Raw genomic sequence first — 84,846 nt, forward strand, 5'->3', positions numbered from 1 at the left:
AGTATCTGGCTCAGGCAGAGCCTTCAGGATAGACTTACTCATGGCGTATCACCTCTCTGTTGTTGAAATCTGTCACGAAATCAATCAGCAGGATACGCCACCCTCTTCAAATCCCCGTACACCAGAAATGAGCATAACTCATAATTTAGACTCTAAGACAACCCTTAATCTTCGGAAATTTAACCCTGAATTCTGGTATAATAAAAATGGTACACCTGGCACAACTGAAATGATCCAGAGGAAACGCTATGATGAAAGTTTGTATGACTATTATAAAAATATTCTTACTGGGGGGTTAGGTTTAACATTTGAGCAGATGGTTGACAGAGGGTGGTGTGTAAAAAATAGTTCAACAGGAAATGGCCCTGGCCGGGCGGAATATAGCTGCGATGCATCACCTCGAACAAATATGTTTAATAACACCGCTGAATTTACCGACACCTATCTTATTGCTCAAAAATTTATGGATCTTACAGATAGTTCACCTTATACCTATCTAACCAATGATACACTTGATTTTGACGCCATGTTTGCTGACGAAGGTTATTTATTCTCAGATGCTGCTGTAAAAACACACCCACTTTTTTATACTTATTTAGGTAAGCGACCATTCAGATATATGTGTGGTTCTGCATTTGCGCCTTCAACGGTTAATAATTCTTCGCAAGTGATTAAATCTATTAAGTTTGGTAAGAAAACAGGCTCCTATTTGATCGAGTTGTCATCTGACCCAGCAGTTTTAGACGAATTCTCCCAGATGGATATTACTGATGATGCAGTCAGTGCCAGGACTGACAGTAGCAGTGGACTTTTACGTGCACTGCCTGTCATTGCTAAAGGTGTTAATCCTAGAAAAATCATTATTATTATATCCGATGGCGATGATACACCCGAGCCACAAAAAGTTGCTGATACTCTCCATAAAACCCACAAAGTTTGTGACAGAATCAGAACAGGACTTCGAAAATACTCTGCGGCTGAAACTACGTCTGTCGATCTTTATTTTATTTCTCTGACTACTGGGGCAAGTAGGGTTAAATACTGGGCTGATAACTGTGTTGGGGCCGATCATGCTTTTACAGCTCGAAAATATCAAGAGCTAATTGATACCTTGACCGGTATCGTTCAAAAAGAGTCTCTACATTTTGTCAATGACAGAGACTAAAAGGCGTAGCGAGCAAACTGCAGAGCGTACAATATACAGTCATGGAATGTGTATTGTACGTTAAATGCTTTTTTGTATTTTAATGTCATATTAACTTTTACCGTTTCTTCGTATAAGCTTTTTCATTTGAAATGGTTGCTAACTTATTACAATATCAGCTTATGAAAACACTGCTTTTGGGTCTGTCCTTTCTGGCACTTGCCCGTGCTATGTATTTGACTTTATCTCTTAAAGGACGATTTTCTTTTATTATTAAGTCCTTTTTTATTCTTCAGCCCATTTTGATATTCCTGGTTGTGGCCTGTTGGATCATTGCTGACTGGTTTACAGGTTGCGGATTCGATGATTCTGTTTTTTATCATCTTCGCTTCGGCACGGAAGGGGCAGGGATAAGTGACTTTACTCCACAAATACTCATTTTTATTTTTATTTTTTTTCTGGGTGTCGTCATTTCTGGACTGTACTACTATTTATGCAAGCGATGCTCTGGAATAAGTGTTTCAGTAAAGGAAGTATTGTTTAGCATCATATTGTTGATTATTTCCTACGCAGTAAATCCTGCCGTGCATAATCTTTTTGGCTATTTTTATTTAAACCAAATTGAAAAGGATTTTCCACTTTATTTCCATGCTGGGCCTGAAGTCGTTTCAGTTAAGTCTCCCAGGAACGTGCTTTATCTTTACCTGGAAGGATTGGAAAGAACCTATCTGGATAAAACGATTTTTCCGGGATTGCTGCCGAATTTGAGTGTGCTGGAAGAAAAGAGCGTGAGTTTTACACACGTTGATCAACCCCTGGGCGCCTCATGGACTATAGCCGGTATGGTGAGTAGCCAGTGCGGTCTACCCTTGCTGATGTTGTTTACCAACTACGATTTCAGCCTGAACGAGTTCATTCCAAATGCTCGCTGCCTTGGAGACATGTTGCAAGAGCAAGGGTATCGTCTTGAATATATGGGCGGGGCAAAATCTGAATTCGCCGGGAAAGGGCTATTTTATCGTAGCCATGGTTTCAGCCGTATTGATGGACTTCAGGATCTGCTGCAGGAGCCAGATTATGTCAACAGCTGGGGCCTTCATGATGATACGCTTTACGATTTACTTGCTCAGCGTTTTACCCTGCTTGGGCAGCAATCTCAGCCTTTTGCCCTTTTTTCCATTAATGTTGGCACCCATCAGCCTCAAGGTTATATAGCCAGATCATGTGAGAAGTTTCGCTACGGCAACGGAAGGAATAAGCATCTTAATGCCGTGCACTGTACCGACAAGTTGATCGGAGATTTTCTGAACAGGATTAAAACCGAGCCAGCCTTTACCAATACATTGATTGTGCTGGTATCCGACCATCTGGCACCTCCAGCGACAATCACGACGCCTTTGCTTGAAAAAGGCGATCGCAAAAATCTGTTTATGGTGATTGACCCAGGCCGTGAGCCTGGAACCGTCACCCGACCTGGGACGACACTTGATATCACGCCAACGTTGCTGGGTTACTTAAACTTTGGCTCGACATCGCTTGGATTGGGCAGGGATCTTAACGGTAGTGAAAAAACACTGCTTGAAACGTTCGGCAGTATGGAGGCTTTCAATCGTCGGTTACTCTCCTGGAGAGCTTCCATTGATGAAATACTTTGGGGGTACCCATCAATGCCACCGGAGGTTGCCGTATCCCCTGACACCATGCAAGTTTCTATAGGTGAACGACGTATTAAATACCCTGTGCTGATTACCTATCAGGAAACGGGTAAAATTAATGAAATTTGGTACAGTAGCCCTCGCTCAATAATTTCCACCTCGATGACGCCGGCAGCTTACCTGTCCTCTGTCATTAACAATACTATGGCTTTTTTGTGGCTGGATAGTTGCGTACAGATTCATACCCTGGCACCCGCTCTCAAGAAAGAAAACGATGCCTTTTGCTATTACAGTGGATCATTGGCGGGAAGAACGCCTCGCTATGGCGCGATATCACAAACAACGACCTCTATTGCAATTAACCCCGATCCCTCGGCTGCATTGTCCATTGAGCGCGCAAATCAGCTGCGTGAAAAACTCCGTGTTACTAATTTAATTCATTGGGATAAGCTCAATATCCTCAACCCCTCTATACCACCGGTGCAGATCGTAAAGTTCATTTCTGCCGGGCAAGACTCTGTTAATGGTCCTTCATTTCTTCTTGACGCCGAGTTTGCAGAGCCCGGTTTGCATTTAGCGCAGATTATTTTCGATTCTAAATCTGAACAACTCACCCTTTCGTCGCTGCCAGTAGATATCTGCCCCGGAGATGATGTCTCAGACGTTATTGCTAAATCGTTTGGGCAAAATGTGAGTAGTCGAAATTCTGTGAATACTCTTTTTTATGCCATAGCCGGAAGCGGAAGCGTTAACTGTCAAAAAGTTATCAATGCAGGCCGTATCTCTGGTTTAAAAATGCCTGGTCAGACGGAGGCTGGAATGCCTTACCTCGCCATTTTAGACAGCCAGGAAAATGTGCTTTTTGAGAAACAGGGACGGGTAGAGCAGACACTTGGTCTGGACGTTCTGCTCAATTCGCCAGGTGTATAGGAGAGGGGATGGATTTTTCAGGAATGATTGAGCAGTGTGCGCCGGAAGTGGCACCACATATACTGGAACGTATTATCAAAGTGGAATCCTCACATAACCCCTATGCCATTGGCGTTGTAGGGGGACGGCTGGCCAGGCAGCCTAAAAATAAAGATGAGGCGACCGTAACGGCACGCGCGTTACATAAAGACGGTTGGAATTTTTCTATGGGGTTAGGGCAGATCAATCGCTATAACCTGGCCAAATATGGACTTGATTATGAGAGCGTATTTGAACCATGCCATAACCTGCGCGTGGCCGCGGGAATTTACACGGAATGCCTGCAAAGGGCGCAGCCCAGATTCAGTCCCCGGGAGGCAGCGCTGGCCGCTTTCTCATGTTATTACAGCGGCAATTTCAGGCGGGGCTTTCAGTCTGATGGCGCGGGTAAAGGGAGCTATGTGCAGAGAATTACTGCGGCTTTGCCGACCACTGACAACCTTGAGCCTATTGAGGTAATCCCCTATAACAAAGGTAACGTCCCTTCTGCTGCCAGAATAAAAAAATCCGGAACGACAAAAGATGAGGCCAGAATTTCGCGGCTGCCTTCTTCAACGAAACGCTCTGAAGTGAAAGAACTGCGTGGAGAATAGCGCCAGGTGATTAAAAAGGGGGCGTTATGTTCCCCCTTATTTGTTTTTATGAAAACCGCCAGCGGAGAGAGCCGGGACTAACGGAGTTCCAACGCATAGTCGCCCACCGGGGTGATTTTCTTGATCAGCTTATTATCAAACAGGAACTGTTCGTAGGCCTGGTAGCGCGCACGATCGAGTTTTGCCGGGTCGGCAGCAAACAGCGGCAGGCTCGCCTGCCATGCCTGTTTATTGAGCTCGGTATTCAGCTCCGCGTGGGCTTTAGCAAACGCCTGCCAGGTTTCCTGCGGGTGTGCCTGCAGGTACTCGTTGCCCTTTTTCAGCGCGGCGAAGAATTTTTTGATTTTCGGCTCATTTGCCGTTTTGCGATTAGCTACAAAAATCAGCTCATCGTAGGCTGGAACACCGTAGTCCTCGACATTAAACACCACCGGCGCTTTGCCCTGAAGCTTCAGCTCGAGCGCTTCAATATTGCGATAGCCGCCGATCACCGCGTCCACCTGGCCCGCCAGTAGCGCGCTGGTCAGCTGGAAGTTAACGTTTATCAGTTTCATCGCTTTCGGCGTGATGTGCTCATGTTCAACCATGGTCGCAAGCGTCGCCTGCTCAATACCGCTGACCGAGTAGCCGATTTTCTTTCCCTTGAGGTCGGCAGGTGATTTGATGTTGTGATCCAACGTCATCACCGTGTTTAACGGCGAGTTAATCAGCGTTCCCACGCGCACCAGCGGTAGACCCTGGTCGGCAAAGAAGTGCAGCTGCGGCTGGTAAGTGATGGCCAGATCGGCCTGACCTGCGGCGACCAGCCGCGGCGGGAGTGCAGGGTCGGACGGTGGAATAATTTTCACATCCAGTCCTTCCGCTTTAAATGCCCCGATCTGTTCTGCCACCATAATCGGGGCGTGATCGGGATTGATATACCAGTCGAGTACCAACGTCAGCTTTTCGGCGGCAGAGGCCTGGGCGACAAAGGTAGCGGTGAGCAACAGACCACACAACGTTTTTTTCATTCTATTTCTTCCTTAATTCAGACGATTATTCATCGTTTTCCGGCGACCAGGCAATCAGCCGCCGCAGCAGGGTATCTACCGCCAGCCAAAGCAGAACGGTCATCAGGACTAAAATAAACAGCGCGGCAAAGCAGACGTCGGTTTGCATACGGGCGTTGGCGTTGAGCATGACGTAGCCCAGCCCTTCGGCAGATCCGACCCACTCGCCGATGATTGCGCCGATGGGAGCAACGGCAGCGGCCATGCGCAGCCCTGAGCCAAAAGCAGGCAGTGCCGCCATCAGCCGCACGTGCCTTAGCTGCGCCCAGCGCGAAGCTCCCATGGTGCGGGCCAGATCCAGATAGTCGTTATTCACCCGACGCAGTCCGTCAAAGAACGACGACACCACCGGGAAGAAGATAACCAGCACGGCCATCGCTACTTTGGCGCTCATGCCAAAACCAAACCACAGCACCAGCAGCGGTGCCAGGGCAAAGACCGGAATCGCCTGGCTGGTCAGCACCAGCGGCATCAGCCACCGCTGCAGGCGAGGCGAAAACATCATTCCCAGTGCCAGGCCTGCGCCGAGCAGCACCCCGAGCACAAGCCCGCTGATAATTTCTGAGGCGGTGACCAGCGTGTGCCAGGCAAGGTAGTCACGGCCGTGCCATAACGCCAGCGCCACCGCCGAAGGTGAAGGCAAAAGAAAGGCCGGAATATTGCCGAGGGTGAGCAGATACCAAAGCAGCAGCAATCCGGCGAAGACGGTCAGCCCGCGTCGCAGGCGTACAGCATGACTTTCTGATTGTGGCTTCATACTGCGGCCTTCATTAGCTGTTGCAGCAGGCTGGCCTGGCTTTTCAGCAGATAAACATCGTCCGGCGCACGAGGCGGTTGCCCGGCGATAACATGCGTATCGTCTATGCCCGCAGGCCAGCGGGACAGCACCAGCAGGCGGTGGCTGAGCCGACAGGCTTCCATGGGATCGTGGGTGATCAGCAGCACGGTATTCCTTGCCAGCAGCTCAGCCGCAAGATCCTGAATCGCCGTCCGGGTGATGGCGTCCAGCGCCGAAAACGGCTCGTCCATCAGCACTATCGGGCGCTTTTCGTAGAGCGTTCTGGCAATGGCAGCACGCTGCCTCATCCCACCAGACAGCGCGGCTGGCAGCGCTTTGGCATACCCTCCCAATCCGACCTGTTCGATCAAATGCTCCGTCCACCGGCGGTCGACAGGCTCCCCGCGTAGGCGCGAGCCCAGGGCAACGTTCTGCTCGATGCTAAGCCACGGGTAGAGCAAATCTTTCTGCCCCATCCATGCGATGCGTCCACCGACAGGCTTGCCGTCGCTGCAGATCACGCTTCCGAAGCTGGCCGGCGCCAGCCCGGCAATAATTTTGAGCAGGCTGGTTTTACCGGCACCGCTCGCGCCCAACAGGGTAACGAAGCTGCCGCCGGGAATATCAAAATTCAGCTGTTCAAACACGGTCTGGCTGCCAAAACGCAGGCTGAGATCGCGAACCTGAATATCCGGTGGGGCGAGGCTTTTGGTCATGAGGCATTCAGCCCCATTTGCCAGAACGCGGATTCAAGCTGCGTCGCGGTGGTGAATATCTGCGAAAGTTCGGCGAAGCGACTCTGTGCACCACGTTGACGGCCTAGGTTTTCCAGCAGCTGGATGGCGGCCTGCACGCCGGTCAGATAGCCTTCATCGCCATAATTACGGATCCATGTAGCGTAGGGGTTATCTTCCATCACGGTGCTGGGGCTGTGCAGCAGGCCAAGACCGATTTCGGCATAGCCGGCCACGCAGGGCAGCAGGGCGGCCAGCAGATCGAGCGCGTCACCGGAATGGCCAATATCCAACACATAGCGTGTGTAGTTCATGGTTTCGGGTGCTTCTGCCTGGGTGGCCATCTGCTCCTCGTCTAACCCCCAGCTTGCACAATAAGCAACGTGGAGCGGCAGCTCAGAGACGATGGCATTCAGCGAAGCGGTCGCGGCCCGCATTTCCGGCAGCGTGCGGAGTTTGCTGACCAGCAACGCGTAGGCACGGGCAAAGTGAATCAGGAAAAGATAATCCTGCGTCAGATAGCGCTGAAACGCGGCTTCAGGCAATGTTCCGGCGGCAAGCTGTTGCAGAAAAGGGTGATCGACGTAATCCTGCCAGTGGCGACCGGCCTGCTGACGCAGCTGTCCGTAAAGACCGTTTTCGAAAAGTGGGGTGTACATGGGACCTCCTGTGTGAGTGGAGATCCGGGCGCGCAGAGGTATGAACAGGCAATAACCGAGGCGTTATTGCCGACCGTCCCTTCGCTGGCATGACCCAGATCAGGTTCAAAGGGTTCGGCTTTCACCATCTCAGCCCATACAGGACACCCCTCGGAGGTGCCTGTTATACGACATTTACTTTTTGATTACAATCGTCGGTCGAAGCTTCCTGCCCGGCGATGGGCAGTGTTCCGTTTAGTGCGCTTTAGCGAGATTTTGCTGGCGCATGGGGCCTGATTTTTGTCACTGTAAGCCAGTGATTTCGAGTCTAAGGACGATATCCGATGAAAAAGATTGGCTTTCTCTCGTTTGGTCACTGGTCGCCTGCCGCTCAGTCAGGCACGCGCTCTGCGGCGGACACGCTGCTGCAGTCCATCGACCTTGCCGTTGCCGCCGAAGAGCTTGGCGCGGACGGCGCTTATTTCCGCGTGCACCACTTTGCTCGCCAGCTAAGCTCGCCTTTCCCGCTGCTGGCGGCCATTGGGGCAAAAACTAAACGTATTGAAATCGGCACCGGCGTTATCGATATGCGCTATGAAAACCCGCTCTATATGGTGGAGGATGCCGGTGCAGCGGATTTGATTTCCGGTGGCCGCCTGCAGCTTGGGATAAGCCGCGGCTCTCCTGAACAAGCGATCGACGGCTGGCGCTATTTTGGCTACGTTCCCGGCGAAGGGGAAACCGAGGCCGATATGGCGCGGCGCCACACTGAAGTCTTTCTCGAAGCGTTGAAGGGGCAGGGATTTGCCGAGCCGAATCCGCAGCCTATGTTCCCTAATCCGCCGGGATTGCTGCGCCTGGAGCCGTTTTCTGACGGGCTGCGCGAGCGCATCTGGTGGGGAGCCAGCTCAAACGCTACTGCGGTGTGGGCGGCGCAGCTTGGCATGAACCTGCAGAGCTCAACGTTGAAAAATGACGAAACCGGCGAGCCGTTCCACATTCAGCAGGCGAAGCAAATCCGCGCTTATCGCGCTGCCTGGAAAGAAGCTGGTCACGCGCGTGAGCCACGCGTTTCCGTTAGCCGCAGCATCTTCGCGTTAATGGACCAGCGTGACCGCAACTACTTTGGCGGCAGCGGTAAAGAAGGCGACCAGGTCGGCTATATCGAGCCACAAACCCGGGCCATTTTTGGCCGCAGCTATGCCGCTGAGCCGGAACTGCTCATTAAGCAACTGGCGCAGGATGAAGCGATTGCTGAAGCCGACACGCTGCTGTTAACCGTGCCAAACCAGCTAGGCGTGGGCTATAACGTGCACGTAATCGACTCGATTCTGAAGCACGTTGCGCCAGCGCTGGGCTGGCGCTAAATCCACCAAGAAAAAGGTCATGCCATGAACACGGATTTTTACTGGATTAATGCGCCAAAAGTCTGGCGTGAAGGCGACGGCGTGCTTTCTGTCGTCACCGACGAACAAACCGATTTTTGGCGCAAAACGTGGTACGGCTTTGAGCGCTTCTCCGGCCATTTTTATGGCTGCGATGTGAGCGGGGATTTTACCTTCCAGGTGAAGGTAAAAGCGGATTTTAGCGCGCTCTACGATCAGGCTGGTATCATGCTGTTGATGGATGAATCCCACTGGCTAAAAGCGGGGATCGAGTTTAACGACGGCGCCCCGGCCATTGGCAGCGTGCTCACGTTCGGGCATTCTGACTGGGCAACCGGCCTCTTCCCCGGCAACGCGAATCTGTTCTGGATGCGTCTTACCCGCAAAGGCGACAGCCTGCGTCTGCAATATTCCGCCGACGGCAGCACCTGGCCGCTGCTGCGGCTGGCGCATTTCCCCACTGCCGAAAAATGCACGGTCGGGGTCATGTGCTGCACTCCGCAGCGCGGTGGCCTGGTGGTTAATTTCGACGGGATTGTGCTGAGCGAAGCGCTGGATAAAGACCTGCACGATTTAAGCTAAATGTCCGGTGTTTAGCAGGTCAACAGCCCACCAGAGACGTGTCTGATGGGCTTTTTTTTCATCGGCTATCGGGCAATGAGATCTTCGCCTCTTACTCTCGGGGCTGTTTTACCCAGACTAACCGGTCGACCTGGAATCCCAGACTGCGTGCCGTTTTAAGGTAGTCTTGTTTGACCGACTCCGGAATAGCTGGGGTACGTGACAGGATCCACAGATAGTCACGGTTTGGCCCGCTGACCAGCGCATACCGATAATCGTCATCCAGCTTAATCACGTTATAGCCTCCATAAAACGGGCCAAAGAACGACACCTTCAGCGCGGCGGTGGTCGGCGCACCGGTGAAATAAGCTTTTCCTTTGCTCTCACTCCACGTGTTCTTGACCGGATTGTAGCCGCGGTTACGCACGCTGATACCACCATCGCCGCGTTTACCGTAGGTGGCGGTGACCTGCTCAAGGCCACGTTCGAAGCGGTTTTCCAGGCGGGCCACTTCATACCATTTGCCCAGATAGCGGTTTGCGTCAAAGCCGCCGGTGGGCCGAACGCCTTTCGGAGGCGTGGGGGATTTACAGGCAACCAGGGTCAGCGCGACGGCAATACCGGTCACAACAGGCCATAGCTTCATGAGAACTCCTTTCATTTGCGCACTGGAAGTAAAGTGTAGTGCAAACATTTCACACTTCATTCAACGCGGCATGATTCGTAGTATATTGAGAGTATTGTTTGTTATCAGGTGTTCTTCATGTCTTACTCCATCGGTGAATTTGCCCGGCTTTGCGGAATAAACGCGACCACGCTACGTGCCTGGCAGCGCCGTTACGGCCTGCTTAAACCGTTACGCACCGATGGTGGGCACCGCCTGTACAGCGATGAGGATATTAAGCAGGCGCTGAAAATCCTCGACTGGGTGAAAAAAGGGGTACCCGTCAGTCAGGTGAAGCCCCTGTTGGCGCGCCCTGAGACACGCAGAACAAACAACTGGCTTGCTCTGCAGGAGGGCATGCTGCAGCGGCTGAATGAGGGAAAAATCGAGTCCCTGCGGCAGCTGCTCTACGATTCAGGTCGCGAGTATCCTCGCCCTGAGCTGGTCACGGAAGTATTGCGCCCGTTGCGCAGTAAAGTGTCAGCCAACGTACCTGCCATGATGACCCTGCGCGAAATTCTCGACGGCATTATCATCGCCTACACCTCGTTTTGCCTCGAGGGGGACAAAAGGGCACCCGGTGATAACTGCCTGATCACCGGCTGGCATCTGACCGATCCGTGCGAAATTTGGCTTGAAGCCCTCAGGCGCACCGGCCAGGGGCATCGCATTGATGTGCTTCCCGTTCCGCCTGCCGCCCTGGCGCCGGAAATCTTCCCCGAACGAAAATGGCTGCTGGTCACCACCGGCAAACTCACCGCCGCACGCAAAAAGCAGATTGACCTCTGGCAGCAGCAGGGCGCTTCCCTCGAGATCATTCCTCTGTAATTTCTTCTTCCGCCTTCACAACGCGCACCGTTACCCACTCGCTGAAAACGCGGTGGGTGGGTCGTGGTCTTCAAAAATAAAAAATATTCTGCACAATAATTTATTTGTTAATGCGCTGAATATACTGGATTTTAAAAAATAAACCCACCAAAACTTGGACAAATATAATTAATTGTGCAAGTTTTAATTATACGATAACGCCACACGCTTCACCGCCAGGGTGAGATTCATGAGCGCAACGCCATCCGCTATTCAGCGATTTGTTGATTATTACGCCGGGCTGGACAAACAGCCGCCATCGACGTTGGCCGGTCTCTATGAGACGGATGCCACACTTATCGATCCGTTTGGCCAGCATCAGGGGCTGGCTGAGATCCAACGCTACTTCACCCACCTGCTGGCCAGGGTGGCCTACTGCCGCTTCTCCATAGACCCTCCGCTCTGCGACGGTTCACGGTTTGCCGTGACCTGGACTATGCACTGGTCCCATCCGCGGATTGCCGGAGGAGAAAGGCTGTCCTTGCCGGGATGCTCATTCGTGGATATTCAGAATGACCTGATTATTCACCAGCGCGACTACTACGATGCCGGAGAGATGCTCTATGAACATCTTCCGCTGTTGGGCTGGGCGGTCCGTGGCGTGAAAAGAAGGGTACGCGCATGATGACTGTCCTCATCACCGGAGCAAGTTCAGGTATTGGGGCCGGACTTGCAAAATCCTGGGCCGATGACGGCTGGCACGTCATTGCCTGTGGGCGTGATGCGGCCCGGCTGGCGTCTTTACAGCAGCACAGCCCAAATATCACGGTGCGCCTGTTCGATATGACCGACCAGAATGCCAGCCGAGAGGCGCTGGCGGACTGTCCGGCCGATCTGGTTATTCTCTGCGCGGGCACCTGTGAGTATCTGGAGAACGGTGAGGTGGATGCCGCTCTGGTGGCGCGGGTGATGACCACTAATTTCCTTGGGCCGATAAATTGTCTGGCGGCCCTTCAGCCGCGGCTTGTTTCCGGTAACCGCGTGGTGCTGGTCAGCTCGATGGCCCACTGGCTGCATTTTCCACGAGCAGAAGCCTATGGCGCGTCCAAGGCCGCATTAACCTGGTTTGCCAATAGCCTGCGCCTGGACTGGGAGCCGAAAGGTATTGCTATCACCGTGGTCTCACCGGGGTTTGTCGATACCCCTCTTACCCGTAAAAACGACTTTGCGATGCCGGGGCAGGTCAGCGTGGATCGGGCGGTGAAAGCCATTCGTCACGGTCTGGCGAAAGGAAAAAACCACATCGCTTTCCCGGCGGGATTCAGTCTGATTATGCGCCTGCTGGCAGGGCTGCCAGCAGGTCTCCAACGCCTCTTTTTGCGCAGGATGGTACGCCCATGAACATCGCCATTATCGGCAGCGGTATTGCCGGGCTGACCTGTGCCTGGCGGCTCGCCGGGCATCATCAGGTCACGCTGTTTGAAGCGGATCCCAGGATTGGGGGGCATACCGCCACGGTGGATATCGCCACGTCTCAGGGAACATATGCCATCGATACGGGGTTTATTGTCTATAACGATCGGACCTATCCGCGCTTTATGGGGCTGCTGAGCGAGCTGGGTATCAGCGGACAAAAAACACAGATGAGTTTTTCGGTACACAACCCGCAGAGCGGGCTGGAGTACAACGGACACACGCTTACCTCGCTGTTCGCCCAGCGACGTAACCTGGTGAATCCGGCTTTCTGGGGGCTACTGAAAGAGGTTGTCCGCTTTAACCGCCTGGCGAAAGCGGCTCTTGCGGGCGATGTCGATCCCCGGGCCACTTTGCAGCACTTCCTTGAACAGCATAAGTTCAGCGCATTTTTTGCACGCCACTACATTTTGCCAATGGGGGCCGCTATCTGGTCTTCATCGCTGCAGGAGATGCGCCGTTTTCCGCTACCGCTGTTTTTGCGCTTCTTTGAGCACCATGGGCTGCTGGATATTACCCATCGTCCGCAGTGGTACGTGGTGCCCGGCGGCTCGCGGGAATATACCCGTGCGTTGTTGGCTCAGCTGGGCGAACGTCTGACCGTGCATCTGAACACTCCGGTGCAGCGGGTTATTCGTAGCCGCGAGGGCGTCACTGTCCAGCTTGAGCACGCAAGACAGACGTTCGATCAGGTGATTTTTGCCTGCCATTCCTCTCAGGCGCTGGCGATGCTCGACAACCCTTCTCAGGCTGAACGCGAAGTGCTTGGGGATATTGGCTGGCAACGTAACGAGGTGGTGTTACACAGTGACAGGCGCTGGCTGCCGAGGCGCGAACGTGCCTGGGCAAGCTGGAACTATCGCCTGAGCGAGCAGGATAACGTTCGTGCCTGCGTCACTTACAACATGAATATTTTACAAGGGTTGCCCGCGGGAGCGCCGCTGTTTTGTGTGACCCTGAACCCGGAAACGCCCGTCGAGGAGCGCTACGTCTGGCAGCGCTTTGTCTATGAGCATCCGCTTTTTAACCCTCAAAGCTGGCGTGCTCAGGCGCGTCGCGGCGAAATTAACGGTCATCAGCGAAGCTGGTTCTGCGGCGCTTACTGGTACAACGGCTTTCATGAAGACGGGGTACGTAGCGCCCTGGATGTGGTGAAAGGCATTGCAGCCGAAGGAGGGCAAGAAGATGAACAGTTGCCTGTATGAGGGGGGATTGCGCCACCGTCGCTTTCAGCCGAAAACGCACAATTTTACCTATCGCGTGTTTATGGCGTGGCTCGATTTAGATGAGCTTAGTGCGCTACCGTCCGTAGGGATCCGTCATAACCGTTTCGCCGCGGCGGCTTTCCACAATGTGGATTACCCGCTGGGCTGGCCGCTAAAAGAGAAGGCCCTTGAGCGCCTCGAAAGTCTGACGGGCGAGCGCCCTGATGGCCGCGTGATGCTTCTGACCCAGCTCCGTTACTTCGGTTTCCACTTTAATCCGGTCAATTTTTATTACTGCTATGACGGCGATAACCGACTGCGTTGGGTGCTTGCTGAGGTGCGGAACACCCCGTGGAACGAGCGTCATTATTATGCCGTGGATGGCCTGGCGCCGCGCCCGTTGGCAAAAGCCTTCCACGTTTCCCCGTTTAACCCAATGGACATGGTGTATCACTGGCGCTTTAACAGCCCTGGCAAAACGCTGCATATGCACATCGAAAATCATCAGGCCTCTAAAGTTTTTGACGCCACGCTGGCGCTGCACCGCGAGCCGCTGACGCGCAAAAACCTGACGTCACTGCTGCTACGTCTCCCGCTGATGACGCTGAAAACTGCCATCGCCATTTACTGGCAGGCGCTGCGGCTGTGGCTCAAACGTGTGCCTGGTTACAACCATCCCGCCAGCAGGAGTGAACGCTCATGACCGACCCCGCCTTTGCGCTTGAACCCGCTCTTCCGCGCAATGTTCGCATCGCGCGCTGGCTACTCTTCCGCCTTCTTGGTGGCATCCGGGAAGGGGCGCTAACCCTTCGCGAGGGGGGGCAGACTTTTCATTTTGGTGACGCGTCCTCCCTCCTGCATGCCGACGTGCAAATTCTCTCCTCCGGGGTTTACTGGCGAGTGTTGACCGGCGGGAGCCTTGCGGCCGCTGAAGCCTGGATGGACGGTGAGTGGGAGACGCAGCAGCTCACGCCATTACTGCAAATTCTGGCGCTCAACAGTAACGTGCTGGGACGGCTGGAAAGAGGGTTTCGCCTGCTCGGTAAGCCCGTCGAGCGCCTGCGGCACTGGACGCGGCGTAATCACCGGGAGCAGGCGCGGGAGAATATTGCCGCTCATTACGACTTGGGTAACGAATTTTATTCGCACTTCCTGGATGAGGAACTGCTCTACTCCAGCGCGTTGTTCACCGCAGGCGCTCAGGATCTTAGCCTGGCCCAGCAGGCAAAAATGGCGCGTCTGTGCGAACAGTTGGCGCTGACTGAAAGCGACCATTTGCTGGAGATTGGCACCGGCTGGGGGGCGATGGCGGAGTATGCAGCACGCCACTACGGCTGCCGGGTCACCACCACCACGCTGTCCAGGGAACAGTATCACTGGGCGAAAACGCGCATCGCCCGCGCGGGTCTTCAGGAACGTGTAGAGGTCCTGCTGTGCGATTACCGTGATTTGACCGGCGAGTATGACAAGCTGGTGTCTGTAGAGATGATTGAAGCGGTCGGTCAGCGCTATCTGCCCGCTTTCTTCCGCACCTGTCAGGCGCGTTTGCGTCCCGGGGGAAAAATGGCGATTCAGGCCATCACCATTCAGGACCAGCGCTACCGCGACTACAGCAAAAGCGTCGATTTCATTCAGCGCTACATCTTCCCCGGCGGTTTTTTACCGAGCATCTCGGTGATGAGTGACTTGATGACCCGCCACACTGATTTTGTGGTCCGCAATCTGTTCGATATGGGCCCTGATTACGCCCGCACGCTGGCACTCTGGCGGCAACGTTTTGTTCACGCCTGGCAGGACATTGAAAAGCTGGGATTTGATGACCGCTTCCGCCGCATGTGGCTTTATTACTTCGGCTACTGCGAGGCAGGGTTTAACGCCCGCACCATTAGCGTGGTGCAATTGACCGCAGAGCGCGTATGAAAAGCTCTGCACAAATCTTTCTGATGGCCATCGCCTTCGACCTGTACTGGGCGCTGGTGGTGGTGTTTCGCGAGCGGGGCCTGTTTTTGTGGTTCGCTCTCGCGATTTTTGCCTGGCTGATGCTGCCATCGGTACATCGTATTTATGCCCTGACGCTTACCGTAGCGGGCAGCGGCCTTGATGCTCTGTGGGCGCTGACAGGGCTTATCACCTTTCATGGGGATACATTGTTGCCCCTGTGGATGATGGCGCTGTGGCTAATGTTTTCAGCTGTCTGGACCCGGCTGACCCGCCTTTCAACGCTGCCGGGGTGGATACTCACGCTGCTGGCCACGCTGGGTGGCCCGCTGGCCTATCTTATCGGCAAACGCGTGGGCGCTATCACTTTTCTGGAGCCGACGTTTATCGTCGTCGGCTGGATGGCATCAGGCTGGCTGATTCTGATGCTGTTTTTCCACCTTTTGATGGGGAAGCAACGATGAGAGGCACTTTACTGTTGCTGCTCTGGCTTACCGCTATCACGCCGGTAGCCCATGCCGCCGACTGGCTGAGCTGGCGCAAAGTGGGGGACGCGACCCTCAGCTGGGGGCCGTTTACCGTCTATACCTCACAGCTGCGCACGCCGGATGGGCGTTATGCCGGTCCGGCGCAGGATCAGGCGCTGATTATTACCTATAAGCGAGACATTGGCCGCCAGGAACTGGTTGATGCCACGCGTGAGCAGTGGCGGGCGCAGGGCATTCTGGACAGGAGTCCGCAAAGTGAAACATGGCTGCACATGCTACAGGCGCTTTGGCCTGATGTGACAGCGGGCACCCAGCTGGCTTTTGTGCTTACCGACCGGCAGGGGCAGTTCTGGTATCGCGCGTCGGCGGCACAAAAAACCTTTACCCCACTAGGGCCACGTCAGTCAGAAGCCTTCAGCGCAGCCTTTCTGGCCATTTGGCTTGGCCCTCGCACGCAATATCCTGAGCTGCGACAGCGGCTGATCGGAGGTGAGAAATGAAACGCATCCTGATACTCGTTATGGGAGCCCTGTTGCTGCTGGCAGGCTGTAGCACAGAGGTTGCCGATTACCGTAACCAGCAGCCAACGCTCGACATATTCCATTACTTCCAGGGAAAAACAGCGGCGTGGGGAATGGTGCAGGATCGCAGCGGTAAACAGCTGCGCCGTTTCCATGTGGATATCGACGGTGACGTGGTGGGTGACACGCTGACGCTCAACGAGCACTTCATCTATGACGATGGCGAGAAGCAGCAACGGATCTGGCATATCCGTCGCGTCAGCCCTGAGCGCTACGAAGGCACCGCCGGGGATATTGACGGCGTGGCGACAGGCCGGGCAGCAGGCAACGCCTTCAACTGGCGCTACAGCATGAATGTGACTGCCAACGGCAATACATGGCTGCTGCACTTTGATGACTGGATGTACCTGCAGGACGGCACGCATCTTTTTAATAAAACCGCGATGAAGAAATTTGGCATTACCGTAGGCACGGTGACGCTTTTCTTCACCCGGGCAACGCAGTAAAGAGGAGAGCGCCATGAACATTCAACCCGTCATTGGAGTGAGCGGATGTTTAACCGGCTCGGCCGTACGGTTTGACGGCGGACATAAACGGATGGCCTTTGTGATGGAGGCGCTGGCTCTGGTGGTGGCGTTCAAACCCATCTGCCCAGAGGTGGCCATTGGGTTGCCCGTGCCGCGCCCGGCGTTACGGCTGGTGAAAGCGCGTGAAGGGGAGATCCGGATGCGCTTCAGCCATGCGCCGCACGACGATATCACGGAGAAAATGGCTGATTTCGCCGCAGGATATGTCTCCAGAAACGATGAGCTTTCGGGATTCATCGTGTGTGCCAAATCGCCTTGCTGCGGCATGGAGCGCGTGCGGTTGTACGATGAAATGGGCAATCGTGGGCGTAAAGAGGGCGTGGGCCTTTTCACCGGGGCGTTGCTTGAGAAATACCCGTGGTTACCGGTTGAAGAAGATGGCCGACTGCATGATCCGGTGCTGCGCGAGAACTTTGTTGAGCGCATCTTTGCTTTGCATGAACTGAACACGCTACGGGCCAATGGTCTTAGCCGACGTGCGCTGCTGAATTTCCATAGCCGCTATAAACTTCAGCTGCTGGCACACCACCAGGCGGGTTACCGTGAGATTGGGCCGTTCGTCGCCTCGTTGCATAAATGGGAAGACCTGGACAGTTTCTTCGTGGCATACCGTGAAAAACTGATGGCGATCCTCAAGAAGCCGGCCTCGCGGAAAAATCATACTAATGTAATGACGCACATTCAGGGATATTTTCGTAACCAGCTGAACGCCCGCCAGCGCGGCGAGCTGCGCGATGTGATCCTCCGCTATCGCGACGGGGTATTACCGATACTTGCCCCCCTGACGTTACTCAAACATTACCTGGCCGAATATCCGGATGACTATCTATTAACGCAGAACTATTTTAATCCCTATCCGGAGTATTTAGCTCTGCGTCTGGCCGTCAATTAATTGCGTACTGTATTATGGGCGTGCGCTTTTGCCCACAGGAGAAAAAGAGCCTGCTTTGCCCGGTGGGCCTCTCTTTGCTCTACAGCTCGCCCTGCGGCTGTAATTGATAAATCCAGGCGGTCACGGCTCTGCCATCGAGCGTGGTGACATCGACTTCGACGCGATCGTAGCCGTCCTCGAATTCATCCAGCATCGGCCAGTGTGCGCTCAGGTTGCTGGATAAAAACAGATAGCCGTGAACCTCAGGCCCCTCGTTATCCAGCACGATCCCGGGGAAATCGGCGGCGGCCCCCCAGCCTCGTTCGTAAAATGTACCGGTCACGTAGCCCGGTAGCCACTCACCGCCGATCTTTTCCATAATATGCGCATTAGCGTGACCGGGGCGAAGCGTACCGTAGACAAACAGAGATTCCATTTTTCCTCATCGTACAAAGCAATTAAAGTGGGAGCGGAGAAGGATGTTCAAAATACGGTTTAATGCTGTAGCCCGCAAGCCAAAAGCATCACGCCTGCAAATACGTATTTTTCAGTATTTGGCCGCGCGGAGTGGGGGCTTCACCCTGTAACAAACTGATAAAACGCAAGGTAGCCCGCAGTAAATAATTTTCTGCTTAGTGCATAATGACATTATGTGCCAGGCTTTCAGTAAAACCCTTACCGGCTGGTCACAGCATGCACAAACAACCCAGATACCAGCGTAGGCGCATAGCCTTATCGGCAATAATCTTCATTGCCTGTCTGTCAGGCTCAGCCTTGTTCCTCTACGTGCAAACCAGCATCTGGCTAAACGCTCAACAGCAAAATGCGATGGCTCTGGCCAAAAATCAGCTTAATTCCCTGTTTTCACATGTTCAGCGCTCGGCCCAGTCGATGTACGGCCTGGCCGGTGCGCCCTGTACAACGCAAACCATTGAAGCGCTCCGGCGCCAGCTGGCCATTACGCCTAACGTTGGGAATATTGAGCTTGCGGCTTCTGGAGAAGTCTATTGCTCCTCACTCCAGGGAGAGGTTCCTCGTGGGGCCGATCGGCGAAAATCATATCAACTCTATCTGGCATCAGACATTAAAGCGTTAAATGGTCATCCGTTCGTACTATTTCATCTACAAAACGGAAATTATGGGCTCTACACCAGCACGGATGGCTACTATATCCGTAATATCCTCGAGTCTGCCTCAGAGCATGTCCCTGTTATTCTGAGTACGACATGGGGATGGATGTCGCAGGACGGGAAAGTTCATCCGTCGACATACACCGCGAGTGACAAGGCTATTGTCATTCAATCAGGAAGCTATCCGTTCAGCCTGGCGGCCGCTATTCACTCCGGAAATGTTATTCAGACCTGCCTGGAAGATGGGCGGTTAATGATAGCGATTTTGATCCTGCTTTCTGCTGCGGCTGCGCTGTTCAGCTATCTCTGGACCGGGCGGCCCAGGACGCCTGAAAAGCTTCTGACGGAAGCAATGAAAAACCGCGAACTGCATCCGTACTTCCAGCCGATTGTTAAAGGTGAGCATCCTGCCCCGGTTGGCTGTGAGGTACTGGTCCGGTGGCTGCATAAGGGGAACATTATTCCTCCTGACCAGTTTATTCCTATGGCTGAACAAACCGGTTTAATTATTCCCCTGACGCAACAGTTGATTATTGATGTCACCGACAAGTTTGCGGCACATTACCAAACCTCCACCCCGTTTTATATCAGCTTCAATATCAGCGCCCGGCATCTGCAGTCTGCATCCATTGAGGATGACTTCGACTATTTTCTGCGTCGGGTCGGGAGCAATATCAACCTGGTTCTGGAAATTACCGAACGGGAAATGTTAACGGGTAATGACACTGCGCTGAACAATATCGAGCGGTTCAAAGCCCGGGGGGGGCGCTTCGCGCTCGATGACTTTGGTACCGGGTATTCCACGTTGGAAATACTTCATCAGATGCCGGTCGATATTATTAAAATCGACAAGCGTTTTACGTCTGGAATAGGCGTTCATCGCTTATGTAACGATATCATCGGCAATATTACCGATCTGGCAACGCGCATTGGGGCGGCAGTCATTGCTGAAGGCGTAGAAACAGAAGCGCAGGTGGATTTTCTGCGGCATCAGGGCGATATCGCTTATCAGGGATATTTTTTCTCCAGGCCACTGTCGGTTGATGCATTTAAAAACTGGCTGTCAGCCAACGCGGCGGCGGGGGAGCCTTAGTTAGCCGGGAGAAGGTGACCAGGGGAAAAAACGGACAGGGACCTGGTGCCTGTCGGGAAACAAAAAGCCCGCTTAAGTTTCCTTAAGCGGGCTTCTCTAAATATGGCTCCTCTGACTGGACTCGAACCAGTGACATACGGATTAACAGTCCGCCGTTCTACCGACTGAACTACAGAGGAATTGTTTCAACGGGGCGCATGGTAGCGTTAGCCGTTAAAACTGTCAACAGTAAAAGTAACGCATTAATTCGTATGGTTAATTTTGCATCGGGTTGTTGGTTTAATGCACCGTATTTCCCGCTGAACCGGGTGCGTTTTCACTCTCTACCAGCCGTTGTAACGGATCTTGTCCGTAGAACTGGCAAAAACGTTGGTAAAGTGACACGAAGCGGGGTGTGAAAAGCTGTGGGGCGCTGAAGAAATATTCGGAAAGCACCGCAAAGCACTCTGCCGGATCGGTTGCCGCATAGGCGTCAATACTGGCGGCATTTTCACCGACCATGTCTATTTCATCCTGAATGCTGTCCATGGCTGCATGGAGGTCATGCTCCCAGCCCGCGACGTCGCGCAATGCAATCAGCGGCACGCCGCTGGCGCGATCGCCGTTGCGGCTATCAAGCTTGTGGGCAACTTCATGGAAAATCAGGTTAAAACCGGACGCATCGAAAGAGTCCTGCACGTCAAGCCAGTTCAGCACTATCGGCCCCTGTTGCCAGCTCTGCCCGGACTGCACGACGCGCTGGCTGTGTACCAGACCAAAGTCGTCCTGCCATTCGTCATCGACGATAAACGGGGCCGGGTAGATCAGTATCTCATGAAAACCGTCCAGCCATTCGATGCCCAGCTCTAAAACCGGCAGGCAAAACAGCAGCGCTATTCGTGTGGACTTGAGTTCATCCAGTTCAAAACCCTGCACCGGCACCAGCCTTTTTTGCTGTAAAAAACGCTCGGCAAGGTGAATTAATTTTTGCTGCTCGGTTTCACTGAGTGGCGCCAGCACGGGAATGGCTAACGCCTGCTCCCACGGCAAAGCCGGGGCAGCGGTTGAATCACTTGCTTTCCAGGGCCACTTAATCATGTTACTTGCTCGCAAAGTCATCGTTCGAACTAAAACGAAAGGGCGCAGGCTGTTAAAATGCCGCATAACCTGGCATGATGGCAACCACAGAACGGAGAGATGCCGGAGCGGCTGAACGGACTAGTCTCGAAAACTAGAGTAGGGGCAACCCTACCGGGGGTTCAAATCCCCCTCTCTCCGCCATTCATTTTCATATCGTTGAATGCTATTTATTGATTTGATATCGGGTATGCCATGCGCGATCGGCTTGTTTGATGGCATTAGGCTACATCGGACAAATCTTCGCTACGCAAGTTACCACTTAGCCAGCATATTTGAATAGCGCTTTGCGACTATGTCCTTAATTCTGTGAACTAAGTCGATGCATCTATACCTGATATGCCGGCTTCACTCCCGGAACAACCTAATTTTCCACATTTTGCCTTCATACTGGGTTACTACGCATCGCGGGCAGGACAACGCGCCGGGCGTTCTGCCAGGCTTGCCGATTGCCCATCATTCCGCCTGTCCTGCGAGCGGGGTGCAGGAGAGCCACGCTAAAATTCAATCTGGCCGCCCAGCTCCACGACACGGTTCGGTGGGATCTGGAATAAGTCAGGGGCTCGCAGCGCGTTCCGCTGGAAGACCTGGAACACCCGGCCCCGCATTCTCAGATACCACGGGCGTTTCCCCATCACCAGCGTGTCCCTTGACAGAAAGAATGAGGTTTCATTGAGAGACATACTGAGGCCCGTCAGGCCACAGCGATAGAGAATATCCGTCATGTTGGGCGTTTCACGCCACCCATATCGCGCGGTGACGCGCCAGAAAGAATCAGACAGCCGTTCCGTATCAAGACGTCTGACGCGGTGTACGTAGGGAACATTCTCGGTCACCACGGTCAACAGAACCACCCGCTCATGGAGTATTTTGTTGTGCTTAAGGTTGTGGAGAAGCACAAGAGGAATGGCGCTGCTTGCTCTGACCATCACCACCGCCGTGCCTTTAACCCGCTGCGGCGGGTCTTTCTCAAGAGCGGTAATCAGCGCATGCAGCCCTTCTTCATCCTCTCTCAGGCGGCCAAGAAGGCGAGAGCGTTCTGTTTTCCAGGTCAACATCACCGAAAGCACCAGCAAACCAAGAATGACCGGTAACCAGCCGCCGGTAAACAATTTAGACAGGTTCGCGCTAAACAGCGGCACATCAATAAGCATCATCAGGCACAGCATGATCCCTGCCTTAACGAACGACCAGCCCCAGCAGTGGCGGGCAACAATGAACAGCAGTACCGATGTCAGTACCATTGTTCCCGTCACGACGATGCCATAGGCTGAAGCCAGCGCGCCGGACTGCCGGAAAGAGACGATAACAACGAGCACGGCCGCAAATAAAAGCCAGTTCACCACCGGGATATAAATTTGCCCCGACTCATCTTCAGAAGTATGAATAATGCGCATTGGGGGGAGATATCCCTGGCGAACAGCCTGACGCGTCATGGAAAAAACGCCCGAGATAACGGCCTGCGAGGCAATAACCGTCGCCAGCGTCGCGCAGCAACAGCGCGCCCTGGCCAAAATAATTCAACACCAGTGCTGGCATGACTAACGAAAACCAGGCAATTCGAATGGGGGGTTTGCCAAAATGCCCCATATCAGCATACAGGGCTTCGGCACCGGTGACCGCCAGAACGACCATGCCCAGCGCGGTGAAAGAGGTGGCGTGATAGGTGACAAAAAAATGAAACGCCCACTGCGGGTTCAATGCCTGCAGTATTGCCGGGTAATGAAGAATGCCTCTGATCCCCAATACCGCGAGCACACCAAACCAGAGAATCATCACCGGCGCAAACCACTTACCGACCAGCCCGGTTCCTTTTTTCTGAATAATAAAGAGGACGGTCAGCACAATGATCGACAGCGGCACAACATACCCGGACAGAGAAGGGGCGATAATTTCCATTCCTTCGATCGCAGAGAGCACGGAAATTGCCGGGGTAATGACACCGTCACCGTAGAAAAAGCTGCCGCCAATCAGCCCCAGCAGGATGATTATGCCGGTGCTTCTCGGTCCGAGTTGCCGTATCGCGAGCGACATCAGCGTCAGGATCCCACCCTCGCGCTCGCTATCAGCCCGCATCACAAAGACAATGTATTTAATCGAAACAATCAGCGTCAGCAGCCAGAAAATAAGCGACAAAAAACCAAATAAAGCCGCAGGATCGTTGGCCGCATTGCCCACGCTTTTTAGGCATTCCCGTAAGGTATACAAGGGGCTTGTGCCAATATCGCCATATACCACACCCACGGCGGCCATTGTCATTGCTGACAATGACGTTTTCTTTTTCACTGACATGATTGACCCTTAGCCCGTCGGGAAAATGTTAACCAGAAGTGAATAAGAGTATAGCCAGAACCTGGCCGTCCGACGGAACGCTTTGCGGAAAGTCAGGTACGGTTTACGGCGATATTTTTAGCCCCTGACGCCCACCACGCTAAGCTGATAAATCATGGTTGCACCTGGCGGGATCTGCGGGGGTTGCCCGCGGTCACCATAAGCCAGTTCTGGCGGCACGACCAGCGTCATTACGCCGCCATTGCCCGCCAGTTCAATGGCCTCTTTAAACATCGGTGGGAACTCGCTAAGTTTCTGTGAAATCACGGCTCCGGTGCGCTTCATGTCGTTCACCACCGTGCCATCGATAAGCTTCTCTGTTACCTGAATATCAACGGTACTGGTGGCCGCGATTCTGCGCTGACCTTTCTTTTCCAGCTGGTAATAAAACCCGCCCGGTGAACGGTGTACACCGGCGCGTTTCACAAATTGCTCGGTATATTTTGCGCCATCCTGACGGTGGCGCCAGGCGTAGGCTTCGGTAGCTTCCTGCAAACTCGACTCCCGCTCTTCAATGCGCTCGCGAAGCTCATTTTCCGGCACTCGGATGCGGTTGTTCAGGTAGTCCTCGATGCCGGTGATTACGGCGTCGTTGTCGGTGGAAATGTTCAGCAGTTTATTGCGCTGGTGCATCATGGCGATGTTTTTGCCAATCATCACGCCGGTGGCGTAGTCGGTTAGCTTGTCTTCCCCCACGGAAGACATTGAAGAGCTGGGGTCGGCCCGCAGATAAACGCTTTTCGTTGGCGGAAGAAGCAGTGCGACGGTGCTGCGCAAAGCCTCAGATACCGCGGGCGTGAAGGAGGAGAAAAGCGAATTGCGCTGATGGGAAACAAGCTGCGCTTCCAGTTCGGCAATACGTATTTTCAGCAGGCTGGCTTCCTGCTTTTGCCCGCTAAGCTCTCTTTTTAACACGGTAAGCTGGTTCTCTTTGCGCGGCGCAGGGGGCTTCTGGCTCCTGCGGGGAACCGCTGCGGGTTTAGGAGGCGGTGGGGCTGGCCTGCTACCCTGCGGCGAAGGGGCGGGTAAAAAACGCGATTCATCAAAATTTCCGGTCGGAACATTCGACTGCGGTTGAGTCCATGAAAAATTGTCTGCTTTGCACAGGGTGGGCAGCGCTAGCAGCACCAGCACTGGCAGTATTTCAGGTCGGAACGACATGTGTAACCTCTCCGTATAACTAACAACGGGAAAATAAAATAATCTCAACTAACTAGCGTGCTTTTTTAATTTAAAAACATGAAATGAACTTCGGTAAATAATATGTTTACTACCAGTTAACTTGTTGCTGGTAAGCTGGTAATAAGTCATTTCTCAAATGGAAATTCAAATTTCTTAGTTGCCAACTATTATGTAAAGGCTCTCTGCAGAACCGCGCTGAGTTACGGAACGGGAAATAACCGTAGGTATTTTTTTTAATATGGGATTATGACAATGCGAATGAAATCAATTGTGGCAGCACTGTTTACTGTCGGCGTCATTGCCTCTCAGGCGAACGCCAGCGAAGGGGGCGGCAAGGTCACCTTCACCGGTGAGATCAACAGCGGCGCGTGTAGTATCGCCCCGGATTCCGTTGACCAGACCGTGCAAATGGGCAGCATCACCTCCAACGTGCTTAACGGCGGTGGTCAGTCATCTCCGGTCATGTTCGACATTAACCTTGTTGACTGTGACGGCACTAAAAATATGGTGAATGTTACCTTCAACGGCACCGCGGACAGCGTCGATGCAACGCTGCTGGCGCTGCAAGGCGGCCACGCTAAAGGGGCGGCCATCAAGCTGATGGATAGCAATGAAAATAAAATTGCGCTGGGTACTGCGTCGAGCAATATTTCGATCCAGCCTGGCACTAACACCCTGCGTTTACAGGCTGCGCTGCAGGGTACCGGCACCGTGACTCCGGGTGACTTTACCAGCATCGCGAACTTCACCCTGGCGTACAACTAACACCTTTGTTGATCCCCTCTGTTCCATTGAGTGATGGTTTCCATCACTCAATATTAATCGCAAAGGTGAATACGATGCTTAAGGCATGGAAAGTTGGCATAGCCCTTCTTACGTTTTTACTGACCGGCGCTTCAAGGGCGGACGATATACTGCAGGGCAAGCTGGCATTGAGTGGCTCAATCTTTTCGCCGACCTGCAATATTGATAGCGAAAGTCGCGATCAGACCGTCGATTTCGGCCAGCTGGCCGCCAGGCCAGAAGATAGCACCAGCCGTGTCGCCAGCAGCCAAACCGCGTTCACTCTCCGGCTGGTGAACTGCGATCTTCAGCTGTTAAAGAATCAGTCTGTCGACGTGCTGCTCACGGGAATCCCCAGCCAGTACGATCCGCGAATGCTGGCCGTTGATGGTGATGCGAAAGGAATAGCCATTGAAATTGCTGACAGCCGCCACCGTATTATTCCTCCGGGCATCGCCGTTAATGTCGCTACATTGATCGCGGGTGACAATGAATTAACTTTTAATACCAGCCTGCATATTTTTGGTAAACGAGTCGGCGCCGGGGAGTTTAATAGCACGGCACAAATACTGCTGCGGTATTTCTGATTATTGCAAGCTAAACGGGCGGTTGATTATTTAACGCATGGCGGTTTGCCGCGTGTTATCTGGAATAAGCGAAAATTTCTATGATATCCCTGGATACGAAAAAAAAATTGCTGGCGGTGTGTATTGGCTTGTCATTTTATAAGCCCGATGAAGCGGCCGCGGCAACGGAATTTAATACCTACATACTGGATGTCAACGATCGCGACCGTGTTGATTTGAGCCGTTTCTCTAACGATGGCTACGTCATGCCGGGCGAATATCTGCTGGATGTCAAAATTAATGACGCCATGATAGGCCAGCGCACCATTCGGTTCATCACCGATCCGCAAAACCCTGATGCATCCCGCGCCTGTTTGCCTGCCGATCTTGTCGGCATGATGGCGCTAAAGCCGGAAGCCGCGGAAAAGATCCGCTACTGGAATGGCAACCAGTGCGTGGATATCAGCGGTATTGAGGGGGCTACCGTATCTAATCGTATTGGTCAGGGCGTCCTGCAAATAACAATTCCTCAGGCATGGATGAAATACAAAGACGCCAACTGGACGCCACCAGAACAGTGGGACCGGGGGATCCCCGGCCTGCTGGTGGACTACAACCTGACGGGGCAAATCGGTAAGCGCTACGGTAAGAATGATGTGCACAGCTCCTATAACAGTTTCAGCAGTTATGGTACCGCTGGGGCTAACGTAGGAAGCCTGCGCCTGCGTGCCGATTATCAGGCCTGGTCTGCGCGCAACAAGCTAAGGGATAAAGGCGGTTTTGCCTGGAACCAGATCTATGGTTTTGTCCCCTTGCCGGAGCAAGGGGCCCGCTTTGCCGTGGGCGAGATTTACCACGATTCTAGTATTTTTAGTAACTTCCGAATGACCGGGGCAAGCCTGCGCAGTGACGAAAGAATGCTGCCGCCTAGCCTGCAGGGATTTGCGCCGGAAGTCCGTGGTACCGCCAAAAGCAACGCCAAAGTCACCCTTTCCCAGGACGGGCGCATTCTTTATGAAACCACCGTGCCGGCGGGGCCGTTTGTCATCCAGGACCTCAACAGTTCGGTGCGCGGAAAGATAAATGTCCGTATTGAAGAGGACAACGGCAGCGTGTCGACTTATGACGTCAACACCGCGTCGGTTCCCTATCTGACTCGTCCTGGATCGGTACGCTATAACTTGGCCATGGGGATGCCTTCTAACACCAACCACCGGGTTTACGGGCAGGGATTTGGCCTGGCGGATATCTCCTGGGGGCTGAGCAATAACTGGTCACTGTATGGCGGTGCGCTGCTCGGCGGTAGCTATAACGCGGTCAACGCGGGCGTCGGCGTCAATCTCAATGCGCTGGGGGCTGTGTCTCTGGACGTGACCCAGTCTTTTGCTTCGCTGCCGGGACGCGGGCGGGATAACGGTATGTCGGTGAAGGTGCAGTACTCCAAACGTTTTGATGAGTATGACAGCCAGATAACCTTCGCGGGCTACCGCTTCTCCCAGCGTAAATACATGGATATGTCTCAGTATCTTGACGCGCGCTATGAGCGCGAGCGTGAAGACTATGGCAGCCGGGAAAAGCAGAGCTACACCGTCAGCGCCAGCAAAACGTTCTTTGCCGACTCGCCTTCGAAGGCCTTTACCACCTATATCAACTACAACCACCTGGAGTACTGGAACCGGCCCACACAGGAGCGCATCGATTTCTCGGTGAGCAAAATGATGAATATCGGGTCGCTACAGGGGGTGTCGGTATCCCTGAGTGCCTACAAATCGAAATATCACGAAACCCGCAACGACTACGGTGGCTCGTTGAATATCTCTCTGCCGCTGGGGCAGGGACGTCGGGGTGGTTACAACATGCAGGTACAAAACAGCGACATCACTCAGACGGGATCCTACAGCGATTATTCCGATCCGAATAACAACTGGCAGTTGAATTCGGGGATGAACCGCAAAGGGAAAGCGCTGGGCAGTGGCTACTACACCCATGAATCCCCTTACGGCACCTTTGCCGCCAACACCTCATACCAGCAGGACAGCTATGCCTCGCTTAGCGCGTCGATGAGAGGGGGCGCAACGGCGACAGCGCAGGGAGCGGCACTGCACCGCAACGGCTTTGGCGGGGGATCGCGAATTATGGTCAATACCGGCAATGTCAGCGGTGTGCCGATTAACAATGGCAAAACGACCACTAACCGATTTGGCGTAGGCGTGGTCTCCGATGTACCGAGCTATTTCGACACAACCACCAGCATCGACGTCAACAAGCTGGCAAACGATGTTGAAGCGACCCGCGCGGTCGTGCAGGGCACTCTGACTGAGGGAGCCATCGGTTATCGCAACTTTGCGGTAGTACGCGGCGAGAAAATGTTTGCCGCGCTGCGAACCGCTAACGGCGAAGCTCCCCCGTTTGGCGCCATCGTTCTGAACCAGAGTGGACGTGAAGTTTCGGTGGTGAACGATGACGGCAGCGTCTATCTCACCGGCGTACAGAAAGAAGAGGTGCTGGACGTTGCCTGGGGCGGCAGCAGGCAGTGCCGAATCAAGGTACCGGGCAACTATCAGAGTCTTTCCCAGCTCCTTTTACCGTGTGAATAATTGACAGGAAATCGATTAACTATGTCTCTCTTTTCTTTAAAAACTACGCTGGCGCTGACCGTTGTTATCGCCTGTGCGCTGATCAGTCTCTCCACCTTTGCGGCGCTGACGCCGGACAGAACCCGCATCGTCTTTGATGAGGATAACCGTTCGGTCAGCATCATGATAACCAACGACAACAAACAGCTGCCGTTTCTCGCCCAATCCTGGCTGGAGGATGCCGGGCACAAAAAGGTGCATTCACCGCTGATGGTGATGCCGCCGCTGCAGCGTATCAACGGCGGTGAAAAAAGCCTGGTGCGCATCGTGGCTTCTCCGGCCATCGCCACGCTGCCGGCGGACAAAGAGTCCTTATTCTACTTTAACCTGCTGGAGGTACCGCCGCGCCCGGAGAAGAGCAACGTCATGCAGATAGCGCTCCAGTCGCAGATCAAACTCTTCTATCGCCCGAAGGCGATCAAGCCAGAAAGAGGGGCCGTCTGGCAGGACAAGTTGATATTCCACAAGCAGGCAGGCGGGTTGCGTATTGAAAACCCTACGCCTTATTACGTCACGCTAAGCAGGATTTCGCGGAATTTTCATAAGGACGGTGGGGGCGTTATCAAGGGCTTCACGCCGGTCATGATTGCGCCAAAGGCGAGTGAGAACGTCTCGCTGCCCGAGGGGCTGCCTAATCAGTTTGTAGTGAGCTACATCAACGACTACGGCGGTCAGCCGGAGATCAAGTTCAGCTGCAAGGGGAGTACCGGCTGCCGTGTGGCTGGCGACCAGTAAGGGCCATTGAAGGAGAAAATTTATGGGACACCATGCACCACGCACCACGTTACAAAGAATGCTGCTGACGGCCTGTTTACTCGTCTGCACGTCAAGCCAGGCGCGCGATTCGAAACCCATTGCCCAGCCGCGTAACGAGATACCAGACGTCGCTCAAATTCACTTTGTTGGCGGCTTGCTCAGCACGCCCTGCGCGCTGTCGGTGGACTCTGCTTTTCAGCGGGTCGATCTCGGGCAGCTTAGTGCGAAAAGCTTTCGCGAAGTAGGGGACCGTTCGGCGGATGTCACCTTCACTTTGCGTTTTCAGGACTGCCTGATGGGAGCGCATGCGTTTGAAGACGGTATCGACAGCACGCGCTACAGCGGAGACAACAGCTTTGTCACCGGTGAGCAGGTTGTCGCCTTTTCCTTCGCGGGAGAGACGGACATCGCCAACCCGAACCTGCTGAAACTCAACGGTGCACGGGGCGTGGGTATCCGGTTAAGCGATGCCAGAGGGACACAAATCCCGCTCAACAGGGTGATGCGCAATCAGTACCTGAACGCGGGCAACAACGAATTACGATTTAGCGCGAATCTTGAAGCGACACAAAGGTTCGTGATGGCCGACGCCTTTGACGCTGTCGTCAACGTCAATGTTTACTATTTCTAAGGGGGCAGTCTTGAGCGTTTACCCATTAAACCGCCTTACGCTGGCGCTGGCGCTTCTCACGCTTTCCGGGCTCGCGCGGGCTGAGGTGCAGGGAGAGATCCAGGGCTTAGACGGCGTTATCACGCCTCCGGAGGTGATTTTAACCCAGGATAAAGTCACCAGTAACGTACCTGGGGCAGAGTTTGAAGTGAAATGGGGCTACACGCCAGTCTATTTAGGAAAATCCTACTGCCCGTCCGGGCCAATAGAGCGCAGCACCATCACCTATAATGCCCGTTTTGCTGATTTATTGCCTGGCAGTGACAGCTGGCATAAGTTCAATGATTACTTTGACGTGAAAGTGGTTATGTCAGTGGGAAACGGTGCTGGTGGTTCGGGGACCAATATAGACAACGTGGTCGTTCCATTCCCGGCGAAAACCGGCACCGACAGTGACTATGTCTGTTACCCCACCGACAAGAATGGCACTCCGCTGGGTGAACACAAAATGTTTTATACCGCCAGTAAGGGGACGGCGACCTTCAGGCTACGCAAAAGCCTGGATGGAAATAGCGATGCTAAATCCGAACACACTGTTGAGGTCTTTGGCTTTTTAACCAATGGCGTAGGGTTTGGCAGTGATCCTATCTTCAGGATGACTTTCCGCACGGATGTCGAGGCTACCCCGGAAAAATGCACCTTTAATAACGGCAGCCCGATCAACGTCGATTTTGGCGATATCGGGACCGACAATCTGGACGGCAGTCGCTATGTTAAGAACGTTGATATTACCTTTGTCTGTACCGGTGGGCGTTTTGATGCAGGCGACGTACCTATTAGCCTGGCGCTTAAGCAAAACGGTACCAGCGGCGACAGTTTTGCGACCAACCTGGCCGATCTGAGCATCCTGGTTAAACGTCAGGGGAATCTGGTGAAGCCCAACGTTGCCGAGCCGGTCACAAGCCCCGGGAACCGCGGAAGCTGGAACCTGACCGCCGCGCCGCTGGCGGCAGTCGACGCCTCTCTGGGAGAGGGGGTCTTTACCGCTTCTGCCACCGTGGTGGCGAGTTTTCAATAAAGGAGATTACGGCATGCGTAGCGCAATGATGAGTCTGGTGTTGCTCGCCGGCAGCTTCAGTGGCTCGGTTCTGGCTATCGACTCAGTGGGCGGTGAGGTGACATTTTTCGGAAGACTGGTACCGCAGCCTTGCACCGTCAATCCCGAGTCACTGGATATGACGGTTCCCCTTGAGCCCGTTAACGTTAAAACGCTGGTGGCGAACGGCGGGAAAGGGGCGGATAACGCCTTTTCTATCGGTCTCTCAGGCTGCAAAACCAGCGTAAAGGATACCGTCCGGGTGATGTTTAACGGTCAGGTAGACCCGGATATGGCCGGACTATTGCAGACCACGGGAACGGCAAAAGGGGTCGCGCTCCGTTTGCTCAATAAGGATCTGTCAAACCTGGATATTAATACACAATCGCTGCCGATAACGCTGGTCGACGGCAGCAATGCGTTGAATTTCTTCGTCCGGGTGGAGACGAACGATGCGTCAAAAGTCGTGGGGGGGCCTTACGAGGCCAGCGCCACGTTTACGCTTAGCTATCAGTAACCATCAGAATTTCCAGACGTTAAAGTGTCATTAGCTCGCTTTTAATAGCCATTACTTCGTAGACACCTGATAATTATATTGCTCAGCAGCACCAGCACCAGGCTAATTAACGATAAGCATTTTAGTATCGTTGTGTTTAAAAGGACGTAAATATGAATGCTATCGTATTTAACGAAATAGACGGCGTTGAATATGACCCGCTGTATAACGAAATACTGCTGGCGCTTTCCGATCATGACAATTCTGCTGACCCACTTATTAATTCTGAAGAAAGTGAGTCAGTCGACTGGGTGGATATTTGTGAGAAATGTGAGCGGTTATTAACTGCCTGTAAAGATCTGCGCGTTATGATCTGGCATTTACGGGCAACGCTGCACACGCAGGGCATTATTGCGCTGTTTCATGATATCCGTCGAATTGATGAAGCGCTGGCCAGCGGGGAGACCGTTTTTCCACATATGCCGGATGAGCCGGAGGGCAGTAGCCACGCGGCCGCACTGGGCTGGATGGCAACCGCCTCCTGCCTGTCGGAAATAAAACAAGCCCGATTAATGGCGGACAGTACGCTTACCATTGAAGAACTGCAGCGCTGCATGTTGCAGGATGATTCGGTTCTCACGTGGTCAGAGCTGATTGTTATTCTTGGGAAAAGTGCCGTCAGATACCAGGCGCAGGGCTGCCCGGCGCTGCAATTTCAGTGCTCATTTGTCGTGGAGGCGCTGGCGCGTATTGAACAATATGCCAATCAGCATAGCGACAGCTATCAGCTGGACTGCCGTAATCTACGGGCGGTATTAAGCAAAATGGCCGCTCAACTGGCCGGGCTGGAGCAACCTCCCGTGGACGACGCGGGCGTGGTAACCGAGGTGCCTGATGAGAACAGTACGCTTCGGCGAGACGGTCAAATTCGCAGCCGCCAGGATGCTGTATTAATGATGAATAGCATCATCGATTATTTTAAGGCTCATGAGCCAAGCCATCCCGCGCCAATATTTATTCGGCGGGCGCAAAAACTGATTGGTATGGAATTTGAAGATATTGTCGAGGAATTAATGCCGGATGCCCGTGGGGCTCTGGGAACCTTTATTGGGAAGTCAGGCTAATAGTTTTTTCAGGAGAGTCTAATGGCCAGAGATACAAGCTCGCAAAAATTTATAGGCAAAAATAATGCACCGCGAGTTCAAATTGAATACGACGTTGAAATATACGGTTCACAAAAAAAGGTGGAATTACCGTTCGTAACCGGGGTGATGGCTGATTTATCTGGCCATCGCGCTGAACCACTGATGCCGATCGCCGAGCGCAAGTTTTTAACGTTTGATAAAGACAATTTTGATGCTCGCATGCGCGCTATTACCCCGCGCCTGTCGATGCGTGTCGATAATACGCTGAGCGACGATGATTCGCTGCTGAATGTGGAACTCGACTTTACCTCGATGGACGACTTTTCTCCCGGAGCGATTGCCAAAAACGTACCGGAGCTGTCGCGTCTGATGGAAACCCGCTCTCGCCTGGCGGAGCTGATTACCTATATGGACGGCAAAGCGAGCGCGGAAGAGGTGATTAAAAGTTTGCTGGAAGACCCGGATTTCCTCCATCGCCAGGTGAATGAGAAGAACAACGCGTTTCTGAACCCACAGAACGATGAGAACCCAGGGGAGGATGCCTGATGGACATGATGCAAGACGCGGCCCTCAGCCGTAAGGGCGAACTCCAGTTCCAGGATGAAAACAACAGCGCGCTGGATGAGATCCTCAAGCGCTCCTTCCGTCCGCGCACCGACGAGGCTGGCGATGCCGTTCGTCGTGCGGTCTGTACGCTAATGGAGTATGCGGGTAGCCAGCAGACCCGCGTGAGTCGGGACGTGGTATTAACCGTCGAGTCGCTTATCGCCGAAATTGACCAAAAAATCAGCGCGCAGGTTAACCATATCCTGCATCACGATGAGTTTCAGAAGCTGGAGTCCGCCTGGCGTGGCCTGAGCTATCTCATCGACAACGCGCATGAGAATGAGCACCTGAAAATTCGCGTGATGAACGTCAACAAGGACGAACTGGCGCGGGAACTGCGTCGCTATCGCGGAGCTGCCTGGGATCAAAGCCCGGTGTTCAAACAGATTTATGAGCATGAATACGGTCAATTCGGGGGCGAACCCTTTGGCTGCCTGATTGGTGACTTCGAGTTTGACCACAGTCAGCAGAGCGTCTCGTTGCTGACTGAAATGGCGAAAATTGCCGCTGCCGCACACTGCCCATTCATCTCCGCGGCTTCACCATCGCTGATGCAGATGAGTAACTGGAACGAGCTGGCCAACCCGCGTGATATCGGCAAGATCTTCTCCACGCCGGAATATGCCGCCTGGCGCAGCCTGCGTGAAAGTAACGACTCCCGTTATCTGGTACTGACGATGCCGCGCTTCCTCTCCCGCCTGCCTTACGGCGCGAAGAGCAATCCGGTGGAGGAGTTTGCGTTTGAAGAGTGTGTCCGTCCTGACCAGGTTAACGACTTTGCCTGGGCTAACTCGGCCTATGCAATGGGGGCCAACATTAACCGTGCCTTCAGCGAATACGGCTGGTGTTCACGCATTCGCGGTATCGAATCCGGCGGTGGCGTTGAAGAGCTTCCGGCTTACACCTTCCCGTCAGATGAAGGAGGCTATGAGCTTATCTGCCCAACGGAGATAGCGATTTCTGACCGCCGCGAACATGAGCTGTCCGAGGCGGGGTTCCTGCCGCTGGTGTACCGTAAAAACACCGATTTTGCGGCGTTTATCGGCTCCTGCACCTTGCACAGTGCAGCCACCTACGATGACGCAGATGCCACCGCTAACGCCCGACTTTCCGCGCGTCTGCCATACATCTTCGCTACCTGTCGCTTTGCGCATTACCTGAAATGTATCGTGCGCGACAAAATTGGTTCATTCCGCTCGCGGGATGAAATGCAGCGCTGGCTTAACGACTGGCTAATGAACTATGTGGACGGCGACCCATCTGTTTCTTCAGAGGCCACAAAGGCGCGTCGCCCGCTTTCTGCAGCGGAAGTTCAGGTCGAGGAAGTGGCCGACGATCCGGGCTATTATCGCGCACATTTTTATTTACGACCGCATTACCAGCTGGAAGGTATGACGGTATCACTGCGATTGGTATCGAAACTGCCTTCCGCAAGGACCGATGGTAATAACTAAGAAGTAACCTGCAAGTGTGTTGATTGATTAATCACAAAGACGCTGTAAATCCATGTGATTGTTATATCCATTGTAGCTAATGGTGATTTAGCTTGAGTATTAAACTTAAATAAGGAGTTATTAATGTCGACAGCAACTAAGTATGATCCAAGCACCTCGGGTCTGGCTGATTTCTTTTTAAAAATTGAAGGTATTGAAGGAGAATCAAAGGACAAGGATTATAAAGGTTGGATCCAGCTTCAGGGTTGGAAATGGTCGCAGGAAAATGGCGCTCGCTGGAGTAAAGGCAGCGGCGGTGGTGCCGGTAAAATCAATATGAACGATATTGAATTCCGTATGTTGTCAAACAAAGCAACACCGAAAATTTTTAACTACTGTGCTAATGGTAAGCATATCAGTGAAGTGAAACTGGTGTGCCGTAAGGCCGGTTCAGGTCAGCAGGACTTCCTGACCATGACCTTCTCCAACTGTCTGATTTCTTCTTACGATATTGCCGGGAACATGCCGCATAACGTCAATGAGGTGGCCAACACCAATTCAGTGATGCCGGGCGAAATAATGAAGCTGAATTTCAGCAAAATTGAAATTCAATATCGCGAGCAGAACGATGACGGCACGATGGGTGCGGCTGTCACTACGCACTATGATCTTGCTACTAACCGTTATAGTTAATTGATTTTTTTTAACAGGCTACCTGCGGATAGCCTGTTATTTTTTCCTGAAAACAGCAATCCCTGTAATGAATGGTGATAATGAAAAAAATACAGCCTGCATTATTTGATAAATTAACTTTGCGCCATCATGGGTATAAGAAATCCGCCTGGCGTGAATGGATTCTTCGCGATATTGAATGTTTACTAAATGACGCTTCTCGTAGCGCTCAACTACAACTTAAACAACATTCATTTTGCATGAGTTCGGTCCTCAATTATGGTTTACCTTCATTAAGCAAACGTATACCGATTAATACTGACCCCATGATTCTGGCACGGCATATCCAGAATATTATTGCCACTTTCGAGCCGCGACTTGAGCCTGAGAGTATTCGCGTAGTGCCTATTCTGGACACCGATCAGGCACATGTACTGGCAATTTTATTCGATATTTTTGGCGTCTGCTTATTTTCCGGAGAACCGGAAACAGTGAATTTACGCATTGCCCTCGATTACTCCTGTGGGGCGGTGAAAGTACTTGAATAACAAGGATGAGAGAACGTCATGCTGAGTGAACGTTTCCTGGGATTATACAATGAGGAATTGCGCTATCTTCGCGAATGCGGGATGCAGTTCGCTGAGCGCCATCCGCAGGTTGCCCGGCATCTCGGGATGCATAAAGACGGGGTTCAGGATCCTTTCGTTGAACGTTTACTGGAAGGTTCTGCTTTTCTCAGCGCCCGCGTCCATGAACGTATTGAAAATGAATATCCCGAATTTGCGCTGCAAATGCTGGAGCGACTGGCCCCGTACTGGCACACGCCTATGCCGTCGATTGCCACCATCGGGCTGACGCCGGATTTTACCTCGCCGCTGTGGCAGGCTCCGGTAGTGCTGCCAAAAGGCAGCAAGGTGACCTTGTCGGACACGTCGTTGCGCAATAAAAACGTCACTTTTGTTACCGGACGTGAGCTGGCGATCCAGCCGGTCGCCATCAGCATGGCCGAATGCAGCGCCAGCCTTGCTGCCGAACTGCCAGAGGCCGTTACTCGTCATCTGAACAGCGCGCAGTCCTGCCTGCGCCTGCGGCTGACCACCCAGGGCGTCAAGCCACTCAGCCAGACAACGTTCGACCCTTTACACCTCACCCTGACCGGGAGTGCCGTGCGGGCAAACCAACTGCTGACGGCCTTGACCAATGGCTGCCAGAAGGTGGTGCTTTGGGCGCGTCAGGCGGCAGGTCCATTAGTGACCGTGCTCGACAAAAGCCAGCTGCGCCAGGGGGGACTCAGTGAAGAGGAAGCCTTGCTGCCTCAGGGGATTGGTGAACTGCCCGGTAGCAGACTGATGCGCGAATTTTTCGCTGCCCCGTCGCGTTTTTACAGCGTCGACCTGCACGGTATTAACGACTTTCTTGCCCGCTGCGGGCAGCAGCAGGAGTGTGAGCTCCTCTTTGCGTTGGACGCGGCGAACCCGCAGCTGCTTGAGCAGGTGAGCACCAAAGATTTTCACCTGTTTGCCACGCCGGTCATCAACCTCTACTCGCGCCGTTGCGATCCGGTGCAGCTGGATAAACAGCGTACCGAACATCACATTGTGGTCGACAGGCTAAATCCGGCGCTCTACGAAGTCCATCATCTGCAAAGCGTACAGGGGCTGACCCGTAGCACTGAGGCCGTTACCTTTTCTCGTTTGCCCGAAGATGTCGCTTTTGGCCACGGGCAGCCACGGGCAGGCTATGCCGTGCGCCGCTGCTCCTCGCCGCAGCCCCAGTCAGCCGGGCGGTCGCTGTTTGGAGATGATGACCTGTTTATTACCCTTTCACCGGGGGCAACAGAGACACAGCTTGATGAGATCTCCTCGCTCTCCGTATCGGCGATGGTCTGCGATCGTTTTTTCCTGCCTGACCAGCTTCAGCAGCCGATGCTGCAGATTTCACTGGCGCTGCCCCTGACGTCGATTTCATTGCTGCGCATGCCTTCAGCACCTCGCCCGGTACCGGAGATTCGTCAGGCCTGGCAGGCGATCGGTCGGGTGACGGTCAACCCGCTGCGCTATATGGCCCCCGAGGTAAAGGATGCCGCTCCGCTCATCCGTAACTGGCTGTCGCTTTTTGCCACTACGGCACAGGCGAGCCAACGGCGGTGTATCAGCAGTATTGAGAGCGCCACCTTTACCGCGAGTTTTGAGCGTGATACCCGCCCCGGCCCGATGACATGGACCCGAGGGGTAAAGGCCTGCATCAATCTCTGTAGCGAGAATCATGCCGATCAGGGGGGGCTGCTGTTTGGCCGATTGCTCCATTCCGCGCTGAGCGACTACTGCCAGCTCAATCAGACGCTGCGCACCGTGCTCTTGATGGACGGTGAGCCGTTCGCCGAGTGGGAGCCGTCGCATGATTTTTAGAAACGCCACCCTGAGCCCTGCGCCCGGCTATCGCCTGCTAAAGGCAAAATCGCCTGCAGTCGCGTTTCCCGGACTTTCAAACCAGCTGAATTTTTTTGAGCTGTTGAGGCGTCTTGAGCGCGATGGCCGCCTTGGCGTGAGGCCCGGAAGCGCACGCGAGCGACAGGTTATCGGGCTTGAGGTGATCCAGCCTGCCGATCTTGCTTTTGCCCCGCGCGAAGTTGTCAGCGTAACGCAGCGGCCGGCGAGAAATGCAGAGCCGCCTTCGCTGGTGGTGGTTTGCCGCCACTTTGGCATGTTTGCCCCGTATGGTCCGCTGCCGATCCACGTTACGGAGCATGCTCGTCAGGAGATGCTCACCCTAAATAACCGCGCTTTTCAGGAGTTTATCGCGCTGTTAAGCCAGCGGCTTGCGGTCTGGCACTACCGAGCCTGGGCCCAAACTAACGTGGCGTTGGGCCATGAGCGCCAGCGGGAAAATGCTTTTCTTCATCGGATCAACCAGCTTAGCGGCGTGTGTGATACCGGCGCGGGCAATATTCACGTCAAGCGGCTGCGCTCCCGCTTTGCCGGGGCATGGCTGCCGGGGCGAACAGGGTGGGCGACGCTACAGCAGATGCTGCAGCACTACTTCGCCGTGCCCATCACTATTCAGGGGCGTCATCCCCGCTGGATGCTGGGTGATGAGGCTCGCCAGCGTATGGGAAAGCTGGGGCAGACGCGCCTGGGCAGGCGTTTTTACGACACAGAGCATGCGGCCCGCATTACCCTCGGGCCGCTGGGCCCCCCGGATTATTTATGCTGGCAGTCCGGCAGTGAACGACTCGCCGCGTTGCTTGCCATCTGCCGTGACTATGCGGGGCAGCAGATCCTGTTTGACGTGGATCTGCACATTATTAACCGACCGGATATGTCGTCCCGTCTGGGACAAACCCGGCTCAGCAGGGACGGCTGGCTGAAGGCGGAAAGCAGTACCTACAAGCAGAACGTATTTCAACAATCTTGCTAATTTGAGGGATTTTCGGTGTATCAACGCGAGCGTTTATTTTCCAGACTGGGCCACTTTGCGTATCAGTCTGTTGTTAAAGCCACCAAGCTGTGCCAGACCTACCGGCATGAATACGTGGAGCTGGAGCATTGGCTCAGGGGGGTCCTGGAAGAGCCACGGGGCGATGTACCGCAGCTAATGACGCATTACGGCGTCAACCTGGCGCGTCTCACCGACCAGCTGGATCACATCCTTAGCCATATGACCACCCGCAGCGTGGTGGCTCAGGATCTTTCTGGCCGTCTGGAGCAGGCCGTTGAGCGTGGTTTACTCATGAGCCAGATGCTCGACGACAGTCAGTCCGTGCGCACGGTCCATATTCTGCTGGGGCTGTTGCAGGACAGCAGCCTGCAGCGTTGGCTCTACCGTCTCAGCGACGAGTTCAAAAAGCTGCCGATTCCGGAGGTCATGGAGAACTTCAGCACGCTGCTGGCGGCTTCCGTTGAGCACGAAGAGCCAGTAACCGCGGAGGCTTCGCTCGCCGCTACGGGCGGCAAAGAACATGCTACAACATTGGATAAATGGTGTAGCGACCTGACTCGCCAGGCGCTTGAGGGGGAAATCGACCCCGTCGTGGGGCGCGACGCTGAGCTGCGCCAGACCATCGATATTCTTCTCCGGCGGCGGCAGAACAATCCCATTCTGGTCGGCGAGGCTGGCGTGGGGAAAACGGCCGTGGTGGAAGCGCTGGCCTGCAAGATAGCCTCGGGCGATGTCCCTCCGTTGCTGAAAGGTGCGCGTTTGTTATCGCTGGATTTAGGGCGCATGCAGGCGGGAGCCAGCATGCGAGGGGAGTTTGAATCACGCCTGAAGGCGCTGATTGACGCCATCACCCACGCTGAGACGCCGGTTATCCTTTTCTGCGATGAGGCGCATACCCTTGTTGGCGCCGGGGGGCAGGCGGGCACCGGTGATGCGGTTAACCTGCTGAAGCCGATGCTGGCCCGCGGTTCGCTGCGCATGATTGCCGCCACCACCTGGTCGGAATACAAACAGTTTATTGAACCTGACGCGGCGCTAACCCGCCGCTTCCAGAGCGTGCCTATCGGAGAACCGACAGAAGAAGCGGCGGTTGAAATGATGCGCGCGATTGCTCCGGCTTTTTCACGCCACCACGGTGTGACCATCCGTGACTCCGCCATCCGCGCCGCGGTGCGCTTGTCATTGCGTAATCTCCCGTCTCGCCAACTGCCGGATAAGGCCATCAGCCTGCTGGATACGGCCTGCGCCCGGGTTTCACTCAGCCACCACGTGACCCCGCAGCGTGTCGCGCAGCTGGATGCAACGCTGAATGCCCGCCAGGCGGAAATGGATGCTCTGCATGCGGAAATTCCGTTGGGCAGTAACGTCAGCGAGCGCCTGGGCTGGCTGGAGCAGAACATCAGTGAGGCCCGCGACGCGCGCGCGCTGCTGGGGGAGCGACACACGCAGGAACAGGCGCTGGTGACGCGTCTGCAGGAGGCCGGGCGCGAGGAGGGTGAAGCAATCGGTCCGGTGCTGGATGAGCTGAATACCCTGCAGCTGGGCGATCCGCTGGTGCACCCCTGGGTGGATGAAATGGTGGTTGCTGAAGTGCTCTCCGACTGGACCGGTATTCCGTCCGGACGCATGATCCAGGACGATCTTGATAACGCATTGCAGCTGGAGAAACACCTCGGTGCACGCGTCTTCGGGCAGCGTTCTGCCATCAGTGAAATTGCCCAGGCGGTACGTATTAGCCGCGCGGGGATCCAGCACCCTGAACGCCCGCTTGGCGTCTTCCTGCTGGCGGGGCCGACCGGTACCGGTAAGACCGAAACCGCGGCGGCGCTAGCCGAGGCGATGTATGCCGGTGCCCATAACCTCATCACCTTCAACATGAGCGAATTCCAGGAGGCGCATACCGTCTCCACTCTTAAAGGCGCACCTCCCGGTTACGTTGGCTATGGCAAGGGCGGCAAGCTCACCGAAGCCGTGCGCCGTAAACCTTATTCCGTGATCCTGCTGGATGAGTTCGATAAAGCGCACCCGGACGTCTACGACCTGTTCTATCAGGTGTTTGATAAGGGCTGGATGGAGGATGGGGAGGGGCGAATCATCAGTTTCCGCCATTGCTTCATTCTAATCACCTGCAACCAGGGGGCGGAGGAGATCGAACGCACGCTGGAAGCGGAGCCGGAAATCCCTATGGCGCAGCTACGCCCCCGTGTCCACAGCGCGCTGGAACGTAAATTTGCACCCGCGCTACTGGCGCGTATGAAGCTGATTCCTTATCTGCCGCTCGATGAAGCAGCCCTGGAGCAGATCGCTACCAAATACATGACGAGCCTCCAACAGCGACTGAAAGAGGAGGTCGGTGCGGAATTTGCCTGGGATCCTGAGGTATGCAAATGGGTGGCGAGTCGGGTAGTGGACCATCCACACCGTGGACGAGCGGTGGAGGATCTGCTCTGCCAGACGGTACTCCCGGCAATCGGCAATGAGCTGCTGCGCCGCAAGAAAAAAGAGGAAGTGACGAAAAGTATCCATCTGATCATCGAAGGGGAAGAACTCAGTATGGCGTTTAGCCAGTGAGGGGATGTGAATAGTGCTTATGTCTCCGTGCGAAACGGGGAACCTGTTTATTTTGATTAAAGAGAGGTTGTTATGTCCTTTCAGGAAGAACCAGACCGCATCTTCGAACTGATGATAGATCACCCCTATCTACAGGGAGAGCTGAGAGCCCAGCCCATCAGCTTTCGCACGGAAGAAGAGCTTTCAGATAGCCAGAAATTTTACCTGGAGATGCAGGTCCACAAGGACACCTGGGTAGATTTGAACAAGCTGCTCGGTGAGGGCGTGCACATTTATGCCCGTTATCGCAGCAATATTCTGCCTTTTGCGGCAGGCGAAATCGTTGATGGTGCCATGGAGGCGCTCGAGATAGAGCCGCACTACATTCGGCACTACTACGGTTATGTCACGGCAGGGTATGACCTGCACCAGCATGGCGACTACTACGTCTACAAGCTTGAGATGAGCACCTGGCTGTGGTTCCTGGGGCAGAACCGTAATAGCCGCATTTTCCAGCAGAGAAATATCCTGGGCGTTATCCAGGAGACCTTCTCGCGCTACAGTGAAATTGCCAAATTCGAGCTGGATATCGCGGAGGATTATCCCGATCGCGAGTACTGCGTGCAGTTTGGTGAAACCGATCTTAACTTCATCAACCGCCTGCTGGAAGAAGAGGGGATCTGGTACTACTTCCGCCATGAGTGGGATAAACACACCATGGTCATCACCGACAAGCAACAGTTTGGTGAAATGCCGGGTGGCTATAACTCGCTGCCCTGGCAGCCCAGTGGTTCACGCACAAAAGCCACCACCGAAGGCATTCAGGAAATGCGCCGCTCGCGCAAGGTCCGCCCAAACGAGGTCATTCTGCGCGACTACGACTACCTGCGCCCGAGCCACAACCTGCAGGTCGACCAGGAGTTGCCCGACGGCGGGCTGCCGAACGTACAGCTAGAGTGGTACGACTACGCGGCTGGCTATCAGAGCATCGATCGTGGGGAGAAAATTGCCCGTCTTCGCCTGCAGCTGATGCAGAGTGAGCGGCAGATGCTGAGCGGTAAGGCAACGGCGATTGGGCTGGTCCCCGGCTATGGCTTCTCGATGTTTAACCATGGTACCGGGGAGCTTAACCGGCGCTATAAGTTGCTGTCAGTGCATTACAACTTCGTGATGGATAGGGGCGGTGCGGACCCCGGTGACAATGAAGGTGGGCGGCATCGTAACCAGGCATGGTGCAGTTTTATCGCGTTGAACGACGATGTACCGAACCGGCCGCAGCTCCGCACGCCGCGACCTGAAGTGCCGGGGCTACAAAGTGCGACGGTGGTGGGAACGCCTGGTTCAGAGGTTTATACCGATGAACATGCGCGTATTAAAGTCCACTTCCATTGGGACCGTTACCGCACACGTGAAGAAGACAGTTCCTGTTGGGTGAGGGTAGTGCAGGCCTGGGCGGGCAAAGGCTGGGGAGTTATCGCCATGCCGCGCGTTGGGCAGGAAGTGCTCATTACTTATGTGGACGGCGATTTGGATCGCCCACTGGTGACCGGGATTGTCTACAACGGCGAAAACCCGCCGCCTTACGATTTGCCGCGTGAGATTGGCCACACGGGGATAAAGTCACGATCGCTGAAACACGGGAGTCCGCAAAACTACAGCGAGATAACCCTGGTCGACGATCGGGGGGCCGAAAAAGTGCTGATCCACGCCGAACGCGATCAAACCAACAGCGTGGAACGCGATCTTAACATCCTGGTGCAGAACAACCGCTACGACTACGTGCGTAACCTGCATCATGAAGAGCTGAATCTTCACTACTACACGGGGAATATCCGCTATAGCGTCACCGGACTTGCGGTGCAGTTGACGACCCTGAAGAAGGATTTCACCGCGTTGCATTGCGGCAACACGATGGTGGACTTCCTGTTTACCGGTATGAGCACTTCGTTTACCGGCATCAACACCACGACGGACATGATTGGCACGCACCTTACCGGGCTGAAAACCAATCTGACGGCGCTTGAGACGTCAATGACCGGTATCGACAACGAGCTGTTTGGTATGAAAAACAAGCTTGGGGTGATGGAGAACGTGCTGCAGGCCAACCGGAACAGCTTCACGGCGCTGAATAATGAGTTTGTTGGTATGGATAACGCCGCGGTGGTGAACAGCAACCGCCTGGTGGGGATCAATAACAATATTGTCGGCGTGAATACCGAGCTGTACGGCATCAACACCATCCGAACCGGCAACTTCCTGAACCTGAATGCAGCAGAAGTGAGCATTGTGGGAGTGCGCAATGAAAACTACGGCTCTTATGTGGGCAACATGGGCGTCCGTATTGATAACACTGGCACCACGATTAACAACACGGGCTTCGAAAACCGAACCGTGGGCCTACTGCTGATTAACTAGGGACCTCTATGCAGATAATCAAGCCACAACAGCTTATTTTCCTGAACGGGCGTTATCAGATAGGCGGACAAAGCTATTTGGGTATCAGCGCAGTGGCGGGGTTTTATCTTTCAAATCCTGACCATTTCGCCTGTGAGGCGGATATCTGGGCGGGCTGGGAAAAAGCGCCAATGTCCTTTCGCGTTCTGGATATGGCAGAGCCTAAACCGTTGGCCGAGTTTCTGCTGGCAGGGCATGTACAGACCGGGCAGGCGGAAAAAGTGGCTGACGCCAGCGTCAGCGTTGGCGGCCTGTCGCGCCAGTGGCGGCTGGTCGGGGAGTCTGACCGGACTTCGCTTCAGGTGACGCCGTTTTCGCGTATGCCTCTGGACCATACTCAGAGCTACGGGGGCGAAGGATGTGAGGATAATCCGCTGGGGCGCGGCCATCAGGACGGCCTCTCTCCCATGCTGATGACCCTGGAAAACGGCGAGCTGCAGCGGCAGTCACCTCTTGCGGCGCCGGTACCGGTACCGCAGGATTTTGCCGTGCGCAAATTCTGGCTGGAGAAGGTCGCCGCCGAAATGAACGGCAAATCCTATCTGGAGAATGTTTTCCCCGGCTTTCCGCAGAGTCTGGATCGCCGCTATTTCCAGCTGGCGCCACCGTCTCAACGCCTGAGCCAGGAAGGATGGCCTGATGATGTCCCATACGCCTTGAGCGGTTTCTTACCGGACGGGGAGATTATTCAGGGGAGCATTCCGAAGGTGCAGGCGCGCGCCTTCTGCAGTACCAGAGCCGAACCGGAAAAGCTCATGCCGCTGCAGCTTACGCGCAAGACCCTGTGGCTGCTGCCCGACAGTGACCTCGGGCTGGTTATTTTCACCGGCCAGCTCGCCATCAGCCATCTTATGGACCAGCCGCTTGCGAGCCTGACGCTGGCGCTGGACGGCCTGAATGCTCCTCGCGACGACGTCTGGTTCCATGAAGTGATTACCCGCAGACGCGCGAGCAGCGGCAGTGAGTTCGACTCTCTGTACGATCCGGATTTAATGCCCCAGGGGGCGGGGATGAACGCCATCCACACCAAAGCGCACAACCCCACGTCCCCCCGCTATAAGCAGGGCGTCCGGCACGACAGCATCGAACATTACCGTATGCTGCGCCAAAAGGTAGTGGAGCATCAGCAGAAGAGTCAGATAGCCGCGCCGGCGCTTGAGAAAATCGACTGGCAGGCATTCTCCCATACCTGCCGCCACCCGCTGGCGACGCTTGCCGGTGGCCGTGAGCCGAACGTCATTGAAGGGGAAATTTACACCGGCCAGGCGGTGGAGAAGGCCGTGCTGACCAACCTGACGTTCCGGCAGTGCCAGTTCGTTGACTGCAGCTTAACGGAGGCCGTGTTATCGGGCTGCCTGTTCGAATACTGCCAGTTTGAAAACTGCACGCTAAACGGTAGCCAGTTTAGCCAATGTACGCTCAGCAAAAGCCGTTTTACGCAATGCCAGTTTGACGATGTTCAACTCGGGGAGTGCAACCTGATGCAGGTCGGGTTTAACGAGAGTAGCGTTCGTCGGCTGCGGGCGACGGCCTGTATCTGGCAGGAAGGGCAGTTTGAAAAATCTAATTTCAGTCAGTCGCAGTTGGTCGGCGGAGAGATGAACAGCTGTTCGTTTATCGACAGCCTGTTGAGTGGAAGCCACTGGCAGGCCATCAAAGTGACGGGCTGTATCGCTAATCAGTGCGAGTGGAAAAACGGCGTGCTGGAGGATGTTGATTTTTGCCGGGGATCGCTGCTCGGTTGCGACTGCCGCCATACGGTTTGGCGACGTTCCCGGCTTGAGAGCACAACCCTGCGCGACGACTGTCGCCTGGCGATGGTGGGGTTTAGCGAGTGTTTGCTGGTGCAGACAGGTTTTCGTGCCGTTGAGCTGCACAACAGCACCTTTACCTGCACCACGATGTCGGAGGTGAGCTTCGAGGGGGCCGACCTGCGCCACAGCCGCCTGATTCGCTGCGAAATGGCGGGCTGTAATCTAAAAGAGAGCCAGCTTCGCTATAGCGCCTGGCAACAGTCAAGCCTGCAGGGGGCCGTGCTCTACCATGCCGACTTGCGGGATGCGACCTTTGACGGCTGCAACCTGGTGACGGCTACCCTGTCGCTCATTCGACGCAATACGGGCAGTCGCTTTGACCGCTGTCTGCTGGATGAGGCGGTTTGGTATCCACTCTGGCAGGAACAAATGCAGGAGGAAAATGATGCCTGAAGCAAAAGGGAAATCCCGTACGCTTAATCCGATAGTGGCCGGTGCTTCGCTGGATATGTGCAACAACGACATCCCGGAGGCCCCTGCGGTACGCGACAAGCGGGACTACAGGGGTGTGCGCCTGATAGGCCAGGAGAAGAGCGAACTGCGCTTTGTTGACTGTCACTTCCGGGAGCTGGCGCTGGAGAGATGTCATTTCAGGAAAATACACCTTGAGCGTTGTGTAATCGACAGCGTGCAGCTTATCGCTTGTAATATCAGCGAACTGACGCTGGACGGGTGTGAAATAAGCGGCGTTGTGGTGAAGAACAGTGAAATAAACCAGTGCATGATTCAGGCTGGTGCGCTGGCAAAAAGCGGGCTGCACAACAGCTTTGTCGAGGGGTTAACCCTGAATCAGGTACAGGTTCAGGAGCTGCAGCTTGAGACGCTAAAACTATCACATTGGGTGGCGGTCAACAGCAGCGTGCATGCACTGACGCTAGAGAAAAGCACCCTGAGCGACGCCAGCTGGTACAACTGCTCGCTGGCGGACAGTCAATATGTCGAGAGCGAGATCTACCGCCAGGCGATGAGTAACTGCCGGCTCAGTGACTGCCATTATGTGCAGGTAAAAGGTAGCCATTTCGTCTGGAATGATTGCCAGCTTACCGGGATGACATTAGCCGGGCTGCCGCTGAACGGCGCCAGCCTGATAGGGTCGACGCTCAATGGTTGTAACCTGGCGCGCAGTAACCTTTCGAATGCGGTATTGACGCGGGCAACCCTGAACGATTGTGTACTGTCGCAAACGGATATGACGTTTTGCCAGGCAGAAAGCGCGACGTTTAACCGCTGCGACCTTCGGCAGGCGGGCCTGCAGAATGCCCGACTTAACGGCGTTTCCTTCACGTCTACGGCGATGACCGGAGGAAACTTCAGCGGTGCCGATCTTCGGTCTGCGCGCCTGACTGACGGCTCGTTTCATGATGTGGCCTGCCGCGACGGGGTTCGCCTGCATCAGGTTCAGGGAGAGGGATGGAGCAGTGCTGCGCCGGAGCCGCTGCTATTACACATTGATAGCTGGTATCAGCTAAATCAGCCGGGCGTGCCGGAAGCTGTATTACCCTCGCTTCCCCGCCCTGCAGGAGGAGGGAGTCGTTATGTCTAGAGCACTGCCGGCCAGCGGGACGGTATATGAGAGAGGTCAGGTACTGAGAAATGACTATCTCAGCGAGGGGCGTTTGCCGAGTGGGACGCAGGTGGTAGCCGAAATTAAGCGCGATGTGATGGGATGCCTCTACCTGGCTTCTTACGCCAGCTATGAGCTACGGGTCGCGACCAGCTGCCTGATTGTCCCTCAGGAAGGGGATCGCATTCGCGCGACGGTAGACCAAAAAAAGCTCTATGTGACCGATATTTTAGTCCGGAATCATGAAGGCCCGCTGCAAATCCATTGCGGTCAGCAAGCGTTAGAAATTCAGGCAGAAAAAATGAGCCTGCAGGCCGGAGAAAGCCTGGAAATTAAAGCGGAAAGTATTTCATTACACGCACGGTTTAGCCGCTGGGTTTCGCAGCGAATGAATCAAATTTCCCGGCACTGGTTTGTGCAGGCAGATGATGCCTACCGTAAAATAAAAAATAACGAAGAACTGGAGGCGAAAAATATAAACTATCAAGCTGAAGAGTCTCTGTCGCTTAAAGGAAATTTAACCTCCATCCGCGGCACAACGGTTGTTAAGGTTGATGGAAGTCAGATTCATATGGGGTAACTAATGCCACCAGTTAATACCAGTGCATCGGGCTGTTGCCAGTCCGGTAACGATGTACTTTGCCTTGGGCTGATCGTTGTTGTAAGCCCAAATACTATGAGTAATTGCCAGGGCGTTATTAATGTGCCCAATTTTTTAATTTGCGGTGGTTTTGTTCAAACGCTTTCTACGTCGTATTACAGTACATGTACGCATAATGCGGGGGTCGGCGTTTGTTCAGGAACCAACTCTGGTAAAGGGCAGTTATTACTCGCATCTCAAAAACTTATTGTGAAAGGAAATGGAGCGACCTACCTTGGATGCTGCGGGACCGCCAATACCTGTAATACCGTTTGTGTTCAGAGCGTGCCGAGCCAATACACGGTTCATGTCAGTTATTAATATACGTCGCTGGAGTGTTATATCTTTAGTGTTACTCACTTCTGGATGCTCGCTATTTTCTTCAGGGACAACTCAGCGACCTGAGCAGGCTGTTGAAATTCAGCTCAATACCAGTTGGCGAGTGAATCCAGATAAAGATAATGATTCTCAACCGGTGAAAATATGCATTATTGAAACCCGACGTTCCGGCTGGTTACCGCCGGGATTATATGAAGGCAAGATTTGCAGTAATTTGTCCGGATCGGCAGATATTGTGACATTTGAAAACTATATTATGGCGCCGGGTCAGCGGCGAGTATATCGAACAAGCACACAGCAGTTTGATAATTATACTCGCTGGATTGTCATCGGCGCTGAGTTTCAAAAAGGGGTTGGTGAATATTCTTTAATTGAAAAAATGATTGTACCTGGTGCTGATTTTAAAATGGAAATCATGGCTGAGAATACGTCGCTAACAATTTTATAAAGACAAAATATGGGAAGTAGTATGTTGCCAACACAACGGGTCGCATGGATTGAAGGCATGCTGATGGAGCCTCAGCATTTCCAGCAGCAGGAGCGCTATCTTGAGAATATGATCCATGCCAGAACCAGCGAGCTGGGTGCCTGGAATTGGGGATTAAGCGAGCTTGAAATTGATAATGAGCTTCTTGCGCAGGGAAAATTTGCAATTCGCCGTGCCAAAGGTGTTTTTCCGGATGGTACGGTGTTTTCGATGCCTGATAACGAACCGCTACCCGCGCCGCTGCAGCTTAGCGACCATCATCAGAACCAAATGATTTGCCTCGCGATCCCCTTAGATGTGCCGGGGAACGCCTGGATAGATCTTACCGCCAGCAGCAGCAGCAGCCGCTACCGTGCTGTGGATATGGAAGTTCAGGACAGAAACCTGTTACCGGCGTTTGCCGAAGGTAACACGCGCCACGCGATGCTGCAGCTCGGGGCGCTACAAAGCCGCCTCTGTCTGAAAGAGAGCTGCAGCAGCGCAGAGTCCGTGCTGCCGATTGCCATGCTGGGGGAGCGGCGTCCTGAAGGCGGAATGATGCTGGACAGTAAAGTCCTGCCGGTGATGATTGATTTCCGCGCGGCAGGCTGGCTGTATGACGTGACCAGTGAATTACTGGGGCTTATCTCACAGCGCCTGATGATGGTGCGGCTGCCGGATGCGCACTACTCCGGCGGCGGTATGAACGAAGTGCTTGAGCTGATGCTGTTACAGCTGCTCAGCGAGTATCACCTGCGTCTTCGCCATCTGCTGGCGTGTCCGAAAGTTCACCCTGAGCAGCTCTTTCAGATGCTGCTTGGTCTGCTTGGGCGATTATGCATTATTCCGGGTAGCGAATCATTCCACGACCGTCACGATCTTCGCTATCTTCATGAGCAGCCGGGCCAGAGCTTTTTCGCGCTGTTTGCTGCCCTGCGCCGGGCGCTGTCGCTGGTGATTGAGTCCCCGGCCGTGGCACTCTCCTTTAAAAGCAACGGAAACAATTTCTATCTGTGCCAGACCGATGCTCAGCTGCGCCTTGAGCGCCTGATCTTTGCCGTCAGCGCTGACGTGCCTGGTGAAGTGCTGCGCAACGATTTCCCGGCGCAGATAAAGCTCGGTCCGGTAGAAAAGATTGCTCAACTGGTGGACTTCCAGCTGCCAGGTGCGCGATTAAACGCCATGTCCGCGCCACCTCGCCATATTCCGTACTACCCGGATAGCATCTACTTTGAGGTCGATCCCTCAGATCCGCTGTGCCAGGAGATGATGAACTGCGCGGCTATGGCGCTAAGCATTGTGGGCGATTTCCCATCACTGCGCTTTGACGCATGGGGACTGAGACCCGGGAGGGGACGATGAGGGATTTTGGCGATCAGATCCGTAATATGGTGTCCAGCTCCCGATCCGGCCTGGAGCAGGTTGGCAGCCTGCTGAACTCCACGCCGGCTCAGGTCACGCTCAGCAGTATGGCCCCGCTGGCGTTCAGCGCCCAGCGCAAGGGGGAGAGCGCGATACCGACAGAAGAATCCAAAGAAGGCGCTGGTGAATTTCATATACCGGCGCCGGCCCCCTTCGCGGCCACTATCCGCCACCCGGAACCGTCCTACACGCCAGCACAGATTTCTCTTCCACAGGCGGCAGCAAAGCCGGTGGTCTGGGCACGAGCGGGCACGCTGACGGGCAGCTGGGGAAACCGCTGTGAAGCGGCGGCAATGCCGGCCTTATTGATCGTGGAGCGTTTTCGCGATCAGCACGGCGTCGACAGTCTCGCGCTGAGGGCTCAGCTCGTGCGCGAACTTCAGCATTTTCGCCAGCAGCTTCTGCGCCAGCAGTTTCTGCCGGAGGATGTGCGCAGCATGTCCTATCTGCTTTGCACCTACATTGACTGGAACTTCTCGGAAATGCGAGAGCAGAGGGGGGCGCCGCTTAATCTGCTGATTGAGTTCCACCGCGATTCATGGGGTGGAGAGGCGTGCTTTACCGATCTGGAACGCTACATGGGGAATCCCCATGAGTACCGCGAAATCCTTGAACTTTATCACCTGATCCTGTCGATGGGTTTCAAAGGCAAATATCACGTGCTGGAACGCGGCGAGGTGCTGCTGGCTGACCTGATGCAGCGCCTTGATGCCATGGTCTATGAGCGTGGCGTGACGGAAACCCTGAATGACGTTAAGCCGGTAGCGACGACGTTACGCCGCCGCCGTCTAACGCCGTCAAGGCTGCTGGTGGTCGGCACATTGATGTGCCTGATGGGCTGGGGAGGCGTGTCGTTTTACCTGCACGATAAATCACGGGTCATTCGCCACGCCATCATGGCCTGGGAACCCCCGGTGCCGCGCAAAATTAACATCATGGAGACGCTGCCACAGCCGCTGCCAACCATTCTCAGCGAAGGCTGGCTGGAAGTGCGGGAAGACCCACGCGGCTGGTTGCTGCTGTTCACTTCGGACGGTGCCTTCAGGACGGGCAAGTCGGTGCTGTCGCCGGAGTTCGTCAAGAAGCGCAACATCGAACGCTTGGGTGAAGCGCTGGCGGGTTGGCCTGGCGATCTGGAGGTGATAGGCCACACCGATGCGCAGCCGTTCCGTAACAGTAAAGCCAAAGATCCGAATCAGGAGCTTTCGCAGGCGCGTGCCCAGGCGGTTGCCGACAGGATCCAGGAAGGGATGCTCGCAAACAGCAAATACAAGCGCAACATCACCGCGGTGGGCAAAGGCGACAGCGAACCGCTGGCCGATAACACCACCGAAGAAGGACGGCGTAAAAACCGCCGCGTGGACATTCTCTGGAAGGTGGGCGATCGCGCAGAAAATAAGGCGACACCAGAGGCGCAAAACAGCCAGGGAATGCCAGCGTTGCTGAACAAAGGTCACAGCGGCTCTTCGCGCTGATAAGGAATATCAACAGGTATGATTCGCAGAACGTTTATTCTTTTACTGGCGGTAATTTTATCGCTGCTGGTGTGGTGGGTAGGGCCACTGGTTGCTATTGGCTCGCTGCGCCCCATGTCGTCACAATGGGTTCGCTGGAGTTTGATAGCGATTATCATGGTGGTCGCGCTTTGGCCCTGGACGGCCGCTTTCCTTGGCTGGCTCGTCAACCAGATCCGTGCGCCAAAGAATGTTTCCCGCACTCGTCGCCAGCTCGATCGCGTCACTTCACGCTTTTATGATGCGATCCGCACCCTGAAGCATGTCGGCGTGTCAGAGCAGAAGTCGCCGCTGCGGCGGTTTTTTTACCGCCTGCGCAGAGACTATCTTAATGATAAAGGTTGGTTTCTGGTACTGGGCCCTTCAGGCAGCGGTAAAACCTCGCTCATTAACGAGAGCGGTAAGCGTTTTTTGCTCTCCGAACAGTACGGTATTCGTCACACAGTTGACGTAGGTTCTACCCGCGACTGCAACTGGTGGTTAACGGACAAGGCCGTCTATATCGATACGGCGGGGGAGTGGACTCAACTCCATGGCCTTAGCGAAGAGGCCGGGAAGGCACAGAGTAAGCTTTTTCCGCTGATTCGTCGCTACCGGCGCCACCCCGGCGTTGACGGGGTGCTGCTCTGTCTCGATGCCTGCTGGCTGCTCAATGCGCCGTTGACCGACCGCAAATCGCTTGCGGACGCACTCTGCGCGAGAATGCTCGAAGTAGCGGCCTTTTTCCGTTCTGATATGGCGGTGTACCTCGCATTGAACAACATTGATGCCCTGCCAGGCGGCGAAGCATTTCTTTCTGAAATGAGCGAAGAGATGCTCAGCAAAGGGATTGGTTTTCCGCTGATCTATGCCAACGCGCATCAGGTCGACTACGGGCGCAGCGACACGGAGTATAGCCGTTTTGCCTCGAGGATCAGCAGCTATGTGCAAGAGCTGCTGCAGCACGCCCCTTCTGCCGAACAGCGCCAGCAGCTGCTGTTTTTTACCGAGTCGGTAGGCAGTTTACGTAAGCCATTGTTTAACCTGCTGGAGCAGATTTTTCCTCAGCTTCCGGCGGGTTATGCGGGGCAGATTCGTCAGGTCTGGCTTGGCAGTACGCGCGTACTGCAAAAGCAGCAGTGGGCGGGTGACATGGAGCTTCGTCCGGCCGGGCATCTTTATGGGCCGATGCTGGATTCTTTGGTGAAAGAGCGCGGCATCGTGAACTCACGGCGCATGCCGTTGCGTCAGCGTGTGCTGACCACGCTGCGCTATGCTTTTGTCTGCGGCATTCTCTCTTTCGCGGCCTGGACGCTGGCCTCCCGCTATCAATGGGAAGAGGATTACATCGCCTTTATGACCGCCAGTTTCGATGAAACACGGCGGATCGTGCGTGAGATCCCGGCAACCAACCGCGTCAGCGACGATCTGGTTTCGGCCTATGAGCAGCTTGGCTATATGTCGGTGCAAATGAACAGCAACGAATGGCCGCTGGTCAACCCCTATCTTGAGCACTCAATCATCAATAAAGAGGCTCAGCAGACCTATCACCGCCATCTGTTTAAGTTTTTCTGGCCTGCGCTGGAGCGCTATGTGCTGGAACAGCTGGAGCTGGATATTACGTCCAGCGACGATCGCGACGTTTATAACACCCTTAAGGTCTACCTGATGATGGGGGAACCGCAGCATCGCCAGGCCAGCGAGCTGGAAAGCTGGTTCGCCACACGCTGGAACAGTTTTGCGCCGCAGGGCTATTCCGATGCCGATAAACGCATTTTCCTGCTGCATCTGCGCACCATGTTCTCACCCGAATTGAAGCCGGAGGCGCCGGTCACCAAACTGAACCCTGAACTCGTGCGTATGGCGCGCGTGAAGGCGATGGCAATCCCTATTCCGATGCGTGTACTGCAGGAATTGCAGCAGCATATGCTGCCGGGTATTGAGAACGTTTCGCTTGCTACCGCGGCTGGAACCAACGTCTCACTGATGCTCCGCCGTAAAGGGCCTGCGACGGTGACGGATATGGCCGTACCGGCCTTTTATACGTTGGCCAGCTATCACGATGTTTTCCGCCCGCAGCTCAGCGGCGCGGTGGATCGAATGATCAAGGACGAGGCGTGGGTACTGCGCGACGGTAGCGACAAGCTCGATAAGCTGCGTACGCTTGAGTTTCGTCAGAAGCTGACCGACGAAGTCCGCAAACTCTATTTGCTGGAGTATGCGGATCGCTGGGATAACTTCCTTAAAGATATCCGGGTGCGGCCGGTAGCAAGCCTGGACGATGCGGCTCAGCTGGCACGTCAGCTTTCTTCGCCGTCATCGCCGTTGTCAAACCTGCTGCGCTTTGTCACCCGCCAGACAAGTCTTGCCAGTACGGACACCCACAATGTGTCGGGCTGGCTGAACAAGAGCAAGGCGGCCCTGGAAACGTCGCAGCGGGATATTCTCGGTGAGATCTCCGGAAATCGCAGCTATTACCGCATTACACCGGAAAAGGAGCTGGAAAACCGCCTTGAGCCCGTTCGTCGTCTTGGTTCACTGCTGATGCAGGCGCCCGGCGTGAACAGCGATCCGCTGGCTCGTCGCTTCGAGGAAATTTACAACCAGCTCTCAACATTGGCGATTGCGTTACGCGGAGGGGAAGTTTTACCGCAGAACTCAATGAATAATCTGCGCATCGCGGCGGCTCAGCAACCGGAGCCCGTTCGTAGCATCATGCAGGATTTGCTTGATGTCGGTAATACCCAGAGTCTGCAGCAGAGCCGTCAGAACCTGAACAGCAGCGCCGCGTCTTTTACCTCTGACGTCTGTCGTAGCATGATTGCCGGACTTTATCCGTTTAATCGTAGCGCACGCGATGAAGTCGGGATCGGGGACTTTGCCAGGATGTTCAGCCCGTCCGGTTCTATCAAACGTTATTTCCAGCAGCACCTGGCACCCTATGTGGATAACACGGCAGGCAAACTGCGCATTCGGGAAAGTAGCCGCGGTCTGCTCAGTGCGGCGACGCTTAAAAACTTTGAGAACGCCATGCTCATCAGCGACACCTTCTTTGGCAATGCCAGTGACAACGTCGCGTTCTCTATGTTCCTGCGCCCGCTGTCGCTGTCGCCTAACATCATGGAAGCGGAGCTGGACATTGATGGTCAAGTGATTCGCTACAGCCACGGCAGTACGCAGCCCGTTAGCGTACAGTGGCCCGGCAAAAACGGCGGCGCTTACGTGCGTTTATCGTTTAAAGATGCCAACGGCAAGATTGAATCCGTCAATTTTAATGGCCCCTGGGCGCTGTTCCATCTCTATGACAAAAGTAACCCGCTGGCCCTCGACCGAGATCGGCAGGAGTTAACAATGGGTATCTCTACATTAAGTGGATTATTCAAGCTGGAAATTCGATCCACCATGCAGGATTTCCCCCTGTGGTCAAAAGCGTTGAGCCAGTTTTCTTGCCCAAGTGTGAAAAGGTAGATAAAGGAGAAGTTATGTTAGATCCCAATAAACTGATAGAGATGTTAACCAATCTGGCCTCAATGAGTCAGACCACCCAGCAATCGCTCACGCAGAATTTTATGTCCGGTGCGGCGGGAATGAAAATGGATGGCGGAGTTGAAATGGAAAAAATGATGTCGATGATGAGCAGTATGAATGAGCAGGCCTCATCGGGTATGAGCGACATGATGAAAAACATGCAGCAGAATATGGACATGCAGGCGAGCGCGGGCAAATCTGAAGCGACCGGGGCTGCAAAAGCAGGCTTTCCTCAGGAGGCGATGGATTTCTTCAACGCAATGCAAAAGAAGTAACGCTTGCCCTGGAGTAAGACAATCGGTTCGCTTGCGAGCCGATTTTTTTTGCGTGAGGTTTAGCAGCAAAGAAGAAGCTCTACCACTGCGGTCATTCTGACACGAAGGGTAGAGCTTGTTTTATTCTGCAGAAGCGCAACCTATACCTCGGTTAAGGTAGTTACGGCAGCAGTCACGCAGCCATTTGTGAGAAGGGGAATTATCGTGACGAGGATGCCAGGCTTGAATGAGGCTCACTTCCGGCAGGCAAATGTCGGGCTGGAAGGCAACCATATTCGGCGGAATTACGCCGGCAACTTTTTTGAAAAAACCGGGGACGATGGCCAGGGTATCAGTACGTAATACGGTTTCAATCGTCGTCAAATAGCCAGGGCAAAAGCCAATGACTTTACGCCGGAAGCCAAACTGACTGAATAAGGTATCGACATCATCGTTAAGTTTTCCTTTGGTGCTGATAAAATCATAAGCGGCCAGGGTGTCGATGGTTATCGGTTGCGAAAAAATATCATGCCCTTCTTTAGCAATCACCAGACATTTGTCACGATGAATTGTTCTGATCTTAATCTCAGGGCTCAGCGGGCGTGACTCTCCAATATATAGATCAATATTGTCCTGACGAAGGAAGTCAACGGAACCGTGATCGTAATAAAAATCCAGGACCACATGGTGGTCAATTTCAATCAACTCCTGTACCAGCCCTGAATTAAGCAGAGCGATCATCACATCGTTTGAGGCGATATTGAAGGTCAAGGGGGTTTTGCCGATATCGAAAGAGAGATTTTGATTAAGAACAGATTCAATGTTATCGATCAAATTACGTATTTGGGGACGCAGCTGCATGGCCAGCGGGGTTAATGTCAGTATTGATCCGGAACGCACCAGCAGCTGATCCTGAAAGGAATCTCGCAGCTTATTGAGAGACTTACTGATCGCCGGAGGCGTGACGTTGAGCTTGCGTGCTGTCTTACTGACGCTACACTCTTCTAACAAGGAGTCCAGAACGATTAATAAATTGAGGTCGGTACGAGGCATATCAATCCCTAATGAATATGAAACTTCCATCCGTCTTGTGCTTTGCTGTATAAAAACACAGCGATAGCAGTTTTTTTAAATATTTGCCGAAAAGTAATTAATGTCGTAAGGCTATTTTATTTAGACTGGTGGCATCCCTGCGAAATAATTGATGAATAAGTTGTTAACCAAATTTCAATAACAATTTTCATGTCCTTTGTCATAAAATGCTGAAGGTTGAGTTTTCCTTTATTACATGAAAATTTATGGGTGTGGATGATGCAAGCAACAAACGGCGTAGAGTGTTTGATTAAAACCGTTCAGTACCAATGGAACGAACTTCTTAGCGACAAAGATAAGCAAGCAATAATTTTTCGGGTGGTCTGTGTGATCTCTACTTACTCGGGGATCTGCGTTGAAGGTAGTCATATTTTTACCGTTCATAATATTTCTCACACTGAAGATAAAAATGCCCTGGCGCTGACGTCGGAGAGTGCAGCATATAACAATGCTATTCAATGCCTGACCGCCGCGATGGCATTTAGTGGCCAGGTTGTGTCAATGAAAAAGGCCAATGTTGAATAAATCACCCTGCGTGATATACGGGCAGAGAGTGCCTTTCTTTTTCTCCATGGGTTCAGTCGATAGCCTTTTTCTGTGAACCTGTTAATTCCCTTTGCATGCCGTTAATTCCGTTCACTCCGGTACTGTATTGCGCTAAAAACAGGCCTGCCTCAGGCATGAGCATGATGTCTTTGGGGTTATCAGCAGGTCACGCTGTTGGTTTTTATCTAAGATGTCAGCAACCTGCTTTTTTGTTTTCCATCAAATAGTTTGTAACGGTGATTAATTATATAAACGCATTTTTTGATCCCGAACATTAACCGTCGATTTCTGGATGTATCATATTACCACTATTGATCAATTTACTAAGGATATTGTTGTGAGGCAGGTCTAAAGGAATTGAAATCAATAAGATAAGTCTTGATTGATAGCGCGGGGAGTACCGTTCTTCTGAATTTACTCATGGTATTTTAATGAGGCATCTGTGAATAAGGCTGTCAGGATCGAGAATTAAAGAAGTTTGGATTAAGATTATTCTTAATGCGACGTCATTTTTCTTAACAGAATGGATTGGAAAAAATGGAGCATGGGCATGGGGTAAAAGAGCGAGGCGGACGTGCAAACGCGCCATTGACTTCATTTGAGAAATATTTGGTAAGCAGATTCTGACAGCGGGAGTGTGGAATATGAAAATAAACGGCAGTCAGGGGGTAAATATTATAGGGGGGAAGGATAACCAAAAGAAGCCGCAACGTATTTCACATTGCGGCTTTCGGGGGAATTAAATTAAATGCTTATTTACTGTAAGACTTCCATGCCTGAGTCCAGCTAATGCCAACCCCCGGTTCGTAATGCAGCTGTGACCACTGCCCCGTCTGGCTACACCAGTTTGCTACCGTACATTCGAACAATTTACCGTTATGCTGCACGACCTGGCCATTCTCGTAGCGGGTGCCATACACCCACTGTTGCCAGACGTCGCCAGCGGTGAGGGCAGGAACGGTAATCGCCTGCTCCACAACGCCCGATGCTTTACCCGCCGTCACCTTAACCGCGACCTTCAGGTGTTGCACCTGGCTGGTTTTGGCGAGGGTGAACTGCTGCTGTGGCTGGCCGTTGCTGCCATTATCTGCACCCACAGGCAGCGTCCAGTGGTAATCAGGTGTGCTGGTCGGTATTTGTGACGATTGTACGCTACCGCTAAAGATAACAGCCTTATCCTGTTCTTTTGGCTGTATCGTCAGCGTCAGTGCGGAGATAAAGGCCTGATCGTTATTTTGTTCCGCCTGGGTAACCGTCAATTTATGCTGACTGGTGGCGGTGCGCCCCCCTCGTGAACTGCTTGCCGTCACCTCGGCGATATACTCACCCGCAGCCAGACCGGACTGTAGCTGACCGTCCTGAGTTATACCGTTTTCAATCACCCGGTTTCCCCGTTTTAGCGACCAGCGCAGCGTCACCTGATCAAAGTTAGCTTTGGCTTCCAGTTTTATTGGTGCGGCGGAGGGCATTGTGCTTTGGCCGGTAATGGTGACTGCTGGTCTGGTCACGTTAATGGCGACACAGGCCTCACCGGATTTTTTATCGCGGTTTGTCGCCGTCAGGCAGAAGCGGGTTGCGGTATCAAACAGGTTTTTCGGGACCACGACCTCTGCCGAGGCCTTATCATAGGATTTCAGGTAGATAAGGCTGTTTCCCTCGCTGCGGTGCCACGTCCAGCTAACGTCCTTCTGATTACTGGTTCCGGTGACCGGGTAACCCCATCCGCTGTCCGTGGTGCCAACGACGTTGATAACGGAACGGTCCAGCGTCACCTCTGGTGCCGGTGCCTCGCTCTCTTTCTCTTCATACAGGTGACCTGTTTTTGCGGCTGGCTGTGGCGCTATCGCGGCAGGTTCAATACTGCGCTCTGCCAGTTTAAATTCATTTCCCAGCGTAACCGGCTGGCTTTGATACTCCTGCCTCAGGGACGCTTCATCCGTCAGGTAGGTCCAGTACTGGTTGTCCACGGGGGTCGTTGGGAAGTACCAGAAGGGCTTACTTTTCAGACGGAAGTAGAAGTCATGCTGCGGATAATAATAGACCGAGCCGATAGCCTCGTTTTTATCCGTATCCCAGTGATAAAACTTCTCGACGCCAAACTTTTTGAGCTTCCATTGCGTAAATGCCGCGTCCATATTCTGCTGCGGGCAGGCGATGCTCACCGCCTGCGGCTTTTTATTCTCAGGGACGTTGATATGGAATTTATTCATATGGCCAGGCTGCAGGCGCATGCCATCGAGCGCAAAGATCTCTTCGCTACCGTTCGCGTAGCTGACCTCTGCCCAGCATTGCCCATTTTTTAACGGCTCAGATTTATAGGTGTAACCATAGCTGCCGTGCAGTGCCGGGTAGATATAGCTCTCAAGTTCCCCCTGCGGGTCGTAATAACCTACCAGCGTCACAACGGGGATGCCAAAGGCGTCCGGCTTGCGGTATAGCGGCCCTGTTGGGGCGACCATTTTTTTCTGTTGCCGATCCCAGATTAAATAACCGGAGGGGGAGTGCGCGGCAATAACGGCTTTATCTTCAAGCCATTGTTGAATACGCTTTTGCGTGTAACCGGTGTGCAGCGTGTATTTTGACAGAGGAGAACTCGCCTCGCCGCCACCCATTGTATCGCGGTTAAATTTGTAGATGCCGAGGAAGGGCGGCGTAACATGCGTATCACCGGATTCTTCTGCTGGCGTATCTCCGCCCTTGTTCCAGAAGAAGTTCGCGATGAAACGATGCTGAATACTGTCCCATCCCCAACCGGAATGACGATTGTGGATGGACCACTTTCCGCCGCCTGGATAGTGGCCCATGCCATAACCATGGCCAATTTCATGGCTAAACTCGTTGCCAACCGTATCGTAAAGGGTTGCCATACCGTTGCCGCCGCTAAGCCCATGCTGAACCACGCCATTTTTATAGCGCCCCCAGGACTGATGGACGGCAACCTGGTGGAACAGCCCTGGCTGCCACTGTGTTTCCCCTTTTGATGAGTTAATACCAAAGTTTGCGTTATCAATGCCCATAGAAATAAGGCCTTTACCGATATTTTCACGCATATCGCCGTCATAGACGCCGCCGGTATCATCGCTGCTGGTGGTGTATTTTTTACCGGATGAGAGCACCACTTCCTGCAGTTCGACCGGCGAGTAGTTACCGACAATTAGCTCGGAGACGGGGATTTTCTGGAAATAGTCATCCGCCAGTTTTTGCGAGGTTTTCTCCAGCGGGTTTTTGTCCAGGCTGCCGGGGGCGGTCAGCATGCCGATGCGGATATTCTGCAGTACAACCTGCGTTTCACCGCCAATATCGATGGAATCAATTTTTCCTGAACGGTTATCTGTGGTGTTGAATTCGAGCGTCAGCCCCGGCTGGATCCAGTCGCCTGGCAATATCTGACTCCAGGCTTTATCACTATATCGCACATCCGGATTTGGGCTGTTGGCGGGGCGGTCTGCACCCGGGAGCATCGCCGGCGTGCGCATTTCAAGCGTACCCAGCAATTCACCTTTATTGTTTCTGGCCTTCAGCGTTAATGATTTTACCGCTGGACCGGAGGGAATTAGCATCACCAACGTATCGCGGGTGCTGGTTAATCGTGGCATCTCCTTTGCGCTGTTTCCCGTGGCGTCAATCGTGTGGGTCTGTGCAAATTTGATACTACCTGCAAGCGACCCCTGCAAGTTATTGGTTAGCGTATTTTCATCAAGAAAAACGGAGGTTCCCGCCATTGCCTGGGGAAACACCATTACCGCAGGAAGTGATAACGCCACCGCAGCGGCCAGATATTTTAAACGCATTACAGATATCCTTTCGTAATAGAAGATAAAAACTATAACGAGAGGACGTATTTCAAAATATTGCTGAAGCGCCCTGTGACCAGGGAACAGGGAAAGCAGAAATAGAGAAATATCTCCATCTGCCGGGAATTAACTCTCTCTTCAGAGGGCGGACGGGGGGACGGAAACGATTTATCTGTGGATCAGTCGCGTATTATTGCCTTGTTGTTGAATGTTTGGCCGGCATAACGTTCTATAATTCAGCCAGACCGTTCAATAACAGGAAAAATAATGCCTAATACTTATCTTATTCTCGCGATTTCTATCTGTGCAGAGACGCTGGCTACCACCATGATGAAAGCCTCTGACGGTTTCAGTCGATTGATACCCAGCATCGTTGTGGTGGTGGGCTACGCTATCTCTTTCTATGGCCTGTCGCAGGTTGTAAAAACCATGAATATCGGCATCGCCTACGCCATATGGGCGGGGATGGGGATCTTCCTGGTTTCAGTGATGTCGTTTCTTATTTATAAGCAGAAGCTGGATCTGCCAGCGATAGCTGGCATGGTGTTTATCGCAGTGGGCATCATGATTATCCAACTGTTCTCGAAGTCCGTTACCCACTGATTGACACCGGCAGCAGGCGCCTTCGGCACGCTTATTTCTCTGTCTTTCTGTCATCACGCCATTTGTAGGAAACGCGCTGATACCAGGGCTCGGGGACAGGATGAACGATACTGCGTAGCGCTCTGGCATAATCCATTACCAGCCCCGGAGTCCAGGCCATAGATACCGCACGCTTGCGCACCTGTGCCGCTATCCAAAGTTCGGGCATCGCCAGCGTTCTGAGTATTGATAACCCGCTTTTGCCGCGCGCCGAGAGTACGCCGTCCAGTGAGGCTTCCAGCGCGTAGGCGACGCTGCTTGAGCAATTGCGATAGGTCAGGTTATAGGTTTTGGTTATCTTGTAGGCGCTCCAGAAGCGCTGTAAGGCCTTGCCGTTGTAGTGGTGGAAATAGATTTTGCGATCTGAATGGCACCATTCTGCTGCCTCGGTGGCATAGTCTGGCTGGAAAGTGCCTGGAACGTCGTTATCGCGTGTTGCCTTGAGCGTATTCAAAAACTCGGACGGCGATCGATCGATGTCTTCTGCCGGGTAAAGGCTGATGTAAATGCCGGGAGGGACCTCAAGGGCGGCATGGCCGGTTGAAATTACACCCTCGGCGTCCACTGCGGCGATATAACGGTTGATCACCGGCCGTGGGATCGTCGACGCGCTGGCTGTTCCTTCCGGTGTCCAGATATGCACGGTTAATGGTTCACTAAAATCAGCGGTGGGCGGTTCTGCCACCTTTTGCTTTGCTTCAGCCCCTTTCTTCACTTCAAAACCTATTCCTGCTGGCACCAAAAGCTCAAATACAGAGGTGCCTTCCCGCAGTCGTGCCACACGGAGCGCAAGCCGGACGGTATGGATACCGCTGAAGATCATGAGCGTTCCCAGGAAGAAGGAGACAGTGGCTTTGTAATGGGTTGGGTAGGGGCTGAACATAAAAATTGCGAACACGATTTGCGCTATACCGGTGACCAGCGAACTCTTCCAGTGCGGGAAACGCACGATCCACGCGGAAAATATCACAAACAGGCCAATCACGAAGTACGCAAAGCCGAACACAATGGCCAGCAGCAAATTGCTGTAAGATTGATTCGATAAAATCAACAGCGAGACGAAACAAAAGACGCCACCCTTAAAGTAGAGTACGGCTTTTTGCGCCCCGACGCCGCCGGAAGCAATGCTGAGCGTCACCACGCTTTCCATCAGTAACAGCAGGCCAAATACCCGCAACGGGAAATAGGTTACGCCGTCCAGCCCGTCCAGAAAAATCGCCAGCCCCAACATGCCCCAGACACAGCCGAGGAGCATCAGGTATTTGACCCGCGAGCGCATGAAATCGACGCCGAACAATAACAGGGCTATCTGGATCACAAACCGGTCTCTCCTGATAAAGTCATCATGATCATTCCTGGATAGCCAGGTGGTATTGGCTGGCTTGCCAGTTCCCAACAATAATACGTTCCCCCGCGTTTGACATGGCGATGCCTCCACTATCAACAAGGGTGAGCCACTCCCCGTCTGGGGCTTTAATGCGGAAAACCAGCGAACGGTTTCTGCCCGGCTCCGGCGCCAGCCAATGCTGGCGCAGCCTTTCCCTGTCTTTTAAATGGACGCGGCGAAGCACTTGCTCCACGCGACTAAACTCCTCAGGGGCAATGACACCCAGCAGCGAGGAGAGGTCGTTTTCCCAGACGAAGATACCCGCGTTCGGCTCAAGGCGATAGAGCACGCCATTGCCCGCCAGGCGGCCAGTGTCTGGATTAAAACGGTTGGTTGAGCGCCTGATAACCCGAATAAAGACGGTCAGTAAGGCTGCAGCAGACAGGTAGCTTAGCGCCAGCAGCAAAGACTCGGTAAAGCTGAGTCCGCTGATGAAAAACGGGCCTCTATGCTGGTCGGTAAAATGGATAACAATCAGGCCGGTCACCAACAAGCCGATAGATCCCCCCCGATTGCCCCAGACGATGGCAAGCATCATTGCCAGCACAATCGGAAGGCAGGAGAGGGCAAAATAGAGCGCCGTAGCGTGAGTCATCAGCCAGGGGGCATCGTAGCCGAAGATGAACCAAGTGGCGCCGCCCAGCAGCACCAGCAGCAGCCCTCCCAGAAGACGGTTTGACAGCGTACCCGCGATGCGGGAACTGCGTTTATTCATAAATCCCATCACGACGGTTGTGGCAAAGAAAATCCCCGTGACGTCGGCAACGAAACCATTCCAGAATGTGTTGAGTACCGGCAGGCCGTGGATAATGGCGTAGCCACCCCCGACAAGCAGCGCGTCCAGCAGGCTGATAGCAAAGGTTGCGCATACCCACAGTAGAATGACGTGAAGGTCATCATTTACGCGTGAGAAACGGCGAACAATCCAGGCGATGAGCACGTTCGCCGGCATGGCCAGCAGGGCATATCCCAGCGCGGTCACAAAGAGGGTTCCGCTTTGCCAGGCCTCCTCCTGCAGGACCGTCATCAGAGCGAAGGTCATGATTAATATCGGATAGTCGCGCCAGCGTGCGCAAAGAAAGGCCGCCACGGCGACCCCTGACGGAAACCAGACTATCGCGATGGACGAGCCAGGGTCATCAAACTTTAATGAGATAAGACCGGAGACATAAAAAGTTAGCCCCCACAAGAGCACGCTAAAAGTCTGCCGCAGCCACGAGGGGAAATAGGTTTTCATTTCTCGTCCATTTGGTGTGATTAAGAGAAAATACGCAGCGACCGAGGCACAAAGCGCTGCCTTATCGGTATCTGGTCTATCCTGGACTGATTATTCAGCGTCTATAAATCCTAACAATCCTTCGCTGAAAAACAAAGTCAGCCGCGGCGTCGTGCGTCAGGCCGCATGGCGAGGGTCAATTTTTCCCATCAACACGCTGCGAACGGTGCCTGCGCCGCTGCGTAGAATGGGACTGTCTTCTTCGTTTATGTCGATGATCCCGGGGCCGGGTGTTCCTTCTTGCGGGTGAGTCTCAGCGGCAATGTTTTGCCGGTAGAGATTTGGCCCGGTTTCTTCACCCGGGCGTAAACACCGAGAGGCCGGTGACGGTATCAGGGCAGTACGCATAGATTCTCTCAGTCCTTTTTGCATCCATTTTAGCATTTGCCCCGGCATTGATGAGACCGACACTTTTCCCGCCAACAGACAGGGCTTAACGCTCCAGACCATCAGCAGAATATCTGCTCTGGTCTGGGCATTGGCAAACAGTTTGGCAGTCAGAATCATATTTTGCGATTTTGTTGTGCTCGCGTCGGCAAGCCAGGTACGGACCAGCCGCGCAGTCGCGTCATCTTTTGCCTGAAAACCAATGCTGGCCTGTAGGCCGCCAGCCGGGTGTGCGATCCGGGTTCCCCCGGCGACCATCAGCGCGACCAGCAGGCAAAGTAGCAGGGTGCTTGATAAAAAGAGCAGCCGCCTGGCGGCTTTCTTTAAGGAAAAAATACCTAATCTGAACTTCGACATCCCGTCTATCCTCGATACAAATACGGCTATCCCTGTCGTCAGCACGATGTCCTACCGGCAGTGGGACCGTGCATCGGTGAATAGGGAAAATCAATGATCAACTTAGCCAACGTATCGCGTTAATTATGGTTAATTCATTGTAAGTTAAGAGATCGTCAGGCGAGTTTTTTCTTTGTTGACGCGTGTAGATCATCCACTTTGCGGATAAATATAAGGTCAACGAGGGGGGCGAAGGTTCGGTATTGGCAAGAAAAGATGAATTTATACTGGTACGTAACGCAGATGAAATGCTTTTCTGGTTTTTTATCTTTTAAATTTTGTTTTTTATGGTTTTTAATTCTTAGTATTTTTAAAATTATAGATTTAAGTATTTTATTTTTTCTTTCCATGGTACACGCTCCGCGGGCGTCACCCCATCGGAGGGGACGCCCGCGCTTACTCTCCCGGTGAAACATGCGTCTCTCCCGGTGCGTGAATGCTATCGGCGGCGGGGTCAGCCATCGGGCGAACGAGCCTGCATCCACTGGCAAAGATTATCCAGCATCATCATGCACTTTTGCAGCTGTTCTGCCGTAACAAACTCATCGGGCTTATGTCCCTGCTCCATACTGCCAGGGCCACAAATCAGGGTGGCAATACCGGCTTCGTCAAAAAGCCCGCCCTCGGTGCCAAACGCAACGGTGCTGTAGTCATCGCTCCCGCACCATTGCCCCAGCCAACCGGCAAATTCGGACTGAGCATCCGTCAGTAGGCCGGGATAGTGGCTCAGGGGAACAAACCGAATCGCGCCTGTCGGGGAAACGCTCTGCATGGCGGGTTCCAGCGTTTGCCGCGCATAGCGTTGAATGTCATCCACTACTGCGGCGGCATCAACCTCCGGCAGGTAGCGGATTTCAAAATCAAACTGGCACTCCTGGGGGACAATATTTAATGCGCTGCCGCCACGGATCGTTCCCACCTGCAGGGTGCTGAACGGAGGATCAAAGCGGGCATCGGTCGTTTGCGTTAACGCCTCGCGAGCCTCGCCCAGCTTGCCGATGAGCCGGGCAGCATATTCAATGGCGTTCACGCCCTGCGGCGAATAGGCGGAGTGACAGGCGTGGCCGTGTACTTCGCAGCGCAGGGCGATTTTGCCTTTATGCCCGTAAACCGGGCGCATTTCCGTAGGCTCACCCACAATGCAGAGCGCAGGTTTCTCCGTTGAGGCGCGAAGGTAGTCCGCCATGCTACGCACGCCAAGGCAGCCAACCTCTTCGTCATAAGAAAAGGCGAGATGCAGCGGCATTCTCAGCGGTTGTGCGAGAAACGCCGGAACGGATGCCAGCACGCAGGCGATAAAGCCCTTCATGTCGGCGGCTCCGCGTCCGTAATAGCGGCCATCTTGTTGAGTCATTTGAAACGGAGGAAACGTCCACTCCTGCCCGTCCACCGGTACCACGTCGGTATGGCCGGACAGCATGACGCCACCGCTGCCGGCAGGGCCGAACACGGCGTACAGATTGGCTTTGCTACCGTCTTCGCTATGGAATAGCTGCGAGTGAATGCCCCATTCAGCGAGATAATCACGGATATCATGGATCAGCGCCAGGTTCGACTCGCGGCTGGTCGTGTCCCGCCTCAGTAGTTTGTCCAGCAGGGAAATCAGTCGGCTATTCATCTCCCGGCACACCGTATTTAGGGGCTTCTCTCGGATCGAGGACGCGGGTAAGGTAATCCTGCATTTGCGGCTTGTAGGCCAGCCATAGCGAATGCAGTTCGGCTATCGGGCTCTCGTCCGCCCAGTCCACGCGCAGGTCGATAACCGGCCAGGCGACGGTATCCACCACTTTTAGCGCCGCCGAATGTACCGGCCCGGCTTCGCCGCCTTTTTCCAGCGCCGCCTCAAGCGCGGCAAGCAGCCGGTCCGCCAGCGGGCCGCTGCTTTTTTCGAAGCGCTCGATCATGGCGTTAATCACCGTCTTATCGGCCAGCATATTGCCCGCCGCAACGCAGTTATCCCCCTGTACGGCATGGTAAATGCCCAGTGATTTCTCGCCGCTGTGGCAGGCGGTTTTGCCGTTGTGGTCTATCACCGTGACCTGCCGGTAGTCGCCGTGCAGATGTTCGCTGACGACCAGCTTTAGCGCCTCCTGCGGCGCAACACCTTCACCCAGCTTTGACAGCACCATCGGCCCCAGCGCGGGGAGAGTGATATTCTGGCTCGACACCGCGCCGACGCCCGGCAACAGCCACGGGCAGCGTGCGCCGACCGCGATGCTGGACGAGCTAATGGCGATGCCAAGCTGGCCGGTTTCCCGGCAGCGTGCGGCGATAGAAAATGTCATTTGCCACCCTCAGTATCGTCGGGGATCACCGCGATAACATCGATTTCCATCAGCCACTGCGGCTGGCCGAGGGCGGACACCACAAGCCCGGTGGAGATTGGAAATACGCCTTTCAGCCATTTGCCCACTTCCTGATACACCGGCTCACGGTAGCGGGGATCGATAATATAGGTGGTGGTTTTAACGATATGCGAAAGGTCGCTTCCGGCCTCTTCCAGCAGTTGTTTGACGTTCTTCATTGCCTGTTCGGCCTGAGCTTGTGGGTCGCCAAGTCCAATCAGATTGCCGTCAAAGTCGGTTCCCACCTGGCCGCGAACATAGACGGTGTTTCCGGCGCGAACCGCCTGGCAGAGGTCGTTGTTCAGCGACTGGTTAGGGTAGGTTTCTTTGGTGTTAAACATGCGAATACGCGTATGGGTAGGCATCGGTCAATTCCTTATCGGCAAAAGGGTTAACGCTGGGCAGCGTCGGAATAGCGGCTGTAATTGCGCTGGGTTTCAATGTGGTCGGCAATGTATTTCGCGTCATGCCACACGCCCCAGATAAACGTTGATCCCCGGCGGGACAGCCACGGCAGCCCCAGGAAATAGACGCCAGCCTCGCTGGAAACGCCGCGCTGGTGACGGGGTTTGCCCTGGGCATCAAAAGCGTCCACCTGCAGCCAGCCGTAATCCGGCGCGTACCCGGTCGCCCAGATAATAGAAGTGATACCGGTCTCGGCAAGGTTCAGCTCAAGGGTTGGCTGGGTGACGCAAAGCGGGTCCGGCGGGAAGACGCGGGCCTGCGGTTCTTCCGGCAGATCAAGCCCGTTGCGGGCAATCCAGGCATCGGCGGCGTCCAGCAGGGCAAGGTAGCTTTCATCGCCCTGGCGGATGTTATGGGCGAGGTTATCTTCAAAAAAGACCTTCCCCTCGGCAAAACGCTGGGTCAGGCCGACAAGGTGAATGCCCTGATGCGCCAGGGCGCGAAAATCAACGGTGTGGCCGCCGCGTGCGCCGCTCACGGCAATGGTGACGTGCTCTTTGCCGGGCTGATTGGCCGCCGCATCCCACAGCCCTAGCACGCCCAGCCACCAGCAAAAATCACGATTGCGGTAAGCGCGAGGCGGCCGGTCGTGCGCGCCGACGGAGAGATAAACCTGCTTACCCGAACGCTGGATCTCGTCGGCAATTTGCACCCCGGATGAACCCGCGCCCACCACCAATACGGCTCCGGCAGGCAGCTGGGCCGGGTTTTTGTAGGCAGCGGAATGTATCTGGTAGAGCCTGCCATCTTCCGGAGCAATGGCCGGTACGACCGGGCGCTGGAAAGGCCCCGTTGCGGCGACGATATGCTTCGCTTCTACGACGCCGTCGCTGGTTTCCACGGTGAACCCCGGCCTGCCGTGATTGCGCGTCACGCTTTTTACCTCTACGCCCGTTTTTACCGGAGCCTCAAACTTGCGGGCGTAATCTTCGAAGTAGTTAGCTACCTCGTCTTTAGGGATAAAGCTGTCCCGATCGGCCTGGCTGAATTCCAGCCCAGGGAAACGGTCGTGCCAGGCCGGGCCGTTCGCCACCAGCGAATCCCAGCGTCCGCTGCGCCAGGCTTCGGCAATGCGGTTTTTCTCCAGCACCAGATGGGGAATACCGAGGCGCGTCAGGTGCTCGCTCATGGCGATCCCGGCCTGACCGGCGCCTATCACGAGGGTATCTGTCTGTGTTTTTATTACGGTCATGTCTGTTTCCTTGGTGCCGGGAAAATAAGATTCAGCGCAGCTTCGCTATGGCACAAGGTTATTTGGCAGCAGCCATTCCGTAAAATATTATAAATCTAGGGATAAGGAATAAATAAAGTAGCCTCAATATACAGGCTATGAATCACCTGTATTTTAAGGCTGTGTTTCACGTTTTTTTACTCTTCAATCACGGCCTCCGGCATCAGTTCAAAAGTACGGCAGTAATCCATAAATAAACGCGTCGGGCGCGTCGGTTCGTTATGGCGTAAATAAGCCATCACCAGCGTTGAGGCGGCCATTTCATCGACTATTTCCACCTGCGTAACGCGCTGGCCGTCATAGGTCACGTCGGTGCAGGGGCGGGTGACCAGCACTGAGAATCCCATCCCCTGGCCGACCATGCAGCGCACCATCTCTATCGATGGCGAACTGTAGGCCACCTCAGGGTGCAGGCCTTTGTCGGTGAAAATGTTCATGAAGTAGCTTTTGCTGGGGATGACGTCCAGCAGGATCATCGGTTCACGGCTGAGTTCTTTCAGCGTCACGGACGTTTTCTTCGCCAGCGGATGAGCCGCAGGCAGCAGGGCATAAGGTTTCTGCGGGGCGTTCAACTTTTCGGTATGCAGCGTGCTCTCCAGCTCGAGGTTGTACATAAACGCCAGGTCAAAGCGCCCGCGATGCAGCCCGTGGGTCAGCTCATTTTGCTCGCCGTCGTACAGTCGGATGGTAATTTCAGGGTAAATCTTGCGAAACCCGGCGATGAGCCTCGGCAGGTAAAGCGGCGCCGCTGATTCGAAGCAGCCGATGGCGATGGTGCCGGACACAAGGTCGTTATCCGCTTTGGCATTTTGCTCAAACTGGTATGAAAGCCGCAGCAGCTCGCGGGCTTTTTCATAAAAACGCAGCCCGCCGGGCGTGAGCGAGACGCCCTGGGCGTGGTGACGAATAAAAAACTGCTGCTCAAAGGTGTCCTCCAGGTTCTTGATAGCAATAGAAACCGAAGGCTGGGCGATATGCAGCTGCCTTGAGGCTTCGGCGATGCTTTGCGCCTCAACGACGGTGACAAAGTACTTGAGCTGCTTGAGCGTGAAATGTGTCATGGTGCTAACCCCGGTTTTTTATTGGCAGTGGACCTTGCAAGATAGTTTCAGGCTATCCAGTTATTTCTGTGAGTAGCAAAGCCTGTGCCAAATGCCGCCGTGGTAGGCGTTAACGGTAAAAATGATGCTCAGAAAAAATATTTTCATTTTTATTGGTCACGAATTATCCCCAAAAAGTGGCAATAAAAAATAAGCTGCACTTTTTTGGTGCGGATAAATATTTTATGTCGCTATTATCTGCCTGAAATATGTCTCTATTCGCTTTCCCTCAGAAAATTAAAGTATTGCGCTGCGCTGGTGCAAAAAAATAACCATTGCCTTAAAACAATTTTTTATAGAGGTAAGGAATATTTTTCGTCCTTTATCCCCGAGCCTTTCTCCTGCAGCATGGCTCAATCGCAAACGCTCACCGAATGATTATCGTCCTGGCGAATATATTGCAAGGCAGTAGCCAGGGGGAAACCATAAGCTGTGAAAAGCGCCTCCGTTACGGAGCCAATAAAAAATGATTTATCACCTGCACTGGAGTCATCGCATGTTTACATCTTCACATAGCAAGGCGTTATTTACCTGCATGGCGGCGGCGCTGCCTTTACTGCTCAGCGGCGGGGCTCAGGCCGCCGTGATGACCCCCGGCCAGCTTACGGTGGGCAGCGACATCACCTTCCCGCCTTACGAATATCTCGACGGCAAAACGCCCGCAGGGTTTGATATTGAATTTATCAACGGCGTTGCCGAGGCGATGAAGCTCAAACCTAATTATGTGGATACCCGCTTTACCAGCCTGATCCCCGGCCTGCAGGCGAAGCGCTTCGAGCTGATTGCCTCCGCGCTGTTTATCACCCCCGAGCGCCAGAAGGTTATCGACATGGTGCCGTACCTGAAAACCGGCGAGTCGCTGTTGACCCTCAGCAACGCCAGCTTTAAGCCGACCAAACCGGAGGAGCTTTGCGGACACAAAGTCGGGTCGATGCAGGGCACCTACTGGCTGGAAAAACTGCACACGCTGTCGGCCGATTACTGCGTCAAGCAGGGGCTGAAGCCGATTGCGGTGAGCGAGTTTTCAACCGACCCGCAGACCACCCAGGCGTTACTTTCCCATGCGGTAGAAGTGCAGATGACCGATGCCGCCGTGGCAAGCCAGGTGGTGGATAAAATGAATGGGCGGTTGGTCGTGACCTCCACGGAGCTACTGTACCCGGTGCTGGTGGGCCTGGGGGTGAGCAAAACCAACCCTGAGCTGAAAAAAGCGCTGAACGACGGGATTGCGGCCTTTAAGGCCAGCGGCAAGTACTCGGCCTTAGTGAAAAAGTATCACCTGGCGGAGCCGTCCGAAGCCGAAATTCAGGCCAGCAGTTTGTAATCACCATCGCCGGGGAGTGCGGATATGTCTTTTGACTGGAACTATTTATTCAGCCTGTTTAGCAACGCTGATTTTTGGCAGGCGACCTGGACCGTGATTAAGCTGAGCCTGCTGAGCTGGATAATCAGTATTGGCTTTGGTTTTCTTCTGGCGCTGGGCAAACAGGCAGCCTCTCCCTGGCTCTCTTTACCGGCACGGGCCTATATCTGGCTGTTTCGCAGCCTGCCGCTGCTGGTGCTGCTTATCTTTGTCTACAACCTGCCTCAGGCGCTGCCGGGTAGTTCGGCCCTGCTGAGCGATCCTTTCTGGGCGGGGCTTATCGCGCTGGTGTTGAGCGAAACGGCCTATATCGCGGAGATCCACCGCGGCGGCCTGCTGGCAATTCCTCGCGGCCAGCGTGAGGCTGCCCATGCCCTGGGGCTGCGTTACGCCGGCATTCAGTGGCTGGTTATCGTGCCGCAGGCGCTGCGGGTGGCGCTGCCGTCGCTGGCCAACGAGTACATCTCCATCGTGAAACTTAGCTCGCTGGTCTCGGTGATTTCGCTGACCGAGATCCTGATGGTCGGGCAGCGGCTTTACTCGCAAAACTTCCTGGTGATGGAAACCATGGCGGCGGTGGCTTTCTATTATGTGTTTATCGTGACGGTCTTTGACTTCTTGCTGAAGCTGCTGGAAAAACGGCTGGATGTCACCCAGCGTAAAACCGTCCGCCTTCCGGAAGTCGAACTGGAAGCGATGGCCGCCCAGGAAAGCGGGCAGGTATCACGCGCGCCGTTGGCATCAGACGTTCCCGCGCTGCAGGCTCGTAAGCTGCATAAAGCCTATAACAACGTGGAGGTGCTTGGTGCGGTTAACCTGGATATAAAGCCTGGCGAAGTGGTGTCGGTGATTGGCCCGTCCGGCTCCGGGAAAACGACGCTTATCCGCCTGCTGAATGGCCTGGAACAGCTGGATAACGGGGAGATCCTGATTAACGGGCAGCCGTTTATTCGCCTGGAAAAACAGGGGGCTCAGAAGCCTCAGTACGTGGAAAACGCCGCACACCGGCTGAATATCGGCATGGTTTTCCAGGGGTTTAACCTGTTCCCGCACTTAACGGTAATGAAAAACCTGATGCTGGCGCCGCACTACCATCGCCTGGCGACGGATGCAGAGCTAAAGCGTGAGGCCTGCGTATTGCTGCGCAAGGTCGGCATGCTGGAGCACGCTCACAAATATCCTCATCAGCTTTCCGGCGGGCAACAGCAAAGGGTGGCTATCGCCCGGGCCCTGATGATGCGCCCGCAAATTATGCTGTTCGATGAGCCAACCTCGGCGCTCGATCCTGAAAAAGTGAATGAGGTGCTGCAGGTGATCGAGAACCTGGCGGGCGAGGGCATAACGATGGTGATCGTCACCCACGAAATGAACTTCGCGTTCAGCGTGTCGGACAGAATTGTGTTTATGGAAAAAGGACGCGTGGTTTGCGATGACTCCCCGCAGGCGCTGCGCAGCGGAGAGAATCCGCGTATTACCGAGTTCCTGAAAGACGTCAACCTTGCGCCCGTCGTGGCATAAAACAATCGGGCTGCGGTAGCTGAAACATGCCGCAGCCCGTCTGCATTAAATCTCGATCACCTTCACGCCGGAATTGCGCGCCATTCGTATGCACTCCGCCGTGTCTTCTCCCCCAGGAAAAGCCAGTAGAACGTCAGGGCGGCTGTCTTCCAGCATAAACAGGTTGCGCCTGGTTTCCGCATATTTACCGTGCAGCGCCCAGTTGGCCGGGTAGCGGATGACGTGCACGTCGGTGCCGCGTGCCCAGGTTTCAATGGCGCCGCCGAGCGACTGATGCCCCCCGTGAATCAGCACGTTGATCGTTTGCGTGCGGGCATATAAATCCAGCACGTGGGTGAGGGTATGGGTGTCGGCATAAAACCGACCTGAGCAGATTAAAACTCTCACTTTTCTGTACCTTAACGTTGCTTTCCTTGAAAAAACTCTCGTCCGCACGACGGCGGTTATTGTTTTTTTAAACGTCCGGCGACGTGTCGATAAACCGCAGCGACTTATCGCCAAGGCGATCAATCACCGGGTAGGCCACGGCGGCAATATGATGATGCACGCGCCGGTAGTCCCGCAGTACACGCTGGAAAATATCGCCGGATTCCGCCCAGGCATTTTTGTCCTCACGCAGCTTTTTGAAATGCTCGCGGCTGGCGGAGGCCTCGAGCTGGCGAATGGTTTCTTTGCGCTGCACCAGCTGGTGGGCGGCAGATAAATCTTCCCGCATAAACGCGGCTATGCCGAGACGCAGGCTGGTGAGGATCTCCGCGTGCAGCAGGCGAATATTGTGTAGCTCAAAGTCGCTGAACAGTTCGCCCCGGCGCGCGCGGCGGGTTGCCAGTTGGGTCAGATTGCTGGAGAGAATGTCGCCCGCGTGCTCAAAGTTGATGATGAACATCAGGATCTCCTGGGCGCGATCGGCATCCGCATCATTCAGCCCGTCCTGACCAATGTCGGCCAGATAGGCGCGAACCGCCGCGCTGAGCAGATCGACCGACTGGTCAAGCTGGCGAATTTCATCGGCGGCTTGTTTTTCCTGAGTCACAAACAGCACCAGCAGGCGATCCAGCATGATGGTGAGCATGTCGGCGGCGCGCAGCGATTCGCGAACCGAATTCGACAGGCCGATATAAGCGACCTCGAGGCCGGCATCGTCGAGATACATCGGCATGCCCGGGTCGCCCACGCGTTCTTCTTCCGGGAACAGTCGCTCGAGGAACCGGGCCATCGGCGCGGTCAGGCCGATAAATAACAGCGCAAGTACTGCGCTAAAGGCCGTGTGGAACCACACCACCAGCTGCGGCGTGTTCAGCCCGGATTTTTGTGCGATATCCGTCAGCAGAGGCAGCAGCAGTAACGCCAGCGCGCAGCCGGACAGGCGAACTATCAGGTTGCCCACCGGCAGGCGGCGAGCCACGGCGGACCCGGCGTTAAGCACCGGCGGTAAGGCACCGCCGATATTCGCCCCAAGCACCAGCACCAGCGCGGTAGCTGGCGTCATCGCGCCGGTCGCGGCGAGGGAGGCTATCAGTAAAATAATCGCCACGCTGGAGTGGCACAGCAGCGTCAGGATAGCTGCCACCAGCAGGGCGATTAATACGTCCCCCTCTAGCCCCTGCATGACGGCATGAAATACCGGCGTGACCTCAATGTCCGCCAGCGTGCCGCTAAGCATATGCAGGGCAAGCAGCATCAACCCAAGGCCAATTAAGGCGCAGCCCACGCTCTCAAAATTGGAATGGTCTCGCAGCTTAAAGACCCCAAAACCGGCCAGCAGAAGCAGCGGAATAGCTATCTCCATGTTAAAGCTCATCAGCTGTACCACCAGCGTGGAGCCGATATTGGCGCCGAGCATCACCGCCAGAGCGGGAGCAAGGCTTAGCGTTCCCGCAGCGGTAAATGACGTCGCCATCATGCTCACCGCGGTGCTGCTTTGCAGAATGCCGGTAATGCCAATGCCGGCAAGCAGGGCTGTCCAGCGGTTGGTGAGGTGGCGTCCCATCCAGTTGCGCAGCGGCGTGCCGAAGCCGCGCTGCAGCGCCGTTGAAATCATATGGCTGCCCCAGAGCAGCAACGCGATGGCGCCAGCCAGGTTAATTAACAGAGTAGTTCCGGACATGATTAATTCCCCCTCTTAAGGGCGGGTGGTGTAACAAAACGCAGTAACCTGATCGAAAAACGATGTATGGCGCTGGCGAGGTTCAGTAATGCTTTAGCGTGTCGGTAGTTAATTTTCCCTTCGGCGAACCCTGCCAGGGCACGGACGCGAAGGACGCGGGTTATTTTCATTAAAAATAAGACAACCAACGCGATGGTCTTATTTTTAATCAGGAAAATAAGGGAATGTCGCTTTTCCATGATGCTTTCCAGCTTGTGTTGCCTGCCTGAAAGGCACCGCCGAAGCGGCACCTTATTACCGTGTTTAACGCAGCGTTAGTGCCACTGTTTGAAGCGGCGCATGTAGAACGTTTTCATTGCCTGGGCCACGCAGCAGTAGGCCAGCAGGGTGCCGACCAGCCACGGGAAGTACTGCCACGGCAGCGCCTGCAGCCCAACCAACGGCCCGAGTGGGGAGAACGGGACGTAAATACCGACCGCCATCACCAGCCCGGTCATCATCATCACCGGCCAGGCGGCGGTGCTCTGAATGAACGGGATCTTCTGGGTACGCAGCATGTGCACCACCAGCGTCTGCGACAGCAGGCCTTCCACGAACCAGCCGGACTGGAACAGGGTCTGCATGTGCTCGCTGTTGGCGCTGAACACAAACCACATCAGGGCAAAGGTCGTCATGTCAAAAATGGACGACGTCGGGCCAATCCAGACCATGAAGCGGCCGATGTTTTTCGCATCCCACTTGCGCGGCTTGCTCAGGAACTCTTTGTCCGTTTTGTCCCACGGCAGCGCGAGCTGGGAGATGTCGTACATCAGATTTTGCAGCAACAGCTGAATGGCGAGCATCGGCAGGAACGGGATGAACGCGCTGGCGACCAGCACCGAGAACACGTTGCCGAAGTTGGAGCTGGCGGTCATGTTCAGGTACTTCATGATGTTGCCGAAGGTCTCGCGGCCTTTGATAACACCTTCCTCCAGTACCATCAGGCTCTTTTCCAGCAGGATGATGTCGGCGGACTCTTTGGCGATGTCGGTGCCGCTGTCGACCGAGATACCGACGTCGGCGTCACGCAGGGCAGGGGCATCGTTAATCCCGTCGCCGAGGAAGCCGACGGTATGGTCGTTAGCCTGCAGCGCCTTCAGCACGCGAGACTTCTGCAACGGCGTCAGCTTGGCAAACACGGTGCGCTCTTCCACTAACTGCTGCAGGGAAGCGTCGCTCAGCTGCTCAATCTGAGGGCCGAGCACCGGCTCGCCCGGCTCCAGCCCAACCTGACGGCAAATGCGCGTGGTGACAATGGCGTTATCGCCGGTCAGCACTTTCACCGCCACGCCGATGTCCATCAGGGCGGCAATCGCCGGGCCTGCGCTCTCCTTCGGTGGGTCAAGGAAGGTGAGGAAGCCACGGATGATCAGGTCGTGCTCATCGTCGGTGCCGTACTGCTTTTTCGCTTCGGCTTTAGGAATGTCGCGAGTGGCCACCACAAGGACGCGGAAACCGTCTTTGTTGTAGTCGTTGGTCATTGCCAGCATGGCGTTACGGCGCTGCTCGTCCAGGGCGATAACTTTGCCGTTTTCTTCCATGTGGGTGGCAATGCTCAGCATCTCTTCTACCGCGCCTTTACACACCAACAGGTGATTGCTTTGGCTGTCTTTCACCACAATCGACAGGCGACGACGCACGAAGTCAAACGGCATTTCATCGACCTTGCTGAAACCCTGCGGTTTCACAAAGCCCGGCTCATTTTCAGAGAAGTAAATGACCGCCTGATCCATCAGGTTTTTGATACCGCTTTGGTGGTGACTGTTGAGCCAGGCCAGCGCCAGCACGGACTCGTTTTTCTGGCCGTGCGTGTCGACGTGGTGCTCAAGGATTATCTTGTCCTGCGTCAGCGTGCCGGTTTTGTCGGTGCACAGCACGTCCATCGCGCCCAGGTTCTGAATCGCGTTGAGACGCTTAACCACCACTTTACGCTTCGCCATAGCCACCGCGCCTTTGGCGAGGTTGGCGCTGACGATCATCGGTAGCATTTCCGGCGTCAGGCCCACGGCGACCGCCAGGGCAAACAGCAGGGCATCCCACCATTCGCCTTTCATCAGGCCGTTGATCAGGAACACCACCGGCACCATGACCAGCATAAAGCGGATCAGCAGCCAGCTGACGCTGTTCACGCCGCGGTCAAACGCCGTTTGCGCCCGGGTGCCGACAATGGCTTTGGCCAGCGAGCCAAAGTAAGTCCGTGGCCCGGTCGCCACCACCACCGCCTGCGCGGTGCCGCTGACAACGTTGGTACCCATAAAGCAGATGTTGGGGATATCCAACAGGTTCTCGCTGTCGACCGCCTTGTCGTGCGCGGATTTCTGCGCAACGTCGCCCAGGGTGTCGTACTTCTCAATCGGCAGCGCTTCGCCGGTCAGCACGGCCTGGCTGATAAACAGGTCGCGGGATTCGATCAGGCGAACGTCCGCCGGGATCATGTCGCCCGCATAGAGCTGTACGATGTCGCCTACGACCAGCTCACGCATTGGGATCTCACGCGGGGTTCCTTTTTGCCCCGCGTGTTCGCGGCGAACGACGGTGGCGGTGGTGCGCACCATGGCTTTCAGCGCTTCGGCGGATTTAGCCGAGCGGTGCTCCTGCCAGAAACGCACCAGGCCGCTGAGCGCCACCATGGTGCCGATGATAATTACCGTCGTCAGGTCACCGTCTTCGCCGTGGCTGGTGGGCAGCCAGTAGTCAGTAAAGAAGCTGATGCTGGCGAGAATAGCGAGCACGTAGATAAACGGGTTGTTAAACGCCATCAGCAGCTGGATCAGCGCGTGAGGCGGCTTGTCGTGCGCGACTTCGTTCAGGCCATCCCGCTCCAGCCGGGCACTGGCGTGAGCTTCCTGCAGCCCTTCCCGGGTAGTATTGAGGTTGACCAGGGTTTCTGCGATGCCGTTTTTGGCTTCCTGGGCCGCACGCATAGACAGCGTGCTTTTTTTATTACGGTTCTTGGTTTGTACAGTCATGGTGGTGCTCCTGTCGCCGGGCGGCAGCAGGCTTTTCACGGTGAATGCCGGATTAAAGGCGGCCGAAAATAGCCCGATGTCGCATCAGCGATCGGTTTTTAATTAATTTCGCACAGGGCTCCCCGCTATTTATTTTTAAAAATAAACAGGCGAGAAATTTATATTTTCTTTTATTTGGACGTGGTTATTCCTGCCGATGTACAGGGATGAATACATCAGGGAATAAACAGCTACCAATAGTGACGTAACTCAGCGTGGCGCACGGAAGCGGGCTGCGGCATAGCGCGCAGGCACGCCCAACGGCGTAACGGCTGAATCAGGCTACGAAGGGTCGACTTTGTGGGTCTTCGCTATCGGAGAAGCTGCAACGGCGTTCCAGCTGGCCGGTGACAGGACTGACACGCCAGTTAGTTATGCGTTGATTCAACTCACTGATTTTCGAAGAGAAAATTGAGTTTGACTGTTTTTTGCGTGCGGACAACACCCGATCGCGGGGCGGCCGGACACGCAACGTTGATGTCACTGTTTTGACACCAGGAAAAAGGGTAGATTTGAAGTTCATAACACACCTCGGGACCGTGAAAACCCTGGTCGAGGTGGGACAACACGAGAGCATCAGGCTCCGGCGAGACACACCAAAACGAAGAAGTGATCACAATCGATTTCATGTTTACTTTCCCGAACCGCCATTAAGGCCATGTTCGGGCAGCTACTAAATTCAGTATCCATTAGTCTCTTATGTCAGGTTAGGAAAGGCCGCAACTTCGGCCCGTGAAATCTACCCATGAGCAATACTATTGTCAACCCGGCAATGGAAATTAAATTCGTTCGTTTATATTTCAGTGAGGAAATATTGAGGGAAGAGAATAAAGGGTATTTTTATCTCTCTTCCCGAGCAGTTTCTTTTCTTAAGCGAGAGGCTGTCTCTTGGTCACAAATACCGGGTTTTATGTAGGTTCGGTAAAGGTTCCGTTCACTTCCAGTCCTGTTTCATATGTCACCACCGAACCGGTGAACGACTCGGGGAAGTCACCGTCACTTCCCCGAGACCCCGGACTCCCGGCCAAATAAATCGCCGCAAGCGGTAAACCTCCGTTTTATCTCCCAGTCCTGGGTCGGCTGAGATGCGTTCCCGACGCTCTCAGCCTCCGGCCGTTCCCGACGCTCTCAGCCTCCGGCCGTTCCCGACGTCCGGACCCTGGCCAGTCGGAGAGAAAACGGAGGCGATTTAAGCCGGAACCGAGCCTCGCTTCAAATCCGCAGCTACACAGAGCGTCACAGTCGCTGTAAGTCTCACTGCCACGCCCTTGTCCCCGGCTCTCATCGCCCCCGGTTATGACCCAACTCAGGCGGGGTTGAGTTGCCGGGAGCAGCGAAAGAGAGCGATCGTCGGGAACGAATCGCGAACGACCCCGACTGTTTGGGTGATAGCCGGTGGGTTTACCGCTTTAGCGGCGATGAGCTTGCCGGGCGCCGGGGGTTGTCAGGGGGCATGGCGTAATGCCACCTGACACGTTCACCGTTTTCGGAACGTGCAGGGGAAACAGATCTATGGGTGAACGGAATAACGACTGATTTAAATAGTCACCCTTGAATTTTTTGAAAGAAAGATAGGTAAAAGGCTGCCCCTGCACGGGCAACATCCCCTTTTTTATCCCTTCTCCCCTGTGGGGAGAAGGCCAGAATGAGGGGCATTATTTCTGAGGTAAAAATACCCCATCGCGCACCTGCTCCGGCGTCACCACGCCCGTATCCAGAATCCAGCCGCTAATTAACTCTGCCGGCGTTACGTCGAACGCCGGGTTGTACACCAGGGCGTTTTCAGGTGCCCACTGCACGCTACCAAAACTGCCTGCTACGCCGGTCACTTCACTTGTCGCTCGCTGCTCAATAGGAATGGCCTCGCCGTTCGGGCAGTTTCTGTCCAGCGTGGTATGCGGGGCGGCAACGTAGAACGGAATACCGTGATAATGTGCCAGCACGGCCAGGTTATAGGTGCCGATTTTATTTGCCACGTCACCGTTAGCGGCGATGCGGTCTGCGCCTACCCAGATGGCGTCCACCTGCTTTTTCGCCATCAAGCTGGCCGCCATTGAGTCGCAAATAAGCTGATATGGAATACCTAACTCGCCAAGTTCCCATGCGGTCAAACGGCCACCCTGCAACAGAGGGCGTGTTTCATCCACCCAAACATTGGCGACGTTGCCTTCATTAAACGCGCGCTGAATAACGCCCAGCGCGGTACCTACGCCTGCGGTAGCAAGGCCGCCGGTATTGCAGTGGGTCAGCAGGCGGCTGCCGGGTTTAACCAGCGCTGCGCCCGCCCGGGCGATGTTGTCGCACAGCACTTTATCTTCCGCCACCAGGCGTAAAGCTTCTTCCTCAAGCGCGGTAACAAATTCGTCCTGCGCCAGGGCCTGCTTCATCCGGTCGAGGTTATTCATCAGGTTCACGGCGGTCGGGCGTGAAGCGCGCAGCGTTTCCAGAGCTTCAGTAAGCTGCGGCTTCGAAAAACCTTGTTCCGCCAGCAGGGCCAGCAGCAGGCTGGCAGACAGCCCGATAAGCGGCGCACCGCGCACGCTAAGGGCGTGAATATGGGCAACCAGCTGCGTCACGTCGCGGGCAGGCAGCCAGTTTTTTTGCTGCGGCAACGCCTGCTGGTCGAGGATCCAGAGCTGGTTATCCTTAACTTCAAGGCTGGTGGTTTTTAAATTATGCATGCGTGTTAATTCCATGTTGCGTTGTTGCAGCATATTGTGCCAACATGGCTTCCAGATGTATAGACGTCCAAACGTCTTAATTGACTTTATTTTCAGAGAGGCTCGCCATGTCGCAATACCGCACTTTTACCGCCGCTGACGCAGTGGCCTATGCTCAACAGTTTGGCGGCCTGCAGGCTCCGTCTGAGCTGGTAGAGGCGCAGGAAATTGGCGACGGTAACCTTAATCTGGTGTTTAAAATCTTTGATAGCCAGGGCGCAAGTCAAATAATCGTAAAGCAGGCTCTGCCTTATGTACGTTGCGTAGGTGAGTCGTGGCCGTTGACGCTGGACCGCGCTCGCCTTGAGGCGCAGACCCTGGTCGAGCACTATCAGCACTGCCCTGAGCACACGGTTAAGGTGGTGCATTACGATCCGGCCCTGGCGGTGATGGTGATGGAAGATCTCTCGAGTCATCGGATCTGGCGCGGTGAGCTGGTGAAGGGCGTTTATTATCCTCAGGCGGCAAGTCAGCTCGGAGAATATCTGGCCAGAACGCTGTTCCACACGTCGGATTTCTATCTACATCCGCATGATAAGAAGGCGCTGGTCGCCCGTTTTATTAACCCGGAAATGTGCGAAATCACCGAAGATCTTTTCTTCAACGATCCGTATCTGATTCACGAGCGTAATAACTACCCGGCCGCGCTGGAGCAGCAGGTTGCTGCGCTGCGTGACGACAGCTGTCTCAAGCTGGCCGTGGCCCAGCTAAAACATAAGTTCTTCTCCAGCGCCGAAGCGTTGCTGCACGGCGATATCCACAGCGGGTCGATCTTTGTAGCTGAAGGTAGCCTGAAAGCCATCGACGCCGAGTTTGGTTACGTTGGCCCGATTGGTTTCGATATCGGCACCGCCATCGGCAACCTGCTGCTAAACTATTGCGCGCTACCGGGCCACTTCGGCCCACGGGATGCTGCAAGCCATCGCGAGCAGCGGCTGAAAGATATCCAGGCGCTGTGGCTGACCTTTGCCGAGCGCTTTATTACGCTCTCTCGTCATGAAACCCGCGATGTGGCGCTGGCGACAGAAGGCTATGTTGAGCAATTCCTGCAAAAAGTCTGGATTGATGCGGTGGGGTTCTGCGGCACCGAGCTAATTCGCCGTTCCGTTGGTTTGTCTCACGTCGCCGATTTAGACAGTATTGAGGATGAGGCGACTCGCCTGGCCTGCGTTAGCCATGCTATTGAGCTGGGTAAATTCCTGATTCTGATTGCCGGACAGGTGAATTCGGTGGATGAGTTTATTGCCCGGGTTCGTCAGAAGGGCTGAGTTGTCCCCCTCTCCCCGGAATATGCACGGGGAGAGGGAGCCAATCAATGCAATGGGTAGAGAAAGATAATACCGCTCTGGCCTACCACCAGCGGTTGTCCATTGAGCTGCAGCGGCTGCATCCAGACATCCATATTCATCATTAAGTCCACCAGGCCGTCTATCATTAACCCCTTACTGGCGGTACTGTAATAAATTGGCGACCAGGAAAACCACTGTTGACTCTGCCGGGTGCCGGTGTGGGTGAATTTTCCCTTTAGCATAAAGCGCGGATCGTCCGGACTGGTGATGGTCGTTAAGATAGTGTTATTCACATTCTCCATATGGGAGTTGTAGACCTCTTTTCGGCGCGACATGAGATCGTAAAAACCCATTTGCACATCACTGGTGGCCTGGCTCCCGGAGACGGCGGAGCTTTGAGGCCAACTGTAAAATCCGAGCATGCTCAGCAGCAGGAGGGCGATTAGCGAGTTCAGGATCCATTTAACCAACGGTGCAGTCCTCCATTTCCCCAATTTTTCTTCTCGTTTCCCGAAGGATCAAATTGTTGAGCTGATTGATATCAATGCGCCAATGGTAGATGGCCATTGCCAGCTGCTTATTGTCACACCTGCTTTTCAGCGAAAAAGTGTAATTCAACGTCTGATCGATGCTCTGGTAGTAAACATCCATCACAATCGACTGCCCTTTGAGCAGCAAATTCATCTGGTAAAGGGTGCCTTTTAGCTTGTTATAAAGCTGATCTTTACTGTTGTTAGCATGGCCTTGTGGCGAAATTTCGTACAGGTGAATGTTGCTGTAAACATTGCTTTCCTGTTCTTCATACATCAGACGATTGCGCCCGGCGTCAAAGTAGTTCCATGCTGCAACGCTGGCGATAAGCGCGGTCAACAGTATGAGCAAGGCGATACCCGGGAAACCTTGCCACCAGTGCTGGCGGGATTTCGCTGGCGCACGATGCTGGCTTTCATCGGAAGCGAAGGCGTCTTCCTGTATTGTGGGTTCCTCTGCCATCGCCTCGGTTTCCGTATTGGCGTGGCCCTCATCGAATATGGCTTCGCTTTGCAGGGCATCGGCAGCGTTATCGCGAACGTCTTCTTCTTCTTTGTCAATGGCACGACAATAATCAGCTTCCAGCAAATAACCCTTTCGAGGGATGGTTTTGATTATTCTTTGCTGTTTTCCATCATCTTCGAGTGCGGTACGTAACGCATGGATTGCATTGGGCAAACTATTATTGCCAATAACTCTGCGCTCCCAAACGAGCGTGGTGAGTTCTTCTCTGGTGAGAATTTTACCCGCATTTTGTGTAAGGGTATCAAGTAGCTTTAATTGATATTCGCCGAGACGTTTTCGTTCACCACTGGTTAAATGAAGAATCGAACCAGAACTAATATCAATCAGCCAGTTATTTACAGAACAATAGCGTTTATTCATTTTTGGCAGAAGCCATTCCTGTAATAATTAACGGATAGCGTGGCGAAAAAGCGACAACGCCACGAATGCATTCGTCATCATTAAGTCCATTTAGTATTCATCACTGAACAGCCGCTCGCTGCGGAGGGAACGAAAGAACAGCCTGTTCTTATGCCCGGTGACAGATTCAACGGTCCTGAAGCGGAAAAAATGCGATGTTAAGGACTGGAATCAGGAAGATAATCTTCCTCGGCTCTTTTTTACGCGATAAAAGTGTGATTCGCAATGTGTTTTAAGACAATTCGCAGTGTATGTTATTAAATTAAGTGGGTATAAGTTAAAAAATATGAGTGTAAGGATTAAATGTTGGGTGAATGATTTTTGATGTGAAAATCATGTTTTCTCTAACGTGCTCTATTAACGTCGATGGCATTTTTTTTAAACTTCAGTGCGTAAGATTTTTATTAAATCACGTTTAAGAATTTTCTTGATTTTGTCGCTATGGTTTTATTATTTCGCATTTTTTAATTATCGCTTCGTACAGATGAGAATGACTATTAATGTCAGTTTTTCGTTTTGTATAAAGCGTGTTTTTTTGTGGTGCGCTAAAAAATAAAAATGGATTTAATTTTTAATGATGTCGTGTCGTTTTATATCCGTACAACAGTCAGGAGACTGAGAATCAGGTTCATCAAGGAGAATATAAAATGTCTTTATCTATTTTCACCAGCGGCTCTTCCATGTCGTCCATCAACGCGCTGAATAAATCCAACAGCATGCTGTCCACCGCAATGGAACGTCTGGGGACCGGCAAGCGCATTAACTCTGCTGCTGATGATGCCGCCGGCATGCAGATTGCTTCCCGCCTGCAGGGCCAGAGCAACGGTATGGCCGTTGCCCAGCGCAACATCTCTGACGCAACCGCGATGCTGCAGACCGCAGAAGGTGCGTTCGACGAAGTCAGCAACATTATGTACCGCATGAAAGACCTGGCAACCCAGGCAGCGAACGACACCAACTCATCAAAAGATCGCGAAGCACTGGACTCTGAGTTCCAGGAGCTGAACAAAGAG

The 84,846-nt window shown here is 54.1% G+C and carries 70 protein-coding genes, 2 tRNA genes, 2 pseudogenes and 1 riboswitch; of the genes and pseudogenes, 47 read left to right on the forward strand and 27 right to left on the reverse strand.

Annotation, left to right across the window (positions count from 1 at the left end):
- The 3 genes from VGM55_RS00165 to VGM55_RS00175 all read left to right on the forward strand — a co-directional run.
- Positions 1-1,165 (forward strand): hypothetical protein (locus VGM55_RS00165; protein ID WP_331634205.1); only part of this gene is annotated, 1,165 nt, incomplete at its 5' end.
- A gap of 161 nt (positions 1,166-1,326) precedes the next feature.
- The gene (locus VGM55_RS00170) at positions 1,327-3,729 is read left to right on the forward strand and encodes a sulfatase-like hydrolase/transferase (RefSeq protein ID WP_331634207.1); all 2,403 of its coding nucleotides are present in this window, start codon (positions 1,327-1,329) and stop codon (positions 3,727-3,729) included.
- Between the two features lie 8 nt (positions 3,730-3,737).
- Positions 3,738-4,361, forward strand: a complete 624-nt coding sequence (locus VGM55_RS00175) for a lytic transglycosylase domain-containing protein (RefSeq protein ID WP_331634208.1) — start codon at positions 3,738-3,740, stop codon at positions 4,359-4,361.
- A gap of 77 nt (positions 4,362-4,438) precedes the next feature.
- Here the strand turns inward: VGM55_RS00175 and VGM55_RS00180 are convergent, their stop codons facing one another.
- The 4 genes from VGM55_RS00180 to tenA are packed head-to-tail and all read right to left on the reverse strand — an operon-like array spanning position 4,439 to position 7,581.
- Positions 4,439-5,371: an ABC transporter substrate-binding protein gene (locus VGM55_RS00180; RefSeq protein WP_154186359.1), complete on the reverse strand. Its 933-nt coding sequence runs from the start codon at positions 5,369-5,371 to the stop codon at positions 4,439-4,441.
- 25 nt (positions 5,372-5,396) lie between these two features.
- Positions 5,397-6,167, reverse strand: a complete 771-nt coding sequence (locus VGM55_RS00185) for an ABC transporter permease (RefSeq protein WP_154186361.1) — start codon at positions 6,165-6,167, stop codon at positions 5,397-5,399.
- Entirely contained in the window at positions 6,164-6,904 is a 741-nt protein-coding gene (locus VGM55_RS00190; protein WP_331634209.1) for an ABC transporter ATP-binding protein, read from the reverse strand. Before VGM55_RS00190 ends, VGM55_RS00185 begins: the two co-directional genes overlap by 4 nt.
- Positions 6,901-7,581: a thiaminase II gene (gene tenA / locus VGM55_RS00195; RefSeq protein WP_331634210.1), complete on the reverse strand. Its 681-nt coding sequence runs from the start codon at positions 7,579-7,581 to the stop codon at positions 6,901-6,903. Before tenA ends, VGM55_RS00190 begins: the two co-directional genes overlap by 4 nt.
- Positions 7,582-7,640: 59 nt before the next feature.
- Positions 7,641-7,742, reverse strand: a riboswitch (TPP riboswitch).
- A gap of 162 nt (positions 7,743-7,904) precedes the next feature.
- Here tenA and VGM55_RS00200 point away from each other — a divergent pair.
- Positions 7,905-8,927: an LLM class flavin-dependent oxidoreductase gene (locus VGM55_RS00200; protein WP_154186367.1), complete on the forward strand. Its 1,023-nt coding sequence runs from the start codon at positions 7,905-7,907 to the stop codon at positions 8,925-8,927.
- A gap of 24 nt (positions 8,928-8,951) precedes the next feature.
- On the forward strand, positions 8,952-9,527 hold the full coding sequence (locus VGM55_RS00205) for a DUF1349 domain-containing protein (protein ID WP_154186369.1): 576 nt from the start codon (positions 8,952-8,954) through the stop codon (positions 9,525-9,527).
- Positions 9,528-9,618: 91 nt separating this feature from the next.
- Here the strand turns inward: VGM55_RS00205 and blc are convergent, their stop codons facing one another.
- A complete protein-coding gene (gene blc / locus VGM55_RS00210; protein WP_154186371.1) occupies positions 9,619-10,152 on the reverse strand; it encodes an outer membrane lipoprotein Blc in 534 nt (177 codons plus the stop codon).
- A 117-nt stretch (positions 10,153-10,269) separates the two neighbouring features.
- Between blc and VGM55_RS00215 the strand changes: the two genes are divergently transcribed.
- From VGM55_RS00215 to VGM55_RS00260, 10 genes are all read left to right on the forward strand, one after another.
- Positions 10,270-10,998, forward strand: coding sequence for a MerR family transcriptional regulator (locus VGM55_RS00215; protein WP_154186373.1), 729 nt, complete (start codon positions 10,270-10,272; stop codon positions 10,996-10,998).
- Between the two features lie 229 nt (positions 10,999-11,227).
- Positions 11,228-11,662 carry a nuclear transport factor 2 family protein gene (locus VGM55_RS00220; RefSeq protein ID WP_154186375.1) on the forward strand — a complete coding sequence of 145 codons (435 nt, stop codon included), beginning with the start codon at positions 11,228-11,230 and terminating at the stop codon, positions 11,660-11,662.
- Complete coding sequence (locus VGM55_RS00225) at positions 11,659-12,378, forward strand: SDR family NAD(P)-dependent oxidoreductase (protein ID WP_154186377.1); 720 nt, start codon at positions 11,659-11,661, stop codon at positions 12,376-12,378. Before VGM55_RS00220 ends, VGM55_RS00225 begins: the two co-directional genes overlap by 4 nt.
- Positions 12,375-13,655 (forward strand): NAD(P)/FAD-dependent oxidoreductase, encoded by a 1,281-nt coding sequence (locus VGM55_RS00230; RefSeq protein ID WP_154186379.1) that lies wholly within the window; start codon positions 12,375-12,377, stop codon positions 13,653-13,655. The genes VGM55_RS00225 and VGM55_RS00230 overlap by 4 nt, the downstream gene beginning before the upstream one ends.
- Positions 13,636-14,358, forward strand: coding sequence for a DUF1365 domain-containing protein (locus VGM55_RS00235; protein ID WP_154186381.1), 723 nt, complete (start codon positions 13,636-13,638; stop codon positions 14,356-14,358). The genes VGM55_RS00230 and VGM55_RS00235 overlap by 20 nt, the downstream gene beginning before the upstream one ends.
- A complete protein-coding gene (locus tag VGM55_RS00240) occupies positions 14,355-15,575 on the forward strand; it encodes a class I SAM-dependent methyltransferase (protein ID WP_154186383.1) in 1,221 nt (406 codons plus the stop codon). The genes VGM55_RS00235 and VGM55_RS00240 overlap by 4 nt, the downstream gene beginning before the upstream one ends.
- A complete protein-coding gene (locus VGM55_RS00245) occupies positions 15,572-16,057 on the forward strand; it encodes a DUF2878 domain-containing protein (RefSeq protein ID WP_331634211.1) in 486 nt (161 codons plus the stop codon). Before VGM55_RS00240 ends, VGM55_RS00245 begins: the two co-directional genes overlap by 4 nt.
- Positions 16,054-16,581 carry a hypothetical protein gene (locus tag VGM55_RS00250; RefSeq protein ID WP_154186387.1) on the forward strand — a complete coding sequence of 176 codons (528 nt, stop codon included), beginning with the start codon at positions 16,054-16,056 and terminating at the stop codon, positions 16,579-16,581. The genes VGM55_RS00245 and VGM55_RS00250 overlap by 4 nt, the downstream gene beginning before the upstream one ends.
- The gene (locus tag VGM55_RS00255) at positions 16,578-17,108 is read left to right on the forward strand and encodes a DUF3833 domain-containing protein (RefSeq protein ID WP_154186389.1); all 531 of its coding nucleotides are present in this window, start codon (positions 16,578-16,580) and stop codon (positions 17,106-17,108) included. Before VGM55_RS00250 ends, VGM55_RS00255 begins: the two co-directional genes overlap by 4 nt.
- A 13-nt stretch (positions 17,109-17,121) precedes the next feature.
- Positions 17,122-18,081: a DUF523 and DUF1722 domain-containing protein gene (locus tag VGM55_RS00260; protein ID WP_331634212.1), complete on the forward strand. Its 960-nt coding sequence runs from the start codon at positions 17,122-17,124 to the stop codon at positions 18,079-18,081.
- 79 nt (positions 18,082-18,160) lie between these two features.
- On the opposite strand, the gene VGM55_RS00265 is transcribed toward VGM55_RS00260, so the two are convergent.
- Positions 18,161-18,496 (reverse strand): gamma-glutamylcyclotransferase family protein, encoded by a 336-nt coding sequence (locus tag VGM55_RS00265; protein WP_154186393.1) that lies wholly within the window; start codon positions 18,494-18,496, stop codon positions 18,161-18,163.
- Positions 18,497-18,834: 338 nt separating this feature from the next.
- Here VGM55_RS00265 and VGM55_RS00270 point away from each other — a divergent pair, with 338 nt between their 5' ends.
- Complete coding sequence (locus VGM55_RS00270; protein ID WP_331634214.1) at positions 18,835-20,283, forward strand: EAL domain-containing protein; 1,449 nt, start codon at positions 18,835-18,837, stop codon at positions 20,281-20,283.
- 103 nt (positions 20,284-20,386) lie between these two features.
- Here VGM55_RS00270 and VGM55_RS00275 read toward each other — a convergent pair.
- Both VGM55_RS00275 and mtfA read right to left on the reverse strand, forming a co-directional pair.
- A tRNA-Asn gene (locus VGM55_RS00275) sits at positions 20,387-20,462 on the reverse strand.
- A 100-nt stretch (positions 20,463-20,562) separates the two neighbouring features.
- Entirely contained in the window at positions 20,563-21,360 is a 798-nt protein-coding gene (gene mtfA, locus VGM55_RS00280; protein ID WP_331634215.1) for a DgsA anti-repressor MtfA, read from the reverse strand.
- Positions 21,361-21,453: 93 nt separating this feature from the next.
- Here mtfA and VGM55_RS00285 point away from each other — a divergent pair.
- Positions 21,454-21,543, forward strand: a tRNA-Ser gene (locus VGM55_RS00285).
- Between the two features lie 353 nt (positions 21,544-21,896).
- On the opposite strand, the pseudogene VGM55_RS00290 reads toward VGM55_RS00285, so the two are convergent.
- Both VGM55_RS00290 and VGM55_RS00295 read right to left on the reverse strand, forming a co-directional pair.
- Positions 21,897-23,691, reverse strand: a pseudogene (locus tag VGM55_RS00290) (KUP/HAK/KT family potassium transporter).
- A 117-nt stretch (positions 23,692-23,808) separates the two neighbouring features.
- Positions 23,809-24,891, reverse strand: a complete 1,083-nt coding sequence (locus VGM55_RS00295; protein ID WP_154186402.1) for an FKBP-type peptidyl-prolyl cis-trans isomerase — start codon at positions 24,889-24,891, stop codon at positions 23,809-23,811.
- A gap of 273 nt (positions 24,892-25,164) precedes the next feature.
- Between VGM55_RS00295 and VGM55_RS00300 the strand changes: the two genes are divergently transcribed.
- The 24 genes from VGM55_RS00300 to VGM55_RS00415 all read left to right on the forward strand — a co-directional run bounded on the left by VGM55_RS00300 (position 25,165) and on the right by VGM55_RS00415 (position 55,694).
- Positions 25,165-25,677, forward strand: a complete 513-nt coding sequence (locus VGM55_RS00300; RefSeq protein ID WP_154186404.1) for a fimbrial protein — start codon at positions 25,165-25,167, stop codon at positions 25,675-25,677.
- A 74-nt stretch (positions 25,678-25,751) separates the two neighbouring features.
- On the forward strand, positions 25,752-26,282 hold the full coding sequence (locus VGM55_RS00305; RefSeq protein ID WP_154186406.1) for a fimbrial protein: 531 nt from the start codon (positions 25,752-25,754) through the stop codon (positions 26,280-26,282).
- Between the two features lie 128 nt (positions 26,283-26,410).
- Positions 26,411-28,858 carry a fimbria/pilus outer membrane usher protein gene (locus VGM55_RS00310; protein ID WP_414648172.1) on the forward strand — a complete coding sequence of 816 codons (2,448 nt, stop codon included), beginning with the start codon at positions 26,411-26,413 and terminating at the stop codon, positions 28,856-28,858.
- 21 nt (positions 28,859-28,879) lie between these two features.
- Entirely contained in the window at positions 28,880-29,632 is a 753-nt protein-coding gene (locus VGM55_RS00315; protein WP_154186410.1) for a fimbrial biogenesis chaperone, read from the forward strand.
- A 22-nt stretch (positions 29,633-29,654) separates the two neighbouring features.
- Complete coding sequence (locus tag VGM55_RS00320; RefSeq protein WP_154186412.1) at positions 29,655-30,284, forward strand: fimbrial protein; 630 nt, start codon at positions 29,655-29,657, stop codon at positions 30,282-30,284.
- A gap of 10 nt (positions 30,285-30,294) precedes the next feature.
- Complete coding sequence (locus VGM55_RS00325) at positions 30,295-31,341, forward strand: fimbrial protein (protein WP_331634216.1); 1,047 nt, start codon at positions 30,295-30,297, stop codon at positions 31,339-31,341.
- Positions 31,342-31,354: 13 nt separating this feature from the next.
- The gene (locus VGM55_RS00330; protein ID WP_154186416.1) at positions 31,355-31,876 is read left to right on the forward strand and encodes a fimbrial protein; all 522 of its coding nucleotides are present in this window, start codon (positions 31,355-31,357) and stop codon (positions 31,874-31,876) included.
- Positions 31,877-32,028: 152 nt separating this feature from the next.
- Positions 32,029-32,979: an ImpA family type VI secretion system protein gene (locus tag VGM55_RS00335; RefSeq protein ID WP_154186418.1), complete on the forward strand. Its 951-nt coding sequence runs from the start codon at positions 32,029-32,031 to the stop codon at positions 32,977-32,979.
- A 21-nt stretch (positions 32,980-33,000) separates the two neighbouring features.
- Positions 33,001-33,546: a type VI secretion system contractile sheath small subunit gene (gene tssB / locus VGM55_RS00340; RefSeq protein WP_154186419.1), complete on the forward strand. Its 546-nt coding sequence runs from the start codon at positions 33,001-33,003 to the stop codon at positions 33,544-33,546.
- On the forward strand, positions 33,546-35,060 hold the full coding sequence (gene tssC, locus VGM55_RS00345; protein WP_154186422.1) for a type VI secretion system contractile sheath large subunit: 1,515 nt from the start codon (positions 33,546-33,548) through the stop codon (positions 35,058-35,060). Before tssB ends, tssC begins: the two co-directional genes overlap by 1 nt.
- Positions 35,061-35,183: 123 nt before the next feature.
- Positions 35,184-35,732: an Hcp family type VI secretion system effector gene (locus tag VGM55_RS00350; protein WP_154186424.1), complete on the forward strand. Its 549-nt coding sequence runs from the start codon at positions 35,184-35,186 to the stop codon at positions 35,730-35,732.
- 80 nt (positions 35,733-35,812) lie between these two features.
- Complete coding sequence (gene tssE / locus VGM55_RS00355) at positions 35,813-36,259, forward strand: type VI secretion system baseplate subunit TssE (protein WP_154186426.1); 447 nt, start codon at positions 35,813-35,815, stop codon at positions 36,257-36,259.
- A gap of 18 nt (positions 36,260-36,277) precedes the next feature.
- Complete coding sequence (gene tssF, locus VGM55_RS00360) at positions 36,278-38,119, forward strand: type VI secretion system baseplate subunit TssF (RefSeq protein WP_331634217.1); 1,842 nt, start codon at positions 36,278-36,280, stop codon at positions 38,117-38,119.
- Positions 38,109-39,128 (forward strand): type VI secretion system baseplate subunit TssG, encoded by a 1,020-nt coding sequence (tssG, locus tag VGM55_RS00365; protein ID WP_154186430.1) that lies wholly within the window; start codon positions 38,109-38,111, stop codon positions 39,126-39,128. Before tssF ends, tssG begins: the two co-directional genes overlap by 11 nt.
- Before the next feature lie 15 nt (positions 39,129-39,143).
- Positions 39,144-41,720: a type VI secretion system ATPase TssH gene (gene tssH / locus VGM55_RS00370; RefSeq protein WP_331634218.1), complete on the forward strand. Its 2,577-nt coding sequence runs from the start codon at positions 39,144-39,146 to the stop codon at positions 41,718-41,720.
- Between the two features lie 72 nt (positions 41,721-41,792).
- On the forward strand, positions 41,793-44,114 hold the full coding sequence (locus tag VGM55_RS00375) for a type VI secretion system Vgr family protein (RefSeq protein ID WP_154186432.1): 2,322 nt from the start codon (positions 41,793-41,795) through the stop codon (positions 44,112-44,114).
- A gap of 8 nt (positions 44,115-44,122) precedes the next feature.
- Positions 44,123-46,360 carry a DUF2169 family type VI secretion system accessory protein gene (locus tag VGM55_RS00380; protein WP_154186434.1) on the forward strand — a complete coding sequence of 746 codons (2,238 nt, stop codon included), beginning with the start codon at positions 44,123-44,125 and terminating at the stop codon, positions 46,358-46,360.
- Entirely contained in the window at positions 46,350-47,510 is a 1,161-nt protein-coding gene (locus VGM55_RS00385; protein WP_331634219.1) for a pentapeptide repeat-containing protein, read from the forward strand. The genes VGM55_RS00380 and VGM55_RS00385 overlap by 11 nt, the downstream gene beginning before the upstream one ends.
- Positions 47,503-48,111 carry a DUF3540 domain-containing protein gene (locus VGM55_RS00390; protein ID WP_154186438.1) on the forward strand — a complete coding sequence of 203 codons (609 nt, stop codon included), beginning with the start codon at positions 47,503-47,505 and terminating at the stop codon, positions 48,109-48,111. The genes VGM55_RS00385 and VGM55_RS00390 overlap by 8 nt, the downstream gene beginning before the upstream one ends.
- A 280-nt stretch (positions 48,112-48,391) precedes the next feature.
- Complete coding sequence (locus tag VGM55_RS00395) at positions 48,392-48,958, forward strand: type VI secretion lipoprotein TssJ (protein WP_154186440.1); 567 nt, start codon at positions 48,392-48,394, stop codon at positions 48,956-48,958.
- Between the two features lie 21 nt (positions 48,959-48,979).
- Positions 48,980-50,338: a type VI secretion system baseplate subunit TssK gene (gene tssK / locus VGM55_RS00400; protein ID WP_331634220.1), complete on the forward strand. Its 1,359-nt coding sequence runs from the start codon at positions 48,980-48,982 to the stop codon at positions 50,336-50,338.
- Complete coding sequence (gene icmH / locus VGM55_RS00405; RefSeq protein ID WP_331634222.1) at positions 50,335-51,873, forward strand: type IVB secretion system protein IcmH/DotU; 1,539 nt, start codon at positions 50,335-50,337, stop codon at positions 51,871-51,873. The genes tssK and icmH overlap by 4 nt, the downstream gene beginning before the upstream one ends.
- An 18-nt stretch (positions 51,874-51,891) precedes the next feature.
- Entirely contained in the window at positions 51,892-55,359 is a 3,468-nt protein-coding gene (gene tssM / locus VGM55_RS00410) for a type VI secretion system membrane subunit TssM (protein WP_154186446.1), read from the forward strand.
- Complete coding sequence (locus VGM55_RS00415; RefSeq protein WP_154186448.1) at positions 55,311-55,694, forward strand: hypothetical protein; 384 nt, start codon at positions 55,311-55,313, stop codon at positions 55,692-55,694. The genes tssM and VGM55_RS00415 overlap by 49 nt, the downstream gene beginning before the upstream one ends.
- Positions 55,695-55,814: 120 nt before the next feature.
- Here the strand turns inward: VGM55_RS00415 and VGM55_RS00420 are convergent, their stop codons facing one another.
- Positions 55,815-56,726 carry a LysR family transcriptional regulator gene (locus VGM55_RS00420; RefSeq protein ID WP_331634223.1) on the reverse strand — a complete coding sequence of 304 codons (912 nt, stop codon included), beginning with the start codon at positions 56,724-56,726 and terminating at the stop codon, positions 55,815-55,817.
- A 255-nt stretch (positions 56,727-56,981) separates the two neighbouring features.
- Here VGM55_RS00420 and VGM55_RS00425 point away from each other — a divergent pair, with 255 nt between their 5' ends.
- A complete protein-coding gene (locus tag VGM55_RS00425; protein WP_154186452.1) occupies positions 56,982-57,290 on the forward strand; it encodes a hypothetical protein in 309 nt (102 codons plus the stop codon).
- Positions 57,291-58,063: 773 nt separating this feature from the next.
- On the opposite strand, the gene VGM55_RS00430 is transcribed toward VGM55_RS00425, so the two are convergent.
- Positions 58,064-61,102 (reverse strand): M66 family metalloprotease, encoded by a 3,039-nt coding sequence (locus tag VGM55_RS00430; protein ID WP_154186454.1) that lies wholly within the window; start codon positions 61,100-61,102, stop codon positions 58,064-58,066.
- Between the two features lie 270 nt (positions 61,103-61,372).
- Between VGM55_RS00430 and VGM55_RS00435 the strand changes: the two genes are divergently transcribed.
- A complete protein-coding gene (locus VGM55_RS00435) occupies positions 61,373-61,708 on the forward strand; it encodes a DMT family transporter (protein ID WP_154186456.1) in 336 nt (111 codons plus the stop codon).
- Positions 61,709-61,739: 31 nt separating this feature from the next.
- On the opposite strand, the gene VGM55_RS00440 is transcribed toward VGM55_RS00435, so the two are convergent.
- The 8 genes from VGM55_RS00440 to VGM55_RS00475 all read right to left on the reverse strand — a co-directional run bounded on the left by VGM55_RS00440 (position 61,740) and on the right by VGM55_RS00475 (position 70,295).
- Positions 61,740-63,065: an MFS transporter gene (locus VGM55_RS00440; RefSeq protein WP_331634224.1), complete on the reverse strand. Its 1,326-nt coding sequence runs from the start codon at positions 63,063-63,065 to the stop codon at positions 61,740-61,742.
- Positions 63,066-63,096: 31 nt separating this feature from the next.
- Positions 63,097-64,371: an MASE1 domain-containing protein gene (locus VGM55_RS00445; protein ID WP_154186458.1), complete on the reverse strand. Its 1,275-nt coding sequence runs from the start codon at positions 64,369-64,371 to the stop codon at positions 63,097-63,099.
- Positions 64,372-64,527: 156 nt separating this feature from the next.
- The gene (locus VGM55_RS00450; protein ID WP_331634225.1) at positions 64,528-65,154 is read right to left on the reverse strand and encodes a hypothetical protein; all 627 of its coding nucleotides are present in this window, start codon (positions 65,152-65,154) and stop codon (positions 64,528-64,530) included.
- 493 nt (positions 65,155-65,647) lie between these two features.
- Positions 65,648-66,811, reverse strand: coding sequence for an acetylornithine deacetylase (gene argE / locus VGM55_RS00455; RefSeq protein WP_331634226.1), 1,164 nt, complete (start codon positions 66,809-66,811; stop codon positions 65,648-65,650).
- A complete protein-coding gene (locus tag VGM55_RS00460) occupies positions 66,804-67,478 on the reverse strand; it encodes a DUF1028 domain-containing protein (protein WP_331634227.1) in 675 nt (224 codons plus the stop codon). Before VGM55_RS00460 ends, argE begins: the two co-directional genes overlap by 8 nt.
- The gene (locus VGM55_RS00465; RefSeq protein WP_154186466.1) at positions 67,475-67,903 is read right to left on the reverse strand and encodes a RidA family protein; all 429 of its coding nucleotides are present in this window, start codon (positions 67,901-67,903) and stop codon (positions 67,475-67,477) included. The genes VGM55_RS00460 and VGM55_RS00465 overlap by 4 nt, the downstream gene beginning before the upstream one ends.
- A gap of 26 nt (positions 67,904-67,929) precedes the next feature.
- Entirely contained in the window at positions 67,930-69,195 is a 1,266-nt protein-coding gene (locus tag VGM55_RS00470) for an NAD(P)/FAD-dependent oxidoreductase (protein WP_331634228.1), read from the reverse strand.
- A gap of 176 nt (positions 69,196-69,371) precedes the next feature.
- Positions 69,372-70,295 carry a LysR substrate-binding domain-containing protein gene (locus tag VGM55_RS00475; protein ID WP_154186470.1) on the reverse strand — a complete coding sequence of 308 codons (924 nt, stop codon included), beginning with the start codon at positions 70,293-70,295 and terminating at the stop codon, positions 69,372-69,374.
- 535 nt (positions 70,296-70,830) lie between these two features.
- Between VGM55_RS00475 and VGM55_RS00480 the strand changes: the two genes are divergently transcribed.
- Positions 70,831-71,658 (forward strand): ABC transporter substrate-binding protein, encoded by an 828-nt coding sequence (locus VGM55_RS00480; protein WP_154186472.1) that lies wholly within the window; start codon positions 70,831-70,833, stop codon positions 71,656-71,658.
- Positions 71,659-71,682: 24 nt separating this feature from the next.
- Positions 71,683-73,215, forward strand: coding sequence for an amino acid ABC transporter permease/ATP-binding protein (locus VGM55_RS00485; protein ID WP_154186474.1), 1,533 nt, complete (start codon positions 71,683-71,685; stop codon positions 73,213-73,215).
- Positions 73,216-73,260: 45 nt separating this feature from the next.
- Here VGM55_RS00485 and VGM55_RS00490 read toward each other — a convergent pair whose 3' ends face one another.
- The 5 genes from VGM55_RS00490 to mtnA all read right to left on the reverse strand — a co-directional run bounded on the left by VGM55_RS00490 (position 73,261) and on the right by mtnA (position 81,050).
- The gene (locus VGM55_RS00490) at positions 73,261-73,602 is read right to left on the reverse strand and encodes an SLOG family protein (protein WP_331634229.1); all 342 of its coding nucleotides are present in this window, start codon (positions 73,600-73,602) and stop codon (positions 73,261-73,263) included.
- A gap of 67 nt (positions 73,603-73,669) precedes the next feature.
- Positions 73,670-75,322 (reverse strand): Na/Pi cotransporter family protein, encoded by a 1,653-nt coding sequence (locus VGM55_RS00495; protein WP_331634230.1) that lies wholly within the window; start codon positions 75,320-75,322, stop codon positions 73,670-73,672.
- Positions 75,323-75,324: 2 nt separating this feature from the next.
- Positions 75,325-75,561, reverse strand: a complete 237-nt coding sequence (locus VGM55_RS00500; protein WP_331634231.1) for a hypothetical protein — start codon at positions 75,559-75,561, stop codon at positions 75,325-75,327.
- 75 nt (positions 75,562-75,636) lie between these two features.
- A complete protein-coding gene (mgtA, locus tag VGM55_RS00505; RefSeq protein WP_331634232.1) occupies positions 75,637-78,330 on the reverse strand; it encodes a magnesium-translocating P-type ATPase in 2,694 nt (897 codons plus the stop codon).
- Between the two features lie 1,694 nt (positions 78,331-80,024).
- The gene (gene mtnA, locus VGM55_RS00510) at positions 80,025-81,050 is read right to left on the reverse strand and encodes an S-methyl-5-thioribose-1-phosphate isomerase (RefSeq protein WP_331634233.1); all 1,026 of its coding nucleotides are present in this window, start codon (positions 81,048-81,050) and stop codon (positions 80,025-80,027) included.
- A gap of 107 nt (positions 81,051-81,157) precedes the next feature.
- On the opposite strand from mtnA, the gene mtnK reads away from it, so the two are divergent.
- Positions 81,158-82,357, forward strand: coding sequence for an S-methyl-5-thioribose kinase (gene mtnK / locus VGM55_RS00515; RefSeq protein WP_331634234.1), 1,200 nt, complete (start codon positions 81,158-81,160; stop codon positions 82,355-82,357).
- Positions 82,358-82,401: 44 nt separating this feature from the next.
- On the opposite strand, the gene VGM55_RS00520 is transcribed toward mtnK, so the two are convergent.
- Complete coding sequence (locus VGM55_RS00520) at positions 82,402-82,848, reverse strand: hypothetical protein (protein WP_331634235.1); 447 nt, start codon at positions 82,846-82,848, stop codon at positions 82,402-82,404.
- Positions 82,841-83,794 carry a transcriptional regulator gene (locus tag VGM55_RS00525; protein ID WP_331634236.1) on the reverse strand — a complete coding sequence of 318 codons (954 nt, stop codon included), beginning with the start codon at positions 83,792-83,794 and terminating at the stop codon, positions 82,841-82,843. The genes VGM55_RS00520 and VGM55_RS00525 overlap by 8 nt, the downstream gene beginning before the upstream one ends.
- A gap of 686 nt (positions 83,795-84,480) precedes the next feature.
- Between VGM55_RS00525 and VGM55_RS00530 the strand changes: the two are divergent.
- Positions 84,481-84,846 (forward strand): annotated as a pseudogene (locus tag VGM55_RS00530) (lateral flagellin LafA); the annotation flags it as partial.

The organism is Cedecea sp. (genome assembly GCF_036500665.1).
Classification (GTDB): Bacteria; Pseudomonadota; Gammaproteobacteria; order Enterobacterales; family Enterobacteriaceae; genus Cedecea.

Excerpts from the sequence above, each read along its gene's own strand:
- VGM55_RS00170 (WP_331634207.1), top strand. The coding sequence starts at position 1,327 with ATGAAAACACTGCTTTTGGGTCTGTCCTTTCTGGCACTTGCCCGTGCT.
- VGM55_RS00175 (WP_331634208.1), top strand. The coding sequence starts at position 3,738 with ATGGATTTTTCAGGAATGATTGAGCAGTGTGCGCCGGAAGTGGCACCA.
- VGM55_RS00180 (WP_154186359.1), bottom strand. The coding sequence starts at position 5,371 with ATGAAAAAAACGTTGTGTGGTCTGTTGCTCACCGCTACCTTTGTCGCC.
- VGM55_RS00185 (WP_154186361.1), bottom strand. The coding sequence starts at position 6,167 with ATGAAGCCACAATCAGAAAGTCATGCTGTACGCCTGCGACGCGGGCTG.
- VGM55_RS00190 (WP_331634209.1), bottom strand. The coding sequence starts at position 6,904 with ATGACCAAAAGCCTCGCCCCACCGGATATTCAGGTTCGCGATCTCAGC.
- tenA (WP_331634210.1), bottom strand. The coding sequence starts at position 7,581 with ATGTACACCCCACTTTTCGAAAACGGTCTTTACGGACAGCTGCGTCAG.
- VGM55_RS00200 (WP_154186367.1), top strand. The coding sequence starts at position 7,905 with ATGAAAAAGATTGGCTTTCTCTCGTTTGGTCACTGGTCGCCTGCCGCT.
- VGM55_RS00205 (WP_154186369.1), top strand. The coding sequence starts at position 8,952 with ATGAACACGGATTTTTACTGGATTAATGCGCCAAAAGTCTGGCGTGAA.
- blc (WP_154186371.1), bottom strand. The coding sequence starts at position 10,152 with ATGAAGCTATGGCCTGTTGTGACCGGTATTGCCGTCGCGCTGACCCTG.
- VGM55_RS00215 (WP_154186373.1), top strand. The coding sequence starts at position 10,270 with ATGTCTTACTCCATCGGTGAATTTGCCCGGCTTTGCGGAATAAACGCG.
- VGM55_RS00220 (WP_154186375.1), top strand. The coding sequence starts at position 11,228 with ATGAGCGCAACGCCATCCGCTATTCAGCGATTTGTTGATTATTACGCC.
- VGM55_RS00225 (WP_154186377.1), top strand. The coding sequence starts at position 11,659 with ATGATGACTGTCCTCATCACCGGAGCAAGTTCAGGTATTGGGGCCGGA.
- VGM55_RS00230 (WP_154186379.1), top strand. The coding sequence starts at position 12,375 with ATGAACATCGCCATTATCGGCAGCGGTATTGCCGGGCTGACCTGTGCC.
- VGM55_RS00235 (WP_154186381.1), top strand. The coding sequence starts at position 13,636 with ATGAACAGTTGCCTGTATGAGGGGGGATTGCGCCACCGTCGCTTTCAG.
- VGM55_RS00240 (WP_154186383.1), top strand. The coding sequence starts at position 14,355 with ATGACCGACCCCGCCTTTGCGCTTGAACCCGCTCTTCCGCGCAATGTT.
- VGM55_RS00245 (WP_331634211.1), top strand. The coding sequence starts at position 15,572 with ATGAAAAGCTCTGCACAAATCTTTCTGATGGCCATCGCCTTCGACCTG.
- VGM55_RS00250 (WP_154186387.1), top strand. The coding sequence starts at position 16,054 with ATGAGAGGCACTTTACTGTTGCTGCTCTGGCTTACCGCTATCACGCCG.
- VGM55_RS00255 (WP_154186389.1), top strand. The coding sequence starts at position 16,578 with ATGAAACGCATCCTGATACTCGTTATGGGAGCCCTGTTGCTGCTGGCA.
- VGM55_RS00260 (WP_331634212.1), top strand. The coding sequence starts at position 17,122 with ATGAACATTCAACCCGTCATTGGAGTGAGCGGATGTTTAACCGGCTCG.
- VGM55_RS00265 (WP_154186393.1), bottom strand. The coding sequence starts at position 18,496 with ATGGAATCTCTGTTTGTCTACGGTACGCTTCGCCCCGGTCACGCTAAT.
- mtfA (WP_331634215.1), bottom strand. The coding sequence starts at position 21,360 with ATGATTAAGTGGCCCTGGAAAGCAAGTGATTCAACCGCTGCCCCGGCT.
- VGM55_RS00295 (WP_154186402.1), bottom strand. The coding sequence starts at position 24,891 with ATGTCGTTCCGACCTGAAATACTGCCAGTGCTGGTGCTGCTAGCGCTG.
- VGM55_RS00300 (WP_154186404.1), top strand. The coding sequence starts at position 25,165 with ATGCGAATGAAATCAATTGTGGCAGCACTGTTTACTGTCGGCGTCATT.
- VGM55_RS00305 (WP_154186406.1), top strand. The coding sequence starts at position 25,752 with ATGCTTAAGGCATGGAAAGTTGGCATAGCCCTTCTTACGTTTTTACTG.
- VGM55_RS00315 (WP_154186410.1), top strand. The coding sequence starts at position 28,880 with ATGTCTCTCTTTTCTTTAAAAACTACGCTGGCGCTGACCGTTGTTATC.
- VGM55_RS00320 (WP_154186412.1), top strand. The coding sequence starts at position 29,655 with ATGGGACACCATGCACCACGCACCACGTTACAAAGAATGCTGCTGACG.
- VGM55_RS00330 (WP_154186416.1), top strand. The coding sequence starts at position 31,355 with ATGCGTAGCGCAATGATGAGTCTGGTGTTGCTCGCCGGCAGCTTCAGT.
- VGM55_RS00335 (WP_154186418.1), top strand. The coding sequence starts at position 32,029 with ATGAATGCTATCGTATTTAACGAAATAGACGGCGTTGAATATGACCCG.
- tssB (WP_154186419.1), top strand. The coding sequence starts at position 33,001 with ATGGCCAGAGATACAAGCTCGCAAAAATTTATAGGCAAAAATAATGCA.
- tssC (WP_154186422.1), top strand. The coding sequence starts at position 33,546 with ATGGACATGATGCAAGACGCGGCCCTCAGCCGTAAGGGCGAACTCCAG.
- VGM55_RS00350 (WP_154186424.1), top strand. The coding sequence starts at position 35,184 with ATGTCGACAGCAACTAAGTATGATCCAAGCACCTCGGGTCTGGCTGAT.
- tssE (WP_154186426.1), top strand. The coding sequence starts at position 35,813 with ATGAAAAAAATACAGCCTGCATTATTTGATAAATTAACTTTGCGCCAT.
- tssF (WP_331634217.1), top strand. The coding sequence starts at position 36,278 with ATGCTGAGTGAACGTTTCCTGGGATTATACAATGAGGAATTGCGCTAT.
- tssG (WP_154186430.1), top strand. The coding sequence starts at position 38,109 with ATGATTTTTAGAAACGCCACCCTGAGCCCTGCGCCCGGCTATCGCCTG.
- VGM55_RS00375 (WP_154186432.1), top strand. The coding sequence starts at position 41,793 with ATGTCCTTTCAGGAAGAACCAGACCGCATCTTCGAACTGATGATAGAT.
- VGM55_RS00380 (WP_154186434.1), top strand. The coding sequence starts at position 44,123 with ATGCAGATAATCAAGCCACAACAGCTTATTTTCCTGAACGGGCGTTAT.
- VGM55_RS00385 (WP_331634219.1), top strand. The coding sequence starts at position 46,350 with ATGATGCCTGAAGCAAAAGGGAAATCCCGTACGCTTAATCCGATAGTG.
- VGM55_RS00390 (WP_154186438.1), top strand. The coding sequence starts at position 47,503 with ATGTCTAGAGCACTGCCGGCCAGCGGGACGGTATATGAGAGAGGTCAG.
- VGM55_RS00395 (WP_154186440.1), top strand. The coding sequence starts at position 48,392 with ATGGAGCGACCTACCTTGGATGCTGCGGGACCGCCAATACCTGTAATA.
- tssK (WP_331634220.1), top strand. The coding sequence starts at position 48,980 with ATGTTGCCAACACAACGGGTCGCATGGATTGAAGGCATGCTGATGGAG.
- icmH (WP_331634222.1), top strand. The coding sequence starts at position 50,335 with ATGAGGGATTTTGGCGATCAGATCCGTAATATGGTGTCCAGCTCCCGA.
- tssM (WP_154186446.1), top strand. The coding sequence starts at position 51,892 with ATGATTCGCAGAACGTTTATTCTTTTACTGGCGGTAATTTTATCGCTG.
- VGM55_RS00420 (WP_331634223.1), bottom strand. The coding sequence starts at position 56,726 with ATGCCTCGTACCGACCTCAATTTATTAATCGTTCTGGACTCCTTGTTA.
- VGM55_RS00425 (WP_154186452.1), top strand. The coding sequence starts at position 56,982 with ATGATGCAAGCAACAAACGGCGTAGAGTGTTTGATTAAAACCGTTCAG.
- VGM55_RS00430 (WP_154186454.1), bottom strand. The coding sequence starts at position 61,102 with ATGCGTTTAAAATATCTGGCCGCTGCGGTGGCGTTATCACTTCCTGCG.
- VGM55_RS00435 (WP_154186456.1), top strand. The coding sequence starts at position 61,373 with ATGCCTAATACTTATCTTATTCTCGCGATTTCTATCTGTGCAGAGACG.
- VGM55_RS00445 (WP_154186458.1), bottom strand. The coding sequence starts at position 64,371 with ATGAAAACCTATTTCCCCTCGTGGCTGCGGCAGACTTTTAGCGTGCTC.
- VGM55_RS00450 (WP_331634225.1), bottom strand. The coding sequence starts at position 65,154 with ATGTCGAAGTTCAGATTAGGTATTTTTTCCTTAAAGAAAGCCGCCAGG.
- argE (WP_331634226.1), bottom strand. The coding sequence starts at position 66,811 with ATGAATAGCCGACTGATTTCCCTGCTGGACAAACTACTGAGGCGGGAC.
- VGM55_RS00460 (WP_331634227.1), bottom strand. The coding sequence starts at position 67,478 with ATGACATTTTCTATCGCCGCACGCTGCCGGGAAACCGGCCAGCTTGGC.
- VGM55_RS00465 (WP_154186466.1), bottom strand. The coding sequence starts at position 67,903 with ATGCCTACCCATACGCGTATTCGCATGTTTAACACCAAAGAAACCTAC.
- VGM55_RS00470 (WP_331634228.1), bottom strand. The coding sequence starts at position 69,195 with ATGACCGTAATAAAAACACAGACAGATACCCTCGTGATAGGCGCCGGT.
- VGM55_RS00475 (WP_154186470.1), bottom strand. The coding sequence starts at position 70,295 with ATGACACATTTCACGCTCAAGCAGCTCAAGTACTTTGTCACCGTCGTT.
- VGM55_RS00480 (WP_154186472.1), top strand. The coding sequence starts at position 70,831 with ATGTTTACATCTTCACATAGCAAGGCGTTATTTACCTGCATGGCGGCG.
- VGM55_RS00485 (WP_154186474.1), top strand. The coding sequence starts at position 71,683 with ATGTCTTTTGACTGGAACTATTTATTCAGCCTGTTTAGCAACGCTGAT.
- VGM55_RS00495 (WP_331634230.1), bottom strand. The coding sequence starts at position 75,322 with ATGTCCGGAACTACTCTGTTAATTAACCTGGCTGGCGCCATCGCGTTG.
- VGM55_RS00500 (WP_331634231.1), bottom strand. The coding sequence starts at position 75,561 with ATGGAAAAGCGACATTCCCTTATTTTCCTGATTAAAAATAAGACCATC.
- mgtA (WP_331634232.1), bottom strand. The coding sequence starts at position 78,330 with ATGACTGTACAAACCAAGAACCGTAATAAAAAAAGCACGCTGTCTATG.
- mtnA (WP_331634233.1), bottom strand. The coding sequence starts at position 81,050 with ATGCATAATTTAAAAACCACCAGCCTTGAAGTTAAGGATAACCAGCTC.
- mtnK (WP_331634234.1), top strand. The coding sequence starts at position 81,158 with ATGTCGCAATACCGCACTTTTACCGCCGCTGACGCAGTGGCCTATGCT.
- VGM55_RS00525 (WP_331634236.1), bottom strand. The coding sequence starts at position 83,794 with ATGAATAAACGCTATTGTTCTGTAAATAACTGGCTGATTGATATTAGT.